This window comes from Glycomyces sp. NPDC021274, assembly GCF_040641195.1.
In the GTDB taxonomy this organism is placed as follows: domain Bacteria; phylum Actinomycetota; class Actinomycetes; order Mycobacteriales; family Micromonosporaceae; genus Glycomyces.
The window spans coordinates 56,082-170,311 of sequence record NZ_JBFADC010000011.1; the positions used below are offsets into that span (position 1 = coordinate 56,082).

104 protein-coding genes, 4 tRNA genes and 2 pseudogenes (2 of these 110 cut by a window edge) are annotated in these 114,230 nt (G+C 70.8%); 37 read left to right on the forward strand and 73 right to left on the reverse strand.

Annotated elements, in window-relative coordinates; all coding sequences use genetic code 11:
* Positions 1-910, forward strand: the end of a protein-coding gene (locus AB0I03_RS21325; protein ID WP_360415462.1) for a phosphoketolase family protein. Its footprint begins 1,475 nt before the window's first position; 910 of the gene's 2,385 nt are visible here — the last part of the coding sequence; its start codon lies beyond the left edge, outside the window; its stop codon occupies positions 908-910.
* Positions 911-1,021: 111 nt separating this feature from the next.
* Positions 1,022-1,510, forward strand: coding sequence for a DUF4188 domain-containing protein (locus AB0I03_RS21330; RefSeq protein WP_360415464.1), 489 nt, complete (start codon positions 1,022-1,024; stop codon positions 1,508-1,510).
* Here AB0I03_RS21330 and AB0I03_RS21335 read toward each other — a convergent pair.
* Positions 1,507-2,490 (reverse strand): phosphotransferase, encoded by a 984-nt coding sequence (locus AB0I03_RS21335; RefSeq protein WP_360415466.1) that lies wholly within the window; start codon positions 2,488-2,490, stop codon positions 1,507-1,509. The two genes, AB0I03_RS21330 and AB0I03_RS21335, sit on opposite strands and share 4 nt — an antisense overlap.
* 109 nt (positions 2,491-2,599) lie before the next feature.
* Here AB0I03_RS21335 and AB0I03_RS21340 point away from each other — a divergent pair, with 109 nt between their 5' ends.
* Positions 2,600-3,100 carry a GNAT family N-acetyltransferase gene (locus AB0I03_RS21340; protein WP_360415468.1) on the forward strand — a complete coding sequence of 167 codons (501 nt, stop codon included), beginning with the start codon at positions 2,600-2,602 and terminating at the stop codon, positions 3,098-3,100.
* Positions 3,101-3,213: 113 nt separating this feature from the next.
* Positions 3,214-3,708 (forward strand): Hsp20/alpha crystallin family protein, encoded by a 495-nt coding sequence (locus AB0I03_RS21345; RefSeq protein WP_360415470.1) that lies wholly within the window; start codon positions 3,214-3,216, stop codon positions 3,706-3,708.
* A 54-nt stretch (positions 3,709-3,762) separates the two neighbouring features.
* On the opposite strand, the gene AB0I03_RS21350 is transcribed toward AB0I03_RS21345, so the two are convergent.
* From AB0I03_RS21350 to AB0I03_RS21380, 7 genes are all read right to left on the reverse strand, one after another.
* On the reverse strand, positions 3,763-4,419 hold the full coding sequence (locus tag AB0I03_RS21350; RefSeq protein WP_360415472.1) for a UdgX family uracil-DNA binding protein: 657 nt from the start codon (positions 4,417-4,419) through the stop codon (positions 3,763-3,765).
* Positions 4,420-4,806: 387 nt separating this feature from the next.
* Positions 4,807-5,694: a carbohydrate ABC transporter permease gene (locus AB0I03_RS21355; protein ID WP_360415474.1), complete on the reverse strand. Its 888-nt coding sequence runs from the start codon at positions 5,692-5,694 to the stop codon at positions 4,807-4,809.
* Positions 5,691-6,593, reverse strand: coding sequence for a sugar ABC transporter permease (locus AB0I03_RS21360; protein WP_360415476.1), 903 nt, complete (start codon positions 6,591-6,593; stop codon positions 5,691-5,693). The genes AB0I03_RS21355 and AB0I03_RS21360 overlap by 4 nt, the downstream gene beginning before the upstream one ends.
* Positions 6,590-7,909 carry an extracellular solute-binding protein gene (locus AB0I03_RS21365; protein WP_360415478.1) on the reverse strand — a complete coding sequence of 440 codons (1,320 nt, stop codon included), beginning with the start codon at positions 7,907-7,909 and terminating at the stop codon, positions 6,590-6,592. The genes AB0I03_RS21360 and AB0I03_RS21365 overlap by 4 nt, the downstream gene beginning before the upstream one ends.
* A gap of 417 nt (positions 7,910-8,326) precedes the next feature.
* Positions 8,327-8,400: transfer RNA gene (locus AB0I03_RS21370), tRNA-Cys, on the reverse strand.
* Positions 8,401-8,449: 49 nt separating this feature from the next.
* Positions 8,450-8,521, reverse strand: a tRNA-Val gene (locus tag AB0I03_RS21375).
* A gap of 24 nt (positions 8,522-8,545) precedes the next feature.
* Positions 8,546-8,618: transfer RNA gene (locus tag AB0I03_RS21380), tRNA-Gly, on the reverse strand.
* Between the two features lie 136 nt (positions 8,619-8,754).
* Between AB0I03_RS21380 and AB0I03_RS21385 the strand changes: the two genes are divergently transcribed.
* The 3 genes from AB0I03_RS21385 to AB0I03_RS21395 are packed head-to-tail and all read left to right on the forward strand — an operon-like array spanning position 8,755 to position 12,957.
* Positions 8,755-11,094 (forward strand): Tex family protein, encoded by a 2,340-nt coding sequence (locus tag AB0I03_RS21385; RefSeq protein WP_360415480.1) that lies wholly within the window; start codon positions 8,755-8,757, stop codon positions 11,092-11,094.
* Positions 11,095-11,149: 55 nt separating this feature from the next.
* Positions 11,150-12,289, forward strand: coding sequence for a sensor histidine kinase (locus AB0I03_RS21390; RefSeq protein WP_360415482.1), 1,140 nt, complete (start codon positions 11,150-11,152; stop codon positions 12,287-12,289).
* Positions 12,286-12,957: a response regulator transcription factor gene (locus AB0I03_RS21395; RefSeq protein ID WP_360415484.1), complete on the forward strand. Its 672-nt coding sequence runs from the start codon at positions 12,286-12,288 to the stop codon at positions 12,955-12,957. Before AB0I03_RS21390 ends, AB0I03_RS21395 begins: the two co-directional genes overlap by 4 nt.
* Here the strand turns inward: AB0I03_RS21395 and AB0I03_RS21400 are convergent, their stop codons facing one another.
* A complete protein-coding gene (locus AB0I03_RS21400) occupies positions 12,958-13,569 on the reverse strand; it encodes a hypothetical protein (protein ID WP_360415486.1) in 612 nt (203 codons plus the stop codon).
* 178 nt (positions 13,570-13,747) lie between these two features.
* On the opposite strand from AB0I03_RS21400, the gene AB0I03_RS21405 reads away from it, so the two are divergent.
* Positions 13,748-15,877, forward strand: coding sequence for an MMPL family transporter (locus AB0I03_RS21405; RefSeq protein WP_360415488.1), 2,130 nt, complete (start codon positions 13,748-13,750; stop codon positions 15,875-15,877).
* 57 nt (positions 15,878-15,934) lie between these two features.
* On the opposite strand, the gene AB0I03_RS21410 is transcribed toward AB0I03_RS21405, so the two are convergent.
* Positions 15,935-16,606: a hypothetical protein gene (locus tag AB0I03_RS21410; protein WP_360415490.1), complete on the reverse strand. Its 672-nt coding sequence runs from the start codon at positions 16,604-16,606 to the stop codon at positions 15,935-15,937.
* Between the two features lie 199 nt (positions 16,607-16,805).
* Between AB0I03_RS21410 and AB0I03_RS21415 the strand changes: the two genes are divergently transcribed.
* Positions 16,806-17,366: an HdeD family acid-resistance protein gene (locus AB0I03_RS21415; protein WP_360415492.1), complete on the forward strand. Its 561-nt coding sequence runs from the start codon at positions 16,806-16,808 to the stop codon at positions 17,364-17,366.
* 61 nt (positions 17,367-17,427) lie between these two features.
* Entirely contained in the window at positions 17,428-17,940 is a 513-nt protein-coding gene (locus AB0I03_RS21420) for a hypothetical protein (protein WP_360415494.1), read from the forward strand.
* A 58-nt stretch (positions 17,941-17,998) separates the two neighbouring features.
* Here AB0I03_RS21420 and argH read toward each other — a convergent pair whose 3' ends face one another.
* The 21 genes and pseudogenes from argH to AB0I03_RS21525 all read right to left on the reverse strand — a co-directional run bounded on the left by argH (position 17,999) and on the right by AB0I03_RS21525 (position 37,825).
* Entirely contained in the window at positions 17,999-19,393 is a 1,395-nt protein-coding gene (gene argH / locus AB0I03_RS21425; RefSeq protein WP_360415496.1) for an argininosuccinate lyase, read from the reverse strand.
* A 31-nt stretch (positions 19,394-19,424) separates the two neighbouring features.
* Entirely contained in the window at positions 19,425-19,970 is a 546-nt protein-coding gene (locus tag AB0I03_RS21430) for an arginine repressor (RefSeq protein WP_360415498.1), read from the reverse strand.
* Positions 19,967-20,890, reverse strand: coding sequence for an ornithine carbamoyltransferase (gene argF, locus AB0I03_RS21435; RefSeq protein WP_360415499.1), 924 nt, complete (start codon positions 20,888-20,890; stop codon positions 19,967-19,969). The genes AB0I03_RS21430 and argF overlap by 4 nt, the downstream gene beginning before the upstream one ends.
* Positions 20,887-22,155 (reverse strand): acetylornithine transaminase, encoded by a 1,269-nt coding sequence (locus tag AB0I03_RS21440; RefSeq protein ID WP_360415500.1) that lies wholly within the window; start codon positions 22,153-22,155, stop codon positions 20,887-20,889. The genes argF and AB0I03_RS21440 overlap by 4 nt, the downstream gene beginning before the upstream one ends.
* Entirely contained in the window at positions 22,152-23,054 is a 903-nt protein-coding gene (gene argB / locus AB0I03_RS21445; protein WP_360415502.1) for an acetylglutamate kinase, read from the reverse strand. Before argB ends, AB0I03_RS21440 begins: the two co-directional genes overlap by 4 nt.
* Positions 23,051-24,205, reverse strand: coding sequence for a bifunctional glutamate N-acetyltransferase/amino-acid acetyltransferase ArgJ (gene argJ, locus AB0I03_RS21450; protein ID WP_360415504.1), 1,155 nt, complete (start codon positions 24,203-24,205; stop codon positions 23,051-23,053). Before argJ ends, argB begins: the two co-directional genes overlap by 4 nt.
* Positions 24,202-25,215 carry an N-acetyl-gamma-glutamyl-phosphate reductase gene (gene argC / locus AB0I03_RS21455; RefSeq protein WP_360415506.1) on the reverse strand — a complete coding sequence of 338 codons (1,014 nt, stop codon included), beginning with the start codon at positions 25,213-25,215 and terminating at the stop codon, positions 24,202-24,204. Before argC ends, argJ begins: the two co-directional genes overlap by 4 nt.
* A 149-nt stretch (positions 25,216-25,364) precedes the next feature.
* On the reverse strand, positions 25,365-26,006 hold the full coding sequence (locus tag AB0I03_RS21460; protein WP_360415508.1) for a response regulator transcription factor: 642 nt from the start codon (positions 26,004-26,006) through the stop codon (positions 25,365-25,367).
* Positions 26,003-27,238 (reverse strand): histidine kinase, encoded by a 1,236-nt coding sequence (locus tag AB0I03_RS21465; RefSeq protein ID WP_360415510.1) that lies wholly within the window; start codon positions 27,236-27,238, stop codon positions 26,003-26,005. The genes AB0I03_RS21460 and AB0I03_RS21465 overlap by 4 nt, the downstream gene beginning before the upstream one ends.
* A 193-nt stretch (positions 27,239-27,431) precedes the next feature.
* Positions 27,432-27,878 (reverse strand): DUF4190 domain-containing protein, encoded by a 447-nt coding sequence (locus AB0I03_RS21470; RefSeq protein ID WP_360415512.1) that lies wholly within the window; start codon positions 27,876-27,878, stop codon positions 27,432-27,434.
* A gap of 187 nt (positions 27,879-28,065) precedes the next feature.
* A pseudogene (locus tag AB0I03_RS21475) lies at positions 28,066-28,623 on the reverse strand (phosphatase PAP2 family protein); the annotation flags it as partial.
* A 14-nt stretch (positions 28,624-28,637) separates the two neighbouring features.
* Positions 28,638-30,233: a penicillin-binding transpeptidase domain-containing protein gene (locus AB0I03_RS21480; protein WP_360415514.1), complete on the reverse strand. Its 1,596-nt coding sequence runs from the start codon at positions 30,231-30,233 to the stop codon at positions 28,638-28,640.
* Between the two features lie 136 nt (positions 30,234-30,369).
* The gene (pheT, locus tag AB0I03_RS21485) at positions 30,370-32,865 is read right to left on the reverse strand and encodes a phenylalanine--tRNA ligase subunit beta (protein WP_360415516.1); all 2,496 of its coding nucleotides are present in this window, start codon (positions 32,863-32,865) and stop codon (positions 30,370-30,372) included.
* A gap of 3 nt (positions 32,866-32,868) precedes the next feature.
* Entirely contained in the window at positions 32,869-33,930 is a 1,062-nt protein-coding gene (gene pheS, locus AB0I03_RS21490; protein ID WP_360415518.1) for a phenylalanine--tRNA ligase subunit alpha, read from the reverse strand.
* 64 nt (positions 33,931-33,994) lie between these two features.
* Positions 33,995-34,885, reverse strand: coding sequence for an RNA methyltransferase (locus tag AB0I03_RS21495; RefSeq protein ID WP_360415520.1), 891 nt, complete (start codon positions 34,883-34,885; stop codon positions 33,995-33,997).
* On the reverse strand, positions 34,886-35,269 hold the full coding sequence (rplT, locus tag AB0I03_RS21500; protein ID WP_360415522.1) for a 50S ribosomal protein L20: 384 nt from the start codon (positions 35,267-35,269) through the stop codon (positions 34,886-34,888).
* Between the two features lie 51 nt (positions 35,270-35,320).
* Complete coding sequence (rpmI, locus tag AB0I03_RS21505; protein WP_270114111.1) at positions 35,321-35,515, reverse strand: 50S ribosomal protein L35; 195 nt, start codon at positions 35,513-35,515, stop codon at positions 35,321-35,323.
* Between the two features lie 83 nt (positions 35,516-35,598).
* Positions 35,599-36,285, reverse strand: a complete 687-nt coding sequence (infC, locus tag AB0I03_RS21510; RefSeq protein ID WP_360415679.1) for a translation initiation factor IF-3 — start codon at positions 36,283-36,285, stop codon at positions 35,599-35,601.
* A gap of 342 nt (positions 36,286-36,627) precedes the next feature.
* Complete coding sequence (locus AB0I03_RS21515) at positions 36,628-37,095, reverse strand: PH domain-containing protein (protein WP_360415524.1); 468 nt, start codon at positions 37,093-37,095, stop codon at positions 36,628-36,630.
* Between the two features lie 32 nt (positions 37,096-37,127).
* A complete protein-coding gene (locus tag AB0I03_RS21520) occupies positions 37,128-37,523 on the reverse strand; it encodes a hypothetical protein (RefSeq protein ID WP_112140276.1) in 396 nt (131 codons plus the stop codon).
* Positions 37,520-37,825 carry a hypothetical protein gene (locus AB0I03_RS21525; RefSeq protein ID WP_360415527.1) on the reverse strand — a complete coding sequence of 102 codons (306 nt, stop codon included), beginning with the start codon at positions 37,823-37,825 and terminating at the stop codon, positions 37,520-37,522. Before AB0I03_RS21525 ends, AB0I03_RS21520 begins: the two co-directional genes overlap by 4 nt.
* Before the next feature lie 155 nt (positions 37,826-37,980).
* Between AB0I03_RS21525 and AB0I03_RS21530 the strand changes: the two genes are divergently transcribed.
* From AB0I03_RS21530 to AB0I03_RS21550, 5 genes are all read left to right on the forward strand, one after another.
* Entirely contained in the window at positions 37,981-39,456 is a 1,476-nt protein-coding gene (locus AB0I03_RS21530; protein WP_360415529.1) for an aminopeptidase P family protein, read from the forward strand.
* Positions 39,457-39,858: 402 nt separating this feature from the next.
* Complete coding sequence (gene acnA, locus AB0I03_RS21535) at positions 39,859-42,579, forward strand: aconitate hydratase AcnA (RefSeq protein ID WP_360415681.1); 2,721 nt, start codon at positions 39,859-39,861, stop codon at positions 42,577-42,579.
* Between the two features lie 153 nt (positions 42,580-42,732).
* On the forward strand, positions 42,733-43,125 hold the full coding sequence (locus AB0I03_RS21540) for a VOC family protein (RefSeq protein WP_360415531.1): 393 nt from the start codon (positions 42,733-42,735) through the stop codon (positions 43,123-43,125).
* 92 nt (positions 43,126-43,217) lie between these two features.
* Complete coding sequence (locus tag AB0I03_RS21545; protein ID WP_360415533.1) at positions 43,218-43,676, forward strand: DUF3291 domain-containing protein; 459 nt, start codon at positions 43,218-43,220, stop codon at positions 43,674-43,676.
* Positions 43,677-43,729: 53 nt separating this feature from the next.
* Positions 43,730-44,806, forward strand: a complete 1,077-nt coding sequence (locus AB0I03_RS21550) for an NAD(P)-binding domain-containing protein (RefSeq protein ID WP_360415683.1) — start codon at positions 43,730-43,732, stop codon at positions 44,804-44,806.
* On the opposite strand, the gene AB0I03_RS21555 is transcribed toward AB0I03_RS21550, so the two are convergent.
* The 3 genes from AB0I03_RS21555 to AB0I03_RS21565 form a co-directional block, all read right to left on the reverse strand.
* The gene (locus AB0I03_RS21555) at positions 44,748-45,653 is read right to left on the reverse strand and encodes an endonuclease/exonuclease/phosphatase family protein (protein WP_360415535.1); all 906 of its coding nucleotides are present in this window, start codon (positions 45,651-45,653) and stop codon (positions 44,748-44,750) included. The two genes, AB0I03_RS21550 and AB0I03_RS21555, sit on opposite strands and share 59 nt — an antisense overlap.
* A gap of 41 nt (positions 45,654-45,694) precedes the next feature.
* Positions 45,695-46,609: an endonuclease/exonuclease/phosphatase family protein gene (locus AB0I03_RS21560; protein WP_360415537.1), complete on the reverse strand. Its 915-nt coding sequence runs from the start codon at positions 46,607-46,609 to the stop codon at positions 45,695-45,697.
* Between the two features lie 272 nt (positions 46,610-46,881).
* Positions 46,882-48,297: an FAD-dependent monooxygenase gene (locus AB0I03_RS21565; RefSeq protein ID WP_360415539.1), complete on the reverse strand. Its 1,416-nt coding sequence runs from the start codon at positions 48,295-48,297 to the stop codon at positions 46,882-46,884.
* A 192-nt stretch (positions 48,298-48,489) separates the two neighbouring features.
* On the opposite strand from AB0I03_RS21565, the gene AB0I03_RS21570 reads away from it, so the two are divergent.
* Entirely contained in the window at positions 48,490-49,353 is an 864-nt protein-coding gene (locus tag AB0I03_RS21570) for a hypothetical protein (RefSeq protein ID WP_360415541.1), read from the forward strand.
* Positions 49,354-49,450: 97 nt separating this feature from the next.
* On the opposite strand, the gene AB0I03_RS21575 is transcribed toward AB0I03_RS21570, so the two are convergent.
* Positions 49,451-50,617: a VLRF1 family aeRF1-type release factor gene (locus AB0I03_RS21575; RefSeq protein WP_360415543.1), complete on the reverse strand. Its 1,167-nt coding sequence runs from the start codon at positions 50,615-50,617 to the stop codon at positions 49,451-49,453.
* A 93-nt stretch (positions 50,618-50,710) separates the two neighbouring features.
* The gene (locus AB0I03_RS21580) at positions 50,711-51,427 is read right to left on the reverse strand and encodes a DsbA family oxidoreductase (RefSeq protein WP_360415545.1); all 717 of its coding nucleotides are present in this window, start codon (positions 51,425-51,427) and stop codon (positions 50,711-50,713) included.
* A 156-nt stretch (positions 51,428-51,583) separates the two neighbouring features.
* Between AB0I03_RS21580 and AB0I03_RS21585 the strand changes: the two genes are divergently transcribed.
* Positions 51,584-51,658: transfer RNA gene (locus AB0I03_RS21585), tRNA-Val, on the forward strand.
* Positions 51,659-51,765: 107 nt separating this feature from the next.
* Here AB0I03_RS21585 and AB0I03_RS21590 read toward each other — a convergent pair.
* The 4 genes from AB0I03_RS21590 to AB0I03_RS21605 all read right to left on the reverse strand — a co-directional run bounded on the left by AB0I03_RS21590 (position 51,766) and on the right by AB0I03_RS21605 (position 55,655).
* Entirely contained in the window at positions 51,766-53,163 is a 1,398-nt protein-coding gene (locus tag AB0I03_RS21590; RefSeq protein WP_360415547.1) for an FAD-binding oxidoreductase, read from the reverse strand.
* A 248-nt stretch (positions 53,164-53,411) separates the two neighbouring features.
* The gene (locus tag AB0I03_RS21595; RefSeq protein ID WP_360415685.1) at positions 53,412-54,050 is read right to left on the reverse strand and encodes a MerR family transcriptional regulator; all 639 of its coding nucleotides are present in this window, start codon (positions 54,048-54,050) and stop codon (positions 53,412-53,414) included.
* Positions 54,051-54,134: 84 nt separating this feature from the next.
* Entirely contained in the window at positions 54,135-54,545 is a 411-nt protein-coding gene (locus tag AB0I03_RS21600; RefSeq protein WP_360415549.1) for a hypothetical protein, read from the reverse strand.
* Positions 54,546-54,656: 111 nt separating this feature from the next.
* Complete coding sequence (locus AB0I03_RS21605) at positions 54,657-55,655, reverse strand: sigma-70 family RNA polymerase sigma factor (RefSeq protein ID WP_360415551.1); 999 nt, start codon at positions 55,653-55,655, stop codon at positions 54,657-54,659.
* 152 nt (positions 55,656-55,807) lie between these two features.
* Here AB0I03_RS21605 and AB0I03_RS21610 point away from each other — a divergent pair, with 152 nt between their 5' ends.
* Positions 55,808-56,224: an N-acetylmuramic acid 6-phosphate etherase gene (locus AB0I03_RS21610; protein WP_360415553.1), complete on the forward strand. Its 417-nt coding sequence runs from the start codon at positions 55,808-55,810 to the stop codon at positions 56,222-56,224.
* 66 nt (positions 56,225-56,290) lie between these two features.
* Here AB0I03_RS21610 and AB0I03_RS21615 read toward each other — a convergent pair whose 3' ends face one another.
* Together AB0I03_RS21615 and AB0I03_RS21620 are read right to left on the reverse strand one after the other, a co-directional pair.
* Entirely contained in the window at positions 56,291-56,713 is a 423-nt protein-coding gene (locus tag AB0I03_RS21615) for a VOC family protein (protein ID WP_360415555.1), read from the reverse strand.
* Between the two features lie 23 nt (positions 56,714-56,736).
* Positions 56,737-57,264: a cysteine dioxygenase family protein gene (locus tag AB0I03_RS21620; RefSeq protein WP_360415557.1), complete on the reverse strand. Its 528-nt coding sequence runs from the start codon at positions 57,262-57,264 to the stop codon at positions 56,737-56,739.
* Positions 57,265-57,338: 74 nt separating this feature from the next.
* On the opposite strand from AB0I03_RS21620, the gene AB0I03_RS21625 reads away from it, so the two are divergent.
* A complete protein-coding gene (locus AB0I03_RS21625; RefSeq protein WP_360415559.1) occupies positions 57,339-58,202 on the forward strand; it encodes a LysR family transcriptional regulator in 864 nt (287 codons plus the stop codon).
* A gap of 9 nt (positions 58,203-58,211) precedes the next feature.
* On the opposite strand, the gene AB0I03_RS21630 is transcribed toward AB0I03_RS21625, so the two are convergent.
* From AB0I03_RS21630 to AB0I03_RS21670, 9 genes are all read right to left on the reverse strand, one after another.
* Positions 58,212-59,204 (reverse strand): LLM class flavin-dependent oxidoreductase, encoded by a 993-nt coding sequence (locus AB0I03_RS21630; RefSeq protein ID WP_360415561.1) that lies wholly within the window; start codon positions 59,202-59,204, stop codon positions 58,212-58,214.
* 15 nt (positions 59,205-59,219) lie between these two features.
* Positions 59,220-59,507, reverse strand: coding sequence for a metalloregulator ArsR/SmtB family transcription factor (locus tag AB0I03_RS21635; RefSeq protein ID WP_360415563.1), 288 nt, complete (start codon positions 59,505-59,507; stop codon positions 59,220-59,222).
* An 80-nt stretch (positions 59,508-59,587) separates the two neighbouring features.
* Complete coding sequence (locus AB0I03_RS21640; RefSeq protein WP_360415565.1) at positions 59,588-61,111, reverse strand: FAD-dependent oxidoreductase; 1,524 nt, start codon at positions 61,109-61,111, stop codon at positions 59,588-59,590.
* 29 nt (positions 61,112-61,140) lie between these two features.
* Positions 61,141-61,761: a GyrI-like domain-containing protein gene (locus tag AB0I03_RS21645; RefSeq protein WP_360415567.1), complete on the reverse strand. Its 621-nt coding sequence runs from the start codon at positions 61,759-61,761 to the stop codon at positions 61,141-61,143.
* 39 nt (positions 61,762-61,800) lie between these two features.
* The gene (locus AB0I03_RS21650; RefSeq protein ID WP_360415569.1) at positions 61,801-63,039 is read right to left on the reverse strand and encodes an ROK family transcriptional regulator; all 1,239 of its coding nucleotides are present in this window, start codon (positions 63,037-63,039) and stop codon (positions 61,801-61,803) included.
* Positions 63,040-63,108: 69 nt separating this feature from the next.
* Entirely contained in the window at positions 63,109-65,688 is a 2,580-nt protein-coding gene (locus AB0I03_RS21655; protein ID WP_360415571.1) for a beta-galactosidase, read from the reverse strand.
* Complete coding sequence (locus tag AB0I03_RS21660) at positions 65,685-66,623, reverse strand: carbohydrate ABC transporter permease (RefSeq protein WP_360415573.1); 939 nt, start codon at positions 66,621-66,623, stop codon at positions 65,685-65,687. The genes AB0I03_RS21655 and AB0I03_RS21660 overlap by 4 nt, the downstream gene beginning before the upstream one ends.
* Positions 66,623-67,522 carry a sugar ABC transporter permease gene (locus AB0I03_RS21665; protein ID WP_360415687.1) on the reverse strand — a complete coding sequence of 300 codons (900 nt, stop codon included), beginning with the start codon at positions 67,520-67,522 and terminating at the stop codon, positions 66,623-66,625. Before AB0I03_RS21665 ends, AB0I03_RS21660 begins: the two co-directional genes overlap by 1 nt.
* 86 nt (positions 67,523-67,608) lie before the next feature.
* On the reverse strand, positions 67,609-68,883 hold the full coding sequence (locus tag AB0I03_RS21670) for a sugar ABC transporter substrate-binding protein (protein WP_360415575.1): 1,275 nt from the start codon (positions 68,881-68,883) through the stop codon (positions 67,609-67,611).
* A gap of 468 nt (positions 68,884-69,351) precedes the next feature.
* Here AB0I03_RS21670 and AB0I03_RS21675 point away from each other — a divergent pair, with 468 nt between their 5' ends.
* The gene (locus tag AB0I03_RS21675; RefSeq protein WP_360415577.1) at positions 69,352-71,112 is read left to right on the forward strand and encodes an ABC transporter substrate-binding protein; all 1,761 of its coding nucleotides are present in this window, start codon (positions 69,352-69,354) and stop codon (positions 71,110-71,112) included.
* 202 nt (positions 71,113-71,314) lie between these two features.
* Entirely contained in the window at positions 71,315-72,265 is a 951-nt protein-coding gene (locus AB0I03_RS21680) for a cation diffusion facilitator family transporter (protein ID WP_360415579.1), read from the forward strand.
* A gap of 57 nt (positions 72,266-72,322) precedes the next feature.
* Here AB0I03_RS21680 and AB0I03_RS21685 read toward each other — a convergent pair whose 3' ends face one another.
* Together AB0I03_RS21685 and AB0I03_RS21690 are read right to left on the reverse strand one after the other, a co-directional pair.
* Positions 72,323-72,787: a peroxiredoxin gene (locus tag AB0I03_RS21685; RefSeq protein WP_360415581.1), complete on the reverse strand. Its 465-nt coding sequence runs from the start codon at positions 72,785-72,787 to the stop codon at positions 72,323-72,325.
* A 206-nt stretch (positions 72,788-72,993) separates the two neighbouring features.
* Positions 72,994-73,410: a DUF3052 domain-containing protein gene (locus AB0I03_RS21690; RefSeq protein ID WP_360415583.1), complete on the reverse strand. Its 417-nt coding sequence runs from the start codon at positions 73,408-73,410 to the stop codon at positions 72,994-72,996.
* Between the two features lie 377 nt (positions 73,411-73,787).
* Between AB0I03_RS21690 and aceE the strand changes: the two genes are divergently transcribed.
* Complete coding sequence (aceE, locus tag AB0I03_RS21695; RefSeq protein ID WP_360415585.1) at positions 73,788-76,520, forward strand: pyruvate dehydrogenase (acetyl-transferring), homodimeric type; 2,733 nt, start codon at positions 73,788-73,790, stop codon at positions 76,518-76,520.
* 121 nt (positions 76,521-76,641) lie between these two features.
* Positions 76,642-78,372: an AAA family ATPase gene (locus AB0I03_RS21700; protein WP_360415587.1), complete on the forward strand. Its 1,731-nt coding sequence runs from the start codon at positions 76,642-76,644 to the stop codon at positions 78,370-78,372.
* A gap of 82 nt (positions 78,373-78,454) precedes the next feature.
* On the opposite strand, the gene trxA is transcribed toward AB0I03_RS21700, so the two are convergent.
* The gene (gene trxA / locus AB0I03_RS21705; RefSeq protein WP_360415589.1) at positions 78,455-78,853 is read right to left on the reverse strand and encodes a thioredoxin; all 399 of its coding nucleotides are present in this window, start codon (positions 78,851-78,853) and stop codon (positions 78,455-78,457) included.
* A 117-nt stretch (positions 78,854-78,970) separates the two neighbouring features.
* Between trxA and AB0I03_RS21710 the strand changes: the two genes are divergently transcribed.
* From AB0I03_RS21710 to AB0I03_RS21755, 10 genes and pseudogenes are all read left to right on the forward strand, one after another.
* Complete coding sequence (locus AB0I03_RS21710; RefSeq protein ID WP_360415591.1) at positions 78,971-80,140, forward strand: helix-turn-helix domain-containing protein; 1,170 nt, start codon at positions 78,971-78,973, stop codon at positions 80,138-80,140.
* Positions 80,141-80,233: 93 nt separating this feature from the next.
* Positions 80,234-81,118 (forward strand): annotated as a pseudogene (locus AB0I03_RS21715) (ACP S-malonyltransferase); the annotation flags it as partial.
* 38 nt (positions 81,119-81,156) lie between these two features.
* Positions 81,157-82,110, forward strand: a complete 954-nt coding sequence (locus AB0I03_RS21720) for a beta-ketoacyl-ACP synthase III (protein WP_360415593.1) — start codon at positions 81,157-81,159, stop codon at positions 82,108-82,110.
* 26 nt (positions 82,111-82,136) lie between these two features.
* The gene (locus tag AB0I03_RS21725) at positions 82,137-82,373 is read left to right on the forward strand and encodes an acyl carrier protein (protein ID WP_030159099.1); all 237 of its coding nucleotides are present in this window, start codon (positions 82,137-82,139) and stop codon (positions 82,371-82,373) included.
* A gap of 2 nt (positions 82,374-82,375) precedes the next feature.
* Positions 82,376-83,593, forward strand: coding sequence for a beta-ketoacyl-ACP synthase II (gene fabF, locus AB0I03_RS21730; RefSeq protein ID WP_360415595.1), 1,218 nt, complete (start codon positions 82,376-82,378; stop codon positions 83,591-83,593).
* 305 nt (positions 83,594-83,898) lie between these two features.
* Positions 83,899-85,104, forward strand: a complete 1,206-nt coding sequence (locus AB0I03_RS21735; RefSeq protein ID WP_360415597.1) for a DUF418 domain-containing protein — start codon at positions 83,899-83,901, stop codon at positions 85,102-85,104.
* Between the two features lie 212 nt (positions 85,105-85,316).
* On the forward strand, positions 85,317-86,516 hold the full coding sequence (locus AB0I03_RS21740; RefSeq protein ID WP_360415599.1) for a DUF418 domain-containing protein: 1,200 nt from the start codon (positions 85,317-85,319) through the stop codon (positions 86,514-86,516).
* A gap of 240 nt (positions 86,517-86,756) precedes the next feature.
* On the forward strand, positions 86,757-87,965 hold the full coding sequence (locus tag AB0I03_RS21745; protein WP_360415601.1) for a DUF418 domain-containing protein: 1,209 nt from the start codon (positions 86,757-86,759) through the stop codon (positions 87,963-87,965).
* A gap of 80 nt (positions 87,966-88,045) precedes the next feature.
* The gene (locus AB0I03_RS21750) at positions 88,046-88,579 is read left to right on the forward strand and encodes a hypothetical protein (protein ID WP_360415603.1); all 534 of its coding nucleotides are present in this window, start codon (positions 88,046-88,048) and stop codon (positions 88,577-88,579) included.
* Between the two features lie 112 nt (positions 88,580-88,691).
* Complete coding sequence (locus AB0I03_RS21755; RefSeq protein WP_360415605.1) at positions 88,692-91,370, forward strand: Dyp-type peroxidase; 2,679 nt, start codon at positions 88,692-88,694, stop codon at positions 91,368-91,370.
* A 54-nt stretch (positions 91,371-91,424) separates the two neighbouring features.
* Here the strand turns inward: AB0I03_RS21755 and AB0I03_RS21760 are convergent, their stop codons facing one another.
* Complete coding sequence (locus AB0I03_RS21760) at positions 91,425-92,273, reverse strand: phosphoribosylaminoimidazolesuccinocarboxamide synthase (RefSeq protein ID WP_360415607.1); 849 nt, start codon at positions 92,271-92,273, stop codon at positions 91,425-91,427.
* Positions 92,274-92,396: 123 nt separating this feature from the next.
* On the opposite strand from AB0I03_RS21760, the gene lipA reads away from it, so the two are divergent.
* Positions 92,397-93,347, forward strand: a complete 951-nt coding sequence (gene lipA, locus AB0I03_RS21765) for a lipoyl synthase (RefSeq protein WP_360415609.1) — start codon at positions 92,397-92,399, stop codon at positions 93,345-93,347.
* A gap of 98 nt (positions 93,348-93,445) precedes the next feature.
* Positions 93,446-94,141, forward strand: coding sequence for a DUF4191 family protein (locus AB0I03_RS21770; protein WP_360415611.1), 696 nt, complete (start codon positions 93,446-93,448; stop codon positions 94,139-94,141).
* A gap of 116 nt (positions 94,142-94,257) precedes the next feature.
* Here the strand turns inward: AB0I03_RS21770 and AB0I03_RS21775 are convergent, their stop codons facing one another.
* The 18 genes from AB0I03_RS21775 to hisI all read right to left on the reverse strand — a co-directional run bounded on the left by AB0I03_RS21775 (position 94,258) and on the right by hisI (position 112,820).
* Complete coding sequence (locus AB0I03_RS21775) at positions 94,258-94,668, reverse strand: DUF3040 domain-containing protein (RefSeq protein WP_360415613.1); 411 nt, start codon at positions 94,666-94,668, stop codon at positions 94,258-94,260.
* Positions 94,669-94,870: 202 nt separating this feature from the next.
* Positions 94,871-96,115 (reverse strand): DNA polymerase IV, encoded by a 1,245-nt coding sequence (gene dinB / locus AB0I03_RS21780; protein WP_360415615.1) that lies wholly within the window; start codon positions 96,113-96,115, stop codon positions 94,871-94,873.
* A 157-nt stretch (positions 96,116-96,272) separates the two neighbouring features.
* Entirely contained in the window at positions 96,273-97,433 is a 1,161-nt protein-coding gene (locus AB0I03_RS21785; RefSeq protein WP_360415617.1) for a nucleotide pyrophosphatase/phosphodiesterase family protein, read from the reverse strand.
* 93 nt (positions 97,434-97,526) lie between these two features.
* Entirely contained in the window at positions 97,527-99,644 is a 2,118-nt protein-coding gene (locus AB0I03_RS21790; RefSeq protein WP_360415619.1) for an MMPL family transporter, read from the reverse strand.
* Between the two features lie 133 nt (positions 99,645-99,777).
* The gene (locus AB0I03_RS21795) at positions 99,778-100,440 is read right to left on the reverse strand and encodes a response regulator transcription factor (protein WP_360415621.1); all 663 of its coding nucleotides are present in this window, start codon (positions 100,438-100,440) and stop codon (positions 99,778-99,780) included.
* Positions 100,441-100,547: 107 nt separating this feature from the next.
* On the reverse strand, positions 100,548-101,726 hold the full coding sequence (locus tag AB0I03_RS21800) for a sensor histidine kinase (protein WP_360415623.1): 1,179 nt from the start codon (positions 101,724-101,726) through the stop codon (positions 100,548-100,550).
* Positions 101,727-101,832: 106 nt separating this feature from the next.
* Positions 101,833-102,603: a methyltransferase domain-containing protein gene (locus AB0I03_RS21805; RefSeq protein WP_360415625.1), complete on the reverse strand. Its 771-nt coding sequence runs from the start codon at positions 102,601-102,603 to the stop codon at positions 101,833-101,835.
* A 270-nt stretch (positions 102,604-102,873) separates the two neighbouring features.
* A complete protein-coding gene (locus AB0I03_RS21810; protein WP_360415627.1) occupies positions 102,874-103,638 on the reverse strand; it encodes a WecB/TagA/CpsF family glycosyltransferase in 765 nt (254 codons plus the stop codon).
* Positions 103,638-104,621, reverse strand: coding sequence for an NAD-dependent epimerase/dehydratase family protein (locus AB0I03_RS21815; protein ID WP_360415629.1), 984 nt, complete (start codon positions 104,619-104,621; stop codon positions 103,638-103,640). The genes AB0I03_RS21810 and AB0I03_RS21815 overlap by 1 nt, the downstream gene beginning before the upstream one ends.
* Before the next feature lie 38 nt (positions 104,622-104,659).
* On the reverse strand, positions 104,660-105,631 hold the full coding sequence (locus tag AB0I03_RS21820; protein ID WP_360415631.1) for a hypothetical protein: 972 nt from the start codon (positions 105,629-105,631) through the stop codon (positions 104,660-104,662).
* Between the two features lie 33 nt (positions 105,632-105,664).
* A complete protein-coding gene (locus tag AB0I03_RS21825; protein WP_360415633.1) occupies positions 105,665-106,258 on the reverse strand; it encodes a GNAT family N-acetyltransferase in 594 nt (197 codons plus the stop codon).
* A gap of 349 nt (positions 106,259-106,607) precedes the next feature.
* Positions 106,608-107,762 (reverse strand): NAD(P)/FAD-dependent oxidoreductase, encoded by a 1,155-nt coding sequence (locus AB0I03_RS21830; protein WP_360415635.1) that lies wholly within the window; start codon positions 107,760-107,762, stop codon positions 106,608-106,610.
* Between the two features lie 22 nt (positions 107,763-107,784).
* Complete coding sequence (gene lgt, locus AB0I03_RS21835; protein ID WP_360415637.1) at positions 107,785-108,813, reverse strand: prolipoprotein diacylglyceryl transferase; 1,029 nt, start codon at positions 108,811-108,813, stop codon at positions 107,785-107,787.
* 178 nt (positions 108,814-108,991) lie between these two features.
* Positions 108,992-109,780 carry a tryptophan synthase subunit alpha gene (gene trpA / locus AB0I03_RS21840; RefSeq protein ID WP_360415639.1) on the reverse strand — a complete coding sequence of 263 codons (789 nt, stop codon included), beginning with the start codon at positions 109,778-109,780 and terminating at the stop codon, positions 108,992-108,994.
* A gap of 2 nt (positions 109,781-109,782) precedes the next feature.
* Positions 109,783-110,991 (reverse strand): tryptophan synthase subunit beta, encoded by a 1,209-nt coding sequence (gene trpB / locus AB0I03_RS21845; protein WP_360415641.1) that lies wholly within the window; start codon positions 110,989-110,991, stop codon positions 109,783-109,785.
* 84 nt (positions 110,992-111,075) lie between these two features.
* Positions 111,076-111,882: an indole-3-glycerol phosphate synthase TrpC gene (gene trpC / locus AB0I03_RS21850; RefSeq protein ID WP_360415643.1), complete on the reverse strand. Its 807-nt coding sequence runs from the start codon at positions 111,880-111,882 to the stop codon at positions 111,076-111,078.
* Positions 111,883-112,479, reverse strand: a complete 597-nt coding sequence (locus AB0I03_RS21855; protein WP_360415645.1) for a Trp biosynthesis-associated membrane protein — start codon at positions 112,477-112,479, stop codon at positions 111,883-111,885. It abuts the gene before it with no gap.
* Positions 112,476-112,820 (reverse strand): phosphoribosyl-AMP cyclohydrolase, encoded by a 345-nt coding sequence (hisI, locus tag AB0I03_RS21860; protein ID WP_360415647.1) that lies wholly within the window; start codon positions 112,818-112,820, stop codon positions 112,476-112,478. The genes AB0I03_RS21855 and hisI overlap by 4 nt, the downstream gene beginning before the upstream one ends.
* Positions 112,821-112,899: 79 nt before the next feature.
* Here hisI and AB0I03_RS21865 point away from each other — a divergent pair, with 79 nt between their 5' ends.
* Both AB0I03_RS21865 and AB0I03_RS21870 read left to right on the forward strand, forming a co-directional pair.
* Positions 112,900-113,625: a dihydrofolate reductase family protein gene (locus AB0I03_RS21865; protein ID WP_360415649.1), complete on the forward strand. Its 726-nt coding sequence runs from the start codon at positions 112,900-112,902 to the stop codon at positions 113,623-113,625.
* 90 nt (positions 113,626-113,715) lie between these two features.
* On the forward strand, positions 113,716-114,230 hold the beginning of the coding sequence (locus AB0I03_RS21870; RefSeq protein WP_360415651.1) for a BCCT family transporter. The gene runs 1,237 nt beyond the window's last position; the window shows 515 of its 1,752 coding nt (coding positions 1-515); the start codon lies at positions 113,716-113,718; the stop codon falls past the right edge of the window.

A 114,230-nucleotide genomic window follows, 5' to 3' on the forward strand; every position in this document is an offset into this window, starting at 1 on the left:
GGCGTTCATCCACATCGTCGACTCGATGTTCAACCAGCACGCGAAGTGGCTCGACTCCTCCCGCGGGATCCCCTGGCGCCGGCCGATCGCCTCGCTCAACTACCTCCTGTCGAGCCACGTGTGGCGCCAGGACCACAACGGCTTCTCGCACCAGGACCCCGGGTTCATCGACCACGTGATGAACAAGAAGGCCGACATCGTCCGCGTCTACCTGCCGCCGGACGCCAACACCCTCCTGTCCACCATGGACCACTGCCTGCGCAGCCGCCAGTACGTGAACGTCGTGGTCGCCGGCAAGCAGCCCGCGCTCCAGTACACGAGCATGGACGAGGCCGTGCGCCACTGCGAACGGGGCCTCGGCATCTGGGAGTGGGCCTCCACCGACGACGGCCAGTCGCCCGACGTCGTGCTCGCCTGCGCCGGGGACGCGCCCACATTGGAGGTGCTGGCCGCCGCGGACATCCTGCGCCAGACCCTGCCGCGGCTGCGCGTGCGGGTCGTCAACGTCGTCGACCTCATGCGGCTCCAGCCCGACACCGAGCACCCGCACGGCCTCGGCGACCGCGAGTTCGACACGGTCTTCACGACCGACAAGCCGGTCCTGTTCGCCTTCCACGGCTACCCGATGCTCATCCACCGGCTCACCTACCGCCGCAACAACCACGACAACATCCATGTGCGCGGCTACAAGGAGGAGGGCACCACGACCACGCCGTTCGACATGGTCATGCTCAACGACCTCGACCGGTTCCGCCTCGTCATCGACGTGATCGACCGCGTGCCCGGCCTGGGTCAGAACGCCGCTGGCCTGCGGCAGCAGATGGAGGACGCGAGGCACGCCGCCCGCGAGCACACCCGCGCCCACGGCGAGGACCTGCCCGCCGTCGCCGGATGGCAGTGGCCGCACTAGCCGGAGAACCGAAGCGCGGCAGCAGCATCCGTCCAGCGGCTTGACACGAGGCGAACACGCTTCGTTAGTCTCTAAGGGGAGGCATGCTCGCAACCCCTTGGAGGACTGCACGTGGCGAAGGTCAGGCCCGGTCGCGTCGTGGTCGACTACGAGGACGACCTCGTGGTCTTCACGGTCGGCATGCGCATCAACAAGTTCTGGAAATTCCGCAAGTGGGTGCCGGTGTTCGCGTCGATGCCGAAGATGCTCAGCGAACTCCAAGCCGATCCTGAGCTCGGCCTGCTCGACTCGCGGACCATGATCGGCGGCCGCGTGATCATGGTCGTCCAGTACTGGCGCAGCGACGCGCACCTGGAGCGCTACGCGCACTCCCAGGTGCACGCCCACCGCGGCTTCTGGAAGTGGTTCAACCGCAACGTGAAGAGCAACGGCGAGGTCGGCCTGTGGCACGAGCTCTACAAGGTCCGCGCCGGCGACTACGACACGTCGTACATCAACATGCCGCCGTACGGCCTCGCCCGCGCCACGAAGGAGCGGGACGCGACCCGCACCGATCCTGACGACCACGACCACGAGCACCCGGCGGGCGCCGCCCACTAAGGACGCGGGGCCTCCAGCAGCGCGAGGTTCGCGACCAGGCTCTCGGTCGACCAGCCGCGCTGGTGGGCGGTCTGCTCCTCGTCGAAGCCGCGCACCTCGCACTCGGCGACGAGGATGAGCATCAGGTAGACGCGGTAGAGGGCGAGCCGCCGCTCCTCCCCCGCGGTCATCCGCCGGCCCAGGAAGCCCTCGACCGAGGCCGCCTGCTCCTCGTCGGAGCCGAACGTGAGCGAGACGAGTTCGGCGATCGGGTCCCCGTAGAAGGCCCGCTCGCCGTCGATGAACGCCTCCACCCGCCAACCGGATTCGCCGCGCACGACGAAGATGTTGCCGTCCCACAGGTCGAAGTGGACGAGCGCGGGGCGGGTCACCTCGTCGAGCAGGTCCGTCTCGGCGGCGACGACCGCCCTGATCTCCTCGGCCGGGCGCGGCAGCGGCGAACCGTTCTCGGCGATGTCGGCGAGGACGTCGTCGACCATCGCCAGGAACGACGCGGACCAGGTGTCGGCGACCGTGCGGCCGCTCTTGCGCGGATACCCGAACCGCTCCCCGGTGACCGTGGCGAACCGGGCGCTCAAGGCCCCGGCCTCGCGCCGGACCGCCAGGAAGTCCTCATCGGACATGTCGGCCCGGGCGTTCGGCAGCGTCACGCCCTCAAGCCGGTCGATGATCATCACGCCGCCCTCGGGGTCGCCGTAGTGGAGCGCGGGCATCGGCACGCCCGCGGCGAGCCCGCGTTCGAAGCACTCGATCTCGGTGGCCATGAGGTCGACCTCGTAGCGCAGCAGCTTGTGCTCCTTGTCCGGGGCGACCTTGACGACCACATGGCGGCCGTCCGCCAGCGCGAGGGCGTGCGCGGCGTTGAAGAAGCCGTCCTTGAACTCCTCGTGGCCGACCACCTCGACCGGCCCCGGTAGGTGCTTGCGGACGATGGCCTCGACGGCGGCGCGGTCGAGCTTGGGGCGGATGGCGATCTCCATCGCGCCATTCTGTAGGCCGGGAGGCGGCCTGCGCAATCGGGTATCGGTGCGGCTCTTGCCTGGTGGGATAGCGTGGAGGATCGACCGAAACGGACAAGGGAGGCGCCGCATGGACACACCGCGACTGCGCCGGCTGCAGCCGGGCGACCTCGGCTGGATCGTCTACAGCCAGGGGAAGGGATACTGGCAGCAGTTCGGCTGGAACGAGGAGTACGAGGCGCTCATCGCGCGCATCGTCGCCGACTACGCCGAGCGGCACGACCCCGCGCGGGAGGCGGGCTGGATCGCCGAGCTGGACGGCGAGCCGGTCGGATCGATCCTGTGCGTGGACGCGGGCGAGCAGGTCGCGAAGCTGCGGCTGCTGTGGGTCGAGCCGTCCGCGCGCGGGCACGGCGTGGGCGGGATGCTGGTGCGCGAGTGCGTCGACTTCGCCCGCGAGGCCGGGTACCTGTCGATGCGGCTGTGGACGGTGAGCATCCTCGACGCGGCCCGGCGCCTGTACGAGGAGGCCGGGTTCACGCTGGTGAACGAGGAGCCGGTGCGGATGTTCGGCAAGGACGACCTGGTGAACCAGGTGTGGGACCTGCCGCTGCGCGACGCCACCGCATAGCCCGCTCGCGTGATCCGGGCCACGGCAGAAATATTCGGATCGGGGCGGGCGTCGTATAGGTCGTTAGCACTCTCCACCACCGAGTGCTAATCCTGAGGAAGGAGACAGCCACCATGATCGTTCGCTACCAGCACCCTTACGCGGCCTTCCGGCAGCTCGACCGCGAGTTCGAGCGCCTGGCGCGGGCCGGTTTCGGCCAGCGCTCGGTGCAGTACACGCTTCGGTCCGACGTCTACACCGAAGGCGAGGACCTCGTGGTCACCGCCGCGGTTCCGGGCGTGAGCCCTGAGGACGTCACCGTCGAGCTCGAAGGCCGCCGCCTCTCGATCACCGCCGAGCGCCGCGAGCGCGAGGTGGCCGAGGGCGACCGCTACCTCGTGCGGGGTCTCGCGGGCGGCACGTTCCGCCGCGAGTTCCAGCTTCGCGAGGGCGTCACCGCCGACCAGCTCAGCGCGGAGGTCGCCGACGGCATCCTGACGATTCGCGTCTCGGGGGCCGTGAAGTCGGCGCCGCAGGCGCAGCGCATCCCGATCAAGGGCGTTGCGAACGCCGTCGAGGGGAACGCCGTCGAGATCGAGGGCGAGGCGGTGTCCGAGGACGCCGCGTAAGCACGCTGTAGTCAACGGCCCCGGGGTTTTCCCTGGGGCCGTTGGCGTTCCGAGCTAGCGGTGCGCGGCGCCGACGGTCTCGGCGGCCTTGCCGAGATCGGCGACGAGCCGGGACAGGGCCTCGTCGCGTTCGTCGCCGGAGAGGCGGATGACCGCCGAAGGGTGGACGGTGGCCAGGAACTCGCACGGTTCGTCGAGCTCGGCGAGGTCCAGGTCGAACAGCTCGCCGCGCTGGGTGCTGACGCGGAAGTCGGTTCCCATGAGGGACTGCGCGGCGGTCGCGCCGAGGGCGACCACGAGCTCGGGCTTGACCGCGTTCAATTCGGCCAGCAGCCAGGGGCGGCAGGCGACCGTCTCGCCGCGGGTCGGCTTCTTGTGGAGGCGGCGGCCGGTCCGCTCGACGTGCTCGAACTTGAAGTGCTTGACCGCGTTGGTGAGGTAGATCCGGGACCGCTCGATGCCGGCCTCCTCGAGCGCCTGGTCGAGGAGGTGCCCGGCCGGGCCGACGAACGGCTCGCCCTCGCGGTCCTCGACGTCGCCCGGCTGCTCGCCGACCAGGAAGAGGCGGGCGTCCTCGGCCCCTTCGCCGAAGACGGTCTGCGTGGCCTCGCGGTACAGGTCGCAGCCCTCGCAGGACCGGGCCGCCTTGCGCAGCCGCGTGATACCGCCCGATTCGGGCACCCACGCTTCGGCGCCGGGATGCCGTGCCATGTCGCCACCTGCCGTTCGGAAGTCCGCCAGAGCCGTGGACTGGTGGATACCCAGGGAGCGGAGGCGGTGAACCCGCGCGATCGGGCCGGCCGGTACGAGCGGAGCCGGGCGGCGGGTGCCGCGCAGGGCGGCCCCTGTCCGGCAGATGCCGGACAGGGGCCGCGATGGAGCACCGAGACCGTGACGGTGCCGCTGCAGGCCGGAGCCAACACCATCCGACTGGCGGCGACCGCTGCGACGGGTCTGCCCAACATCGACTTCATCGAAGCCTAGGCCGATCGCGCGCCCGGGAAGCCCACTGTCGGATCCGTTGCATTGCAGCGGATCCGACAGTGGGCCTGCGCGTGACCCGCTCAGCTGCACGTCAGGTCCCCTGCCGGTCGGCGGTCAAGATTTCACCGCGCCGGCGGTCAGGCCGGAGACCAGCTGCTTGCGCAGGAGAATGAACACGGCGATCGCCGGGATCGCCGCGAGGACGGAGCCGGCCAGCACCAGGTCGTACTGGCGTCCCTCGGCGCCGAACAGCGCCTGGATGCCGAGCGGGACCGTGTAGAACTCGGGTTCGGAGACGAGGACCAGCGGCCACAGCAGGTTGTTGTAGGCGCCCAGGAAGCTCCACACCGCCAGCGCGCCCAGCGCGGGGCGCAGAAGCGGCAGGACCACGGTCCAGTAGATGCGGAACTCCGAGCAGCCGTCGATGCGGGCGGCGTCGAGGATCTCGTCCGGGATGGACTGCTCGACGTACTGGCGCATCATGAATATCCCGAACGCCGGGGCGACCCAGGGCACGACGAGCGCGAACAGCGGGTGGGCGAGACCGAGTTTCGCAACGAGGATGAACAGCGGCACCACGATGACCGCGAAGGGGATCGCGAGCGAGGAGAACATGACGTCGAACAGGATCCGCTTGCCTTTGAACTCGAACTTGGCGAATCCGTATCCGGCGAGCGAGCACAGGAACACCACCGCGACCGTGCTGACCCCGGCGACGCCGGTGCTCATGAGCATCCAGTTCCAGAACGGGTGTCCGGAAAGCAGGTTCGCGTAGTTGTCCAGGGTCGCCGGTTCGGGCCAGAGGCGGGGCGGGAACGAGAAGATGTCGCTGCGGTCCTTCAAGGAGGACGACAACGCCCACACCAGTGGCGCCAGGTAGATCGCGACCAGCAGGGACAGCGTCAGGTACAGGCCGATGCGGGCCGGGCGCACCGTTGTTCGGGCCCGTCGGGGCGTTGAACGGGGTGCGGCCTTGTCGGTGCTGGCGGCGGTGGCGGTCATCGGGTCCTCCCTACGCCCAAGGCGCTGGAACCGGCGCGTCCTAGGGCGAAGACGATGATGAACATGACCACGCCGGCGGCGGCGGCGTAGCCGAGTTCCTGCCGCTGGAATGCGGCCCGGTAGATGAACATCGACAGCGAGAGCGTCGACTCGCCGGGGCCGCCCTGGGTCAGCAGGAACGGCTCCTCGAAGATCTGCGCGGTGTTGACGAGCATGGTCACGGCGATGAACGCGGTGACGGGTCTCAGCTGCGGGAGCGTGATCGAGAAGAACCGGCGCACGGGGCCGGCGCCGTCCACTTCGGCCGCTTCGTGGAGTTCGCGGGGGACGGCCTGCATGCCGGCGAGGAAGAAGATCGTGAGATAGCCGGTCCAGCGCCACAGCACCAGGACCACCACGACCGTGCGGGCCCAGAACGGGTCGGTGAGCCAGGAGACGCCGCCGAAGCCGAAGAGGGCTTCGAGCACGGCGTTGAGCAGTCCGTACTCGCCGTCGAAGATCAGGCCGAAGATGAGGGCGATGATGATCGGCGAGAGGACCACGGGCATGAAGTAGGTGAGCCGGAAGAAGTCGCGGAGCTTCAGGCCGCGGGTGTTGAGGGCCTGGGCGATGAGCAGCGAGGCCGGGAGCACGACGGCCAGGGCGAACACGGTGTAGATCGCGGTGTTGACCAGGGCCGCACCGTAGCTGGGGTCCTGGAGCAGGCGCGTGTAGTTGGCGAAGCCGATGTACTCCGGCGAGCCGAGCCCGGCCCAGTCGGTCAGGCTCAGGTAGAAGCCCGCGCCGATGGGCACGAGCATGAAGAGCGTGAACAGGATGAAGAAGGGCGAGATGAACGCGTAGGGCGCCCACTTGTGGGTGTCCGATCGCGGTCGGCGTGCGGCGGTGGCGGTGCTCATGCCGGAGCCTGCCTTTCGTAGGCGCGCAGGCCCTCGCGGAGGGCCTCCTCGGGGTCGGCCTGCCCGTGGATGGCGCGCAGGAGGGGGCCGCCGAGGCTGTCGCGCAGGACGGAGGCGCCGGCGGCCTGGTAGAAGACGGGCATGTCGTTCGCCCCTGCCCCGTAGACCTCGAGGATCCGTTGATCGCCCAGGTACGGGTCGGTGATCTGCTGGAATTCGGGGGTGTCGTAGAGGTCGACGAGGGTCGGCAGGTAGGCGCCGGCGCCGTAGCGGGCCAGCTGGCCCTCGGGGGTGAGGTAGGTGCGCTGGAGGAAGTCGACGGCGGCGTCGGTCTCGGCCTGGCCTTTGAGGACGGCGAACGCGGTGCCGCCCATGGTCGAGGCGATGTGCCCGCCCGCGGCGAACGCCGGGATGGTGCGGGCCCGCCAGACACCGGCCTGGTCGGGCACGTTGGCTTCGAGGCCGTAGACCTTGTACCAGTTGGGCATGACGGTGGCGATGAGCTTGGAGTCCTTGAGGGCGGCCGCGGCCGCGCCGCCGTAGGGGTCGGTGATCGACAGCAGGGCGCCGGAGCGCACCCCTTCGGCCATGAGCGCGAGGACCTCGATCGACTCGTCGGAGAGGACGGTCAGTTCGCCGTCGGCGTCGTAGAGGTTCCCGCCCCGCTGGAGCAGCATCTGGGCGAAGCCGTTGACGATGGCGCCGTTGTCGCCGTTGGAGACCATGCCGATCGCCTGGCCGGTCTCGGCGGCGACCTCGGCGCCGATCCCGAGCAGTTCCTCCCAGGTGGCGACGTCCGCGGGAATGCCGAGCTCGGCGAACAGGTCGGCGCGGTAGTACATGACCGAGACGGAGTTGTCGGATTCGATCGCGTACACCTTCCCGTCGACGGTGTACGGCTGGGTCTTGAGCAGCTGGTCCCCCAGCGGCTCGGTCAGGCTCGTGAGGTCGACGAAGAGGTTCTGGGCGATCCCGGCGCGCATGACCCGCGGGAACTGGTCGATGACGAGTCCGGCCAGGTTCGGCAGGGGTCGCGCGGCGACCGCCTGGTTGACCAGGCGCGAGACGATGTCGGCCGGTGCGATCGAGGTGACGTCGACCGCGTAGGTCCACGGACTGCCGCCGACGAGGTCCGGATCGGATGCCGCACCGGTGAAATAGGTCGCGTAGCCGGGGTCGTGGGTCCACAGTTTCAGGTCGATCGGGCCCGACGCGATGGCCGACCCTTCTTCGGAGGCGGTGCAGCCGGCCAGCAGCCCGGTGCCGAGGCCGGCGGCTCCGGCCAGGCGCAGCAGCTGTCTGCGGTCGATGGTCATGTGAGGGCTCTGTTTCTGTGGCGCGGAGACGTCGGGGACCCCTTTCGGGAGCCCGGAACCGGGCACGCGCCGGTCGCTCACGATCGCAGTGCCGGGCGGAACCGTGGGCCGGTCGCGTCGTCGATCGAATCCGCCGGATGCGGACGAAGCCGCAACGGCTCGAAGGACTTGCGATCGACCCTACGAGCGCTTGACATGCCTGTCGATGGTCATTTCACTGGCGGGCATGGACGAAACCACGGCCCGAGTCGGCGTCGGTCGCCCGCCGGAAAGACGCGGAAGCGACTGGTCGCACCGGTCGAGTGACTCGGCGAAGACGATAGGGTACGCCGCGCGCATTCGGAATAGGCATTGCAAAGCCGCAGCACCGCCAGACCAGCGGAGTGGCGACATGGCCGGTGACGGAAAAAGATGGTGTGGAGGTGGGTACGGGATTCGAACCCGTGTGCACGGCTTTGCAGGCCGTTACCTAACCACTCGGACAACCCACCCTGACGCGAAAGGCCCAAGCCTTGTGAACCTGGGCCTAACTCGCTTCTGTGGACGATACTGGGATTGAACCAGTGACCTCTCCCGTGTCAGGGGAGTGCTCTCCCGCTGAGCTAATCGTCCGGGATAGCGCTCTTTCGAGCTCCGAGCGGACGACCGGGATCGAACCGGCGACCTACACCTTGGCAAGGTGTCGCGCTACCAACTGCGCTACGTCCGCATGTCATTTCCAGGGGCTTTTTCGTTCCCCCGGCGACGGGATAGAACTTTACCCAATGCCCGGCCGAGCGTCCACCGGGGGGTCGGGGCTTCCGGCTTCAAGCCATGTTGTCGCAGCGCTCTGGCAGAATCCTCCCGTGGCTCAAGCTATCGATCAACGCATCGCCGAAGAACTCTCGGTCGGCGCCCATCAAGTCCGCTCGGCCGTCTCGCTTCTCGACGACGGCTCCACCGTTCCGTTCATCGCCCGGTACCGAAAAGAGGCCACCGGGGGCCTCTCCGACGAGCAGCTGCGTGCGCTCGAGGAGCGCCTCGGTTACCTGCGCGAATTGGAGGCCCGCCGCAAAGCGGTGCTCGAATCGATCAGTGAGCAGGGCAAACTCACCGAGACGCTCGCTGCGCAGATCGATGCCGCCGACACGAAGTCGCGGCTCGAAGACCTCTACGCGCCCTTCAAGGTGAAGCGCCGCACGAAGGCGCAGATCGCCCGCGAAGCGGGCCTGGAACCGCTCGCGGAACTGCTTTTGAGTGATCCCTCACAGGACCCCGAGACCGCGGCCGCCGCGTACGTCGACGCCGCGAAAGAGGTACCCGACACTGCCGCGGCGCTGGCCGGGGCGCGCGCGATCCTCACCGAGCGGTTCGGCGAGGACGCCGACCTCATCGGCGACCTGCGCGAACGCATGTGGCGGCGGGGCCGGCTGGTCTCGAAGGTCCGCAGCGGGGCCGAGGAGAAGGGCGCGAAGTTCTCGGACTACTTCGACTTCGCCGAGACGTTCACCACGCTGCCCTCCCACCGGGTGCTCGCGCTCATGCGCGGCGAGAAGGAGGAGGTGCTCTCGCTTTCGCTGGAGCCCGGCGAGTCGGAGGCGGACGGGGCCGACTGCGAGGCCGTGATCGCCGCGAAGTTCGGGATCCGGGACGACGGGAGGCCCGCCGACGCGTGGCTCGCCAAGACCGTCTCGTGGGCGTGGCGCACGCGCATCCTCGTCAAGCTGGGCGTGGACCTGCGGATGCGGCTGTGGCAGCTCGCCGAGGACGAGGCCGTGAAGGTCTTCGCCGCGAACCTGAAGGACCTGCTGCTCGCGGCCCCGGCCGGGCCGAAGACCGTGATGGGCCTCGACCCGGGCTACCGCACCGGCGTGAAAGTGGCCGTCGTCGACCCCACCGGCAAGGTGCTCGACGCGACCGCGATCATGCCGCACCAGCCCCAGAACCGCTGGGACGCTTCACTGGCGACCCTAGGCGCACTCGTCGAGAAGCACGGCGTGCAGCTCATCGCCATCGGCAACGGCACGGCCTCCCGCGAGACCGACCGCCTCGCGGCCGACCTCATCAAAGCCGTGAACGGCACCACCGAACTGGCCAAGATCGTCGTCTCCGAAGCCGGGGCCTCGATCTACTCGGCGTCGGCGTACGCCACGAAGGAGCTCCCGGGCATGGACGTGTCCCTGCGCGGGGCCGTCTCGATCGCGCGGCGGCTCCAGGACCCGCTCGCGGAGCTGGTGAAGATCGAGCCGAAGCACATCGGCGTCGGCCAGTACCAGCACGACCTGACTGAGTCCAAACTCACCAGATCCCTTGAGGCCGTTGTCGAGGACGCGGTGAACGCGGTCGGCGTGGACCTGAACACCGCTTCCGTCCCGCTGCTGTCGCAGGTGTCGGGGCTCTCGGAGAGCGTGGCCGCGAACATCGTGGCGTACCGCGACGAGCACGGCCGCTTCGCCGACCGGAAGGCCCTCCTGAGCGTGCCGCGCCTGGGCCCCAAGGCCTTCGAGCAGGCCGCCGGGTTCCTCCGGGTCGCCGGCGGGGCCAACCCGCTCGACGCCTCGGCCGTGCACCCCGAGGCCTACCCGGTGGTCGAGCGCATCCTCGCGGCCACCGGCGCGCCGATCGGCGGCCTCGTGGGCGACGCGAAAACGCTCCGGAAACTCAAGCCCGCCGACTTCGCCGACGACCGCTTCGGCGTGCCCACGGTCTCGGACATCCTCGCCGAGCTCGAGAAGCCCGGCCGCGACCCGCGCCCCGAGTTCAAGGCCGCCACGTTCAAGGAGGGCGTGGAGAAGGTCTCGGACCTCGAGCCCGGGATGCTCCTGGAGGGGGCCGTGACGAACGTGGCGGCCTTCGGGGCGTTCGTCGACATCGGCGTCCACCAGGACGGCCTGGTGCACATCTCGGCGCTGGCCAACCGGTTCGTGTCGGACCCGCGCGAGATCGTCAAACCCGGCGACGTGGTCAAGGTGAAGGTGGTCTCGGTCGACCTGCAGCGCCAGCGCATCGCGCTCACCATGCGCCTGGACGACGAGGTGGCGGCCGGCGGCGCCGAATCACGCGGCGGCGGCCAGCGCCAAGGCGGTGGCGGCAAGGGCGGCAAGGGGGGCGGTCGGCAGCAGCCGCGCCAGCAGCGCGGCGGCCAGCAGGCGGCCCCGCAGAGCGCGATGGCCGAGGCGCTGCGCCGGGCCGGGCTCACGAAGTAGCGTCGAAAGGAGCGCCCGGCTCCGGTCGGGCGCTCCTCCTGCCTAGGCTTGGGGCGTGTTCGACCGCTTCTCCGACCGCAAGGGCGATGTGATCGTCGGCGTCGCCGCAACCGCTTTCGTCGTCGGCTGGGACTTGATCGTCCTGGCGTTGGGCGGCCCGTGGAGCGAGGGGCTCTTCGAGCCGCTGGGCTGGGCGGTGACCGTCGTCGCGTGCGCAGTGCTGTTCGTGCGCAGCCGGTTTCCGCTGACGGTCACGATCACCACCTTGGCGTGCTCGATCCTGTACTACCCGTCCTCGTCGATCGACGGCCCGACGCTGCTGACGTTCATCATCGCCCTGTACACGCTCGCGGCGCTCGGGCGCATCCGGGCCGCGAGCGCCGTCACCGCCGGTGCGTTCCTGGTGCTGCTCATACCCGAGGTGATGAGCGGGTTCGCCCACATCTCCCTGGTCTCGACGATCCTCATGGCGGGCTGGTTCGTCGCCATCGTCGCGCTGGGCGAAGTGGTGGCCCGGCATCGGGCCTACCGGGCCGAGGCCGAGAACGCGCTGGGGGAGGCCCGGAGGCGCAGCGTCGCCGAGGAGCGGCTGCGGATCGCGCGGGAGCTGCACGACGCGGTCGGGCACCATTTGTCGCTCATCAACGTGCAGACGGCGGCGGCGCTGCGGAAGCTCCGCAAGGACCCGCTGCACCGGACCGAGGAGACGCTGCAGGTGATCGCGGAGACGAGCCAGTCGTCGCTGCGGGAGCTGCGGGCGATGGTCGGGGTGCTGCGCGAGCCCGGGGAGGACTCGCCGACGGGACCGGGGCCGAGCCTGGAGCAGCTGCCGCTGCTGGTCGACGCGGCGCGGGCGTCGGGGCTGGAGGTGGAGCTGCGCGTGGACGGGCGGGCGGCGCTGCCGGTGGCGGTGGACGCGGCGGCGTACCGGGTGGTGCAGGAGTCGCTGACGAACGTGCTGCGGCACGCGAAGGCGCAGCGGGTGCAGATCAAGGTGGTCACGGGGACGTCGACACTGGCGGTGGCGGTGGTCGACGACGGTGGCGGCGATGCCAAGGGCGCCAAAGGGGCGGGCAACGGGTTGACGGGTATGCGCGAGCGGGCGGAGGGCCTCGGCGGTACCTTCGACGCGGGGCCGCGCGATGACGGCGGCTTCTCGGTCGAGGCCACGTGGCCGCTGGAGGTTGACAGGTGATCCGGGTGATGCTGGTGGACGACCAGCGGCTGGTGCGGGCGGGGTTCGCCTCGATCCTCGGCGACGAGGAGGACATCGAGCTGGTCGCGGAGGCGAGCGACGGGGCGGAGGCTCTGGAGCTGGCGCGGCGGCACCGCCCGGACGTGGTGCTCATGGACATCCGAATGCCCAATGTGGACGGCTTGGAGGCGACCGAGCGGATCGGCCGGGACCCGAAGCTGGACGCCGTCAAAGTGGTGATCCTGACCACTTTCGACGAGGACGACTACGTGTACCGGGCGCTGCGCGCGGGGGCGAGCGGGTTCCTTGTCAAGGACACCGATCCGGACGAGCTGCTGCACGCGATCCGGGTGGTCGCGGTGGGCGAGGCGCTCATCGCGCCGAGGGTGACGCGGCGGCTCATCGCGGAGTTCGCCGGGCGGGTCGCCCGGCCGGAGCCGAGCTCGAAGCTGAACGCGCTCACCGAGCGCGAGACCGAGGTGCTCAAGCTCGTGGCCACGGGCATGAGCAACGACGAGATCGCCGGGTCCCTGTTCCTCTCCCCCGCGACAGCGAAGACGCACGTCAGCCGCATCATGTCGAAGCTCTCGGCGCGCGACCGGGCGCAGCTGGTCGTCACGGCCTACGAATCGGGGCTCGTGCGTCCTACGTGGACGGACGGGTCGTAGCTACCGGTCGCGGGGGGCTTTGAGGAAGTCCTCGTAATCGGCGGCCTCGTCGGCGTCGAACTCGGCCAGCCGCCTGAGCAGCTCGGCCTCGGCCGAGCGGCTCTCGGCCGCATCGGGCGAGGCGGCCCGCCAGGAGAGGCCGTGGATCTCGGCCTCAATGCCCGGGGCGTGCACGAACAGGGCCTCGGCGAGGTCCACGACGTAGTTCGCCGGGCGCGCCAGCGGCGCGACCTCGCGGATCACGTCTTCGGGGCGGGCCTTGCCGCCGGAGCGGCGGCGGGCGAGCGCGTCGCCGCCCTTGACCGCGAGGGCCGCCGCGAGCGCGCCGATGATGAACCCCAGGAAGACCGCCGTGCCCGCGTCGAGCGGCGTCAGCAGGGCCGCGGCCACTGCGATCGCCGCCGCGAAGAGGAGGTACACGAGCATGCTCGCGGGTCGGCGCATGAAGTCGAACCAGGGCGGCACGGGGCCGGCGAACCCGTCGAGGGCCCGGTCCAGCCGCACGGCGGCCTCGTCCAGGCCCGATGACCGGTCGGGGGCGGTGATGATCGCCTTCCTGGTGCGCGCGCCGCGCACGATCCAGGCGATGCCGTCGACATAGGGCTCGGTCATGCGGGGTTCCTGTCCAGGGAGGGGGCTGCGGGGGCAGCAGGCAGTCTATGCGGCGCCGTCAAGGCGCCCGTGCGACTGGTGACGTACGCCGAGGGCAGCGCCTCATCCCTGGGACGTACGGCGAATACCGCTGCTGAGGCGATGCGGCGGAGCGGCCCGGGCCACGACAGTTGTCGGCATGGAACCACACCTTGCCGCAAAGCCCTCGGCACTCGCGCGGCTGTCCGGTTGGACGCAGCGCCGCCCGCTGATCGCACTCCTCCTCTGGGTCCTCGTGTTCGCCGCCGCGATCGGCGCCTCCGGCGCGGTCGGCTCAGCCTTCGAAGACGACAACTCGATGCCCGGCACCGAGTCGCAGGAGCTCTCCAACCTGCTCGACGAGCGCGCCCCGGAGGCGAACGAACTGTCCGTGCAGGTGGTCTTCGCCGCGGACGACGTGGCCGCGGAGCGGGACCGCGTCGCGGCGTTCCTCGCCGACCTGGCCGACGAGCCGGGCGTGACCGCCGTGAGCGACCCGTTCGCCGAGTACGGCGCGGTCAGTGAGGACGGCACGGTCGGCTACGCGACCTTGACCTGGGACGGGACCACCGCTGAGGCGGCGGACCTGATCCCCAAGGCCGAGGAGGCCTCCGGTGGCGGCCTCGAGTTCGCCTTGGGCGGCGACGTGATCCGCGAGGCCGGGGAGGGCGGCGGTGGCGCGGCCGAGGGCATCGGCATGCTCGCGGCCCTCGTGATCCTCGTGTTCATGTTCGGGTCCCTGCTGGCCGCGAGCCTCCCGCTCATCACCGCGCTGTTCGCCGTGGGCACCGCGTTCTGCCTCTCGATGCTCGTGTCCCATGTGGTCATACTGCCGACGTTCCTGACGCCCATCATGTTCCTCGTCGGCTTCGGTGTGGGCGTGGACTACGCGCTCCTGATCTTCGCCCGCTTCCGCGCCGAACTCCAGCACGGCGCGAGCCGCAAGGCGGCGGCCGCGACGGCGCTCGACACGGCCGGGCGCTCGGTCCTGTTCGCCGGCTCGGTGGTGATCGTGGCGCTCATGGGCCTGTTCGCGCTGGGCCTCGGCTCGCTCCAGGCGGTCGCGATCGCGGTGGCGCTCACGGTGCTCGTGACGATGCTCGCCTCGGTGACGCTGCTGCCCGCGCTGCTGGCGCTGTTCGGCAAGCGGATCGAGAAGTCCGTGCGCAAGAAGGCCGCGAAGGCCAAGCGGGCCCCGGGCTCGCGCTGGATCGGCTGGTCGCGGTTCGTGGAGCAGCGGGCGTGGCTCGCGATCATCCTGGTGACCGGCGGACTCGCGGCCCTCGCGACGCCGCTGCTGGACCTGCGGCTGGGCTTCGCCGACGCCGGGACGGACGCGGAGACCACGACCAGCCGCGAGGCGTACGACCTGCTCTCCGACGGGTTCGGTGAGGGCTTCAACGGTCCGCTCATGGTCGTCACCGACGGCACCGAGGCCGAGGCGAACGCGGCGTTCGCGGCCATGTCCGACATGGACACGGTCGCGATGGCCTCGCCGCCGTTCGCGATCGGCGACGACCTGTGGATGTCCACCGTCGCGGGGACGTCGGGACCGGCAGACCAGGCCACTGTGGACCTCGTGCACGAACTGCGCGACGAGGTGCTGAACGACGTCGCGGGCACGCAGCTCGTCGGCGGCTCCACCGCCGCCGCGATCGACTTCAGCGACATCATGATCGAGAAGGCCCCGCTGTTCCTCCTGTTCGTGGTCGGGCTCTCGCTCCTGCTCTTGATGATCGTGTTCCGCTCGATCCTCATCCCGATCAAGGCCGCAATCCTCAACCTGATGACCATCGGCGCGAGCCTCGGCGTGGTCGCGTGGATCTTCCAGGAGGGCATGTTCGGCATCCCGGCCGGACCGGTCGAGGCGTTCGTGCCGGTCATGTCCTTCGCGATCATCTTCGGGCTCTCGATGGACTACGAGGTGTTCCTCATGTCGCGGATGCGCGAGGAGTGGCAGCGCACCGGCGACCCGGTCGAAGCGGTCCGCAGAGGCCTCGCGTCGACTGGCGGCGTGGTGACCGCCGCCGCGGCGATCATGATGGCGGTCTTCGGATCGTTCGTCCTCGACGACGCCCGCCTGCTCCAGCAGTTCGGCATCAGCATGGCCGTCGCGATCTTCATCGACGCCTTCGTGATCCGCTGCCTCCTCGTCCCGGCGATCATGAAGGTCATGGGCAGGGGCGCCTGGTGGATGCCGCGGTGGCTCGACAAGGCCATGCCGCACGTCACCGTCGAACCGGAGACCGAGCCGCAGCCGGCCGAACGCGAAATGGCCGCAACCCGCTAGCCCTGCAAGGAAACAGGAACACCGCGGCCCCGGCGCTTAGCCCGGGCCGCGGTGCTGTCAGTCGGGCCGGACGGCGGCGCTGCGCATCGCGGCGATCTCACCGGGCTGCGAGAGCCGCATGACCGCGCCGATCTCGGCCATGTACTTTCGCTGCTCGGCGGGGAAGCGCGCGAGCACCTTGGCCGGATCCGCCAGGAGGTCGGTGTAGATCTCGAGACCCTCGGCGTAGAAGAGGTCGACCAGGCGCGGCTCGCCCGCGGGCGTCGCCATCACGTTGCTCGGGTTGCGGTCGAGGCCGCGCCAGTACGGGACCGCCTCCGCCGCTTCGGCGCTCAACTTCTCGGCCTCGGCCCGGACCGCCGCAACCGGGCCCTCCACATCGGCGTCCCAGCGCCGCCACACTTCGGCGGCCCGGTCCTTGTCGGTCGGCACCAGGAACTCCAGCACCGTGAGCCGACCGCCGCCCTCGAGCGGCGCGTCGAGCTCGATCCGGGGCAGCAGCGGATTGCCCGCCAGCGCTCGGCACAGCCGCACGAACACGCCGTAGGCCGGTTCGAACGGGCTCACCCTCGCGGCCAGCTCGCCGTCCGGCGAGCGCCACACCGTGGCCCAGTCCCCCACCCCGCACACGTTCCACCCGTCGGCCAGCAGCCACCCGGCCGCCTCACGGTGGTTCAACTCCGCCAGAGCGGTCGGATCTGACGGGAACCCTCGCAGCACATCGCTCACGCCCGCAGCCTACGCAGCGCCCCCGCGATCGCAAAACGCCTTTTTCGCACCGCCGGCGCATGCGGCTTTCGCCGCTTCGGCTCAGCTCGCGTTCGGAGGCGTCCGCCGTGTCGCGTTTTCGGGAAGGCGCACTGTCCGCCCGGGTTGGGTCTAGCCTCGTGGATAGGAGCGTTATCGCAGGTGGAACGGGGTGGTTGCGATGATCGAATTGCTCGCCAGGAACTGGGCCTGGGTGCTGGTTCGCGGTGTCTTCACGATCATCTTCGGGGCCATGGCCGTGTTCTGGCCCGGCATCACGCTGTACGTGCTCGTCATCCTGTTCGGCGCTTACGCCATCGTGGACGGCATCACCGCGATCGTCATGGGCGCCAGGCGGTCCAGGGGCCGGGGCGTGCTGATCGTCATGGGCGTCGTCGGCGTGGTCGCCGGTCTGATCGCCCTGTTCTGGCCCGGGATCAGCGCCCTCGCGCTGCTCTACGTGATCGCGATCTGGGCGATCATCTCCGGCCTCGTCTCGATCGTGAGCGGCTTCGGGCTCTCGCGGGACGCGGGCGGGCGCTGGCTGTTCGTCATCTCCGGCCTCGCCGGGGTCGTACTGGGCGTCCTGCTGCTGGCCAACCCGGAGGAGGGCGCGGTCGCGCTGGTCGTGACCATCGGATTCTTCGCGATCATCTGGGGCTTCTTCACGGTGTTCAGTGCCGTGCGGCTGCGGCGCCTGGACAAGGAGCTTGACGCCCGCCAGGACTTCACGGATATTTAGGTCTGTAAATATTAGACGGAGCGCGGGGTTGGGCGCGCGCCCCGGACGACTCGGAGTCGCCATGCACCCCCCGCAGCACGCCGTCCGCAACGCCGTGAGGGCCGCCTTGGTGGTCCTCACGGCGCTGTTCGCGATCCTCGCCGCCGCCGGCCCCGCCTCGGCCGCGCCGACCTCATTCAGCGCCTGGGACCGGGGCGAGGACGGCTGCACGGTGTTCGCGACCGCCGGCGAGGCGGACTGGTCCGTCCTCGGCATCCCCGAGATGCCGCCGGTGAAGCTCACCGGCAAGACCTACACCTACGCCGACGGCCAGATGTGCCTGCCGGTCGTCCCGCGGGACCGCCACGTCGAGTTCATCGGCTACGACCGTGACGGCAAGCCGGTCGCCGAACTCACGGTCCCCGTCTCGACCGACGGCGGGTCCTCCTACACCGAGTACCTCACCGGCCCCTACGGCACGCAGATCGAGTACCTGACCGTCGCCATCTGCGTCACGCCGTCCGAGCTCGGGTCGGGCGCGGTGCGCGACTGCGGCGAGACCCGGGTCGTCCACCGCCAGCCCGTCCGCGGCTAGCGAACGCGACAGCGGCCCGTGCGAGGCACGGGCCGCTGAACGGTGAAGGCGGCGGACGCTACTCGGTCCAGGCCCGCCAGGCGTCGATCTGCTCGCGCACCTGCGCGAGCTGGTCGGCCACCGGCTTCGGGCCCGTCGAGCCCGGCGTCGTGCGGCCCGCGAGCGCGCCGTCCACATCGAGCACGGCCTTGACGGTCGGGTCGAGGTGCTCGGAGATGCCCGCCAGGTCGGCGTCGGCGATCTCGTGCAGCTCGATGCCGCGCGCCTCGCAGTGGGCCACGCAGGACCCGGCGATCTCGTGGGCGCTGCGGAACGGGACGCCCTTGCGCACCAGCCAGTCCGCGATCTCCGTGGCGAGGCTGAACCCGGTCGGGGCCGAGGCGCGTGGGACCTCGGTGTTGAACCGCATGGTCGCGACCATGCCCGTGACGGCCGGGAGCAGGAGCGCCAGGTTGTCGAGCGAGTCGAAGACCGGCTCCTTGTCCTCCTGGAGGTCCTTGTTGTACGTGAACGGCAGGCCCTTGAGGGTGACGAGCAGACTCGTCAGGTTGCCGACGAGGCGGCCCGACTTGCCGCGCGCGAGCTCGGCGACGTCCGGGTTCTTCTTCTGCGGCATGATCGATGAGCCCGTGGAGAACGCGTCGTCCAGTGCGACCCAGCCGAACTCCTGGCTCGACCAGAGGATGACCTCCTCCCCCAGGCGGGAGAGGTGGATGCCGACCATCGAGCACACGAACAGCAGCTCGGCCGCGAAGTCGCGGTCGGAGACGCCGTCGAGCGAGTTCGCGACGGGGCCGTCGAAGCCCAGCTCCTCGGCCACGGCGACCGGGTCGAGCGGGAGCGAGGAGCCCGACAGCGCGCCCGAGCCCAGCGGGGACAGCGCGGCGCGCTTGTCCCAGTCCCGCAGGCGGTCCAGGTCGCGCAGGAGGCCCTGCGCGTGCGCCAGGAGCTGGTGGCCGAGGGTGATCGGCTGGGCGTGCTGGAGGTGGGTCATGCCAGGCGCGGGCGCGTCCACGAGGCCGGCGGCCTGCTCGGTCAGGGCGCTGACCAGGTCGGTGAGGTCCGCGGCGAGGCCCTTCGCGTGGTCGCGGCAGTACAGGCGCAGGTCCGTGGCGATCTGGTCGTTGCGCGAGCGGCCGGCGCGGAGCTTGCCGCCGAGGTCGCCGAGGCGTTCGACGAGGCCGCGTTCGAGCGCGGTGTGCACGTCCTCGTCGGCCACGGTGCCGGTAAAGGCGCCGGAGGCGACGTCGTCGCCGAGCTCGTCGAGGGCGGCGAGCATCTTCTCGAGCTCGTCCGCGGTGAGCAGCCCGGCGCGGTTGAGCACGCGCGCATGGGCTTTGGAGGCCTTGAGGTCGTACGGCGCGAGGCGCCAGTCGAAGCCGATCGAGGCGTTCAGGGCCTCGAGGGCGGCGGCCGGGCCGCCGGAGAAGCGGCCTCCCCACAGTTTCGCCATTACGCGGCGTCTCCCTTGGTGTGCTTGACGGTCATTGCTGGTGCTCCTTGGCGTCGTTCACGGGCTCGTGGGCGGCATAGGGGTCGGGTCCCTTGCCGGCCCAGTGCAGCATCTGGTCGGCCACCTGGGCGCCCGTGACGCCGTCGCGGGCGATCACGGCGATCGTGTCGTCGCCGGCGATCGTGCCGATGACGTCGGACAGGCCCGAGCGGTCGATGGCGCTGGCGAGGTACTGGGCCGCGCCGGGCGGGCAGCGCAGGACCGCCATGTTGCCGGAGTGGTCGGCGCCGACGAGGAGTTCGCGCAGGAGCCGCTGCAGGCGGTCCGAGGCGACCTCGGTGTCCCGAAGGGGCCGTTCGCCTTCCGCGAAGATCGAGTAGACGGCGGAGCCGCCGTCGGTGCCGCGCACCTTGACCGCGCCGAGCTCTTCGAGGTCGCGCGAGAGCGTGGCCTGGGTGGCCTCGATGCCGTCGGCGGCGAGGAGGCTCGCGAGCTCGGTCTGGGAGCGGATCGGGCTGCCCGAGATCAGCTCGACGATGCGGGCCTGGCGGGCGGCCTTCGTGGTCGGCTGGTTCATCGCCGGTCCTTGAGGAGCCAGGCGAGGAGGGCCTTCTGGGCGTGGAGCCGGTTCTCGGCCTGGTCGAACACGCGCGAGCGGGGGCCGTCCATGACCTCGTCGGTGATCTCCTCGCCGCGGTGGGCGGGGAGGCAGTGGAGGACGATCGAGTCGGGGGCGGCGTGGGCGAGGAGGTCGCCGTTGAGCTGGTACGGCGTCAGCTCCTGGATGCGGTTCTCGCTGTCGGCCATGCCCATCGAGACCCAGGCGTCGGTCGTCACGACGTCGGCGCCGGTGACGGCCTCGACCGGGTCGGCCGTCACCTGGACGGATCCGCCGGTCTCGGCGTTGATGGCGGCGGCCCGGGCCAGGACCTCCGGGGCGGGCCGGTAGCCTTCGGGCGCGCCGACGCGGACGTGCATGCCGGCCATCGAGCAGGCGATCACCGTGGAGTTGCCCATGTTGAACGCGGCGTCGCCGAGGTAGGCGATGCTCGTGCCCTTGAGCGGCCGGTGCTCGGCGATGGTCTGGAGGTCGGCGAGGAGCTGGCAGGGGTGCCAGCCGTCGGTGAGGGCGTTGACGACCGGGACGTTCGCGTGGGCGGCGAGCTCCTCGATGCGGTCGTCGCCGAAGGTGCGGATCACGATCGCGCTCGCGTACCGCGAGAGGACCCGGGCGGTGTCGGCGACGGTCTCGCCCCGGCCGAGCTGCGTGGACTGGGCGTCGATCACGACCGAGTGCCCGCCGAGCTCGGCGATGCCGATGTCGAAGGACAGCCGGGTGCGGGTGGAGGGCTTCTCGAAGACGACCGCGACGGACTTGGGGCCCGCGAGCGCGGGGAAGCCGTGGCGGTCGGCCTTCATCTTCGCGGCGAGGTCGAGGATCTCGGCCTGCTGCGCGGGGGTGAGGTCGTCGTCCTTCAAGAAGTGCTTGACGGTCACGGTCGACCTCCTGGGGCATGAGGCTTGCTGGGCGAAGCCCCTCCGGTTCGGGGAGAGGCGTCGCGAAGCGGCGCCGGCGGGTGCGGGTACACGATGTCGAGGGTCTCGATGAGCTTGTCGCAGAACGCGTCCAGCTCCGATGCGGTGATCGTGAGCGGAGGTGCGATCCGGACGGTGTCGGGGCGGGGGGCGTTGGCGAGCACGCCGAGGCCGATGAGGTGCTCGACCGCTGCGGCCGCGACGGGCTCGGTGAGGTTGATGCCGCGCCACAGCGCCTGGCCGCGGACCTCGGTGACCCGGGGGTCGGCGAGGAGCCGGTCGCCGAGGCGCTGCCCGAGGGTGAGCACGTTCGCGAAGAGGTGGTCCCGCTCGATCGTGTCGATCACCGCGAGGGAGGCGGCGCACGCGATCGGGTTGCCGCCGAAGGTGGAGCCGTGGACGCCCTTGGTGAAGAGCGCGGCGGCCGGTTCGGTGGCGAGGACCGCACCGATCGGGACGCCGCCGCCGAGGCCCTTGGCGAGGGTCACGACGTCGGGGACGATCCCTTCGGCGTGGTGGGCGAACCAGGCGCCGGTGCGCCCGAACCCGGACTGGATCTCGTCGAGGACCAGCAGCGCGTTGTGCTCGGTCGTCAGTGCCCTTGCGGCCTTGAGGTATCCGGCCGGTGCGGGGACGACCCCGGTCTCGCCCTGGGTGGGTTCGAGGAACACCGCGGCGACGGTGTCGTCGACCGCGGCCTTGAGCGCGTCGGCGTCGCCGTAGGGCACGAACACGACGTCGCGGCCGAAGGGCCCGAACGGTTCGCGGATGGCGGCCTTGCCGGTGATCGACAGCGCGCCGAGGGTGCGGCCGTGGAAGCCGTTCTCGGTGGCGACGATCCGGGGCTTGCCGTGGGCGGTGCCGTGGAGGATCGCGAGCTTGAGCGCGGCCTCGTTCGCCTCGGTGCCCGAGTTGCAGAGGAAGGCCCTGCCGGGGTTGCCCCACAGGTCGAGCAGCTTCTCGGCGAGCTCGACCTCCTTCTCGTGCAGGAAGAGGTTCGAGGTGTGGGCGAGGCGCGCGGCCTGGTGGCTGACGGCCTCGACGAGCGCGGGGTGGTTGTGGCCGAGGCTGGAGACGGCGATGCCCCCGATCATGTCCAGGTACGTGTTGCCGTCCACATCGGTCACGTACCGGCCCTCGCCCTCGCGGATCGCGACGGGCGGGAGGCCGTAGTTGCCCATGAGGGCCGCGGCGTACCGGGCCTTGATCTGCTCCGAGTAGGTCATTTCGACTCCTGGACCATCGTGCCGACGCCGTCGGTCGTGAAGATCTCCAGCAGGGTGGAGTGGGGGACGCGGCCGTCGATGACGTGCGCCTGCGGGACGCCGCCCTTGACCGCGCGCAGGCACGCCTCCATCTTGGGGACCATGCCCGCCTGGAGGGACGGCAGCATCTCCGCGAGCCTGTCGGTGGTGACCTGCCGCAGGAGCGAGTCCTTGTCCGGCCAGTTCTCGTAGAGGCCTTCGACGTCGGTGAGGACGATGAGCTTCTGCGCGCCGAGGGCTTCGGCGAGCGCGGCGGCGGCGGTGTCGGCGTTGAGGTTGTAGAGGACCCCGTCGTGGTCGAGGGCCACAGTGGAGACAACCGGGATGCGCCCGGCGTCGATGAGGTCGTCCACGGCCGCGGTGTTAACGGAGGCCACGTCGCCGACGCGGCCGACGTCCACCTGCTCGCCGTCCACGTCGGCCCAGCGGCGCTTCGCGGTGAACAGCTGGGCGTCCTCGCCGGACATGCCGACGGCGAACGGCCCGTGGTTGTTGATGAGCCCCACCAGCTCCCGGCCGACCTGGCCGACCAGGACCATCCGGACCACGTCCGCGACCTCAGGGGTGGTGACGCGCAGGCCGCCCTTGAACTCGGAGTCGATGCTCAGCTTCGCGAGCATCGAGGAGATCTGCGGGCCGCCGCCGTGCACCACGACGGGCTTGATGCCCACGTAGTGCAGGAACACCATGTCCGCGGCGAACGCGGCCTGCAGCTCGGGGTTGATCATGGCGTTGCCGCCGTACTTGACCACCACGATGGAGCCGGTGAAGCGCTGGAGCCACGGCAGTGCCTCAATGAGGGTCTCGGCCTTGCCGAGGGCCTTCTGGAGGTGCGGGGCCAGGTCGTCTATCGCGCTCATGTGCTGTACGCCGAATTCTCGTGAACGTAGTCGTGGGACAGGTCGTTGGTCCAGATCGTGGCCGAGGCCGGGCCGTTGTGGAGCTCGATGTCGATCAGTACTTCGCGGCCCTTGAGGTCGACGAGGTCGCGCGGTTCCCCGGCGGCGCCGGCCTTGCAGATCCACACGCCGTTGACGGCCACGTCGACCGCGTCCGCGTCGAAGGGCGCCTTGGCGACGCCGACGGCGGCGAGGATGCGCCCCCAGTTCGGGTCGGAGCCGAACAGCGCGGTCTTGACGAGGTTGTCGCGGGCCACGCAGCGGGCGACCTCCACGGCGTCGTCCTCGGTCGCGGCGCCCGAAACGGTGATCGTGACGTCCTTAGTGGAGCCTTCCGCATCCGAGAGGAGCTGGTGCGCGAGGTCCTTGCACAGCTCCGTGAGCGCGGTGATGAACGCGTCCGCTTCGGCCTCGACGCCGGAGGCGCCCGAGGCGAGGAGGAGCACGGTGTCGTTGGTGGACATCGACCCGTCGGAGTCGAGCCGGTCGAACGAGTACCGGCAGGCGGTGCCGAGTGCGGCGTCGGCGAGCGGTGCGTCGACCACCGCATCGGTGGTGAGGACGACGAGCATCGTCGCGAGGCCGGGGGCGAGCATGCCCGCGCCCTTCGCGATGCCGCCGACCGACCAGCCGGCGGGGCTGCGGACGACGGCGTTCTTGGCCACGGTGTCCGTGGTCATGATCGCGGTCGCGGCCTGCTCGCCGCCGTCGGCCGCGAGCGCGGCGGCCGCGGCCTCGACGCCGGGCAGGAGCTTGTCCATCGGCAGCTGCTCGCCGATGAGGCCGGTGGAGCAGACCGCGATCTCGACGGCGCCGCAGCCGAGGAGCTCGGCGGTCTTCTCGGCGGTGGTGTGCGTGTTCTGGAAGCCCTGCGCGCCGGTGCAGGCGTTCGCGCCGCCCGAGTTGAGGACCACGGCCTTGAGCCGACCGGTGGTGAGCACCTGCTGGGTCCACTTGACCGGCGCGGCCTTCACGCGGTTGCCCGTGAAGCGGCCCGCGGCGACCTGCAGCGGGCCCTCGTTCACGACGAGCGCCATGTCCGGCTTCCCGGAGGCCTTGAGCCCGGCGGTGACGCCGGAGGCCTTGAAGCCCTGCGGAGTCGTGATCGTCATGGTGCCACTCCGTTCACGGTGAGGCCCGCGGCCTCGGGGAGGCCGAGCATGAGGTTGGCGCACTGCACGACCTGGCCGGCCGCGCCCTTGCCGAGGTTGTCGACCGCCGCGGTCACGATGATCCGGCCCGAGTCCTTGTCCACAGTGCCCTGGAGCTGCACGGCGTTCGTGCCGTACGTCGCGGCCGTCGAGGGCCACTGGCCTTCGCGCAGGACGCGCACGAAGTGCTCGCCGTCGTAGGCCTTCACCAGCGCGGCGTGCACGTCCGCAGCGGTCACGTCGCCGGCGGCCTTGGCGGTCACCGTGGAGATGATGCCGCGCGGCATCGGCGCCAGCAGCGGCGTCATCGAGATCGAGGCGGCGCCGGAGGCCTGCTTGATCTCGGGCACGTGCTGGTGCGCGCCGACCTTGTACGGGCTCATCGAGCCCATGACCTCGCTCGCGAGGAGGCTCTTCTTCGGGGCGTTGCCCGCGCCGGAGGTGCCGGAGGCGGCGACGACCACCACGTCCTCGGGCGAGGCGATGCCGGCATCGAGGAGCGGCCGCAGGGCGAGGATCGTGGCCACGGCGTAGCAGCCGGTCGCGGCGACCCGCGTCGAAGCACTGATGGCCTCGCGCTGGCCGGGCAGCTCGGGGAGGCCGTACGTCCAGGTCCCGGCGTGCGGGCCCGGGTAGTAGGCTTCCCAGGCCGCGGCGTCCTCGAGCCGGTGGTCGGCCCCGAGGTCCACGATCTTCTGGCCGGCCGGGAGCTGGGCGGCGAGCGCGGCCGACTGGCCGTGCGGGAGGGTCATGACGACCAGGTCGGCCTCGGCGAAGGCCTCCGGGCCGGTCGGGGTGAAGCGTCGGTCGCCGTACGCGGTGAGGTGGGGGTGGACTGCGGTGATGTACTCACCGGCGTTGCTGTGCGCGCCCGCGGCGACGACGTCGAGCTGCGGGTGGTCGGCGAGCAGCCGGAGCACCTCGCCCCCGGCGTAGCCGCTGGCGCCCGCCACGGCGACCTGAAAAGTCACTGGAAACCTCCATGCTGAATGACTATGCAGAGTACTGTATCAGCATTCAGCCGTGACAGGGCGGTCGTATTCCGGACACTGGGACGTGATCATCGCCCCTGTTCGCGCGCGACGACCGACCGCCGGCCGCCCAACGCCGCGCCCTGCTCTCAACGCGCCTGCTCGCGAGCAAAGATGGCCGCCTGCACCCGGCTGGCCAGGCCGAGCTTCGCCAGTACGCGCGTGACGTGCGACTTCACCGTCGCCTCGGCCATGCCCAGTTCGCCAGCGATCTCCGCGTTCGACATGCCCTCGCCGATGAGCGCGAGCACCTCGGTCTCGCGCGGCGTGAGGTTCGCCAGCCCGGCGCCGTCGACCGCGATCGGGGCGTAGGCCGGGCGCGAGCGCGCGAACTCGGCGATGAGGCCGCGCGTGACCGCCGGGGAGATGAGGCCGTCGCCGCGCGCGATCGTGCGCACCGCCTCGACCAGGGTCTCGGCGTCCGCGTCCTTGAGCAGGAACCCGCTGGCCCCCGCCCGGAGCGCGTCGAACACGTTCTCGTCCTCGCCGTAGCTGGTCAGCACCAGCACGTCGGCGACGCCCCGCAGCTCGGCCGCGGCGGCGATCCCGTCCTTGCGGGGCATCCGGACGTCCATGACGACCACATCGGGGTGGAGTTCCCTCGCGAGCGCGACGGCCTCGACCCCGTCGGCGGCCTCGCCGACCACCTCGATCTCCTCGGCGCTGTCGAGGAGCATCCGCAGTCCGGCGCGGACCGCCGCGTGGTCGTCGGCGAGCAGGACCTTGATCATCGTTGTGCACTCCGTTTCGGGAATCGGCTTGCTGCGGGCGCTTGCGGCGGCTCCTCGAGTCCCCCGGTGGGGATCTCGGCGCGGACCCGCCAGCGGCGGCCCTCGGGCCCGGCCCGCACCTCGCCGCCGAGGATGCGCACCCGCTCGGTCATGCCGACCAGGCCCGCGCCTCCGCTGAGCACGTCTCCGGCGCCGGGGCGCACTGCGTTCTCGACCTCCACGACGATCCACGCATCCTCGTAGCGGATCGCGACCGAGGCGTCCGAGCCGTACTTCAGCACGTTCGCCAGCGCCTCCTGCACCACCCGGTAGGCGGTGAGCTCCACTTCGCCCGGCAGCGCCCGCGCGGGCCCCTCCACGGCGAAGTCCACGTCGAGGCCGACCTTGCGCATCCGCTCGACCAGCTCGGGCACCTGGTCGAGCCGGAACGACGCCAGCTCCTCGCCCGCGCCGCCGTCGGCCCGCAGCAGGCCGATGATGCGCCGCAGCTCCGCCAGGCCCTCCACGCTCGAGGAGCGGATCGCGGCCACCGAGGTCCGCACCGTCTCGGCGTCCAGGTCCTTGCGGGCCTGGAGGGCCGTGGACTGCAACGCGATCGCCGACAGGTAGTTGGCGACGGTGTCGTGCAGTTCGCGCGCCATCAGGGTGCGCTCGCGCAGCACCGCCTCGCGGCGGCGCACGTCCGCCAGGCGGGTGGCCTGCTCGGCCCGCTCGGACTCCAGCGCCGCCCGCTCATGGGCCTGGCGCACGATGATCGCCGAGAAGATCGGCGAGATCAGGACCAGCGCACTGATGGCCAGCATGCTGATGACCGCGGCGGCCCTGCCGTCCGTCGCCGCGATGTAGATCCCGGTGGCGAGCACCGCGGCGACCGCGATCGGCACCATGGCGCGCAGTCCGCGCCGTGAGCCGTACCGGGCGTACGCGTACAGGTTCTCGCTGAACACGAACACGACCGCGAGCGAGAACCCGATCGCGACCTCGATGCCGAAACCGATGAGGCCCAAGGCGAGCGCCATCCCGGGCCAGGTGCGCCGCACTACGACGCCCGCGCAGACCAGGGCCAGCGGGACGAACCGCACCGCCTGCGGCACCTCGATGCCGAACCGCTCGTAGCTGCCGAGCGCGAGCAGGGCCGAACCCACGGCGAACAGCAGGACGGCGGCGATCACGGCGGAGCGCTGCACGCCGCGGAAGCGGTCGGCGAGGGGACGGGGCGGCGGGCTGGTCATGGTCCCATCCCATCATGTCCGGGAGGTCCCGGCCTCAGTCTGGATGCCTAACCGCGCCTCCGACTTTGGTCGCACCCGCCTCGAGCGCACCACCCGGCGCCGGCCCTGCGGAGCGTGGGCCGCCCGGCCGCGGCCGTCGTGTTCGCGGTCCTCGCGGCCGAGAACACGGCGGTCGCCACGTCAGAATGCATCCTTAAAGGACACCGATCAGGTTGAGGGCCCAGGTCGGCTCGTCGGTGGGGAAGTCGCTGTACCAGTCACCGTTCTCGAGCTCGTTCACCGCGGAGCCGATGAACGCGAACATGATGATGTAGTACGCGATCAAGACGATGGTCGCGGCGACGCCGATCCAGCCGAGCACGACGCCCGCCGTGGCCATGCCCTCGCCCTGCTCGCCGGTCTCGCGGATCTGGCGCTTCGCGATGCTGCCGAAGATGAGTCCGAGGATGCCGATCGGGCTGCACACGCCGACGATCCCGCAGATCATCGCCGCGATCGCCATGCCGTTCGTGGGGCGCGGCGGCACGTAGGGCGGGTACCCGTAGGGCTGCGGCGGGTACGGCGCGTACGGCGGCGGGGCGGGCTGCTGGTACGGCTGCTGCGGTTCCTGCGGCTGGGAGTACGGGTCGGGCATGGTCATCGGGGGCACCTCTCAGAATGAACTGCCACCAGCTTAAGCGCTCCGAGCCAGCCTCTTGTGCCCCAGCGCCCGCCGTCTCGAACGCGGTGCCGTCACGCAGGGCCCGCTCGCGGTCGAGCAGGGGCGTGAACGCCCACCAGGTGAAGACGGCCACGGCCGCGCCGGTGGCCGCGCCCGCGAGCGTGTCGGTCAGCCAGTGGGCGTGCTGCCAGTTCCGGGAGAGCATCATGGCGCACGTCAGCACCACCGCCGCGGGCCACCAGCGCCGCAGGTGGCGGGCCGGGACCACGAGCACGGCGATGACGACCACGACTGCGGCCATGCGGGAGCTGTGCCCCGAGGGGAACGCCCACGAGCCGGTGTCCACCATGATGTCGGCCGGGCGGGGCCGCTCCCCCACGGCCTTCATCGCGTCGGTGACGAGTTTCGTCGCCGCGATGGCCGCGACGGCGTAGACGGCCGAGCGCCAGCGCCGGACGAAGAGCAGCGCGATCACGCCGACCACGCCGAGGACCAGGCCGAGTTCGCCGCCGAGGACGTCGAAGAACGCCGCCGCGCGCCAGAGCGGGGTGTCGGCCGGGCCGCCGACGAGGCCGTTCCACCAGTCGTCGAGGCCCTGCCACGGCGGCCCGGTGGGGTCGGTGCGCACCCAGATCGCGTCGCCGAGCACCGCCAGCGGCACGGCGATCGAGAGGATCAGGAGCAGCCGCGACCGCGGGAAGCCGTTCGGAGTCATGCGCGGCATCGTATCCGAGGAGGTCAGCACCAAGGCCAGTTGCACGCCTCTGAGGTCGACGGCTCCGGGTCGGGCTCGTCGGAAGTCGAGGGTTCGGGCTCGGGTTCGGACGACGTCGGGTCGGGGTCCGGGTCGGGTTCGGGCTCCTCGCTGGTGTCGTCGGGCGAGGGCGAGCCGGAGGCGCTCGGTGCGGCGGAGGTCGCGCCGCCGCAGCCGTCGGCGTCGGGGTTGGCCTCGCAGTACGCGCTGTCGGGGTCGATCTGGCCGTCGTCGCCGACGATGTCCTCGGTGAGGTCCTCGCCTTCGCCGGAGGCCCCGGGCAGCCGCTCGGCCTCGTAGTCGTTCGTTTCGATGGCGGTGTCGATCACGCTGCGCCACAATGAGACCCCGCCGTCGGCGGCGGCTTCGCCGTTGGCCCAGGCGGCGACGCTCAGCTGCGGTATCGCGCCGACGAACCAGGACTGGGTGGTCTCGCCGTGGTAGTCGGCGCCCGCGCCGAAGAAGTCGCGGTCCTCGATCGCCTCGGCTTCGCCCAGGCCCAGGTACTGCAGGTCCTGGGCGGTGGTGTCGGCGAGGGCCTGGTTGGTGGCGACCTCCTGCTCGGGCGGGACCTCCGCGTCGTCGGCGTCGATGACGCGCTCGATGAAGTGGGTGTCGGCCTGGAGGCCGTCCGCTGCGATGGTGGCGTAGACGCTCGCCATGTCGACGACGCTCACGGGGTAGGTGCCGAAGTCGGCGGCGTCGAGCCCGCCGTACTCGCCTGCGCTCAGGTCGTAGACGGTGCCCTCGCCGTCGGCGATGGCGTTGAGCCCCATGCGGTGTGCGGTCTCGAGCACCGCGTCGACGCCGTACTTCCCGGCGATGGCGTCCATCGCGTCGGTCCGCGACTCCTGGACGGCCGTGGCGAGGTTGACGTCGGCGTCCCCGTCGCTCCACCAGGACTCGATGGAGGCGCCGCCTTCGAGTGCGGTGGCGGCGGTGATCATGTCGAACACCGAGGACGGCGGGTGGGGTGCCGCGGCGCCGATCTGGTCGGTGCCGCTGGTGCGCTCGGCGCCGTAGTAGCAGCGCACCGCGCCCGTGCCGGGCTCGACGGCGACGACCCCGGCCTCGCCGGGGGTCTGCTCGGCGGCCTCTTGGAGGGCCTGGTCGAGGGTGAGGACGACGCGGAGGCCGTCGGGCCGGGAGGCCTCGTCGTAGAGCTGCTCGGGGGTGAGGCCGTAGCGCGCTTCGAGTTCGGCGTTGATCTGCTCGACCAGCGAGGGGTGCCGGTCGGCGAAGTCGGCGGGGAGGGCCTGGCCGCCCGCGTAGAGGTAGGCGGCGTCCTCCTGGTCGGCGCCGCCCGCGCCGCCGCCGGGGAGGTTGGCGAGCACGATGGTGACGCCGATGGCGATCACGAGGCCCACGGCTCCCGCGACGGCCAGGTGCAGCCGGTTGAGTTCGAGGTCGTCCAGCTTGCCGGGCAAGGGGATCGCGACGGCCGACGCGCCGGCCGCGCGGCGTCTGCCGCTGTAGCCGGCGCCGCGGGCTCCGGCTCTGCGGTGCCCGGGCGAACCGCCCTGCTCCGAGCCGGTCCGCCTCCGCCGCCTGCCGACGCGAGAGGGGTTCCCGTTATTCACACCACGTACCTTAAAAGGCGCGGACCATCCGCTAACCCCCGGCTCAGTGTTAACTGCGCGTAACCATCCGATTTGGACATGCAAATGGGGCGCCCCATCGCACCTGCGATGACGCGCCCCAAGGCATTTTCGGAGGTCAGTCCCGAATGGCCGCACCGAACCGCTCGGCCGCGACCGCCACTGCGGCGTCGCGCACCGCCACGCCCTCCTCGTTCGTGAGCGTCCGATCGGCGGCGCGCAGCTCGAGCTTGAAGGCGAGCGACTTCTTGCCCTCACCGAGCTTCGCGTCGCGGTAGACGTCGAAGAGCCGCAGCGAGTCGAGCAGTTCGCCCGCGCCTTCGCGCAGGGCCGCCTCGACCTCGCCGGCCGGGACCGACTCGGCGACGACGATCGCCACGTCGATGAGCGTGGCCGGGAAGTGCGAGATCACCGGCGCGGGCGCCAGGTCCGGCAGCGGCAGGGCCGTCAAGTCCAGCTCCATCGCGGCAGTGCGCCGGGGCAGACCCAGGCGCTCGCAGACCTCCGGGTGCAGTTCGCCCGCGTGGCCGACGACGACGCCGTCCACCCGCAGCTCCGCGCACCGGCCGGGGTGCCACGGCGCGGCCTCCCCTTGGGCGACTTGAAGATCCACGCCAGATGCGGCGGCCACGACCTCGGCGGCCTCGACCGCGTCGGCCCAGTCCGCGGCCCGACCGGGCGCGTCGACGCCGGAGGGCACGGCCTGGCCGCACAGCACCGCCGCCACATGGCGCGGCTGCACGGGCAGGCGCCGGATCGCGGCCGCGATGGCCTCGTCCTCGGGCCGCTTGGAGACGGGCAGCGCGACCACTTCGAGGTCGCTCCAGCCCTCGGCGGGCTGGAAGACCAGGCCCTCCTCGAAGACCGCGAGGTCCTTCGCGCCGCGCGCCAGGTTGAGGCGGACGGCGTTCACCAGGCTCGCAAGCACGGTGGTGCGCAGCAGCGGCGCGGCGTCGTCGAGCGGGTTGAGCACGGCGACGGCCTCGCGCTGCGGGTCCTTCTCGTCCAGGCCGAGCTCGTCGGCGCGGTCGCGGGAGACGAACGGGAACGTGTACGTCTCGGTGAACCCGTGGTCCGCCAAGGCGCGGGCCACGCGGCGGCGGCGCCGCTGCGAGGCGGTCAGGCCGGTCCCGGCGATCGCGCGCGGGATGCTCGAGGGGATGTGGCCGTAGCCGTGGAGGCGGGCCACCTCCTCCACGAGGTCGGCCGGGTCGGTCAGGTCGGGGCGCCAGGACGCGGGCACCACGGTGAGGACGTCGCCGCCCTCCACGGTGCCCTCCTTGACGATGCCGCCGATGACCTCGCAGCCGGCGGCTTCGAGCATCGCCACGATCAGTTCGCGGCCGTAGTCCACGCCGACGGTGCGCGAGGGCAGGTCCACGGGCATGACGATCGGCGTCGCGGGCTCACGGTCGTCGATGTCGGCCACGGCGTCCACAAGGGTCCCGCCGCCGTACTCGACCAGGAGGTCGGCCGCGCGCTGGGCGGCGAGCAGCGAGATCGCCGCATCCGCGCCGCGCTCGTAGCGCTTGGACGCCTCGGAGGTGAGCTTGTGCCGCCGTGAGGTGCGGGCGATCGCCGTCGGGTTCCAGTGCGCCGCCTCAATGAGCACGTTGCGCGTGTTCGGCCCGACCTCGGAGGTCTGGCCGCCCATGACGCCCGCGAGCGAGAGCGGGCCGGTGCCGTCGGTGATCAGCATGTCCTCGGGGTCGAGCTTGCGCTCCACACCGTCCAGAGTGGTCAGCGTCTCGCCCGGCTTCGCGCGGCGCACGACCATGACGTCCTCGAGCGCGTCGCGGTCGAAGGCGTGCAGCGGGTGCCCCAGTTCGAGCATCAGGTAGTTCGTGACGTCCACGGCCAGGCCCAGCGGGCGCATCCCGGCCTGGGTGAGCCGCTTGGCCATCCACTCCGGCGACTCGGCGTTCGCGTCCACGTCGCGCACCTCGCGCAGCGTGAAGCGCGTGCAGCCGTCGGTCTCGACCCGCACCGGGTAGGGCGGGTGCTCGGTCGCGGCGGGCTCGGCGGCCTTCGCGGCCGGGTCGGTGAACGCGACGCCGAGGCGGTGCGCGACCTCGCGGGCGATGCCGCGCACGGAGAAGCAGTAGCCCATGTCCGGGGTGATCGCCAGCTCGAACACGACGTCGTCGAGGCCGACCAGCGGGCGGGCGTCCTCGCCCACGGTGCCGCTCTCGAGCACGATGATGCCCTCGTGGTCGTCGGAGACGCCGAGTTCGCGGGCCGAGCAGATCATGCCGTCGGAGAGGCGGCCGTAGGTCTTGCGCGAGCCGATCTTAAAGCCGCCGGGCAGCTCGGCGCCCGGCAGCGCCACGACGACGAGGTCGCCTTCGGCGAAGTTCCGCGCGCCGCAGATGACCGAGCGCGGCTCGGCCTCGCCGACCTCGACCCAGCAGTGGCGGATCGGCTTCTTGAACTCGGTGAGCTCCTCGATGGAGGCGACGCGGCCGACCACGAGCGGGCCGGTCACGCGGCCGCGCAGGTCGTCGACCTCTTCGACTTCGAGCCCGGCCTCGACCAGGGCGGCGTCGAGCGCCTCCGTGGTGAGGTCCGCGGGCAGGGCGGCGTACTCGGCGAGCCAGGAAACGGGAATCCTCATCGTCTACTCCTCCACCTTCAGCCCGGCGGGGAACCGGACGTCGCCGTCGATGATGTCGCGCAGGTCGGTGATGCCGTGGCGCAGCATGAGCGCGCGCTCCACGCCCATGCCGAACGCGAAGCCCGAGTAGACCTCGGGGTCGATGCCGCAGGCGCGCAGGACGCGCGGGTTGACCATGCCGCAGCCGCCCCACTCGATCCAGCGCGGCCCGTCCTTGTGCGCGGCGAACCAGACGTCGACCTCGGCGCTCGGTTCGGTGAACGGGAAGTACGAGGGGCGCAGGCGGGTGATCGCCTCGGCGCCGAAGACCGACTTCGCGAAGTGGTCGAGGGTGCCCTTGAGGTCGGCCATGGTGATGCCCTTGTCGACCACGAGGCCCTCGGTCTGGTGGAACACCGGCGAGTGCGTCGCGTCGACCTCGTCGGTGCGGTACACGCGGCCGGGCGCGACCGTGTAGATCGGCGGCTCCTGCGTGAGCATGGTGTGGATCTGCACCGTGGAGGTGTGCGTGCGCAGCACCATGTTCGAGCCGTACCCGCCCTTGCCGTCCGCGATGTGGAACGTGTCCATCATGGTGCGGGCCGGGTGGTCGGGATGGATGTTGAGCGCGTCGAAGTTGAACCACTCGAGCTCGACCTCGGGGCCTTCGCCGATCTCGTAGCCCATGGCGACGAACAGGTCGGCGATGCGGTCCATCTGGACGTTGATCGGGTGGCGCGCGCCTTGGCGGCGGCGGGGCGTGCGGGCCGTGACGTCGACGGTCTCCTCGCGGAGGATCCGGGCCGCCTCGGCGGCCTTGAGGATCGCCTCGCGGGCCTCGAACAGGCCGGTGATCTCGGTGCGGGCGGCGTTCACATTGCGGCCGGCCTCACCGCGCTCCTTGCCCGGGATCGAACCGATCGCCCTGCGGGCCAAGGACACCGGGGCCTTGTCGCCGAGTGTGGCGGACTTGGCCGCGGCGAGTTCCTCGAGGTCGGAGGCGGCCGCAATGATCGCGGCGGCGTCCTTGACGGCCCCGGCGAGGGCCTCGGGCTGGAGCAGGCCAGCCTCATTGTCTGTGCTCATAACGTCTTTCTCCTGGCGGGACCTAAAGGAGTCTAAGGAAGGCAGGCGGCTCGGCCGCAGCCCGCTAGGGGAAGACGTGGACGACTAACGCCACAGCCCGCACCCGGCGGGCTGGATAAATTCGCGAGAGCCGATTGACATGACGCCATTCTAACTTCCTGCGCTGGGCGGCAGCACTCGCATAAAGGCAGACACCAGCGGCGACTGCGAGGTTCAGACTCTCGGCCTTGCCCCAGATCGGGACGCCGACCTTGCGGTGCGCGAGCGCGGCCGTGGCTTCATCGAGACCATGGGCCTCGGAGCCGAACAGCCACACCGTGGGCGCGGCAAGCTCGTCGGCGGCGTCGAGCGCGTACAGGTCGTCGCCGTCGGCGGCGGCGGCGAGGATCTGGGCGTGCGGGAACAGGTCGAGCGCGTCGGCCGTGTCCGCGGCCCGCACCACCGGCAGGTGGAACAGGCTCCCGGCGGAGGAGCGCACGCACTTGCCGTTGTACGGGTCGACCGAGTCGGTCGCGAAGACCACGCAGTCGGCCCCGGCCGCATCGGCGGCGCGCAGCACCGTGCCGGCGTTGCCGGGGTCGGTGATGCCGTGGAGCACCGCGACCAGGCGCGGCTCTTCCGGAAGGCTCTGCTCGAGGAACCGGCAGACGGCGACGAGCCCCTGCGGGGTCACGGTCTCTGCGAGCGCGGCCAGGCCGTCGTCGGTGCACGCGTGCACGTGGGCGCCCGCGGCGACGGCGGCGTCGATCAGGTCCGAGTGGCGGGTGTCGGCGTCGAAGTCGTAGAAGAGGTCTTCCACCACCCCGGCGCCGATGGCCTCGCGGACGGCCTGCGGCCCTTCGGCGAGGAACCGCTCGGCCTTGTCGCGGGCGCGGCGGCGCTGCAGCTTCCGGGCATTGACGACCCGGGACGATCGCGCGGTGAGCGCGTCCGTCCCGGGTGGGTCAAGTGGCATCTACTGCTCGGCGGGAGCGTTGACGTCCGCGGGGAGGGCCTTGCGGGCGACCTCGACGAGGGCGGTGAACGCCGCCGCGTCGTTGACGGCCAGCTCGGCGAGGATCTTGCGGTCGACCTCGACCTCAGCGAGGGACAGGCCCTGCATGAAGCGGTTGTAGGTGATGCCGTTCGCACGGGCGGCCGCGTTGATGCGGGTGATCCACAGCTTGCGGAACTCGCGCTTGCGGTTCTTGCGGTCGCGGTACGAGTACGTGTACGAGTGGAGCAGCTGCTCCTTGGCCTTGCGGTACAGGCGCGAGCGCTGCCCGCGGTAGCCCTTGGCCTCCTCGAGTACGACGCGGCGCTTCTTCTTGGCGTTCAGCGAACGCTTGACGCGTGCCACAGTTCAGTCTCCTTGCGTTAAAAGCGGATGGGTGTCAAACGGAGCGTGGGCTTAGAGGCCCAGCAGCTTCCGGACCTGCTTCTGGTCGGCGGGGGCGACTTCGCCGCGGCCCTGCTGCTCACGCTTGAACCGACCGCTCTTGTGCTCCATGAGGTGGTTCTTGCCGGCCTTGCGGCGCATCAGCTTGCCGGAGCCGGTCACCTTGAACCGCTTCTTGGCACCGCTGTGGGTCTTCATCTTCGGCATCGTGCTTCTCCTCTGTGTTCAATGCCGGTCGGGGCGGGCGCACTGCGGCGCCCGCTACCGGCCGGTGAGTCAGGTGCTCGGGGTCAGGCCTCGGGCTGCTTCTCGGCGGGCGTCGCCGCAGGAGCCTCTTCAGGGGCCTCTGCCACGGCTTCCTCGGGAGCCTCCGCCGGAGTCTCCTCAGGGGCCGCTTCCGGGGCCGCTTCGGCCTGCTCGGCGTCGCCGCCGCGGCTCTTGCGTCCGCCACCACTGCCACCGCTCGCCTTGATGATCTCGCCCTTGGGGCGGATCGGCGCGACGACCATGATCATGTTGCGGCCGTCCTGCTTCGCGGCCGATTCGATGATCGCGAGGTCGGACAGCTCTTCCGCGAGCTTGTCCAGCAGGCGCCGGCCGAGCTCAGGGCGCGACTGCTCGCGACCGCGGAACATGATGGTGATCTTGACCTTGTCCCCGGCCGTGAGGAACCGCACGATGTGACCCTTTTTGGTCTCGTAGTCGTGCTTGTCGATCTTCGGCCGGAGCTTCATCTCTTTGATGACGGTCTGCTGCTGGTTCCGGCGCGAGGCACGGGCCTTCTGGGCGGACTCGTACTTGTACTTGCCGTAGTCCATGAGCTTGCAGACCGGCGGACGGGCGGTGGGTGCGACTTCGACCAGGTCCAGGTCGACGTCGGCGGCCAGTTGCAGGGCCTTGTCGATCGACACGATGCCGACCTGCTCCCCTGCCGGGCCGACCAGGCGCACTTCCTTGGTCCGAATCTGGTCGTTAATACGCAGATCGCTGATGGGGCCTCCTTGGTGTTCGCGATGCTCGCCGATGCTGAGATCGGCGCCCCTGTGGCTGTTCCGGTCGTCGGGGCGGGAGCCCCGGCGGCTTGTCGGTGCAAGCGTGACCCAGCACAGGCCTCACGCGAGTGAGGTCCCCAAAAGAAAAGACCCCGGCGTCAGCCAGGGTCCACTCCAAGGGCACGGCGATCATGTCGCCGTACGTGACCCGTTCACCTGTCGGCGCCCCCGTGAGGGGGTCCCGGCTGCGGGTGGGAGCTGGACTCCGCTTGCGGCACCGTTCGCCGTCTGGGACGGCACGGTGCGATCGACACGCAATACTAGCACCTAGCTGCGGGACTGCTCCAAGAGTGCTCGCAGGTGTTTGATCGCCGCCACAGCGCGTTCCTTGTCGCTGACCTGGACGGCCATGATCGACATCTCGTCGTCGTCCGCGAGTTCCACGGTGGCCCAAGTCATCTTGTCCGTGAAGTTGATCGCGGTGACGAGCTGCCACGGGAAGTAGCGCTTGGAGGCGACGTTGGTCACCTCGATGCCCTTCTCGTCGGCGCGCACCCGCAGGCGCAGGAAGCTGAGGGCGATGCCGGCGCCGATGACGCCGAGGCCGATCATGGCGGCCTGGTCGGCCCAGGTGATCGCGCCGCCCTCGAAGGTCTGGCTGCCGAGGGTGAAGGAGAGGGCGGTGAAGCCGACGAACGCGACGGCCGCGCCGATCCAGGCGCCGATGCGGGACTTGCGGGGTCGGTAGTCAAGTTGACCGAGATCGCTCATGGTCTGCTCCTGTACGGCGGTCACGCGCGCTCCTCCATTGTCCTTCGGTTCGCGGCTCAAGGCAATTGGTCGATCTCGAGGCTCGAGTCGAATGCAAGCAGCGTCTTCGGCTCGCCCGTCACGATGGGCCAGCCGGGGCGGTTCAGGCCACACCACGCGACGTGCCCGGCGGCGATGTTGCCGTGCTGGCGCGAGCGCGAGAGCATGAGGCCGACGTCCCGGGCGGACTTCTGGTCGAGGTCCATCACGACGGTGACGGGCAGGCCGAGCAGGACGAGGAGGGCGTCGCGGTCGCGGCGGCGGGCCTGCGACCAGGCCTCGGCGAGGGCCCCGGAGGGGATCGCGAGGACCACGTTCTGCTCGAGCGCGGTGAAGACGACGGCCTGCGGGTACGGCATGGAGGTGGCGAAACCGACGATCGCGGACACGTCCAGGATGCGGCCGCCGATCACGTATCGGCCTCTCCTTCTTTGTCGTCGACGCCGAGCTTCTCGCGGGCCCAGGCCAGGTGCTCGGCGCTGGGGGCGCTGCCCTTGCGCTCGAAGAGGTCCTGGAGTTCGCTGAGCGAGCGGTCGCGCTCGAGGCGCTCGGCGACGGCGGCGGCGACGTACTCGTCGACGGAGGGGGCGCGTCCGACCGCGACGAGGCGGCGGATCTGCTCGAGCTGGGAGCCGGAGAGCGTGACGCTCGGTCTCGTGGGCCCGGCCCCCGCGCCGGCGGGAGGATTGAGCGACGAATTGGCGCGATCGGTCACGATTTCCAGGGTAGCGGTGGCTCAGGCGTTCGCACTAGCCGCCATCGCGCTCTCACGTCAGTAGTACCGTCGTGGTGAGGCACATCCACCTCAATGCTCATTCGGCGAAGCTTGCGAGCCGAACATTTGCACCGCCTGGATGGGAAGGACCTGTCATGGCTGAGAAGAAGTCCGGCGAGCGGCCACACGACCCCAAGTTCCCCGAGAAGTTCCTGAACTTCATGCGCACCGGCTGGGGCGCGACGGAGCTCGACGTGGCCGAGTCGGCGCAGGCGGCCTACACGGCCCGCCGCCGCGAGGCGGTCTCGGCGGCCTTCCCGGGCGAGACGGTCGTCGTTCCCACCGGGTACGAGAAGACCCGCTCGAACGACACCTTCTTCCGCTTCCGCGCGGGCTCGGACTTCGCCTGGCTCACCGGCGACCTCGACCCCGAGGGCGTGCTCGTGCTGCACTCGAACGGGTCGGGCCACGACGCGGTGCTGTACCGGCGCCCGCGCAAGGGCTACGACTCGGACGAGTTCTTCCGCTCCGCGAAGTACGGCGAGCTGTGGATCGGCCGCAAGCGCTCCCTGCAGGAGACCAGTGTGGAGCTGGGCATCGAGGTCCGCGACGTGGAGCGGCTCGAGAGCGAGCTGCAGGGCCTGGAGCGCGGCAAGGTGCGCGTGCTGCGCGGCTTCGACGCCGGCGTGGACGCCCGCTTCGCGGCCGAGGAGCCGGCCTTGGGCGCCGAGGGCCACCCGCAGCTGACCCGCGACGGTGAACTCGCCGCGGTGCTCTCGGAGCTGCGCCTGGTCAAGGACGCGTGGGAGCTGGAGCAGCTGCAGAACGCGGTCGACATCACGGTGCGCGGCTTCGAGGACGTGGCGCGCGTGCTGCCCTCCAGCGGCTCGATCCCCGAGCGCACCCTGGAAGGCGTGTTCGGGCTGCGCTCGCGCCTGGAGGGCAACGGCCTCGGGTACGACTCGATCGTGGGCGCCGGATCGCACGCGACGACCCTGCACTGGATCACCAACGACGGCCGCACCACGCCGGGCGAGCTGATCCTCATGGACATGGGCGTGGAGAACAACCACCTCTACACCGCCGACGTGACCCGCACGCTTCCGGTGAGCGGCAACTTCACGCCGCTGCAGCGGGAGGTGTACGACATCGTGCACGCCTCGCAGCAGGCGGGCATGGACGTCATCAAGCCCGGCACCGAGTTCCAGGAGATCCACCAGGTCTGCATGCGGGTGCTGGCCGAGGGCCTCAAGGACCTCGGGGTCCTGCCGGGCTCTGTCGACGAGGCGCTCGACAAGGACTCGCTGATCTACCGCCGCTGGACCCTGCACGGCTTCGGGCACATGCTCGGCCTCGACGTGCACGACTGCGCGAACTCCCGCCCCGAGCACTACTACAAGGGCGCGGTGCAGGAGGACTTCGTGCTCACCGTCGAACCGGGCCTGTACTTCCAGGCCAACGACGAGCTGGTGCCCGAGGAGCTGCGCGGCGTCGGCATCCGCATCGAGGACGACGTGCGGGTCACCGCCGAAGGCTGCGAGAACCTCTCGGCCGGGCTGCCGCGCACGGCGGACGAGGTGGAGTCCTGGCTCGGCGAGCAGCGGGCCGCGGGTCCCCGCCTGGCGGCCTAAGATCCTATAGGATATATCCTATGGGATCGGGCGCGAGACGACGGAGAGCCGGGGCGGTCGTGACCCGGATTTCCCGAAGCGTATAGTCCGAATTAAGACTTATATCCACCGCACCGGGCCGACGGTGGCAGGCGCACCGCACACCGAAACGCCTGCCGCCGTCGGCCTTCAAACTGCCCCGGTACCCCGGATGCGTTCTCCCGCATCAAGATGCAGCCTCGCAGCCCCTCGTTAGGCTCGGCTAAGCAACTCCCTCGAAACATCGAGTGCTACAGTTGGCCTCGTAAATAAGACGGACGTACTGTTTTAGAGTCGGCGGCTCTGCCCGACCCCGGTTCCCGGCCCTTCAGGTTGGGGCAGACTGAAGCCGACCTTCAAATCCTGAATCGAGGAGCTCTCATGGTGAGCACGGACTCCTTCGGCGCCCGCGAGACGCTGCGGGTCGGCGAACACGAATACGACATCTTCAACATCGCAAAGGTCGAGGGGCACGACCGGCTGCCGTACAGCCTCAAGGTCCTCCTCGAGAACCTGCTGCGCAACGAGGACGGCGCGGACATCACCGCCGACCACATCCGGGCGCTCGGCTCCTGGGACCCCGCCGCCAAGCCCAGCACCGAGATCCAGTTCACGCCCGCCCGCGTGATCATGCAGGACTTCACCGGCGTCCCCTGCGTCGTCGACCTCGCCACCATGCGCGAGGCCGTGCGCGACCTCGGCGGCGACCCGGCCAAGGTCAACCCGCTCGCGCCCGCCGAGATGGTCATCGACCACTCCGTGATCGTCGACTTCTTCGGCCACCCCGACTCCTTCAAGCGCAACGTCGAGCGCGAGTACGAGCGCAACCGCGAGCGCTACCAGTTCCTGCGCTGGGGCCAGACCGCCTTCGACGAGTTCAAGGTCGTCCCGCCCGGCACCGGCATCGTCCACCAGGTCAACATCGAGCACCTCGCGCGCGTCGTCATGACCCGCGACGGCGTCGCCTACCCCGACACCTGCGTCGGCACCGACTCGCACACCACCATGGAGAACGGCATCGGCGTCCTCGGCTGGGGCGTCGGCGGCATCGAGGCCGAGGCCGCGATGCTCGGCCAGCCGATCTCCATGCTCATCCCGCGCGTCGTCGGCTTCAAGCTCTCCGGCGACCTCCCGGCCGGCACCACCGCCACCGACCTCGTGCTCACCATCACCGAGATCCTCCGCGACCACGGCGTCGTCGGCAAGTTCGTCGAGTTCTACGGCGAAGGCGTCACCGCCGTGCCCGTCGCCGACCGCTCCACCCTCGGCAACATGGCCCCCGAGTTCGGCTCCACCTGCGGCATCTTCCCCATCGACGAGCGCACCGTCGACTACCTGCGCCTCACCGGCCGCACCGAGGAGCAGATCGCCCTCGTCGAGGCCTACGCCAAGGCCCAGGGCATGTGGCACGACCCGTCGAAGGAGGCCGCGTACTCCGAGTACCTCGAGCTCGACCTCTCCACCGTCGTGCCCTCCATCGCCGGACCGAAGCGCCCGCAGGACCGCATCCAGCTCGACCAGGCCGGGCACCAGTGGCGCCGCGACGTCGCCAACTACGTGACCGACGAGGCCGGCGAGGAGTCCTTCCCGGGCTCCGACGCCCCCGCCCAGTCCCCCAACGGGAACCGGCCGCACAACCCGCAGACCGTCAAGTCCGAGACCGGCGAGTTCGAACTCGACCACGGCGCCGTCGTGATCGCCGCGATCACCTCGTGCACCAACACCTCGAACCCGTACGTCATGGTCGGCGCGGGCCTGCTCGCCAAGAACGCCGTCGAGGCCGGCCTGCTCTCCAAGCCGTGGGTCAAGACCTCCCTCGCGCCGGGCTCGCAGGTCGTCACCGGCTACCTCACCCGCGCCGGACTCTCCCCGTACCTCGACAAGCTCGGGTTCAACCTCGTCGGCTACGGCTGCACCACCTGCATCGGCAACTCCGGACCGCTCCCCGAGGAGACCTCGGCCGCGGTCCAGACCGGCGACCTCGCCGTCGCGGCCGTCCTCTCGGGCAACCGCAACTTCGAGGGCCGCATCAACCCCGACGTCAAGATGAACTACCTCGCGTCCCCGCCGCTGGTCGTCGCCTACGCGCTGGCCGGCACGATGGACGTGAACCTCACGACCGACGCGATCGGCAAGGGCAAGGACGGCCAGGACGTGTTCCTGCGCGACATCTGGCCCTCCGCCGAGGACATCCGCGAGGTCGTCGACGGCAACATCGGCCGCGACATGTTCCTCAAGGAGTACGCCTCCGTCTTCGACGGCGACGAGACCTGGCAGTCCCTGCCGATCCCGACCGGCAACACCTTCGAATGGGACGACGCCTCGACCTACGTGCGCAAGGCCCCCTACTTCGAGGGCATGCCGGCCACCCCGGCCGCCGTCGAGGACATCACGGGCGCCCGCGTCATGGCGAAGCTCGGGGACTCGGTCACGACCGACCACATCTCCCCCGCCGGCTCCATCAAGGCCGACTCGCCCGCCGGCTCGTACCTGAAGGACCAGGGCGTGTCCCCGGCCGACTTCAACTCGTACGGCTCGCGCCGCGGCAACCACGAGGTCATGGTCCGCGGCACCTTCGCGAACATCCGCCTGCGCAACCAGCTCGCGCCGGGCACCGAAGGCGGCTGGACCCGCGACTTCACCCAGGCCGGCGGCCCGGTCTCGACCATCTACGACGCCTGCCAGAACTACGCCGCCGAAGGCACCCCGCTGGTCGTCTTCGCCGGCAAGGAGTACGGCACCGGCTCCAGCCGCGACTGGGCCGCGAAGGGCACCCGCCTGCTGGGCGTCAAGGCCGTCATCGCCGAGTCGTACGAGCGCATCCACCGCTCGAACCTCATCGGCATGGGCGTCCTCCCGCTCCAGTTCCCCGAAGGCGAGTCGCACCAGAGCCTCGGCCTCACCGGCGAGGAGACCGTCTCGATCACGGGCGTCACCGCGATCAACGACGGCATCCCCGCCACGGTCACTGTGACCGCCGTGAGCCCCGATGGCGCGGAGACCACCTTCGAGGCCGTCGTCCGCCTGGACACCCCGGGCGAGGCCGAGTACTACCGCAACGGCGGCATCCTCCAGTACGTCCTCCGAGGACTGCTGGCGAGCTAGCGCCGTGAACGAACGCGAGGGGCGGACCGTTGCCGGTCCGCCCCTCGCTTCGTCCGACCGCCTCGACGCCGAACGCCTCCGCGTTCCTCCTCGCCGCCTTCTTCTCATCGAGCCGTCACCGGCCGACACGCCCCACTCGCAAAGGAGCGAACCATGAACCCGCAGCGAGGCGCCTCGCTCTTCGGCTACGGCGTCCACCACGTGCAACTGGCCATCCGCCCCGCGGGCGAGGACGCCGCCCGCGCGTTCTACGTCGGGGTCCTCGGCATGACCGAGGTCGAGAAGCCGCCAGAGCTCGCCAAGCGCGGCGGCCTGTGGCTGCGCACCGACGCCCTCGAACTCCACCTCGGCGTCGAAGCGGGCCACGTGCCCTCGAAGAAGGCCCACCCCGGCATCCTCGTCGCGGACCTCGACGCGCTCGCCGCACGTCTGGCCGCCGCCGGCTGCCCGGTCGAGTGGGACGCGGACTTCATCGGCTACCGGCGCTGCTACACCCGCGACCCGTTCGGCAACCGGCTCGAGTTCCTGACGCCCCTCGGCGATTGAGGCCCGCGCCGAAAACCCGGTCGACTGGGGTGCGACCGGGTTTCAGCCCTGACCGTTGACGGCGGGGTCGGGGCGCTGGCACGCTTCTTGCCATGAGTGCGGGATACGAACTGGCGCAAGTGAACATCGGGCGGATCCTGGCGCCCTTCGACAGTGAGCTGATGCACGGGTTCACCTCCATGCTGGAAGAGGTGAACGCCGTCGCGGACCGCGCCGAGGGGTTCGTGTGGCGCCTGGTCGACGAGGGCGGGGCCGACGCGACCGAGTTCCGGGTGTTCGGTGACGAGTGGCTCGCGGTGAACATGTCCGTGTGGACCTCGCCGGAGGCCTTGCACGCCTACGTCTTCGGACCCGAGCACCGCGCGATGCTCAAGCGGCGGCGCGAGTGGTTCGCGCACATGGCCGAGGCGTACTCGGCGATGTGGTGGGTCCCGGCCGGGCACCGGCCGACCCTGCCCGAGGCCGAGAAGCGGCTGACGATCCTGCGCGAGAAGGGCCCCACCGCCGAGGCCTTCACCATGCGGGAGTTGTTCAGCGCTCCGAGTGAGTGAAGGGCCTCACCTCGCGGAATCGCCCGCTCGGCGCGCTCGTTCCACTAGAGGTGATTCGCGAGGTCGAGGTCGTCGTCATCGGGGCCGGGCAGGCCGGGCTCTCGGCCGCCTACTTCCTGCGCCGCCACTTCGCGCCCGAGACCGGGTTCGCGGTGCTCGACCACGCCCCGCGCGCGGGCGGCGCGTGGCAGTTCCGCTGGCCGACCCTCACCTTCGCGACGGTGAACGGGGTGTACCGGCTGCCGGGCATGGACGTGCCCGAGCCCGAGCCGGCCACGCCCGTGTCCGGCGTGATCTCGCAGTACTTCCACGACTACGAGCGCGAGTTCGACCTGCGCGTGCAGCGGCCGGTGTCCGTGAGCGCCGTGCGGTCGCTCCCCGACGAGCGCCTCGAGGTCGTCACCGACCGGGGCACCTGGATCGCCCGCGCGCTCATCAACGCCACAGGCACCTGGGAGCGCCCGTTCTGGCCCCGCTACGCCGGGCAGGACCGGTTCCACGGCCGGCAGCTGCACACCGCGCAGTACCGCGGCCCCGAGGCGTTCGCGGGCCGTCGCGTCGCCGTGGTCGGCGGCGGGATCTCCGGCATCCAGCACCTGCTGGAGATCGATCCGCTCGCCGCGTCCACGCACTGGATCACGCGTCGCGAACCGCAATGGCGCGCAGGCGATTTCAACCCCGACCGGGGCCGCGAGGCCGTCGCGATGGTCGAGGAGCGGGTGCGGCGGGGCCTGCGCCCGCAGTCGGTCATCAGCGTCACCGGGGTGCCGGTGACACCCCAGATCCGGGCCGCGCGCGACGCGGGCGTGCTCGACCGGCTGCCGATGTTCGATCGGATCACGCCCGACGGCTTGCGCTGGGACGACGGCCGCTTCGTCGCGGTCGACACGATCCTGTGGGCCACCGGGTTCCGGGCGGCGCTCGACCACCTCGCGCCGCTGAAACTGCGCGGGTCCGGCGGCGGGATCGTCATGGACGGCACGCGGGTGGCGGTCGATCCGCGCGTGCATCTGGTGGGGTACGGCCCGTCAGCCAGCACCGTCGGGGCGAACCGGGCCGGGAGGGCCGCGGTCAGCGAGATCCGCTCGCTCCTCGGTGCGACGTCCGCCCCCGCCGCGGCACGAGTCTGAGCAGCGCCTGCACCGGCCAGTGGTCGGAGGGGGTCAGATCGCCTTCGGCGTAGGCGTTCACGCCGACCCGGTGGATCTCGACGGCGCAGTCGTCGCTCGGCCTGGCGAGGATCCAGTCCATGCGGGTGGGGCCCTCCGAGGGCTTGGCGCGCCAGCGGTTGAACGTGGCCCAGTTCGGGGTGACGCGTTCGGCCGCGGTCTCCCAGGCGTCCTCGAGTCCGCCGCCGGTGAGGGCCCGGTAGGTCGCGGAGTCGGGGCCGCAGTTGAAGTCCCCGGCCACGACGACCGGGTCGAGGAAGCGGTCGACGGTGTCCAGGAGGATCCGCGCGCCCTTGCGACGGGCCTTCTCGGAGCGGTGGTCGAAGTGGTTGTCGACCACGTAGAGGCGGCGTCCGGTGGCGCGGTCCTCCAAGTGCACCCAGGTGAGCATCCGGACGGTGCCGCTCCCCCAGCTGCGGGAGCCGATCACGTTGGGGCGCTTGGAGAGCCAGAGGTGGTCGTATTCGAGCGGGAGGAGCCGGGCCGAGTCCCAGAAGATCGCGGTGGCCTCGCTGCGGGAGCCGCCGCCGCGGCCGAGGTGCACCCAGTCGTAGCCGTCGAGGTCCTCGCGGAGTTCGAGGAGCTGGCGGAAGCGGCCCTCCTGGGTGCAGATGATCGAGGGCAGTTCGTTCTCGAGCACGGCCTTGACGAGAGGGCGGCGCTTCCACCACGAATGCGGGGCGCTGCCGGAGGCGGACTTGAGGTTGTAGGTCATCACGTGCAGGAACGGCGGATCGACAGGCCCCAGGAGCGGGTGGCCCCCGTCGTTACGGGAGCCCTCCGGGGCGGCGATCAGCGCGTCGTTCACCTTTTCCACGGTATCCGCGCCGCCGCCGCCCTGGAGTCCGTTTACGGGAGCTCGACGAGCGCCTGGGCCGGCCAGTGGTCGGAGGGCGTGCGCCCGTCCTTGGCGTAGGTGTTCACACCGGCCTTGAGGATCCGCACCTCGGGGGTGGTGAGGATCCAGTCGATGCGCCGTTCCTCCTCAGTGGGGACCGGGTTCCAGCCGTTCCACGTGCCGTAGACCGGCGTCACCGGCTCCTCGGCGGCGAGCATGGTGTCGACGAGGCCGCCGTCGGTGAGGATCTGGTAGATCGGGGTGTCCGGGGTGTTGTTGAAGTCCCCGGCGACGATCACCGGGGAGGTCCACGCCGCGATGACGTCGAGGTTCATCTGCGCGCCCTTCTGGCGCGAGGGCTCGGACTGGTGGTCGAAGTGGTTGTTGACGACGTAGAAGTCCCCGCCGGTGCGCAGGTCCTGGAAGCGGACCCAGGTGAGCATCCGGACGACGTTGTTGCCCCAGCTCTTGGAGCCGATGAGCAGCGGGGTGTCCGAGAGCCACAGGTGGTCGTACTCGAGGACCTTGAGGCGCTTGCGCTCCCAGAAGACCGCGGTGGCCTCGCTCTTGGAGCCGCCGAGGCGGCCGAGGTGGATCCAGTCGTGGTCCTTGAGGTCCTCGAGGACGTCCTGGTTCTGCCCGTAGAGGCCCTCCTGCGTGAACAGGACGGTGGGCTTCTCCCGCCGCAGGACCGACTTCACGAGCGGGCGGCGCTCGTCCCACGTGCGCGGCGCGGGGTCGCCGCCCTCGTAGCGGAGGTTGAAGGTGATGAAGTGGAGCTGGTCGCCCCGGGCGGCGCCGATGAGCGAGCCGCCGAAGGCCTCTTCGGCCTGGGCGGTGCCGGCGAGGGCGCCGGAGGCGACGGCGGAGGCGCCGACCGCGAGGCCGGCGCCGAGGACATTCCGTCTACTGAGGATGGTGGTCATGGAACCTCTATATCTCAGGATGCCCTGTTTCTCACAGGAAATCGGGTGGAGGGCCAGTGAACGACAAATGCCGCGAACCGGCAACCTGCAACCGGTGAACACGGAGTGAATGCACTTCGGCACCATGCGAAACGCCCTCACCTCGAGCGCACTGCTCGGCGGGGAGGGCGTTCGCGATCCTCAAGCGACGGTCGCGCAGCCGCAGGTGCAAGCCCCCGGGCACGCGGGTGCGGCGGCGGGCCGGAGCCCGCCGCCGCGGTGGTGTTCGGTGTTCAGCTCTTCCCCGCGTGGCTCTCCAGGTAGGCGCGGATCGCGGCGGGGTCGTCCTCGCCGGCCCAGCCGATGTAGGCGTCGGGGCGGACGATCTTGACGGTGCCGTCGGGGGCGGCCGAGTCGGCGTCGGCGACGAAGCCCGCCGCGTAGGACTCGGCGCTGTCGAGCACCACGAACTTCCCGCCGCGCAGAGCCTCGTAGAGGCGGGTGCCGTCCGCGAGCGCGATGTCGTTGGCGCGGTGGCCCACGAGCTGGTCCTCGCCCTTGTCGTGTCCGTAGTGGATGCCGACGCCGGAGATCATGCCCATGGCCTTGGCCTCGATCGGCTTGATGTGCAGCGCCGTGGCGGCGGCGAGGCCGCCGATGGCCGCCTTGATCTTGGAGCGTTCCGTGGCGAGGCGGATGATGGCGCCGCTGGAGCGCAGGACGGCCTTGCCGACCGGGTGGCGCTCGGCGTTGTAGGTGTCGAGCAGGGCCGGGTCGGCGCCGCGGAGGACGGCGGCGAGCTTCCACGAGAGGTTCGCGGCGTCCTGGAGGCCGGTGTTCATGCCCTGGCCGCCGGCCGGGGAGTGGCAGTGGGCGGCGTCGCCGGCGAGGAAGACGCTGCCGTCGCGGTAGTTCGGGACCTGCCGCTCGTCGGAGTGGAAGCGGGAGATCCAGCGCGGGGAGTGCATGCCGAAGTCGGTGCCGAAGGCGAGGCGCGCGGCCTCCTTGATCTCCTCGAGTTCGATCGGCGCGTCGTCGGACTTCTGGTCGGCCGAGTTCCAGGCGAAGATCCGCCAGTACTCGTCGCCGAAGGCGGCGACGAAGCAGAAGGCGCCGTTGATGCCCTGGATGGCGGGGCTCTCGGGCGGCGGATCGGTGAGCTTGACGTCGGCGAGCATGATCGACTTCAGGACGGCCTCGCCGGGGTAGGGCATGCCGATGGCCTGGCGCACGGCGGACTTGACGCCGTCGGCGCCGACCGCGTACCGGGCGGTGTAGTCGCCCTGGACGGTGTGGACGGTGACCCGGCCGTCGGCCTGGTCGAGCCCGGTCACCTTGTGGTCGTAGCGGATCGAGGCGCCGGCCGCGAGGGCCCGGCGGCGCAGGACCTCCTCGACGTTGTACTGCGGGGTCATGAGGAGGTAGGGGAAGCGGGTCTCGAGGTCGGCGAGGTGGAGGGTGACGCGGTTGAACAGGCGGATGCCGGGCAGCTGGGCGCCGCCGTAGGCGATGAGCTCCTCCGCGAGGCCGCGGGCGTCGAACTCCTCGAGGGTGCGGGCGTGGACGCCGAACGCCCGGGAGAGGTTCGAGAGGTCCGCGCCGCGGCCCTCGAGGACGAGGACGCTGACGCCGGCTTCGGCGAGGTCGCCCGCGAGCAGCAGGCCGGTGGGTCCGGCTCCGACGACGATGACTTCCGCTTGGGTTGACATGGCGCACTCCTTGGGGTGGCTCGCGATGATGTAATTCATCGACTGATGAATTCAAGGTAGCACCCCGGGTCTCGCGCTGGGAACCGTTGGGAGAGCACGCTTCGCATGAACTGAGCCACACCCGCCGATGCTCCCCGTGAAGGGCGGAGCTGCGGGGCTGTCGGGAAATCCAGCTCATTTAGGATGCTTCGCATGCCCAACCCCGAACATGAGGCCCGACCCGGCTACGAGGCCGGCGAACCGCCCGCACCCGAACCGACGCGCCCCAGCCTGGAGGCCCGCCCCGAGCCGACGCCCCCGCCCGCGTACCCGCCGCAGGCGCCGGCGTACGGCCCCGTTCCCCTGCCGCCGCAGCCGAAGCGCGGGAACCGACGCGTGCTCGCCATCGCGCTCGTGGTCGTCTTGATGCTCGCGGGCGGCGTGGTCGGCTACGTCATCTCCGACGACGACTCCGGTTCCGCCGCAGAGGAGTCCGCCTCGGCGTCCACCGAGGAGTCCGGCGCGGCGCAGCCGAGTGGGTCGCCGTCCCCCGAGGTCCCGGCGTTCTCCGGCGAGTTCCTGGTGGTGGAGCCGCTGGGCGCCAGCGTGCCGATCCCGAACGACCGGTGGGAGCATGCCGAGGGGCCGACCGATTACGACTACGCCCATGACGCGTCGCTCTACAACATCGAGCTCGCCGAGAACTGGTACGCGGCCTTCTCCGCGGGGCGCTACGCGATTCCGGAGCTGCCGTTCGACCCGGAGGCCATGGGCAAGACCGCCGGTACGGTCGCCCGGGTCTGGGCCGAGGGCGCCGCGGCGGGCGGGGAGAACGGCAGCGCCTCCGTCCCGGTGCTCACCGAGGTCACTGTGGACGGTCGGGCCGGCGTCCTCGCCGAGTCCACCGCCTCGTGGGACGCCTCGCAGTTCACCGCGGACGAGTACGAGCGGATCGTGATCCTGCTGGTCGACGTCGACGGCGTGAACGCGTTCGTGGCCGGGGCCTATATGCCGCAGTCGGCCGACGACGAGTACGACCTGCTCGTGGACGCGCTCCTGGCGACCACCTTCGCCTAGGAACGGCTCAGGGCCGCGGGAGGTGAGAGACCCGCGGCCCTGGATCGTACTGCCGAAGATAGGTTAGCATAACCTAACTTGCGAACTCAAGCGGTGTTCACCAGCGCAGGAACGCGCCGACGCCGCCCGCCTTCTCGTCGAGCCCGACGCCGTCGCTGAGGATCGACACCCTTGCGTCCGAAGCCAGCGCCATCTCGATCATCGCCTCGCCGAGCTGCGCGTCCGCGATGGCCGAGGCCAGCTCCGGCTCGCCGGGGGCGATCGCGTCGGCCAGGACCGTGCCGTCCGGGATGCGGCGGCCGCTCCACACCGAGTCGCGCTCGATGACGAGCCGGTCGACCCGGCCGCCCTGGAGCGCGTCGAGCACGGCTTCGGAGCCCGCGGCGGTCTTGCGCGGGGACTCGGCGAAGTCGGCGGTGAGGCGCGCGTCCCGGGCCGCGCGGGCGGCCGCGATCTCGGGCGCGAGCGCCTGCTGGATCTGTGCGGGCGTGGACTGGCTGAGGACGAGCTGCGAGGGCACGACGTCGGCCTTGAACCCGTTGTGCAGCGACTTGGAGGCCGCCTCGACGAGTTCGGGTTCGCCGCTGACGACGAGCATCTCCCAGCCGAAGGTCGCCACGTGCTCCTCCAGTGTGGAGTGGGCGGCGGCGAGGAACTTCTGGAGGTGCTCGGCGATGCGGTAGTCGAACAGGTCGTGCTGGTTGTTCGCGCTGATGCCGTCGCGGCCGCCCCAGGCGCTGCGGGTGGCGCTGGGGCCCTTCATGACCCGCCATTCGGCGGTGTCGAGTGCGAAGTGGAGTCCGGAGATCTCCTCGCACCTGCCGAAGCGGCTGTCGAGGAGGCGCATGCCCTTGCCGTCGACCACGGCGATGCCGATCGGCGAGCCCTCGGCCCAGGCGCCGAACATCGGGGCGATGTGGGAGCGGGGGGCGAGGGCGATCCGGTCGGTCAGCGGCGTCTGCATCTCGACGCTGTAGGTCTGGCCGCTGGCGAGGCCGATGAACAGGGCGCGGCCGATCCCGGGCGCGCCGGGGCGGACGAGCTGCTCGATGTCGAGCTTCATCTCCTCGATGCGGCGGCCGAGTGCGGAGCGCGTGCCGTTGTCGACGGCTTCGAGCAGTTGCTTCAGGCCCTGGTCGAGCCGGGTCTTCCAGGGTGGTGTGGAACCTTCCTGCCGGGGGTCGGCGTTGACGTAGAGCGAGAGCACGCCGGTGTCGTCGCGCAGTTTCACCAGCCTGAGTTGCGTCTCGCGGTCCATCGGCATGGCTATCGCCTCCTCGATCGAGCGGAATTCGCCTCAGGATATTCCCGGAGGTGCCCGTTCGTGAAGGTTTCGCCAGTTACGCCTGAAGTGCTGTCAGACGGGGCACCCGTCGGGGCCGCACGCCTCGGCGCCTTCAGCACCGGTGATCGTGGTGATCGCCGGTCGCTTTTCGCCCCAAGCCTTTTCGAGGACCTCGGCGAACAGCTCGGTGGGCTGGGCGCCGGAGACGCCGTACTTCTCGTCGACCACGAAGAACGGCACGCCGGTGGCGCCGAGCGCGGCGGCCTCGGCCTGGTCGGCGCGGACCGCCTCGCGGTAGGCCTCGGGGTCGTCGAGCACCGCGACGACCTCGTCCTTGTCGAGTCCGGCGGCGACCGAGACCTCGATCACGCGCTCGCGTTCGAAGATCGAGGCCTCGTCGGCGAAGTTCGCGATGTAGAACGCCTGCCAGACCTCGGCCTCCAGGCCCCGCTCGGAGGCGAGGTGCAGGAGGCGGTGCAGGTCGAAGGTGTTGCCGTGATCGCGGCCTTCGGTGCGGTACTCGAGGCCTTCGGCCTTGGCGAGGTCGCCGAGCCGGTACTCCCCGGCCTGCGCCTGGGCCGGGCTCATGCCGTACTTCTTGACGAGCATGTCGACGACGGGGGCGGTGTCGCCCGGTTCGCGGTGCGGGTCGAGTTCGAAGGACCGGTGCCGGATCTCGACGTCGACCTTCCCGTCGAGCTGCTGCACGGCCTTGTCGAACCGGGCCTTCCCGACGTAGCACCAAGGGCAGGCGATGTCGGACCAGATGTCCACGCGTAGCTTTTCCACGACTGCCCCAACACTTGAAGCTTCCACGAAATTCCGCCCTGTGCCCCAGGCCTCCCCGCACGCCCACCATGCGAACGCCCCCGCCACCCGCCACTCGCGCCCAAGCCCTCGTTCAGGTACCCTGTCTCAGGCTCGGCGCGCTCCCGCGCGCCCTCCGGGTGCTTAGCTCAGCGGTAGAGCACCTCCCTTACAAGGAGGTGGTCACAGGTTCGATCCCTGTAGCACCCACCAGCACGAAGGCCCCCGGCGGAGCATCCGCCAGGGGCCGAAAAGAGCCAGATCAAGAGCCGATCGCCCGCTCAACTCGCCTCCTCAGCTGGCCGGGGCGGCTCGCGTCCTCAACCGGCCGCCGGCGGGACGTTCTGGTTGGCGTGGAAGAAGTTCTCCGGATCGTAGGCGCGCTTGACCGAGGCGAGCCGGTCGTAGTTGCCGCGGTATGTCGATCGGACGCGTTCGGGCCCCTCTTTGGAGCCGAGGAAGTTGACGTAGGAACCGCCCATGGAGTGCGGATGCAGATCCGTCGAGTAGTCCACGCACCACTGGCGGATCAGGTCGGCGTTGGCGGGATCGGGGTCGATCCCGGCGATCACCGCGGACCACACGGCGTCCCGGTACGCCCAAGCGGTCTCGTCCGCACCCACCCGGTGGGCGGCCCCGTCCACGGGGTACAGGTGCATGGTCGCCGACTCGGTGGGCAGGGCGTTGCCGTACCGCTCGTGCACGTCGATCGCCGCGTCGGAGATCGTGTCGAAGAAGGCGCCGCGCCAGTACCACTGGAGCCCCTTCGGGATCTGCTCGTCGAACATGCCCTGCAGGGCGGGGTACGGCATCGGCGCGGTGAAGTGGAAGGCCGGGGGCGCCGGATCGTTCGCCACGGCGAGGACCTCCTCCAGGCGGCCTTCTTCCAGGTCGCCGGTGTAGCACCAGACCACCGCGCACATCTTCTGCCCGTGGATCGGCTCGGGGAACGGCGGGCCGGGCGGCACCGACAGGAGGGCGAAGAACCCGTTGAGGTCCTCCGGTGCGGCGGGCAGGAACTCCCGGTACCACCGGAGCACCTCCTGGATGCGGTCCAGAGGCCAGAAGGTCAGTCCGACTCCGACATCGCGGACCTCGCTCAGCCGGAAGGTGAAGGACGTGACGACGCCGAAGTTCCCGCCGCCGCCCCGCAACGCCCAGAACAGGTCGGGGTGCTCCGTCTCCGAGGCGGTCGCGAAGGTGCCGTCGGCGAGGACGACGTCGGCCGATGTCAGGCTGTCGATGGTCAGGCCGTACTTGCGGGTCAGGTGCCCGTGCCCGCCGCCCAGCGTGAGGCCGCCGACCCCGGTCGTGGACATGATCCCGGAGGGGATGCCGAGGCCGAAGGTGTGGGCGGCATGGTCGAGCGCGCCCAGTTCAGCGCCGCCGCCCACCTGCGCGATACCCGCTGTGGGGTCCACGCGCACCCAGTTCATCGGCGACAGGTCCAGCGTAAGCCCGTCGTCCACCAGGCACAGGCCCGGTCCGCTGTGGCCGCCCCCGCGGACCGCGAGTTCGACCCCGACGTCCTGCGCGAAGGCGATCGTGGCCCGCACGTCGGCGACGTCGGCGCACTGCGCGAGGGCGGCCGGGCGGCGGTCGATCATGGCGTTGTAGATGCTGCGGGCCTCGTCATAGCCCGGATCCCCTGGGGCGACAACGGGTCCGCGCAAGTCTCCTCGCAGCCTGTCCAGATTCGTTCCGCTGATGCTGCCCATGATCGCGTGCCTCCATCGGGAGTTCGGATGGCGAGCGGCGGTCCGATTGCTCCGCGTACGCCTCGGGCTCAGGGAGGGGCGGGAACGCTCTCGCTCCTCGAAGGCGCGACCTATCAGGTCCCGGGCCCCGGCCTGGCTAACCTGACGCTACTTCACGTCCGTGGGCCCGGTCCCGCATTCAGGCACAACGCCTGCTCATCGTGTCCGATCGGGTCGGCGACGAATCGCAGGTGCCGCCCGCCGGGCGTTCAGCCGTTCGCGTCGCGAGCGGCGGTCTCGAGAGCGCGTGTCATGACGTCCTCTGCTGCCAGGCGCCGCAAGGCGGCGAGCATGGCGTCGCCGAGGACGCCGACGGTCACCACGGCCTCGGCCCGGTTGTCCAAGCCGTCCCGTTCGAGGACGACGCCGACCTCGGCCTCGGCCAGATCGTGTGCGCTCGCGGCGTACCGCTCCAGCAGATCGAGCACGTCCTCTTGCCCGAGCCGGCGAAGCGTCCGGACCGCCGAGGCGAGCATCGCCCTGGCGGGATGGTGGTCGTTCACCCGCCAGCCCAGGCGGTCCACCAGCTCCTGAACCTCGGCCGCACCCGGTTCATCCAGTGTGGATTCCCGGGCGGCGGTGCGCACGAGGGAGTACTGGGTCAGGCCGAGCGTCGTGTACTCGTCGGCGTTCTTGTCCTCGAGATGCTGGAACAGGCGCGCCACCGCCGCGATCGGCATCTCCCCCACCTCGACCATGGCGCGGATCAGCGTCAGGCGGTGCACATGGGCCTCGCCGTACGTCGCCTGGTTCGGGCTGGTCAGGTTCCCGGGCGGCAGGAGCCCTTCGCGGATGTAGTAGCGGATCGTGGGTATGGGCACGCCTGCGCGCTCGCTCAACTCCGTCATTCGCACGACCGGGGTCCTTTCTTACAGCGGGATCGACGACCACCGACTATACGAATCGCGACCGCGCCGCCCCGGGCGGCGACCCTAGGCAGGGGAAGCGGCACCGCGCGCGCTTCGCAGCGTAGCGGCGATGATCCACAGGAGCGCGACGACGCATACGACGTCGAAGCCCTGGATGAAGGCGCTCGCCCGGTCCTGTGCCTCTGGGCGGCTCGCGGTCAGCGCCAATGCCGTGGTCTTCGCGACCACGAGCCCGAGGGCGACAGGAATCCGGACGCCGGGGCGAGCGGCGGCCCAGATGAGCGCCGCACCGGCTAGGAGCTGGAGCATGCCGCGGTGCTGGAGCAGGGTCAAGAGCATCGGATCGGGGTCCGTGACGCCGTAGCTCGATTCGAGCTGGTCGGGTTGCACGAGCGCGAGCGCCGGCACGGCGGTGAACACGCCCATGACGACAAGGGAGACGCGGACGGCGAACTCGGAAGCGCGGCTTCTCATGACACTCCTTCGATCGGAAATGAATAGTGTCACTTCACGCTACATGTAGTGGTGTTTCACAGTCAAGGTGCGAACGCCTCGGTTGTGGTGCTTCGCCTGTCGCGCAAGGGCTCACGCTCGCCGGTCGCCGCCGGGGAGGGCGATCGGCAGGTCGAAGGTAGGGAAGAGGCCGGGGTCGAGGAAGGTCCTGATGCGGGCGATTCCCGTGGCGGTCAGGGTGAGGACGTGGATGCCGTGGGGGCGGCAGACGCCGTCCGTGCAGCGCTGGTAGGACGCGAGGGCGGGCTGGCCGTTCGCGGTGGTCCGGATCATCGGGACGCCGCCGCAGGCGGCGAAGCCCTGCGCGTCCATGAAGCGGACGATGGCGCCGGCCCCGGCGAACCAGGACGTGAACGGCGGCATCTCCAGCACCGCGTCGTCGCGCAGGATTCTGGTGAGCGCCTCGGCGTCGCTGTTGGCGAAGGCCGCCACGAACTTGTCCAGCAGCGCCCGCCGTTCGGGGTCGGTCGGCTCGACCAGCGTGTCCTCGGCCGGGCCCGCCTGCTCCAGCTGGGCGCGGGCCCGCTGCAGAGCGCTGTTGACCGCGGCCGTGGAGGTGTCGAGCAGCTCCGCGACTTCGGCGGCGCGCCAGCCGAGCACGTCGCGCAGGATCAGGACGGCGCGCTGCCGGGCGGGCAGATGCTGCAGCGCCGCCGCGAACGCCAACCGGGTGCCTTCCCGGGACGAAGCGATCTGCGCCGGGTCGGCGCTCAGCAGCGCGTCGGGAAGCGGCTGCAGCCACAGCACCTCCTGCGGCGGCTCCTCAAGGGGGCCACCGGGATCGCCGCTGGGCCCGCCGAGGCCCGACGGCATCGGGCGGCGACCGCGGTTCTCCAGCGCGCGCAGGCACGCGTGCGTCGCGATCCGGTACAGCCAGGTCCGCAGCGACGACCGGCCCTCGAACCGGTCGTAGGCGCGCCACGCGCGCAAGAGCGTCTCCTGGACCAGATCCTCCGCATCGTGCACCGACCCGAGCATCCGGTAGCAGTGCACCAGCAGCTCGCGCCGGTGCGGGGCGGCGAGCGCCGCGAACTCCCCCGCCTGCGGCCCCGCCAGAACGGTCTCCGTCACCGATGCTCCCTTCCTCGTTCCCTCACCGGTACAGACCCGCGGGCGGTCGCGAACTCATCGGCGGCACGCGATGAGTTTTCACCGGCCGCCGTATCGGTACTTGCAACGGGCGGCGTCCGAGTCCGCCCCTGCAGGAACCAGGAGTCCTCCCCATGCCGCAGTTCTTCATCGAAGCGCCCGCCGGAATCGGGCGCGAAGCCAAGCAGCAGCTGATGATCGAGGTGACCGCCGCCATCGAGGAGGCGTTCCGCATGAGTCCCGACATCCAGGTCTGGCTGCGCGAGTACTCGGGCGAGAACGTCGCCTACGACGGCCGGCTGTACGGCGACGAGCCGATGCGCCTGGTGTGCTTCCTCGAAGCGCCCGAGTTCACCGGCGAGGACGTCAGCCGGGCGATGACCAAGCGGATCAACGACGCGATCGAGGTCGCCTACGAGGGCATCGCCAACACCGCGGAGACGCTGATCCTCATGAACCGCTACCCGCTGCAGGATGCGGGGTTCCAGGGCCGGCTCCAGTCGGACGACCCGGAACTCGTCGAGGCGATCAAGCGCCTCAACGGCGCGTAGCGAAACGGCGATCCGGTGGCATTCGCGTGCCACCGGATCGCCGGGGCCGGTCGGGGTTTTCTTTTGTCAGCCGAGTTCTTGGACCAGGCCGACGATGACGCCGGCGGGGCCGCGGATGTAGGCGTACCTGAGCATGTCCTCGTACTGGGCCACTTCGCCGACGAGTGCGCCGCCGTGGGGGCGCAGCTGGTCGAAGGCCTCGTCGACGTTGTCGACGACGAACGTGAGGCGCGGGATGCCCGGGGTGCTCACCGGCTCCCACGGTGCCGGGTTCGCGGCCTTCGGGTGGTGGATCGTCGAGAGTTCGACCTGGCCGTGGCCGTCCGGGGTGCGCAGCATGGCGATGTCGGCGCTGAGCCCCTCGAGCGCGGTGAGCTTGTCCGCCCACTCGCCCCCTACGGGCGCCTGCCCCACCAGCTCCATGCCGAGCGCGACGAAGAACTCGATCGCGGCCGGCAGGTCTTCAACGACGATGCCGACGTGGTCCATTCGCTTGAGTGCTATGGGAAGTCTCACTTCTCCGCGTTCGCGGACTCGTAGTAGCGGCGGGCGCTGCTGCCCACCCTAGTGAGGTCGGTGCCGTAGACGTGCAAGGAGATCGCGGTCTCGGTGCCGGTGTTGACGATCCGGTGGATGTCGCCGGGCGGGGCGAAGCCGCTGACCTCGCCGGGTTGGTTGTCGCTCACGCCGATCCGGTTGAGGTGCTCGTCGAAGAGCTCCTCGTGCTCGACGCCTTGGAGCACGCCGACGACGCACCAGGTGATGTGGTCGTGGATCCGCGTGGTCTGGCCCGGCCGCCAGATCACGGCGGTCACGGAGAAGCTCCCGTCGGGTTCGGCGTACAGGACGTGCCCGGTCGGCCCGTTCGGGTCGCCGAGCCGCTGCTCGGGGGTGAGGAGTTCGGGGCCGGGCAGGATCGGGCGGAGCGCGTCGGCGACCGCGCGGGCGGCCCCGTCCCAGTCGGCGGCGGTGCGGAGCGCGGCGCGGATTGCGGCGGTGACACCGGTCAGTGCGGGTGTCGCGGTGATCGTGGCTGTCATGGCTTCAGCCTGCCCCGGATCGATCCATCAGTCCAATGCCAGATCCTGTGGAAACCTATAGATAGCATTGATACATGCTCGATATCGTGCGGCTCCGGGTCCTCGCGGCGGTCGCCGCCCACGGCTCGGTCACCAAGGCCGCCAAGCACCTGCACTACGCGCAGCCGTCCGTGAGCCACCACCTCGCCCGGCTCGAGGCCGAGACCGGGGCCCGGCTGGTCCAGCGGGTCGGCCGCGGCATCCGGCTCACCCCCGAGGGCGAGATGCTGGCGCGCCGCGCCACCGAGATCATCGGGCGCGTGGACGCGGCCGAGGCCGAGCTCGAGGCGATGGTGGGCCTGCGGACCGGGCGGGTGCGGGTCGCCGGGTTCCAGTCGGCGCTGAGCACGCTTGTGCCGGAGGCCGCCGCGGCGCTGCGCCGCGACCACCCGGGCATCCAGCTGCAACTGGTCGACGCGCATCCCGTGGCGGCGATCGAGATGCTGCGCACGGGCGAGGTCGACGCCGCCGTCGTGTTCCGGTACGAGGAGGACCTGCCCGGCGACATCCGCGGCGTGCACCTCTTCGACGACCCGATGTACCTCCTCAGCTCGCGGGCGGGCGAGACGCTGCTCGACCACCGCGACTCCGCGTGGATCGCCGGGTGCGCGCGCTGCCGCCAGGAGCTCCTCGAACTGTGCGAGGCGGCCGGGTTCACCCCCGAGATCGCTTACACCAGTGACGAGATCATCGTCCAGCAGGCGCTGGTCGCGACGGGCCTGGGCGTGACGACCGCCCCGGGCCTGGCCTTGCGGACCCACCGCCGGGAGGACATCGAGGCGACCGGGATCGACCGCACCCGCCGGATCCACCTCGTCACCTACGGCGAACCGCCGGACCCGCCGGCGACCACGGCGTTCATCGCGGCGCTGCATGTGGCCGCAGAGCAGTACGCCTGACCGGCCGATCTAGCGGCGGCCCATGGCCTTCGCGGTGAGCTCGACCGAGCGGACGCGGTCGGGCACCTCCTGGGCGTGGTGGGCGGTGATGAGCTCGTCGGCGCGCACGGACTCGGCGAACGCCTCGAGGTAGGCGCGCACGTCCTCAGGGGACCCGGTGGCGGTATACTTGGTCATCGACGCGAGCTGCTGCCCTGCCGCGGAGGCGAGGAAGGCGTCGACCTCGGCGTCGCTGAACTCCTGCTGCCCCTGGCCGCGCTTGATGAAGGCGCGGGTCCGGTTGCGGTAGGAGATCTCCCGCTGGGCCTCGGCCTCCTCGCGGTCCTCCGCGGCGAAGACGTTCACGCCGGCGATCACGTAGGGCCGGTCCAGCTGCTCCGAGGGCTGGAACTCCTCGCGGTAGGCGGCGACCGCCTCGAACAGCGCGTCCGGCGCGAAGTGCGAGGCGAACGCGTACGGCAGGCCGAGCTGCGCGGCGAGCTGTGCGCCGAAGAGCGAGGAGCCAAGGAGGTACAGGGGCACTTCGGTGTCGGGGACGGGCACGGACTGGACGCCCGGCACCCGCGACTGCCCGCTGAGGTAGCCCTGGAGTTCGAGCACGTCCTGCGGGAACGTGTCGGCGGAGGTCGCGTCGCGGCGGATGGCGCGCATGGTCTGGCGGTCGGTGCCGGGCGCGCGGCCCAGGCCGAGGTCGATGCGGCCGGGGAAGAGCGTCTCGAGGGTGCCGAACTGCTCGGCGATGACCAGCGGGGAGTGGTTGGGCAGCATGATGCCGCCGGCGCCGAGCCGGATGGAGTCGGTGTGCTCGGCGACGTGGCCGATGACGACGGCCGTGGCGCTGGAGGCGATGGTCGGCATGTTGTGGTGCTCGGCGTACCAGACCCGGCGGTAGCCGCTGCGTTCGGCGGCGCGGGCGAGTTCGACGCTCGCCGCGAGGCTTTCGCGCGCGGAGCGTCCCGGCGCGATCGGCGCCAGGTCGAGGATCGACAGGGCTGCGGGCATGATCGGGGGCCTTTCTCAGAGAGTGCGGTGGAGGTCTTCGGTGAACGCGCGGATGCGCGCTTCGTCGCGGCGGTAGTAGATCCACTGGCCGCGCCTGGTGGCCTGGAGGAACCCGGCCCGCTGGAGGACCGCGAGGTGCGCGGAGACGGTGGAGGCGGAGGCGCCCGACTTCTGCTGGATGAGGCCCGCGCAGACGCCCAGCTCCGCCGTGTCACCGCACGGGAAGTGGGCTTCAGGGTCCTTGAGCCAGTTGAGGATGCGCAGGCGCGTCTCGTTGGAGAGGGCCTTGCACTCGTCGATCACGGTCGCCCCCTTCGCTATTTCGCTAATTAACGAAACATACCTCGGCGGCGGGCCGGCGGCATCATGAAGCCGGTCACGGGTCAGTGGTGCGGGTGCGCCTCGAGCGGCGAGGTCGCGGGCCCCTGGAGGACGGCGCCGCTGGGGGCGTACCGCGAACCGTGGCACGGGCACTCCCAGTTCCGCTCGGCGTCGTTGAAGCCGACGACGCAGCCGAGGTGGGTGCACGTGGCCGACAGGGTGTGCAGGCCGCCGTCCTCGTCCCGGTAGACGGCCCGGAGCGCGCCCCCGATACGCATCACCGCGCCCTCGCCGGGCGCGAGCTCCTCGGGCTCGGACGGGGCGGCGTGCGGCAGGCGGTCGCCGATGAAGTGCCCCACGACCTTCGACTGGGCCTTCGCGAGCTTGCCGCCTTCCCGCAGCAGGTGGAAGCGCCCGGGGCCGAACAGCTCGGCCCAGCGCGGCGGCGTGCCCGCTATCGTCGCGGCGATGGTCCGCGCCGCCGCCACACCGTTGCTCATCCCCCAGCCGCCGAAGCCGCAGGCGACGTACACGCCGTCGTCCCCGGACAGCTCGCCGACGAACGGGACCCGGTCGGTGGTGGTGTAGTCCTGTGCGGCCCAACGGTATTCGATCGACTCGACCCCGAACCGCTCCGTCGTCCACGCCGTCAGGCGGTCGAGCCTCTCGGCGGTGCCTGCGTCGCCGGGGGTGAACGCCTCGCCGGTGACGATGAGCAGGCGCCGCCCTTCGCCGTAAGGCGCGGTGCGCACCGAGCGGGTGCCCTGCTCGCCGGTGATGTACATGCCGCCGGGATCCGCCGACTCGGGGATCGCTCCGGCGACCACCAGCTCGCGGCGGGGCGTGAGCCGCGCGAACAGCTTGATCCGGTCGATCACCGGGAACTGCGTGGCGATCACGACCTGGTCGCAGCGGACCTCGCCGCCGCCCGCGAAGGCGAGGACGTGCGTGCCGTCGTCGGTCTCGAGGCCGGTCACGCGCGACTCCTCGAAGATCCTGGCGCCCTGCGCGGTCAGGTCCGCGGCGAGCGCGAGCAGGAAGCGGCGCGGGTGGAACTGGGCCTGGTCCTCCACCCGGACGGCGCCCGCGACGGGGAACGGCAGCCCGGTCTCGGTCGTGAAGGAGGCCGGGAGGCCCGCTTCGCGGGCGGCCTCGGCCTCCTCGCGCATTGCCGCGACGCCCTCCTCGGATTCGGTGTAGACGAACGAGGGCGCCCGCTCGAGCTCGCAGTCGATCCCCAGCCGTTCCGCGATCGCGGCCACGTGCGCGATCGCGCCGGTCTGCGCCTCGGCGTAGTCGCGGGCCGCCGCGGTGCCGAACGCGTCGCGCAGGTGCGCGTAGATGGCGGCGTGCTGCGCGCTGAGCTTGGCCGTGGTGTTGCCGGTGACCGCGGCGGCGATCCGGTCGGCCTCGATCACCGCCACCGAGCGGCCCGCGCGGGCCAGCTCCCAGGCCGTGCACAGCCCCGCGATGCCGCCGCCGACGACGGCGACCTCGGTGGTCACCGTGTCGGCCGCGGCCGGGTAGGTCGTGGCCTCGGTCGAGGCGATCCAGTAGGACTCGGGCAGCACCAGCGGTGGGTTCATGCCCTCGGAGTACCCCGGGGGTCAGCGGGTCATTCCAGGGGCTTGACGGGCTGGCGCAGGATGGTCCTGAGCTTCGCGGGCGCGGTGCGGCGGGCGTCGCTGAGGTAGATCTCGTGGTGGTCGCCGTTGAAGGTGAGCTTGTTGTACGGCAGGTAGTGCTCGTGCAGGCGCTGCAGGACCGGCGTCTCGGCCTCGTACGAGCCGATGTGCAGGGTCTGGACGCAGAGGCCTTCGGTGAAGGCGACCAGCCGCAGGTGCTCGAACGCCGGGTTCGGGTGCTTCGCGGCGGCCTCGCCCGCGGCGGCCACGACCATCTCCTCGGTGACCCACTCCGGTTGGCCGATCATCATGGTCCACTCCCAGGCGTCCTTGTCGCGGGTGAGGAACGCGGCCGGGTCGTCGGCCCGCCACAGCCCTTCCATGGGGGCGACCACGAAGTCGCGGCCGAGGGTCCGCTTGCTGGCGAACTTCAGCGTGTACGCCGTCCCGTACAGGGCCGCGACGGCGTCCGCGTACGCGTCCGCGGTGTTCGGGTCGCCCTTGCCGTCGACCGCCAGGTACCGGAACTCCGGCACCTCGACGACGGCGAACGCGCCTTTCGGCGGCGAGTACAGCTGCTTGTGGGCCTTCTTGACGTCGTACTTCTCCATGCCCGCAGTCTCCCATCCGCCGCCGACACGCGGGCGGGGTCAGATGGCGGTCGGCACCCGGGTGGTCACGAGCCCGACGTCGCCGAGGAAGCGCTCCAACGCGATGGTCGCTATGCCCGTGGCGACCGAGTTGCCGCGCACCGTGGAGACCTCGATCGCGAGGTCGGCGGCGGAGTCGCCGGGGGCCTCCTCGAGCACCCGGCGGCGCACGGCCGGCACGAGGTGGTCGCCGAGGGCCCAGGCGGTCCAACCGGTCAGGGTGATCATCTCGGGGTTGACGATCGCGCACAGGTCCGCAATCGCCGAACCGAGGTAGCGGGCGGTGCGTTCGAGGGTCTCGGTCAGCGCCGGGTGCGCCGGAGACTCGAGCGCGGCGGCGAACGCCGCGATGAAATCGCGCTGCATGGGGACGGCGGCGAGCGGGTGGTCCGGCGCGATCGCCGCGAGCGTCTGCTGGATGCCCGCCGCGCCCACATAGGCCTCGACGCAGCCCGCACGCCCGCAGCGGCACCGGCGGCCGTCGAGGGCGAGCAGGCTGTGGCCCCACTCCCCCGCGCCGTTCTGCGCGCCGCGGAGGATGGTGCCCTCCAGGACGATCCCGGCGCCCACACCGGTGCCGAGGTTGACGGTGATCATGCTCTTGTGCCGCCGGCCCTCGCCGAACCAGAGCTCGGCGGTGGCGATCGCCTTGAGCGGGTTGTCGACGACCATCGGCAGGCCGATGCGCTCGCGCAGCAGGTCCACGTGGAGCCACGGCGCGTTCGGCACGACGACGGCGACCTCGGCCCGGCGCTGCATGCCGCCGGGGAGCGAGATGCCCACGCCGAGCACGTCGTCGCGGGTGGCGGGAGCGCCCTCGGCCGCGCTCTGCCCGAGCGCCCGGTCGATGGCCTGCACGATGGAGTCGGCGACGTAGTCGTGCTCGTCCTGGTGCTCGTCGGTGGCGACCTCGGCGGAGGCCAGCTCGTCGAGCGCGGAGTCGAACACGGTCGCCCGCACGTACGTCTCCGCGACGTCGACGCCCACGATCCGGCCGCGGTTCCCGTTGAGCCGCAACGTAGTCGTCGGCCGTCCGATGCGACCGCCGGTGCGGCGCGCCTCGGTGACGATGCCGCCTTCGAGCAGGTCGCTGACCACCGTGGCCACCGTCGCGTTGCTCAGGCCGGTCGAGGCGGCCAGGTCGCCCCGGCTCGCCTCGCCCGCCGCCAGCAGGGCGTGCAGCACGTCGAGCCGCGACTCGCTGCGGATGTCGCGCGAGGTGCGCCTGGTGACGGCCATGTGGGCTCCTGTGCAGCTACTGGGGCGTCCGGTGATCCCGGGCGGGGGATCTCCGGACACCCCCTGAGGTCATTCCGGCGAGGCGGCGGCGGTGACGCGCGCGAGGCGCGGCCGGTCGCCGCCGGCGGTGCCGTGGACCAGCAGGCGCACCGCGCCGGTGTTCCATGATCCCGGAATCCACAGTCGACCGGGGTCGCCGCCGGTGAACTTCGGCCGGGCCGCGTCGTCGAGCCACACGCGCCCGAGCAGTTCGCCGCGCGCGAACGCGCTGACGCGCACCTGCGCGCCCTCGAACCGCAGGGAGCGGCCGCCTGGCGGGACGGGCACGTCCAGCCAGGCCTCCTCCCCCGGAGCGAGTTCGAGCGGGAGCACGACCGCGGTGCCGTTGCCGTCCTTCTGGGACAGTGCGAGCAGGGCGTGGTCGGGCTGCGCCTCGACCTGCCAGTCTCGCACAGGCTCCAGTCGGAGCAGGGCAGCGCCGCCGCTGTCGACCGGCCAGTGCGCCATGGTGATCGCCACATCGCGGCCCTCGCCGGGGGTGAGTCGCACCCACGGGTCGTTCGGGCTCACGATGCGCGAGATGCCGTCCACAGTGATCTCGCACGGGGTCTGGAGGCCGTCGAGGTGCAGCGCGTAGTGGCTCGTGCCGTCCACGGGCAGGGTGCGCCGGTACGTGACCGGGCGTCCGATCCGAGTGCTGCTCCAGCCCGCGAGGGTCCGCACGGGTGCGGGGTCGCCCGCCCACTGCTCGCCGCCTGCAACGGTCCACAGTGCTGTGACGTCCTCGCTCGACGCGACCGCCCAGACGCGGCCGAGGCCGCGCAGCGACCCCATCGCGAGGCCGGGCAGGCGCGAGTCGTCGAAGTTCGCGTGGCCCCAGGTCTCCACGGTGGCGTCGAGCCGCGCCGCGCCCTGGACCGGGAGGCGAACGGTCGCACCGAACTTCGCGAAGCTCGGCAGTGCGGTGCCGTCGAGCGCGAGGTCGACGATGTCGCCCGCGCCTGCGATGAGCAGTTCGCCGACGCCCTCGACCGAGGCCGCGTAGTGGGTGCGGCCGCGGTAGACGCCGACCTCCTCCGAGGCCGGGGGCAGGTCGTGCCGGGAGGTCTCACCGGTGCGGGTCTCGAGGTCGATGCGGACCGCTTCAGTGATCGCCTCGGGCTCACTCTCGTTGCCGCCCAAGACGATCCGTTCCCCGCCGGGGGCGGGCACGTCGTCGGTGTGGAGGAACACGAGGTGCCACTGCGAGGTCCCCGCGGTGACGGCCATGGTGAAGCGCTCGCCGAGCTCGGGCGTGTGCTCGCCGGTGACGAGCTCCCCGTCCGCGGTCTCGACCACTACGACGCTCGCGCCGCGCGAGGCGACCGTGAGGCCCTCCGGGCCCGCGTCCACGAGGTCCGCCGAGGAGAACCGCAGCGTGCCGGGCAGTCCGAACCGCTCCAGCGGGAGGTCGCGGGTGACCAGCGCGCACGAGAGCGGCGCGAGTTCGACCGCGATCTCGCCGTTCGCAGTGGCGAAGGCGGCCTTGCCGGGCCGTTCGCCGAGGTTCGGCACGCCGGTGAGCGTGCCGCCGCCGTCGAGGCGGAGCAGCGACGGGGAGTCGCTGGTCGGGACGTTGACACTGATGCCTTCGGCCGCAGCGGTGGTGGCGCGGGCGAGTGCGGGACCGAGCGTGCGGGCCAGGGCCGCGAGCGCGCGGGCGTCGGCGGTCTCGGCCCGCGCTTCGCCGACCGGGGACAGGAACCCGCCGAAGTCGTAGTCGTGGGTCATGAACCCGCCCGGGTCGCCCCAGTTGCCGACCGAGGGCGTGTACCCGAGGTCGTAGCCGGAGGCCTGGAGGTACGGCGCGAGCAGGGTCGCGCCGCTCACCATGAGCCGCCGCAGGGTCGCGTGGGCCCGGTTGGTCTCGGTGACGAGCAGCGGGAGCCCCTTGGCGCCCACCAGGTCGGCGTAGCGGCGCACTTCGGCCTCGACGAACGGCGAGCGGTCGTCGGGGTAGAAGTTGAACGCCGGGACGACGCCGTCGACGCCGCCCGTGGCGCCGATGAGGTCGCCCTGGCCGGCGCAGGCGATGAGCGGCACGTCGATGCCGTGGCCGAGGGCCATGTCCCGCAGGGCGGTGAGGTAGGCGTGGCGGTCGTGCGTGTCGAAGAAGTCGAGCTCGTTCTCCAGCTGGACGGCCACGACGCTGCCGCCGCGGCCCCACTGGCGCTCGGCGAGGAGCGGCATCGCCTGATCGAACCAACGCTCCACTTGGGCGAGGAACTTCGGTTCGGCTTGGCGCAGTTGGAGTCCGTCTTCGAGCGCGAGCCATGCGGGCAGCGCGCCGCCGTCCCATTCGGAGCAGATGTACGGGCCGGGGCGGGCGATGACCGCGAGGCCGGCCGCGTTGGCGAGGTCGAGGAACGCGCCGACGTCGCGGCGGTCCTCGAAGTCCCACACGCCCGGGGCGGTCTCGTGGAAGTTCCACGGCAGGTAGACGTCGATCGCGCGGTAGCCGGTGGCGCGCACCTGCGCGAGCCGGGCCTCCCAGACCTCGCGGGGCAGCCGGAAGTAGAACAGCGAGGCGCAGAGGAGGGTCTCCTCGCGGTCGTCGAGGACGAGCCCAGAGCGTCCGAGCCGGACGGTCGCGGTGGACGGATCAGTCACTTCACACCAGCACTTCCACCTTGGAGGTTCATTTCGTAGAGGTACTTCTGGCCGAGGTAGTAGATGACGATCATCGGCAGGGTCAGGATGATCGACCCGACCATGATGAGGTTCCACGGCGGCAGCTGCATCGCGTTGCTCGTGCTGGTCATGTACTGCAGGCCGAGCGCGAGCGGCATGGACTCCTCGGAGTTGAGGTAGATGAGCGGGCCCATGAAGTCGCCCCACGCGTGCGTGAGGGTGAAGATCGCGATGGCCGTGAGGATCGGCCACATCATCGGCAGGATGATCCGGCGGTAGACGCCGAAATAGCCGAGGCCGTCGACCTGCGCCGCCTCGTCGAGCTGGTTGGAGATGCGGGAGACGAACTGCCGCACCAGGAACACGTTGAACGCGTTGGTGAAGAAGTTCGGGACGATCAGCGGCAGGTAGGTGTTGACCCAGCCGAGCTCCTTGAACAGCAGGAACTGCGGGATCATCGTGATCTGCGCGGGGATCATCATGGTGGCGAGCACCAGGATGAACATGAAGTTCTTGCCCGGTGCCCGCAGCCGCGCGAAGGCGTAGCCGACGAGCGAGGACGAGATGACCTGGCCGACCGCGGAGAGGGTCGCGATGATGACCGAGTTGCCGATGAAGCGGCCCACGGGCAGCCCGGTCCCGGTGAAGACCTCGGTGAAGTTGCGCCATTCGAACTCGGTCGGGAACACGGTGAACGCGTTCTCGGCGCTGGTCTGGACGCTCGCGAGCGAGATCGAGATCATGAGGATGAACGGCACGAAGAAGATCGCGGAGACGACGAGCAGCACCGCGTAGGTGGCGGGCGAGGCCTTGAAGACGGAGAGCCGCTTCTGGGCGGTGTCGTCCGTGTTCTGCTTCTTGCGGCCGTCCGGGGCCGCCTGCTCGGTGACCGCGGTCGGGGGAAGGACTGCCATCACTTCACCTCCGTCTCGTAGAAGACCCACTTGCCGGCGGTGCGGAAGGCGAGCAGGGTGAACAGCAAGATCACGACGAAGAGCAGCCAGGCGACCGCCGACGCGTAACCGAAGTGGTAGAAGGAGAACGCCTCCTGGAACAGGAGGGTCACCATCATCTGGCTGGCGTTGTCGGGCCCGCCGACGTTGCCGCCGGGCGCGAGGATGTACACCTGCGAGAAGATCTGGAACGCCCCGATGAGCCCCATGATGAGGTTGAAGAAGATCACCGGGGTGATCTGCGGGAACGTGACGGACCAGAACTGGCGCCACGGGCTGGCGCCGTCGATCTCGGCGGCTTCGTAGAGCTCGCGCGGGATGCCGTTCATGGCCGAGAGCAGCAGCACCGTGGCGCCGCCGGCGCCCCACACGGAGAGGATGATCAGCGCGGGCTTGATCCAGGTCGCGCTGAGCAGCCATTCGGGGCCGTCGATGCCGAACCAGCCGAGCAGGTCGTTGAGCGGGCCTGAGGGCGCGAGGACCATCTTGAAGACCATCGCGGTCGCGACGAGCGGGACGAGCGTGGGCAGGTAGATGAAGGTGCGGAAGAGCTTGCGGCCCTTGACGCGCTTGTTGAGCAGGTTCGCGAGCCACACGCCGATGATGAGGCCGAGCGGCACGGAGACGGCGGCGAAGAAGAAGGTGTTCCAGAGCGCCTTCCAGAAGATCGGGTCCTCGGTGAGCGCCTTGGCGTAGTTATCCAGGCCGACCCATTCGGGCGGCGTGAAGGAGTCCCATTCCGTCAGCGAGATGTAGACGGAGGCGATCATGGGGCCGAGCAGGAACCCGACGAATCCGATCAGCCACGGCGAGATGAAGAGCCAGAAGTAGAGGGCTTCCTTCTTGCGCCGCTTGGACATCTTGGGGCGACGCCTCCCGGCGCCGCGCGACTCGCGCGCGGCGCCGGGGGCTTCGTCGACGACGACGTTCGACATGGAGTGTCCTGCTACTCGATGATCGACTCGAGCTGCGTCTGGACCTTGTCCAGTTCGGTCTTGGCGTCGCCGCCCTCGTTCCAGAAGGTGCCGAGGTTGTCGTCGAACGCGGCCATCATCTCGTTCCACTCCGGGATGAAGGGGGCGCGGAAGATGAACTCGGAGGACTCGCCGAACGCGCCCATGTTGAGGCCCTCGGGGGCCCAGGAGGGCTTGAGGAAGGCGTCGGACTGCTGCACTTCGAGGTTCGCGGGGACGTCGAGGGCCTCGTCGATGACGACGGTCTGGGCCTCGGTGTCGGTGAGGAAGTCGATGGCGCCGAAGGCCTGCTCGGGGTTGGCGGCGTCGCGGGTGACCGCGAGACCGGAGCCGAAGCCGGAGACGGCCTGCTGGTCGCCCTGCCACATCGGGGCGATGCCCCAGTTGAAGTCGGCTTCCTTGAGGCCGATGATGCCCCAGAACCCGGTGGTGTTCATGGCGACGGTCTGCGCGGCGAACGCCTGGTCGCCGCCCATGTCCGGGCCCATGTCCGCGTATTCGGCGGCGGTGGGCGCGTAGTGGTGCTGGTACTGGAGGTCGTTGGCCCACTGGAGGCCTTCGACGACCTCGGGCGAGTTCGCGGTCGGCTGGCCGCTGTCGTCGATGATCTGCCCGCCGTTCTGGTAGGCGAAGCTCCACCACTGGGCCCACCAGCCGGCGCCGCCGTAGCCCCACTGGTTCTGGGCGGGGTCGGTCAGCTCGGCCATGGCGGCCTCGGCGTCGGCCTGGGTCCACTCGGCGGTGGGGTACTCGACGCCGGCGGCGTCGAAGAGGTCCTTGTTGTAGAAGACGACCATCGCGCCCGAGCGGTCGGGGATCGCGTAGGTCTGGTCCTCGTAGGTGTAGAGGTCGCCGGCGGGGCCGAAGCGCTGCTCCATGTCGAGGCCGGCGGCCTCGATGTGCTCGTCGAGCGGCACGAGCTGGCTCTTGGAGGAGTAGGAGTTGACGTTCTCGGCCACCTGCATGATGTCGGGGCCGTCGCCGCCCGCGATCATCGTCTGGACCTTCTGCTCGTACTGGTCCGAGGGGATCAGCTGGAGTTCGATCTTGGTGTCGGGGTTCGCGGCCTCGAAGAGGTCGATGCGGGCCTGGTAGTTCGCCTTCTCGGCGTCACCGCCCCAGACGACCATCTTGAGGGTGCCGTCGTCCTCGGCTTCGCCGCCGCCGCATGCCGCCAGGGCCGCCGCTCCGAGCAGTGCCGTCGCCGCGAGCCCGGCACCTCTGCGCCATCGAGCCATTTCCACCATGTCTTCCGCCTCCTTGCGGTCGGGGGTTCGGACGCCGGCGGGCCGCCGGCGCGAGTTAAGACAAGGCAAAATCTAACCCATAGATAAAGGGTTGGGATAGTGCCGCATGATAACGATTTCGACGCGGTGAACACCCGATGACAGGATCATTGACCGCGGTTTCCACAGTCGATACTTTGATCGGGGCATCGGGTACCGCGGACCGATCCGATCCCGCCGCACCCTGCTGGTGACGTGCGGGACCTGGCTGCTGTCGCCGCTGTGCACTGAGGCCATGCGGCGCGCCGCTCCAACCGGGGACCGGCCGAGATCCTGTTGCGGCGCTTGACCTATGGCAGGTCCGGCTGATCCGGAGCGACCGCACGCACCAGAATTCCTATCATTTTAGTGGACTTTTGTTTCGGGTGGCATTATGGTGTGATGCGTGCCAATGAGCGCTTCCCCCTGAATGACGTGAAAGAGCCTGCTATGCCCGAGCACCAACCCCGCCGCGGCCTGCGAGCCACCAGCCTCGCCGCCGCCACCGCCGTCCTCGCCCTGGGCCTCAGCGCCTGCGGCGGCGACGAAGCCGCCGAGACCGGTGTCGGCTTCGAGGACTGCCTGACCGAACCCACCACCTGCAACTCAGGGCCGCGCGAGGACGGCGGCGACCTGGTCTGGGCCGTGGGCGGCAAATGGGAGGCCTGGGGCCAGGCCGACATCTACGGCTCCAGCCTGTCCACTTCGATCATCAACCAGCCGCTGCGCCCGACCGTGTTCACGTACGACCAGGCGGGCGAGATCCACTACAACGACGGGATCTACTCCGAAGGGCCCGAACTGCTCGCGGAGTCGCCGATGACGGTGGCCTACCACCTCAAGCCCGAGGCGACCTGGGGTGAGGGCACGCCCATCGGCCTCGACGACTTCGTGTGGCACTGGAAGGCCACGTCCTCCGACGAGGCCCAGTGCGCCGGGTGCACCCCCGCCACCGACTACGGCTCCAATGTGGCCTCCATCGAGCAGGGCGAGGGCAGCACGATCGTCGTCACCTACAAGGACGGCTACCTCGACGCCGAGTGGTACGCCGCGCAGGTCATCACCCACCCCGCGCACATCGCCGAGGCCCGCGGCCACGCCGACTGGCGCACCGACCCGGCCGTGATGGCCGCGTCCGTCGCCGACTTCTCCGAGAACCCGCCGCTCGACTACAGCGCCGGGCCGTTCCGGATGACCGAAGGCGTGCTCGGCGACTACGCGAAGTACGTGCCGAACCCCGAGTGGACCGGCTCGCAGCAGTCCACGCTGGACTCGTTGACGCTCAAGTACATCGAAGGCGCGGACGCCATGGCGACCGAGCTGCGGCAGGGCACCGTCCACGGGGCCGCGCCCTCCAGCTTCGACCCCGAGATCCTCGACCAGCTCGCGGCCGACGAGAACCTGAAGTACAGCGTCGCGCCCCAGTCGGGCTGGTCCCACATCGACGCGAACTTCGACAACCCGTTCCTCGCCGCCGAGCCGCTGCGCCGGGCGGTCTTCACCGCGATCGACGCCGACGAGATCAACGCCCGCGCGTACGGCACCGCGTTCGAGGACACCGAGACGATGACGAACGTGCTCTTCCGCCCCGGTTCGGAGTACCACACCGACCAGATCGGCGACTCCGGCCTCGGCTCGGGCGACCAGGAGGCGGCCCGCGCGATCCTCGAGGAGGCCGGGTACACCTGGGACGGCGACGCGCTGCTCACCCCCGAGGGCGAGCCGGTCTCGCTGCGCTTCCGCACCGGCATCGAGGGCGAGGCCTTCACGCCGATCATCCAGGACCTGGTCATCACCTACCTGGGCGACCTCGGCATCGACCTCACCACCGACCCGATCCCCGGCGGCGAGCTGAACTCGGTGCTCGAGGCCCGCGACTGGGACCTCATCCTGTTCTCCTGGATCGAGACCCCGCTGTTCGCGGCCTCGGCGGCCGACTACTGGGGCGAGGGCAACCACACCGGGTTCCAGAACGACCGGGTGGACGCGATCGTGGCGGAGCTCGCCACGACCCTCGACCGCGACCGCGCCGCCGAGCTCAACAACGAGGCCGCGCAGATCTCCCTCGACCAGTCGGTGCAGCTGCCGCTGGCGTGGACTCCGCAGCTGGTCATGGTCGACAGGGACGTCGTGAACGTGCGCGACAACTGGGCCACCACCATGCGGGTCTTCTACAACGTGGGCGAGTGGGGCTTCGCCGAAGGCGAATAGAGAGCAGAGTGCCGAAGGCGAATAGAGAGCACAGCGCCGAAGGCGAATAGCCAGCACAGCGCCAAGAGCGGGTGAGCAGCACAGCGCCGCAAGCGAATGAGTGAACCGGGCCGGACGCGGTGCAACGCCGCGCCCGGCCCTTTCGTTCCGGGACGGGCGAACCGGTCGCCGCGGGCAGTGCCGCTCGCATAGGCTCGGAGCCGTGAGCGAAGCACCGGCGACCGTCAACTCCGAGAGCGTCGTCACCGTGCTCGTCGCGGCGCTCATGAACCTCGGCATCGCGCTCGCGAAGCTCATCGCGGGCATCCTCGGCGGTTCGGCCGCGATGGTCTCGGAGGCCGCGCACTCGGCGGCCGACACCGTCACCGAGGTCATGCTCTACATCGCGTTGCGCAACAGCGCGAAACCGGCCGACGAGCGGCACCCGTTCGGCTACGGCAGCACCGCCTACCTGTGGGCCGCGCTCGCGGCGGCGCTCACGTTCGTGGCCGGCGGCCTGTTCTCGATCACCCACGGCTTCCACTCCCTCCACGACGGCGCCGAGGGCGACTACCTGCTCTCGTACATCGTGCTGGCGATCTCGTTCGTCCTCGAGTCGGTCTCCTTCGGACGGACGATCGTGCAGTTGCGCGGCGAGTCGCAGCGCTGGTCGGTGCGGCCGAGGGCCTTCCTGCGGCACACTCCGGACACGAGCCTCAAGGCCGTGTTCCTCGAAGACCTCGCCGCGCTCATCGGCCTGCTCCTGGCCGCGACGGGCCTGGCGCTCACCGAGATCACCGGCAGCCCGGTGTACGACGGCACCGCCTCGATCCTCATCGGCGCGCTCCTGCTCGTCGTCGCGGTGCTGCTGGGCCACGCGAACGTCTCGCTGCTCATCGGCAAGAGCCTGCCGCCGCGCTTCCGCGGGGCGGTGCGGGCGGAGCTCGAGGCGGGCGCGCACATTACGGCCGTCCAGGACCTGCTGACGCTCCAGCTCGGACCGACCTCGGTGATCGTCGCGGCCAAGATCGACTTCAGCGACAGCGCGAGCGGCGAGCAGATCGAGCGGACCTGCCGGGAGCTGGAGTCGCGGCTGCGCGAGCGCTATCCGATGGTGATGTACGTGTTCCTGAGCCCGTGGGGCGAAGCGGACCCCGCGCGCGCCGCCGAATAGGTCGTTGGAAAGCGCGAAGGGCCGCCGGGGCGACCCCGGCGGCCCTCGCGGTTCGTCTTAAGCGGCCAGTTCGGACAGGGCCTTCTGCCAGGCGCCCTGGTCGCGCGCCTCGCCGGGCATGTTCATCTCGGCGAAGCGGACGACGCCCTGCTTGTCGATGACGAAGGTGCCGCGGTTCGCCATGCCCTTCTCGTCGTTGAAGACGCCGTAGGCCTGGGCGACCGCGCCGTGCGGCCAGAAGTCGCTGAGCAGCGGGAACTCGAAGCCCTGCTGCTTGGCCCAGACCTTGTGGGCGAACGGGGAGTCGACGGAGACGCTGAGGACCTGGACGTCGTCGCTCTGGTAGGCGTCGAGGTTGTCGCGGATGCCGCACAGCTCGCCCTCGCACACGCCGGTGAACGCGAACGGGTAGAACACGAGCAGGACGTGCTTCTCGCCGAGGAAGTCGGTGAGGCTCACTTCCTGGTTGTTCTGGTCTTTCAGGGTGAAGCCGGGGGCCTTGGTTCCGGTCTCGATCGGCATGCGCGCTCCTCGCGGTGCGGCCCTCGGCGGAGGGCGGTGGTCGGTGATGCGCTGAACGATAGTGCCGGCCGCGCAGGCCGGTCATCGGGCCCGCCCGAAGCGGACCCGCGCGACAGTGCCGTGAGATGCGCAGGGCCGTGAGCAGCGCCCGGTCGTGAGAAGCGCAGGATGGTCAGCAGCTCCCGGTCGTGAGCGGCGCCCGCGGTTCAGCGGCGCGCGACGACCATGCGGGACGCGACCCAGTCGGGGGAGGCGTTCAGGGTCTTCGTCGACTTGAGGCCGGCGAGGGTCGTGGACTCCTCGATGTCGGCCGGCTCGATGTGCCCGCGCCGCCCCGCCTTGGGGGTGAGGAGCCAGACGACGCCGTCGTCGGCGAGGGGATCACGGGCGTCGAGGAGCAGGTCGACCAGGTCGCCGTCCTCTTCGCGGCACCACAGGATGACCGCGCCCACGATCTCGTCGGAGTCCTCGTCGAGGAGCTCGCCGACCGCCTCGACGACGGCGCTGCGCAAGGTGGCGTCGACATCGGTGTCGAAGCCGATCTCCATGACGGACTCGACGCCTTCGAGCCCGAGTCGCTGCACCACGCTCGATGAGTCCACCGGGCTGCTCGGAGCGTTCACTTCGTCCCCTCCATTGGTCGGTCTGCCAGAGCGTCCCGCTCTGCTCTGCACAGCATATGAAGTAGACCATATGAGCCGTGGCATATCCAGCGCTCGCGCAGGCGCGGGAAAAGCGGTCCGCGGCGGCTTTCGCAAAGCCGCGGAGGGACTTCGTGCGGACACGTTCACATGGCGGTGATCTCGCTTGCCGGGACGGCGTCCGCGGCGTAGCAGGTGAGCGCGTTTCACAGTCGCGGGGAGTGTGGGCGCGGTCGCATCAAGGCGGGTGGGTGCCTGATGGCCGCGGTAGATTCAAGGGAGGATGGTAGAAAACGAAGACACTCTGCTGCCTGAAGAGCAACCCTGCAAAGCCGCAGTCTTAGAACGAGGGATCGCCCGTGACCACGGAACAGAACCGGCCGCCCATCAGTGACGGATTGCCGACCCAAGTACCGGACACTGACCCTGGGGAGACCAGCGAGTGGCTGGAATCCCTGGACGGCCTCCTCGACGGCGGCGGGCGCACCCGTGCCCGCTACGTCATGCAGCGGCTGCTCGAGCACGCCCGCAAGCGCCAGATCGGCGTACCGGCGTCCACGAGCACCGACTACGTCAACACCATCCCGGTGGAAGCCGAGCCGCACTACCCCGGCGACGAGGCCATCGAGCACCGCATCCGCTCATACGTGCGCTGGAACGCGGCGATGACCGTGCACCGCGCGCAGCGACCCGGCATCGGCGTGGGCGGCCACATCTCCACGTACGCCTCCGCGGCGAACCTGTACGAGGTCGGCTACAACCACTTCTTCCGCGGCCGCGACCACGACGGCGGCGGGGACCAGATCTTCTTCCAGGGCCACGCCTCCCCCGGCATGTACGCCCGCTCCTTTGTGGAAGGCCGGCTGACCGAGGACGACCTCGACGGCTTCCGCCAGGAGGTCTCCCGCCCCCAGGGCGGCCTGCCGTCCTACCCCCACCCGCGGCTCATGCCCGATTACTGGCAGTTCCCCACGGTGTCCATGGGCCTGGGCCCGATCAACGCGATCTACCAGGCGCTGTTCAACCGCTACATGGACGACCGCGGCATCAAGGACACCAAGAAGCAGCAGGTCTGGGCGTTCCTCGGCGACGGCGAGATGGACGAGGTCGAATCGCGCGGCGCGCTCCAGTTCGCGGCCGGCGCCGAGCTCGACAACCTCACCTTCGTCGTCAACTGCAACCTCCAGCGCCTCGACGGCCCGGTGCGCGGCAACGGCAAGATCGTGCAGGAGCTCGAGTCGTACTTCCGCGGCGCGGGCTGGAACGTCATCAAGGTCATGTGGGGCCGCGAGTGGGACCCGCTGCTCGCCGCCGACGCCGACGGCGCGCTGGTGAACCTCATGAACACCACCCCCGACGGCGACTTCCAGACGTTCAAGGCCGAGTCGGGCGCGTTCATCCGCGAGCACTTCTTCGGCCGCGACACGCGCACGAAGGCGCTCGCGCAGCCGCTCTCGGACGACGACATCTGGAACCTGCGCCGCGGCGGCCACGACGACCGCAAGATCTACGCCGCGTACAAGGCCGCGATGGACCACGAGGGCCAGCCGACGGTGATCCTCGCGCACACCGTCAAGGGCTACAAGCTGGGCTCGACCTTCGAGGGCCGCAACGCGACCCACCAGATGAAGAAGCTCTCGCTCGACGACCTCAAGGGCTTCCGCGACGCCCTCGAGATGCCCGTCACCGACGCGCAGCTCGAGGCCAGCCCGTACCTGCCGCCGTACGTCAAGCCCGAGGCCGGCTCGGCCGAGGACGAGTACCTGCAGGCGCGCCGCGCCGCCCTGGGCGGTCCGATCCCCAAGCGCCGCAACACGGTCATTCCGCTGAACCTGCCGGGCGAGGAGACGTACAAGTCGGCCAAGCGCGGTTCGGGCAAGCAGAAGGCCGCCACGACGATGGCGCTCGTCCGCCTGCTCAAGGACCTCATGCGGGACAAGGAGACCGGCAAGCGCTGGGTCCCGATCATCCCCGACGAGGCGCGCACGTTCGGCATGGACGCGATGTTCCCGACGGCGAAGATCTGGTCGACGCACGGCCAGCAGTACCTGTCGGTGGACCGCGACCTGTTCCTCTCCTACAAGGAGTCCGAGCAGGGCCAGCTCATGCACCTGGGCATCAACGAGGCCGGTTCGATGGCCGCGTTCACCGCCGCGGGCACGGCGGGCGACACCCTCGGCGAGCCGATGATCCCGTTCTACATCTTCTACTCGATGTTCGGGTTCCAGCGGACCGCCGACGCGATCTGGGCCGCCACGGACCAGCTCGCGAACGGCTTCCTCATCGGCGCCACCGCCGGCCGCACCACGCTCAACGGCGAGGGCCTGCAGCACGAGGACGGCCACTCGCTGCTCCTCGCGCACACCAACCCGGCGGTCGTCTCCTACGACCCGGCGTACGGCTACGAGATCGGGCACATCGTCCAGGACGGCCTGCGCCGCATGTACGGCGAGGGCGAGCACGTCTTCTACTACATGACCGTCTACAACGAGCCGATCGTGCAGCCGGCCGAACCGGCCGACGTGGACGTCGAGGGCATCCTCAGGGGCATCCACAAGGTCCAGACCGCGGAGGGCCCCGGCCCCCGAGTACAGCTGCTGACCTCCGGCTCGGGCATGTCCTGGGCCACCAGGGCCGCCGAACTGCTCGCCGCGGACTGGGGCGTGGCCGCCGACGTCTGGTCGGTCACCTCCTGGACCGAGCTCAGCCGCGACGGCGTCGAGGCCGACCGCCACAACCTCCGCCACCCGGAGGCCGAGAAGCGCGTCCCGTACGTGACGAAGAAGCTGGCCAGCGCCGAGGGCCCGTTCATCGCCGTCAGCGACTACATGCGGGCCGTGCCGGACCTCATCAGCCGCTGGGTGCCGGGCGACTACACCTCGCTGGGCACGGACGGCTTCGGCCACTCCGACACCCGCGGGGCCCTGCGCCGCCACTTCAACGTGGACGCCGAGTCGATCGCCGTGGCCGCGCTGCAGCAGCTCGCCGCCCGCGGCGAGGTCAAGCCGGAGCTGGCGGCCCAGGCGGCCGCCAAGTACCAGATCACCGACCCGACCGCCGCCGAAGCGGGCGAGGCGGGCGGCGACTCCTAAGCGCCGCAACGAAAACGGGCCGGGAAGCGGAAGCCTCCCGGCCCGTTCGGCGTGTCGCGGCGCTCGACGCGGCTGGCTACAGTGAGGGCATTCGCCGGACCCTTCTCTGCACGGAGCGACCATGCCCTACTCCACCGCGTCCGAATCCGCCGCCGACGTCTTCGTCCGCGGCGTCGAACTCCTCGGCAACGAGGACCTGGTGCGGGCCGCGGACTGCTTCGAGCACCTGCTGGACTACGACCCGCACTGCTTCGACGCCTGGCTCGGGCTCCACGCCTGCGGGGAGCGGCAGGACGAGGCGCTCCAGCGCATGCTCGAGCACCACCAGTACACCGGGCGGCTCCGAGAGGAGACGGGCATCCCGCTGCGGTCCTCGTTCCTGCTCGGGTCGTTCATCGGCTTCTCACTGGAGAACCCCTGGGACGCCTGGCTCGCGCAGACGGCGCGGATGGTGGAGCGGGGCGAGTACGAGCGGGCCCGCCGCGAGCTGGAGCCGGTCGAGCCGCAGGACGACGCCACCCGGTTCCTGCTGGCGCGCTGCGCGTACGAGCAGGGCGACTGGGAGCGCGTGCTCACCGATGCGCGCGAGATCGAGACGGGCAACCCGATCGGCGACGAGACGCAGCTCTACCTCGGATCGTCGCTGGTGCACCTGGAGGCCTACCACGAGGCCCTGCAGGTCCTCGACGGCCTGGCGCACGCCACGGACAACCCGTACTTCGAGGCGTACACGACCTTCATCCGGGGCCACGCGCTGCAGGGCCTCGGCAAGGCAGAGGAGGCCGCGAAGGCCTACCAGCGCGCCTACCGGCTCGCTCCCGACGCCGAGGGCTTCGCCGAGCAGGCGCTCGCCTCGCGGGCGGACAAGGCGCAGGCGAAGGTCCAGCTGAACATGGTCCGGCACGAGGACCCGGACATCGCGCCGGCATGGCCGGCGGACGACCGGGAGGCGCATCTGCAGCGGGCCGCGCGCCGGCTCGCCGAGATGATCGGGCTCGAACCGGTCAAGCAGCAGATCAACCTGCTCGAGGCGCAGTACCGGATGGCGGCGTTGAAGAAGGAGCGGGGGCTGCGGGCGGCGAGCCGTCCGCAGCACTTCGTGTTCACCGGCCCGCCCGGCACCGGCAAGACGACGGTGGCCCGGATCGTCGGGGACCTGCTCGCCGGTCTCGGCCTGCTCGAGCACGGCAAGGTCGTGGAGACGCAGCGCGGCGACCTGGTCGGCCAGCACCTCGGGCACACCGCGCAGAAGACCCGGGAGAAGATCGAGGAGGCCGTGGGCGGCGTCCTGTTCATCGACGAGGCCTACTCCCTCGCGAACGAGGGCATCGAGGGCGGCGACGCGTTCGGGGACGAGGCGATGCAGGAGATCCTCACGGCCGCCGAGAACCGCCGCGATGAACTCGTCATCGTCCTCGCGGGCTACCCCGACGAGATCCACAGGCTGCTCGGCACCAACCCGGGCCTGCGCTCGCGCTTCCCCACGGTGGTCGACTTCCCGTCGTACTCGGCGCCGGAGCTCCTCGAGATCGCGCACCTCGTGCTCGACGCCGACGGGGAGCGGTTCTCGCGCGAGGCCGCGGAGGCCCTGCTGGAGCTGCTGGAGACGGTGGTCGCCTCCGGCGCGATCGACCCGCTCGGCAACGCCCGCTTCGCCCGCGAGGTGTGCCGCAAGGCCGCGGCCCGGCGCGACCTGCGCCTGATCGAGGCGCACGACGAGCCGCACGAGCCGTCGCCGTCGACCCTGACGACCGAGCAGCTCACCACCATCGAGACGGCCGACGCCGTCGGCGCGTTCCACGAGCTGGCGGGCGGCCTGCCGCAGCAGCGGCGCGGCGGACCGCGCCACTGACCGTGGAATCCCGTTGCACCGCATGGCGAACGGGCGGGGCCGCGAGCATTGCGCTCGCGGCCCCGCCCGTTCGGCGACCTGCTTAGTGCTGGTGGCCTTCGTGGTCGTGGTCGTGGCCTTCGGCCTCTTCCTTCTCGACCTCGGCGCGCACGGCGTCCATGTCGAGTTCCTTGACCTTCTCGATGATCTCCTCGAGCGCGGCGGGCGGCAGCGCGCCGGGCTGGCTGTAGAGGAGGATGCCGTCGCGGAACGCCATGAGCGTGGGGATCGACTGGATCCCGGCCTCGCCCGAGAGCTCCGGCTGGTCCTCGGTGTCGATCTTCCCGAAGACGACGTCAGGGTGCTTCTCGCTCGACGCCTCGAACGTGGGCGCGAACATCTTGCACGGGCCGCACCAGTCGGCCCACCAGTCCACCAGCACGATCCCGTTGCCGGTGACGGTCTCCTCGAAGTTGTCCTTGGTCAGTGCAACCGTGGCCATTGGGCCGCCTCTCTGTCGTGGCTGTCGTGGTGCTCTTCCGCGCAACAGTAGTGGCGGCCGCGCTATTCCGACAGACGGCCATGCGCGGCGCGCGCCACGTCTGGCAGGCTATAGGGCATGGATCTGGCCACGACCATTCAGAACATCGAACGCTCCTCATCGGCGCTGACGACGCAGTCCCTCACCCGGATGGACGAACGCCTGCCCTGGTTCCGCGACCTGCCCGCCGAGCAGCGCTCGATGGTCACCCTCGTGGCACAGGCCGGGGTACGGCAGTTCCTCGAGTGGCTGCGCAACGGCGGCGAGGACCTCGGCACCTCCGACATGGTGTTCGAGGCCGCCCCCGTCGAGCTCGCCCGCGCCATCAGCCTGCAGCACACCGTCGCCCTCATCCAGGTCGTCATCGACGTGGTCGAGGAGCAGGTGCCCGCGCTCGCCGCCGACGGCGAGACCGACCAGCTGCGCGAGTCGGTGCTGCGCTTCAGCCGCGAGATCGCCTTCGCCTCCGCCCGCGTGTACGCCCGGGCCGCCGAGACCCGCGGCGCCTGGGACGCGCGCCTCCAGGCGATGCTCGTCGACGCGCTGCTGCGCGGCGACAACTCCGACGAGCTCATCAGCCGCGCCGCGGCCCTCGGCTGGTCCGAGACGCAGACGATCACCGTCGTCTGCGGCGCGACCCCCGGCGGCGAGGCCACCCTCGTGCTCCACTCGGTCCAGCGCGCCGCCAGGCGGCTCGGACTCGACATCCTCGCGGGCGTCCACGGCGCCCGCCTCGTGCTCCTCCTCGGCGGCGTCAAAGAGCCCGTCGAGATCGTCGAGAAGCTCACCGGGCAGTTCGGCGACGGCCCGATCGTGGTGGGCCCCACCGTGACCGGCCTCGCGGACGCCTCCACGTCCGCGCTGGCGGCCGTGGCCGGGCACCGGGCGGCTCCGGCCTGGCCGGACGCGCCGCGGCCCGTGACGGCGACCCAGCTCCTCCCGGAGCGGGCGATCGCGGGCGACGAGGAGGCCCGCCGCTCCCTGCGCGAGAGCGTCTACATGACGCTGCGCCGCGCGGGCGGCGAGCTGCTGGAGACCATGGACGCGTTCATCTCCTCCGGCGGCGTCCTCGAGGGGACCGCCCGCGAGCTGTACGTCCACCCCAACACGGTCCGCTACCGCCTCCGCCGCATCCAGGAGGTGACCGGTTTCTCCCCCACCGAACCGCATGAGGCGTTCGTCCTTCGTGTGGGGTTGACCATAGGTCGCCTGGAGAACGCTTCGGGCACCCGGCGTTCTCGCAGTTGACAACGAGTGTTGTAGATTCCCTACAAGAACCGAACGGGCTTTCAGTCCTCCGACTGCTCCCGTATCAGCTGTCCTCGATGCGAAAGTCATAGTGTGCTTGCCATTCTCGCTCCCGGGCAGGGCTCGCAGAAGCCCGGGTTCCTGACGCCGTGGATCGAAGACCCCTCCGCAGAGGCCCGCCTCCGCGAATGGTCCTCGATCATCGACCTCGACCTCGTCCGCCTCGGCACGACCGCCGGGCAGGACGAGATCACCGACACCGCCAACACCCAGCCGCTGCTCGTGGCCGCCGGGCTGCTGGCGGCGGAACGGCTCCTCACCGGGGACCTCGCCACCGCCGACCTGGTCGTCGCCGGGCACTCCGTCGGCGAGCTCACTGCGCTCGCCATCGCGGGGGTCCTCACCCCCGAGGCCGCCGTCCGCCTCGCCGCCGTGCGCGGCCGCGAGATGGCCGCCGCCTGCAACATCGAGCCGACCACGATGGCCGCCGTCCTCGGCGGGGTCGAGGACGAGGTCCTCGCCGCGATCGAGGCGTCCGGCGCCTGGCCCGCGAACCGCAACGGCGCCGGGCAGATCGTCGCCGCCGGCCCCGTGGCCGCCATCGAGAAGCTCACCCAGAACCCGCCCGAAAAGGCCCGGATCATCCCGCTCAAGGTCGCCGGCGCGTTCCACACCCCGCACATGGCCCCGGCGCAGGAGGCCCTGGAGGCCGTCGCCGCCGGGATCGACACCGCCGACCCGGTGCGGACGCTCCTGTCCAACCGCGACGGCAAGGCCGTGACCTCCGGTAAGACCGCCTTGCAGCAGATCGTGGCTCAGGTCACGTCGCCGGTCAGATGGGACGCCTGCATGAGTACGCTTGGAGAACTGGGCGTCACGGCGGTCATCGAGCTGCCGCCTGCAGGGACGCTCACCGGACTGGCCAAGCGGGCACTCAAGGGCGTCGACCGTGTCAACGTGAACACCCCCGAGGACCTGGCGGTCGCCACCGGACTCGCAGCGAACGAAGGAGTCGAGTGAGCGTCATCGGATCGCGTGTCGTCAGCGTCGGCCACTACCAGCCGGAGAAGATCCTCACGAACGAGGACCTGTCCAAGATCGTCGACACGAACGACGAGTGGATCGTCTCCCGCGTCGGCATCAAGGAGCGCCGCATCGCCGCCGACGGCGAGAAGGTCGCCGACATGGCCGTCCACGCCGCCCGGCAGGCCCTCGAGAACTCCGGGTACGGCCCCGGCGACATCGACATGGTCATCGTCGCGACGGTCTCCGCCAAGGACACCTGCCCCAACACCGCCTGCCGCGTCGCCGAGGCCCTCGGGCTCAGCACGCCGGCGGCCATCGACGTCAACACCGCCTGCTCCGGCTTCGAGTACGCGCTGGCCCAGGCCGACATGGCCATCCGGATCGGCAGTGCCAAGCGCGCCATCGTCATCGGGGCCGAGAAGCTCACCGCCGTCACCGACTGGGAGGACCGCACCTCGTGCGTCCTCTTCGGCGACGGCGCGGGCGCGGTCGTGGTCGAGGGCACCGACGACCCGGAACTGGCCATCAGCCCGGTCGTGTGGGGCTCCGAGCCGTCGATGAGCGACGTCATCCGCATCGAGGAGGACGTCCCGTTCATCAAGCAGGCCGGCCAGACCGTGTTCCGCTGGGCCACCACCCAGCTCGCGCCGCTCATCGAGCAGGTCGCGGAGCGCGCGGGCCTCAAGGTCAACGAGCTCGCGGCCTTCGTGCCGCACCAGGCGAACCTGCGGATCATCCAGGGCATCGCCAAGCGCCTCGACTTCAGCGACGACTGCGTCATCGCCGAGGACATCGTCTACTCCGGCAACACGTCCGCGGCATCGGTGCCGCTGGCGTTGTCGAAGTTGGTACAAAGTGGCAAGGTGGCCTCCGGCGCCCCGATCCTCCTGTTCGGATTCGGCGGCGGACTCACCTACGCCGGGCAAGTCATCCGCTGCCCGTAATTATCGAGAGGAAATAACTCATGGCTCTGTCTCGTGACGAGATCCGCGAAGGCCTGTCCGACATTCTCGAAGAGGTCGCGGGCGTCAACCCCGACGATGTCGCCGACGGCAAGTCGTTCACCGACGACCTGGACGTCGACTCGCTCGCCATGGTCGAGGTCGTCGTCGCCGCCGAAGAGAAGTTCGGCGTGAAGATCCCCGATGACGAGGTCGCCAACCTCAAGACCGTCGGCGACGCCGTCTCCTACATCGAAAAGGGCTAAATGTGACTGAGGTAGTCGTCACCGGGCTCGGCGCGACCACCCCCCTCGGGGGCGACGTGGCCTCGACCTGGGAAGCACTCGTGGCCGGACGGTCGGGGGTCCACCTGCTCGAGCACGAATGGGCACAGGAACTCCCCTGCCGTATCGCCGCCGAGCTGGCAGTGGAACCCTCCGAGGTCCTGCCCCGGGTCCGGCTGCGCCGACTCGACCGCTCCGAGCAGATCGCGCTCGTCGCGGCTCAGCAGGCGTGGGACGACGCGGGGCTGAACGACGACCTCGACAAGGAACGCTTGGGCGTCGTCTTCGGATCCGGCATCGGCGGGGCGCTGACCCTCCTCGCCCAGGACGACATCCTGGAGCAGAGCGGCCCGCGCAAGGTCTCTCCGTTCACCGTGCCCATGCTCATGCCCAACGGCCCCGCGGCCGTGGTCGGCCTGGAATTCGGCGCCCAGGCCGGCGTGCACGCCCCCACCAGCGCGTGCGCCACCTCTGCTGAGGCGATCTCCGCGGCCGCCGACATGATCCGCCTCGGCCGTGCCGACGTGGTCGTGGCGGGCGGCGCGGAGGCGGTCATCGGCGGCCTGCCGATGGCCGGGTTCTCCTCGATGAAGGCCATGTCGACCCGCAACGACGACCCGACGCACGCCTCCCGTCCCTGGGACCGCGACCGCGACGGGTTCGTCATGGGCGAAGGCTCCGGCGCGCTGATCCTGGAGCGCCGCGACCACGCCGAGGCGCGCGGGGCGAGGATCTACGCCGTCGTGGCGGGCTCCGGCCTGACCTCCGACGGGTACGACATCGTCCAGCCCGACCCGGAGTGCCGGGGCGGGGGCCGGGCGATGGCGGCGGCGATCAAGCAGGCCGGCATCGACCCCAAGGAGATCGGCCACGTCAACGCCCATGCGACGTCCACCCCGGTCGGCGACATGGCGGAGATCAAGGGCATCAAGCGCGTCGTGGGCGACCACGTGGTGCTCACCGCGACCAAGTCGATGACCGGGCACCTGCTCGGCGGCGCGGGCGCGGTCGAGTCGATCGCGGCGATCCTGGCGATCGTCGAAGGGGTCATCCCCCCGACGATCAACCTCGAGAACCCCGACCCGGGCCTGGACCTGGACGTCGCGGCGAACGAGGCCCGCAAGGTGGAGCTGAACGCCGCGCTCAACACGGCCTTCGGCTTCGGCGGCCACAACGCGGCGCTTCTGTTCACGAAGCCTTAAGCGACACAACGCAAGGGAGCCCTGCCGCGATTGCGGCGGGGCTCTTTTGCATCTTCGGGAGTGTCCGGGAGCGCCTCGGAGCGTCTATGGCAAAACGGACACAAGAGGGACCCCTGGATCAAAAATACGCAGGAGGTACGACACTTTCCCTAACCCGAGTCCGTCTCGGATACTGCCGACTCTCGTCTCAGGTACCGCTGGCCGCAGTGCCGGAAGGGGGCCTGCACTACCGCGTTCCAGCGTCGATATCCCTAGGCTGACAAAGAAACCCACACCCTTGTACCCACCCCGTGAGGGAGCCCGTCGTGACCACCGCACCCAACGCCACCGCCGATCCACCCGCGCCGCCCCTGGCGCCAGCGCCGATCGCGAAAGCCGAGCGCTCGCTCGCGCCCGACATCGCGCGCGGCTTCATGCTCCTGTTCATCGCCCTCGCCAACGTCCCGGTCCACCTGTGGGGCATGAGCCTCGACCGGTACAACCACAACACCGGGCAGTCGACGGCCGATCACATCGCCTACTTCATCGAGCAGCTCCTCATCGCCGAGCGCTCCCGCCCGATGTTCGCCGTCCTCTACGGGTTCGGCATCGCGATCATGGCCTCGCGCATGTTCGCGCGCGGCATCGAGACGAAGGGCGTCCGCAAGATCCTCCGCCGCCGCTCGTGGTGGCTCCTGGCCTTCGGCCTCCTCCACTCCGTCTTCCTGTTCTTCGGCGACATCCTCGCCCCGTACGGCGCGATGGGCCTGATCGCCCTGTTCTTCGTGCACCTCTCCGACAAGTCGCTCAAGCAGTGGCTCTGGGGTTCCATCGCGTACGTCGTGCTCATCGGCAACGCGGTCATGGCGTTCTTCTTCACCAGCAGCGGCAGGCCGCCGTCGTTCGACCTCCCGCCGTACCTCGACCAGATGCTGGTCGGCGCGATCGCCTCTCCCACGGGCGTCCTCGGCATCACCGTCACCGGTACGTTCTTCCCGCTGATCATCGCGGGCATGATGCTCCACCGCGCCGGCTGGATCGAACGCCCCGAAGCCCATCTGCCGCAGCTGAAGAAGGTCTTCCTCTCCGGCATGATCGTGAACGTCCTCACCTCGCTTCCCGTGGCGCTCATCGGACTCGGCGCCTGGGAGCCTTCGACTGCATTGTGGGTCGGCTCGGTCTACCTGACGCTCCTCGGCGGCCTCTACGCCGGGATCGGCTACATCTGCGGCTTCGCGCTCCTCGCGTACAAGCTCCGCGGCTTCGGCCGCCGGGGCGTCCCGGGGGCGCTGGCGGCGGTCGGCGAGCGGTCGCTCACCTGCTACCTGCTGCAGTCGATCATCATGGCCCCGCTCCTCACCGTCTGGGGCTTCGGCCTCGGCGAGGACCTGGGGTACCTCGCGGCGTTCGGCGTCGCGTTCGGCACCTGGCTGTGCACAGTGGCCGTCGCCGTGGCGCTCGACAAGGCCGGCAGGCGCGGCCCGTTCGAGGTCCTGCTGCGCCGACTCACCTACGGCCCCAAGAAGGCCTGAAACACGGCGGTGCCCCCCGCCGCTCGGCGAGGGGCACCGCCGTGTCCGGACGCGGTCTCCCTCCCATGGCACGACGCGCACTACGGCCTCAAAACACGTACCGCGGGCGGCCGGCACCGGCGGGATCCGGCGTTACCGTGAAGCGCACGCGAATTCTTTAGACTGGAGCCGGAAGCCACCGCAAGTCCGTCACGACCACAAAGGAGCCCGTCGTGTCCACCGCCTCCCCCCTCACCACCTCCGGTCCACCGGGTCCGCCCGCCTCGATCTCCAAGGCCGAACGCTCGCTCGCGCCCGACATCGCCCGCGGCGGGATGCTGCTGTTCATCGCCCTCGCCAACGTGCCACTGCACATGTGGGGCATGACGACCGACCAGTACAACCACTTCACCGGTCAGTCCTCGGCCGACCATGTCGCGCTCTTCATCGAGCAACTCGTGATCGCCGAGCGCTCCCGGCCGATGTTCGCGATCCTGTACGGCTTCGGGATCGCCGTCATGGCCTCGCGCATGTTCGCACGCGGTCTGGACGCCAAAGGTGTCCGCAAAATCCTGCGCCGCCGCTCGTGGTGGCTCATCGCCTTCGGCTTCTTGCACGCCGTCTTCCTCTTCTGGGGCGACATCCTCGCGCCCTACGGCGCCACCGGCCTCATCGCGCTGTTCTTCGTCCACCTCTCGGACAAGGCGCTCAAGAAGTGGCTGTGGGGCTCCATGGCCTATCTCGTCGTCATCGGGCTCCCGGTCTTCGCGTTCATCTACAGCAGCCCGCCCCCGACGACGACGAGCGACATGCCGCCGTACCTCCTGCAGATGATCACGGGCGCCGTCATATCGCCCGCTTTCAACGTCCTCTGCCTCATGCTGGCGCTGTTCCTCCCGCTCGTGGCGATCGGGATGATGCTGCAGCGCTCGGGCTGGATCGACCATCCTTCCGAGCACCTGCCGCAGCTCAAGAAGGTCTTCATCACCGGCATGATCGTGAACGTCCTCAGCTCGCTGCCGTACGCGCTGCTCTCCCTCGGCGCCTGGGAACCCTCGACGCCGCTGTTCGTCGGCTCGATCTACCTGACGCTCCTGGGCGGCATGTACGCCGGGCTCGGCTACATCTGCGGGTTCGCACTCCTGGCCCACAAGCTGCGCGGCTACGGCCGCCGGGGCGTCCCCGGGGCGCTCGCCGCCGTCGGCGAGCGGTCGCTCACCTGCTACCTGCTGCAGTCGATCATCATGGCCCCGCTGCTCACCGTGTGGGGCTTCGGCCTCGGCGAGGACATCGGCTACCTCACCGCGTTCGGGGTGGCGTTCGGGACCTGGCTCGTCACGATCCTCGTCGCGGTCGCGCTCGACAAGGCCGGCAAGCGCGGCCCGTTCGAGGTCCTGCTGCGCCGACTCACCTACGGCCCCAAGAAGTCCTGAAAGAAGCACCCGCCCCCCGTGCCGCATGGCGCGGGGGGCGGCGCCGTGTCCGGACGCGGTCGACGAAAGTCGTCCTCCCCCGGTACGACGCTGCCGGGAGGGATAGTGCCCCGGGGGGACGAAGCAGGTACCGCGGGCGGCAGTGCCCGCGCGGCAACGGCATTACCGTCAGGGACACGCGATTTCCCCGACTGCGCGCGGAAACCCGCGACACACCCGTGACACGTCCGAAGGAGACTCGTGACCGCCACCCCGCTCACCACCGCCGGTCCACCGGCCGCGCCCGCCCCGATCGCCAAGGCCGAACGCTCGCTCGCGCCCGACATCGCCCGCGGCGGGATGCTGCTGTTCATCGCCCTGGCGAACGTCCCGGTCCACATGTGGGGCATGGCCTCCGACAGGTACGGCCACTTCACCGGGCAGTCCGCCGCCGACCACGTCGCGCTGTTCATCGAGCAGCTGGTGATCGCCGAGCGGTCCCGGCCGATGTTCGCGATCCTGTACGGCTTCGGGATCGCCGTCATGGCCTCGCGCATGTTCGCACGCGGCCTGGACGCGAAGGCCGTCCGCAAGGTCCTGCGCCGCCGCTCATGGTGGCTCATCGCCTTCGGCTTCGTGCACGCGACGTTCCTGTTCGTCGGCGACATCCTCGCCCCGTACGGCGCGGCCGGCCTGGTCGCGCTGTTCTTCGTGCACCTCTCCGACAAGGCCCTCAAGCGGTGGCTGGTGTGGTCCTCGCTCTACCTCGTCGTCATCGGGCTCCCGGTCTTGGGCCTGCTCTTCAGCGGCGGCGGCGAAGGCGGCGAACCGATGGCGATCGACGGCGTCCCGCCGTACGTGGGCCAGATGCTCATGGGCGCGATCCTGTCGGTCAGTCTCGACGTCGTCAGCGTCCTGCTGGCCATGTTCATCCCGCTCGTCGCCGCCGGCATGATGCTGCAGCGCTCGGGCTGGATCGACCGCCCGTCCGAGCACCTGCCGCAGCTCAAGACGGTCTTCATCACCGGCATGATCGTGAACGTGCTCAGCTCGCTGCCGTACGCGCTCACCGCCCTCGGCGCCTGGGAGCCCTCGCCCGCGGTCTTCATCGCCGCCACCTACCTGACGCTGCTCGGCGGCATGTACGCCGGCCTCGGCTACATCTGCGGGTTCGCGCTCCTCGCGCACAAGCTGCGCGGCTACGGCCGCCGGGGCGTTCCGGGCGTGCTGGCGGCGGTCGGGGAGCGGTCGCTCACCTGCTACCTGCTGCAGTCGGTCATCATGGCGCCGCTGCTCACCGTGTGGGGCTTCGGCCTCGGCGAGGACATCGGCTACCTGACCGCGTTCGGCGTCGCGTTCGGGACATGGCTGTGCACCGTGGCCGTCGCCGTCGCGCTCGACAAGGCCGGGAAGCGCGGGCCGTTCGAGGTCCTGCTGCGCCGCCTCACGTACGGCCCCAAGCGGGCCTAGCACTCTGGACACCCCCGTGTCGGATGCCTGACGCGGGGGTGCTCGCGTGTCCGGCGCCGTGCCACAATACGCCTGTGCAAGTGAGACAGACTCCGTTCCGACTGCTGCGGGCCGCCGTGTTCGCCGCCGTCTCGGCGTCCGCCTCACTGCTGCTGCACCTGTGGAGCGGCGGGCACGCGCCAGGCCGGCTCCAGTTCGCCGCCGCCGTCGCCCTGCTCTTCGCCGCCGCCTACGGCATCGGCGGACGCCAGCGCGGCTTCCTCGCACTCGCGCCGCTGTGCCTCGCGGCCCAGTTCGGGCTGCACGAGTTCTTCGAGCTGGGCGCGGTCGCCGCCGTGGGCCACGCGCACGGCGCGGGCCTGAGCATGTGGCTGGTGCACATCGCGGCCGCCCTGGTGCAGGCGTCGTGGCTGGCGCGCGGCGACGCCGCGTTCGCGACGCTGCTCGACGCGCTGACGCTGCTCTTCGCGCGCGTGGTCCGCGTGCTCGGCGCGGGCGCGCTCGTCGTTATCCGGCCGCACCGGTTCGTGCTGCGGACGCAGCCGCCGCGCCCGGTGCCGGAGGTGCGCACGCAGATCTCCCACCGCGGTCCACCGCGGTTCGCTGTTTCCTGAGTCCCCTTGTCCCCCAGCGTTCTTCGACGCTGAATCCTGCCCGCGGGACGCCGTGTCGACGGCTCACGAGCGGTGCGACCGCTCGCACCCCGGGCTGCTCAGAAAGCGAACCATGTCAGACGAACCCAAGATTTCGGCTGCCCTGAGGCAGCTGCTGCTCCGGCTGCATTTCTACGCCGGGATACTCATCGCCCCGTTCCTGCTGGTCGCGGCCGTGACCGGCTTGGCCTACGCGTTGTCCTACGCCGTGGAAGACGTGCGATACCAGGATCTGCGCACGGTCGAGCCCGGCGGGGAGCACGTGAGCCTCGTCGATCAGGTCGAGGCCGTCACCGCGGCGCATCCGGACTGGACCGTGACGGCGGTGCGCCCCGCCGCCGGCGAGGACGCCTCCACGGCGGTCCTGGTCGATGACGGGGTGGTCCGCGAGTCCGGTGCGTCCGCCGTGGTCTACGTGGACCCCTACACGGGCACGGTGCTCGGCGACTCGACCTCGTACGGGTCCTCGCAGGCCGGGCCGGTGCGCGAGTGGGTCTCGACGCTGCACCGGAGCCTGCACCTGGGCGAGCCGGGGCGGCTCTACAGTGAACTCGCGGCCAGCTGGCTGTGGGTGGTCGCGCTCGGCGGCCTGGTGCTCTGGATCGCCCGCAAGCGCCGCGCAGGCGGCTTCTGGCGGCCGAAGCCGAGCGGGTCGGGCCGTGGGAGGACCCTCGCGTGGCACGGCCCGGTCGGGCTGTGGCTGGTCGCGGTCCTCGTGTTCCTGTCGGTCACCGGCGTGACCTGGTCGCGGTACGCGGGCGAGAACGTCAGCGAGATGCGGGCGGCGCTGAGCTGGAGCACCCCGGCGCTGGCCGTGGACTCGGGTGCGAGCGGCGGCGACCATGCGGCGCACGACCACTCGGGCGCCGCGGGCGCTTCGCCGTTCGCGGTGGCGCTGCTCGACGCGGTGTACCGGTCCGCGCTCGACGCGGGTGCGAGCGACCCGATGCAGATCACGCTGCCGAGCGGTTCGAGCACCCAGTACCTGGTCAACGAGCAGCAGCGGTCGATCCCGCTGCGGCAGGACCAGCTCATCGTCGATACCGGTTCGGGCGCTCCCGAGGTGACCGAGGAGCTGCGGTTCAGGGACTGGCCGGTCATGGCGCAGGTGACGAACGTGGTCATCGCCGCGCACATGGGCCTGCTGTTCGGCCTGGCGAACCAGGTGATCCTCGCCGCGGCGATGCTCGCGTTCGTGCTCTTGATCGTGTGGGGCTACCGGATGTGGTGGCAACGCCGCCCCAAGGGCGGCCGTGTGGGCCGCCCGTACCCGCGCGGGGGTCTGCGCGGGCTGCCGTGGTGGCTCATCGCGGTGATCGTCGCGGTCGCGGCCGGGGTCGGCTGGTTCTTCCCGCTCCTGGGGATCTCGCTGGCGGCGTTCGTCGCGGTCGATGTGCTCGTCGGGTTGTGGATGCGGTTCCGTAAGCCGCCCAAGGAGAACGAGCACGGCGAGGCGGTCGTCACGAGGCGTACCGCGCTGGCGGCGGCGACCATCACGGCGGCCGTCGGCGCGGGGGTGGGCGCCGCGATCGGCGAGCGCCGCGGGCATGAGGACGGCGGCGAGGCCGGGCACGACCACTCCGGCACGGAGCCGTTCTACGGGGCCAGGCAGGCGGGGATCGAGACGCCTGCGCAGCGGCACGCGCTGTTCGCGGCGTTCGACCTGTCCGTGACCGCACTGGGGACGGGTGCGGCGCTGGAGACCACGGCGGTCGCGGCGAATCTGCAAGCGCTGCTGCAGGACTGGTCGGCGGTGGCCGCGGCGCTCGCCGCCGGTGAGGCGCCGCCGAAGGCGCCGATCGACGGGGACGACCAGTTCGACGCCGAAGCCGTGGCGGCGGGCCTGGACCCGGCGCGGCTCACGGTGACGTTCGGGATCGGCCCGGGCGCGTTCGCGAAAGCGGGACTCGAGTCGGTGCAGCCGTCGAAGCTGGCAGAGCTGCCCGAGTTCGACGGCGACAAACTCAACCCCGCCTGGTCGGGCGGGGACCTGTTCCTGCAGGTCTGCGGTGACGACCAGCAGGTGGTGAGCAACGCGTTCCTGGAGTTGCGCAAGCGGGCGGTCATGGGCGGCAGGCTGCGGTGGGTGCAGCAGGGCTTCTCGTCGGCGCCGGACGGCGGCACACCGCGCAACCTCATGGGGTTCAAGGACGGCAGCGCGAATCCGCAGGTCGGGTCCGAGCTGTTCGACGAGCGCGTGTGGGCTGTCGATGCGGAGCCGTCGTGGTTCGAGGGCGGCACGTACCTCGTGTTCCGCAAGATCCGGATGCGGCTGCCGGACTGGTCGATGCTCACCGCGGAGGACCAGAACCTGACGTTCGGCCGCGAGCGGGACTCGGGGGCGCCGCTGAGCGGCGGCGGCGAGTTCGACCACCCGGACTTCGAAGTCCTCGACAGCTCAGGGCTGCAAGCGGTCCCGGCGGACTCGCATGTGGCGGTCGTGCACGACGCGGCGATGGTGCGCCGCGGCTACAACTACGACTACGGGTTCCTGACGCAGGGCGACGTGAGTTCTGATGCGGTGACGGACGGGCACCTCGACGGGCACATGCACGCCGAGCACCCGTACGACGCGGGGCTGCTGTTCGCGTCGTTCCAGGCGGACCCGCAGGTGTTCATCGACACGCAGGAGAAGATGGCGGCCTCGGACCGGTTGAACGAGTTCATCACCGCCGAGGGCAGCGCGGTCTTCGTGCTCCCGCCGGGCGCGCCCGAAGGCGGCTATGTCGGCCAGGGGCTGTTCGAGTCCTGAGGATGATGGTGGCGGTGCGGGCCGTTCGCGAGGGCGGCCCGCACTTCGCAGGCACTAGCTCCAGGTGCGGCCGGTGAGGAGTTCGTACGCCTCGATGTAGCGGGCGAGGGTCGCGTCGGCGACGTCCTGCGGGATCTCGGGGGCCTCGGCGGCGGCGTCGGCGCCGGTGGGCTTCCAGCCGGTGGACCGGGCCCAGTCGCGCACGTACTGCTTGTCGAAGGACGGCTGGGTCTGGCCGGGCTTCCAGGCCGCGGCCTCCCAGAAGCGGGACGAGTCGGAGGTGAGCACTTCGTCGGCGAGGCGGAGCGTGCCGTCGGCGTCGATCCCGAACTCGAACTTGGTGTCCGCGATGATGATGCCCTTGGCGAGGGCGCGCTGCGCAGCGGTCTTGTAGATGGCGAAGGTGAGGTCGCGGATGCGGGCGGCGAGGTCGGGGCCGAGCTTCGCGACGGTCTCCTCGTAGGTCATCGGCAGGTCGTGGTCGCCGATGTCGGCCTTGGTCGTCGGGGTGTAGATCGGTTCGGGCAGGCGCGAGCCGTCGACCAGGCCCTCGGGCAGCTCATTGCCGCACACGGTGCCGGTCTTGCCGTACTCGGCGAGGCCGGAGCCGGTCAGGTAGCCCCGCACGACCGCTTCGACCTTGAGGATCTCGAGGCGCTTGACGCGCAGCGCGCGCCCGCTGAACTCCGCGGGCACGTCCTCGGCGGAGATCACGTGGTTGGGGACGATGTCGGCGAGCTGCTCGAACCACCAGAGGCTCAGGGCGGTGAGGAGCGCGCCCTTGCCGGGGATCGGCGTCGGCAGGACCACGTCGTAGACGCTCACGCGGTCGGAGGCGACGAGGATCAGGTCGTCGCCGTCGGCGTAGACGTCGCGGACCTTGCCCTGGTGAATGAGTTCCACAGTTGCTCCTCTACTCGCTCGCCCCCATTAGAGCAGCGGGAACGTCATCCTACGTTTCATCGAAGCCCTCGCTGTGCCCAGCGACACCTGCCGACCGGCGCCGGCACGGCGTAGGCTGGGCCGGTGACTTCCGTACAGCCTGAAGGACGCCGGATGCTGCGCCTCGAAGTGCGCAACGCCCAGACCCCGATCGAGAAGAAACCCTCCTGGATCAAGGTCAAGGCCAAGACCGGCCCGGAATACACCGAACTGCGGAGCCTCGTCAAGAGCGAAGGCCTGCACACGGTCTGCCAAGAAGCCGGTTGCCCCAACATCTACGAGTGCTGGGAGGACCGCGAGGCGACGTTCCTCATCGGCGGCTCCCAGTGCACCCGCCGCTGCGACTTCTGCCAGATCGACACCGGCAAGCCCGACGCGCTCGACCGCGACGAGCCCCGCCGGGTCGCCGAGTCGGTGCAGACCATGGGCCTGAAGTACGCCACGATCACCGGCGTCGCCCGCGACGACCTCGACGACGGCGGCGCCTGGCTCTACGCCGAGACCGTCCGCCGGATCCACGCGGCCGTCCCCGGCTGCGGCGTCGAGCTCCTCATCCCCGACTTCAACGCGGTCCCCGAGCAGCTCGCCGAGGTATTCTCGTCCCGCCCCGAGGTGCTCGCGCACAACGTCGAGACCGTGCCGCGCATCTTCAAGCGCATCCGGCCCGCGTTCCGCTACGAGCGGTCCCTCGAGGTCATCACCAAGGCCCGCGAGGACGGCCTGGTCACCAAGTCGAACCTCATCCTCGGCATGGGCGAGACCCGCGACGAGGTCTCCCAGGCCCTCAAGGACCTGCACGCCGCGGGCTGCGAGCTCATCACCATCACCCAGTACCTGCGCCCGACCAAGCGCCACCACCCGGTGGACCGCTGGGTCAAACCCGAGGAGTTCGTTGAGCTCACCGCCGAAGCCGAGGAGATCGGCTTCGCCGGGGTCATGAGCGGCCCGCTCGTGCGCTCCTCGTACCGGGCCGGACGCCTGTACCAGCAGGCGATCGACGCCCGGTCCCGGCAGACCCAGGGCGCCGCGAACTAGCCCGTCTCGGCGAGGCCTGCGAGGCGCAGGCGAGATCCGCCCGGGCCGCGAATCGGCCCGGTCCTGAACGTCCCCGACCGCCCATTAGAATTGACGACATGGCAAAGCAGCAGGAAAAAGAGACGTTCGGGTCGCGCCTGAAGACCATCGGGATGGCGATCAAGTTCACGCACCAGCGCGACAAGCTGTTCGTGCCGCTGGAGGCCGCCGCGATCCTGCTGCCGTTCGTGATCATTACCGCGCTGGTGATCTTCGCGAAGTTCTCGCTGCTCTGGTACGTCAGCGCCGTGTTCGTGGCGCTCCTGGCCGGCTTGATCGTGCTCAACATGCGCACGAGCAAAGTGGTGAACAAGGAGGCCGTGGGCAAGCCGGGCGCGGCGTACGCGCTCATCGACGGCATCCGCGGCTGGCAGGTCACCCCCGGCGTCGCGGCCCTGTCCGAGACGCAGATGGTGCACCGCGCGGTCGGCAAGGCCGGCGTGGTCCTCCTCGGCGAGGGCGGCGGCAAGGTCCGCAAGCTCCTCGGCCAGGAGAAGAAGCGCATCTCGCGCGTGGTCGGCTCGACCCCGATCTACACGTTCCTCGTCGGCGAGACCGCCAACGACGACTTCTCGGTCACCGAGGTCCGCAAGCGCCTCATGAAGCTGCCCAAGAACATCGACTCCAAGGACGCCAACCACATCGCCAAGCGCCTCGACGCGCTCGGCATCGGCATGGCCATCCCGAAGGGCCCGATCCCGACCAGCGCCAACGCCGGCAAGGGCGCCCGCCGCGCCATGCTGCGCGGCCGCTAGGCCAGGTCGCACCCGGGCGCTGCAACGCCGCTGCACATGCACCGGCCCGGCGGGGGAACTCCCCCGCCGGGCCGGTTTTTCGCGCTGCCGGTCGTGCCGCAGCACGCGAAAGTCGATCAGAAGATGTCGCCGTTGTCGCGGCGGCGGCGCCACCGCTCCTCCATGCGGGAGGTGAAACCACCGGGCTTGGGGGACTTCGAGCCGCCGACAGGTCGGCTGGCCTTGCCGTCGACCGCCTTCAGCTTCACATTCGTGCCGCGGCGCTGCGCCCAGAGACCGAGGATCAGGCCGCCGAACATGAGCACCGCGCCGATCGGGGCGCCGAACATGGCGGCGTCGCCCCCTGCGATCACGGAGCCGATGACGACGCCGATCCCGAGGACGGTGACGATGCCGGCCAGGATGAGCCTGCGCCGGGTCACGTGCGCCGGGTCGTGGGCGCGCACAGCAGAGGCGAACTGCGGGTCTTCGGACAAGGACTGCTCGATTTGCTCGAACAGACGTTGTTCGTGGTCGGAGAGCGGCACGACACTCCTCCTGCGCTAGTGCTCGACGGAGCCACCGCCACGGCGACTCCACTGCTTGCATCCAAGTCTACGAGGCTTTCGCCCGAGGCGGAAGGCAGTTCGTGCTTGAATCAGTCCGTTCTGGCCTGGATGCGCGAGCTGGCCGGGGGCGCCTCGGTGCAGGACCGATTCACGGCTCGCAAGCTTCGCCGAGGCCCGGCACTCACCGCCCCGGGTTCCCCGATTCCGGGGTGTCTACACGCGAGTCACGGCGCGCCAGCCGGCCCGCCGACCGGACCGCGCCCTTCCCGAATTTCGCGCTCGCCACATCGATCACGGTCTCGATGTCGCGCCACCCGTGCTCCGGCTCGCCGAGCGCCACCTGCCGGCCCACCGCGGCCGCCTCGACCAGGTGATCGAGCTTCACCCCGATGAGCCGCACCGGCGCCGTCGCCGCACCGTCCGCCAGTTCCCTTGCGGCGGCGTAGATCTCGCGGCCGACATCGGTGGGCGCGGCCAGCATCCGCGAGCGCGTGATCGTGCGGAAGTCCCCGAAGCGGATCTTCACCGTCACGCCGCGCCCCGCCCAGCCCGCCTTGCGGGCCCGCGACGCGACCTTCCGCGACAGCTCCAGCAGGACCGGGCCCCACACCGCGCCGTCCGGGGCGTCGCGGTCGAACGTCGTCTCGTTGCTGATCGACTTCTCGACCCGCTCGGGCTGCACCGGCCGCGGGTCGATGTTCCGCGACAGCGCGTACAGGTGCTCGGCGCTGGCGGTGCCCACCGAGGAGGCGAGGCTGTCGACGTCGAGGCGCGCGAGGTCGCCGACCGTGCGCATGCCCAGCCGGGTGAGCTTCTCGGCGGTCTTCTCGCCGATGCCCCACACGGAGCGGATCGGCAGGCGGTGCAGGAACTCGAGCTCGGTCGCGGCGGGCACGACGCCGAGGCCGTCGGGTTTGGAGGCCTCGCTCGCGAGCTTGGAGAGGAACTTCGTGGAGGCGATGCCCACGGTGCAGGTGATGCCGTGGTCGGCGCGGACGCGCTCGCGGATCGCGCGGGCGATCGCGACCGGCGAGCCGATGAGGCGGCGCGCGCCCGCGACGTCGAGGAACGCCTCGTCGACCGAGATCGGCTGCACATGCGGCGTGAACTCGCGGAAGATCGCCATGACCGCGCGCGAGACCTCGCCGTACGAGGTGGTGGGCGTGATGAAGACGCCGTGGGGGCAGCGGCGGCGCGCGACCGCGGTCGGCAGGGCCGAGTGCACGCCGTACTCGCGGGCCTCGTAGGAGGCGGCGGCGACGACCCCGCGCGGTCCGAGCCCGGCGACGATCACGGGCTTGCCGCGCAGCGAGGGGTCGCGCGCGATCTCCACGGACGCGAAGAACGCGTCCATGTCGACATGGAGGATCGGCAGGTCGTCATCGGGCAGATCAGGCCCGATGAAGCGATTGAGCTCACCGTTCACCGGCGAATCGTATCCTCGGGTGCCGACATTCCGTCGATCCTGGCGCTGGGTGCCCCGCTCTCCACCGACGTGGAGGTGTTCCGGCGTCGATGTCGACGTGCACGACTCCGAGGCCGCGGTTCCCGCCGACGCGGGACTCGACCTGTATTCGAGGCGCTCAGCCGTTGCGGTAGCTCCACAGCGGGACCGCCATCTCCGCGGCGGTGAGGCCGCCGTGGTGGCCGATGAGCCTCGCGACGTGCGGCGGCTCGCCTTCGACGCCCACGATCGCGAACGTGCCGCGGCAGGCCACCACCAGGTCGCCGATGCGCTCGCGGCTCGATTCGGTGACCTTCGGGCCGAACCAGCCGCGGTCGACCGCCTCGTCCTTGTCGATCACCTCGGCGCGCTCGCCGACCGCCGCCGTCCACGCCTGCCGCACGTCCTCGATCGCGCCCGGCGCGGCGTACAGGTACCGCATCCGCCCGTCGCCCGCGACCGCTTCGACCCCGTGCGTCAGGTCGGGCCGCCGGTCCAGGTGCAGCCGGTCGGTGATGTTCACCATGCCGTGGTCGGCCGTCACCAGCAGCGCCGCGTCCCTCGGCAGGCCCGTGAGGATCCCGTCGATCGCCTCCGACACCTTCGCGACCGCCTCGAGCCACTGCGGCGAGCCGATCCCGTGGAAGTGCCCGGCGGTGTCCACGTCCGGCAGGTACGCGTACACGAGGCTCCGGTCCCCGCGCGCCAGCGCGGCCAGGACCCCTTCGGCGACCTCGTGCGGGGCGATCGCGGGGAGCCAGTCGGCGCCGCGGTAGATCGCGCGGGTCAGGCCGGTGTCGCGGAAGGTCCCGTTCGAGACGACGGTGCAGGCCACGCCCTGGGCGTCGGCCTGCTCGAAGCAGGTCGGCTCGGGCTGCCACGTCTCGGGGTCGGGGGCGCCGTCCCAGCGGATGTGGGTGACCAGGTCGCCGGTGTCGGGCACGCGCACGGTGAAGCCGATGATGCCGTGCTCGCCGGGCGGGAGCCCGCACGCGAGGGACGCGAGGCTGATCGGGGTCGAGGAGGGGACGGTGGCGGTGATCGGGGTGAGGGTGCCGAGTTCGCCGTGGTGGATGGCGCCGACGGTGTCGCTGGCCTGGGCGGCCTGGCCGAGGAGGTGGAAGCCGAAGCCGTCGAGGAGGAGCACCGCGATGCGGCGCACGCCGTCGAGCTCGGCGCTGCGCAGGTTCACGCCGCGGGAGGGGATGCCCAGGGCCGCAAGGGCGGTCGGCATGACATCGGCGAGAGTGCCGGTGCCGTAGGCGGGACGCATCGCCGTGAGGTACGAGCTCGTGGGCATGGCCCGAGGCTAGCCGGTTTCGTGTCGGTTCGGCCACATCACGTGCGAAAGCGTCGGCGGCGGCCCCGGTGTCGGGACCGCCGCCGGCGCGGGTCAGGCGCTCGTTCGGTCGCGAGCGGCGGGCCGCTTCGCGATGCGGCTCGGCCACCAGAAGCGTTCGCCGATCCACAGTGCCAGCGCGGGCACGAGGAGGGAGCGGACGACGATCGCGTCGAGGAGGACGCCTGCGCAGACCACGACGCCCAGTTGCATGAGCATGGTGAGCGGCATGAGGGCCAGGACGGTGAAGGTGGCGGCGAGGACGAGTCCGGCCGAGGTGATGACGCCGCCGGTGACGGTGAGGGCCCGGAGCGTACCGACCCGGTGGCCCCATCGCGGGACCTCTTCGCGGACGCGGGTCATGAGGAAGATCGTGTAGTCGATGCCCATCGCGACGAGGAACAGGAATCCCATGAGCAGGAAGCCGGTGTCCACATTGTCTTGTCCGAGTCCCTTGAAGACCAGGTTGGCGGTGCCGACCGCGGCGGCGTACGACAGGACGGTGCAGGCCATGAGCACGAGCGCGGCGGCGAGCGCCCGCAGCAGGAGCACGATCACGAGCAGGACCACGGCGAGGATGAGCGGGACGAGCAGCCGCAGGTCGCGGTCGTTGCCGGCGGCGAGGTCGAGCTGCGTGGCGGTGGGTCCGCTGACCAGTGCGGTGTCGATGGTGCCGTTGTCCGCGAAGGCGTCCCTCAGGTCGCGGACCGTGGCCTCCGCGGCGTCGGAGGACGCTTCGTCGGCGAGGACCGCGTCGATGCGGACCCAGTCGGAGGCGTCGGCGCGGACCGCCGCCTCGGTCTGGGCGACGCCGGGGGCCGCTTCGAGGATGCCGAGGGCGGCGTCGGTGTCGGCGTCGCGGACGTACACCTCGACGGGTTCGGAGGCTCCGGCCGGGTAGTGCTCGGCCATCGCGGCGCTGACGCGCTGGGAGTCGGTCTCGGTGGTGAGCAGTTCGGACCGCTCGAGCCCGACGGACAGGCCGGTCCAGCCGAGGGACAGCAGGAGGAGGCCGGCGGTCGTGGCGACGGCGATGAGCCGGGGCCTGGCCGAGACGGCCGTGGCGACGCGGCCCCAGAAGCGGTGGCGGCGCTGGGCCGGGGCCGCGGCCCCGGCGGGGTCGTGGCGGGGCACGAGGGGCCAGAACACGGCCCGGCCGAAGAGCGAGAGCACGGCGGGCAGCAGGGTCAGCGACGCGAGGACGGCGCTGGCGACGCCCGCGATGAGGACCGGGCCGAGCGCGGCGGTGCTGGAGACCGCGGCGAGCGGCAGGACCGCCAGTGCCAGGACCACGGTTCCGGCGGAGGCGATGATCGCGGGCATCGAGGCGGTGAGGGCGGCGCGCATGGCCGCGAACCGGTCCTCGGTGCGGAGCAGTTCCTCGCGGTACCGGGAGACGAGCAGGAGCGTGTAGTCGGTGGAGACGCCGAAGACGAGGACGGTGAGGATGCCGGTGTTCTGGCCGTTGACGGTGACGTCCGCGTACCGGCCGAGGAGGTAGGCGAGGCCGGTGGCGAGCTGCTCGGACAGGGCGATGCAGACCATGGGGAGGAGCAGCAGCAGCGGGGAGCGGTAGGTGAGGATCAGGACGAGGGCCACGACGGCCACGGTCATCCAGGTGAGGGGCCCGTCGAGCTGTTCGAACGCGGACTCCATGTCCCGCGAGGCGGCGGCGCCGCCGGTGAAGCCGGCTTCGAGGCCTTCGGGGAGTCCTTCTCGGACGATGGCGTCGGCTTCGGCGAAGAGGGCTTCGCCGTCGGCGTCGATGGCGGTGTCGGCGAGCGGGACGACGAGCATGAGCGCCCGGCCGTCCGCAGAGGGGATCGGGCCCGCGGTGCGCTCGCCGGGGGCCGCGAGTGCGTCGAGGGCGGCGCGGTCGGTTTCGGCGGCGGCGTGCGCTGCGGGGGTGAGCGGGGTGTCGGCGGTGTAGACGACGAGGAGGCTGACCAGGTTGTTCCGGTTGAACTCGGTGTCGGCCAGGTGTTTCGCCGCGGTGGATTCGGCGTCGGCGGGGAGCCAGTTGATCTGGGCGTCGTCCTGGATGCCGCCGAGTTTCGGGGCGAGGGTGAAGCCGATGACGGCGAGGATCGCCCAGGCGGCGAGGGCGGGCCAGCGGCCGCGCCGGGAGCCGGCGAACGCGAGGCGCGCGCCTTTCGGGGTGGGGGTCGACACGGGTGGGGTCCTTTCGGATCGGGATGCCATGCCTCCCAATCTCGCCGCCCCGGGCCGGACGCGCATCAGCGTCGGAGCGTGCTCGCGTCTACGCTCCGGCGACGACCCGCGCGGGCCGCGTTCCCCGTCCGGCTCAGACTTCGGGGATGTCCAAACCGGACCGGTAGGCGATGGCGACGAGTCCCGCGCGGTCGCGGGCCGTGAGCTTCGTCAGTAGCTTCCCCACGTGGGTGCGGACGGTGGCGGGGCTGATGAACAGGCGCTCGCCGATCTCGTCGTTGGCCAGGCCCGTGGCGACCCAGCGGAGGATCTCCAGTTCGCGTTCGGTGAGGTGGGACAGGTTCGGGTGGGGCTTGCCGGTGCCGGTGCCGCGTTCGGCGTACGCGTTGATGACCTTGCGGGTCACGTCGGGGCTCAGCAGGGAGTCGCCGGCGGCGGCGAGGCGCACGGCTTTCAGCAGGTCGTCAGGGGACGTGTCCTTCATGACGAACCCGGCGGCGCCGTTGGAGAGCGCGTCGAAGATGTAGTCGTCGACCTCGAAGGTCGTGATCATGACGACGCGGGTGGCGGCGAGGTTCGCGTCGCGGCTGATGCGCCGCAGCACTTCGAGCCCGTCGATGCCGGGCATGCGGATGTCGAGCAGGGCGACGTCGGGCCGCAGCCGCGAGACGAGCTCCCAGGCCTCCTGGCCGTTCTCGGCCTCGGCGGCGACATGGATGTCGTCCTCGCTGTTGAAGAGGTTGCGCAGCGCCATCCTGATGAGGCTCTGGTCGTCGGCGATCACGAGTTCGATCATGCGGTCCTCCGTTGCTGTCCTGATGAGCCGGTCTTGCACTGTAGGCGACGGCGGCGAGCCGCCCGCGCCGCGAAAGCGGGCCGTGGGTCGGCGACGCTCGCGGGCCGTCAATCGGTGCTGCGGCCGTACGGCATGTCGGCCGTGACGGCGAAGCCGCCGCCGCGTTTGGGCGCGGCGTTGAAGGCGCCGCCGCTGGTCAGGACCCGCTCCATCATGCCGGTGACGCCCTGCCCGATCCGGTCGAAGTCGATGGGCCCGCCGCGGCCGTCGTCCTCGACGAGGATGCGGATCCCCTGAGGCTCGCACTCGATCCGGACGACGGCCTTGGTCGCCTCGGCGTGGCGGATGACGTTCGTCAGCGATTCCTGGACGACCCGGTACGTGGTGGCGGCGATGTTCGTCGGCACGAGACCGGGCTCCCCCGCGACCGTGTACTCGACCTGCAGGCCGCCGGTGCGCACAGCCTCCACGAGAGACGGTATGTCGGCGATCGCGCCGGTCGGCCGGAGTTCGGGCTGGCGGCCCTGCCGCAGCGGCGCGAGGGTCGCGCGCAGGTCCTGGAGCGCGCGGGTCGAGGCGTCGCGGATCGCCTGCAGGTTCTCGACGACCTCGGGCGGCGCGCCGTCGCCGTCGGGGCCGCGCCGGCGGCGCTGCTCCAGACTGTGCTTTTTCAAGACGTGCAGGGCCACACCGGCGTTCATGCTGACCACGGCGAGGCTGTGGCCGACCACGTCGTGAATCTCGCGGGCCATCTGGACGCGCTCGTCGGCCCGGTACCGCTCGCGTTCGGCCTCGCGTTCGCGGGACCTGGCGTGGCGGGCCTCCCTGACGATGCGCCCGCCCGCGGCGGCGATGCCGAGCCACACGAACGTGATGCTGGCGTTGACCCACAGGTCGGGGACGTCGCCGAGCACGAACGTCTGGAACGCCGTGTTGACCGCGAAGAGGCAGGACAGGACGATCAGGACGGTCTTGAGCGGCCGCGCGAACGCGTAGAAGAAGACCGCGACCGCCGGGAGCAGGTAGATCGGGCCTTCGGGCAGGCCGAGGTAGAGGTAGACGTACAGGCCCGCGAGGGATCCGGCGAGGGTGACCTCGGGCCAGGAGCGGCGCACGGCGAGGAACGCGGCGGTGAGGCCGATGAGCGCGAACGCGAGCGGCCCGGGGCGGTGGTCGTCGGTCGCGCCGATCGTGGTGCCGGCCGTGAGGGCGCCGAGGAGCAGGGCGAGGCCGATGTCGAAGGCGAGTTCCGGGATCTTGGCCCGTGCGGCGGTTGGCGAGGTCACGCGTCCAGGCTACGGTCCGGCAGGCCGCGGTGCCTTCGGCGTGCGGACGTAACCGCGTCTACGCGCCTCGACGTAGACGCGGTGGGCGTCGGCTGCCTCGGCCCGGTCAGCGCATGGGTTTGCGGGCCAGCAGGTGGATGTGGGTGGCCATGTCCCGGAAGGGGACTCGCGCGGCGGTGGCGAGTTCGAACTCGCGCAGGGCCTCGCCGGTGCCGGTCTCGGCCTTCGCGGCCGAGGCGGGGAGGAGGTCGCCGACGACGCCGACGCCGTGGACCTGCTCGGTGACGAGGCCGGAGCCGCCGACGAGCGCGGTGAGCGTGGCGGTCTCGAAGCGCCGCTTGATGGTGTCGCGGCCCGCGATGACGCCGTCGACGTGCGTGAGGAGGTCGAGCGCGGCCGGGAAGTTCCCGGCGAGGGCCTTGCCGAGGACGGCGGCGATGCGGTTGGCGACGAGGATGCTCACGCCGCCGCCGGGCGCGCAGACGCGGCGGAGCGCGTCGAGCGCGGTGTCCGGGTAGTCGACCATCTCCAGGACCGAGTGGCACAGGACGAGGTCGGCGGTGCCGGGCTCGGCGACGTCGGGGAGTTCGTCGGCGTCGGCCTGGACGGCGCGGACGCGGTCGGTGACGCCCGCGTCGGCGGCGCGCTGGCGCAGGGACGCGAGCGCGTTGGCGCTGGGTTCGACGACGGTGACGTCGTGGCCGAGTTCGGCGAGGGGGACGGCGAACCCGCCGGAGCCGCCGCCGACATCGAGGATGCGGAGGGTCGCTCCGGTGCCCGCGGCGAATCGCTCGATCTCGGCCGACAGGACCGACCACACGACGGCCATGCGGGGGTGGTGCCCGGTGTGCGTGATCTCTTTGGGAATGTCGACCATGCGCCACAGCCTAGCGCCGCTGTGCCGCCAGGGGCGGAAAGGGCGGCGAGAGCGGTTGCAGCGGGAAAGGTGAACGGAGGGTCTCCGCAATTCGGACATCGCTGGGCCCCCAGTTCAACCCTGACCCATGGGTACGACATCGCCCAGGCGCAGTGAAAGGTGAACCGCGGCAAATCGGACACCGATAGGCCTCTGGTTACCGTCGGCGGATGCACTACGAGAAGACGCCGCCGCCCGGTTTCGAGGACGGGGCGGCGGCGTCGTTGTTCGCTAGTCGCGCAGGAACGGGGGCCGTTTGCGGATCTCGCGCAGGTAGGCCGGGTTGTTCTGGAAGTAGCGGCGCCAGAGCCGCTTGGGCTCCTTCGTGAGCCGGAAGAGCCATTCGAGGCCGTTGCGCTGCATCCACGGCGGGGCCTGCGGAACGAGCCCGGCGTGGAAGTCGAACGCGGCGCCGACGCCGAACATCGCGGGGGCGTTCAGGCGGTCGCGGTGGGCGGCCATCCAGCGCTCCTGCTTCGGCGTCGAGAGCCCCACCCACACCAGCTGCGCGCCGGAGTCGTTGATGCGCTTGACGATCTCGGCGTCCTCCTCCTCGGTGAGGGGGCGGAACGGCGGCGAGTACATGCCGGCGAACTTGACGCCGGGAATGCGCTCGGCGAGCTTCTCGGCGAGCAGTTCGGGCACGCCGTCCTTGCCGCCGTAGAGGAACGAGGTCCAGCCGCGCTCGGCGGCGCGGGCGAGCACGTTGAGCATCAGGTCGGGCCCGTAGACCCGGTCCATCCAGTCGGCGCCGGCCTTGTGCCCGGCCCACACCATCGGCATACCGTCGGGCGTGGTGAGCCCCGAGGCGTTGTGGATGGCGAGGAGCTCGGGGTCGCGCTGGGACTCCATGACGCCGTGCACGCCGGTGACGCACACGTAGTGGCGTTCACCGGAATCGACCCAGCGGGTCACCTCGGCCAGCGCCGTCGCCTGGTTGACGGTGGAGACGCCGACGCCGAGGACGTCGACACGGCGGAGCTTCGGGTCGGACATTACAGGCTGTACTTGGCTTTGACCTGGTCGTAGACCCACTCGTAGGTCTTGGTCATGCCCTCGCGGAGGCTGATGGACGGCTCCCAGCCGTAGTACTTCTGGATGAGCGTGTTGTCCGAGTTGCGACCGCGCACACCCAGGGCGCCGTCGACGTGCTTGAGCTCGATGTCGATCCCGGCGATGTCGGCGACCAGGTAGTACAGGTTGTTGATGGTGGTCAGCTCGGAGGAGCCGAGGTTGAGGGGCTCGGTGACGTCGCCGCGGGTGAACATCTTGGTGCCCTGGACGCAGTCGTCGATGTACGTGAAGGAGCGGGTCTGCTCCCCGTCGCCCCAGATCTCCACGGTCTTCTCGCCCTTGAGGGCGGCGAGGGCGATCTTGCGGCAGGTGGCGGCGGGGGCCTTCTCGCGGCCGCCGTCCCAGGTGCCGACGGGCCCGTAGATGTTGTGGTAGCGGGCGATGCGGGTCTCGAGGCCGAAGTCCTCGCGGAAGTGGCGGCACATGCGCTCGGAGAAGAGCTTCTCCCAGCCGTAGCCGTCCTCGGCGTCGGCGGGGTAGGCGTCCTCTTCCTTCAGCGGGGCGATGTCCGCCTCGGTCTGCTTGTAGCCGGCGTAGACGCACGCGGAAGAGGAGTAGAAGAAGCGCCCGACTTCGGCGTCCTTCGCGGCCATGAGCATGTGGGTGGAGGGGAGGACCGAGAGCATGCACAGGGCCTTGTTGTTCTCGATGAAGCCCATGCCGCCCATGTTGCAGGCGAGGTTGTAGACCTCGGCCGCGCCGTCGCCGACCGCTTCGCGGCAGGCGTCGAGGTCGGCGAGGTCGCGCTGGAGGTTCTCGGTGTCGCCGTGGACCTGGTACCACTCGTCGAGGGGCTTGACGTCGACGGCGCGAACGGTCTTGCCTTCGGCGAGGAGGCTCGCCACCAGGTGTCCGCCGATGAATCCACCGGCTCCCGCCACTACCGCGTCCACGCTTGCCGCCATCGTCACTCCTCAAGGTTTCGGATACGGGGAAAGAAGCCTCAGCCTACCCGTCGCGTCTCCGCGCCCACCAGCCGGGAAATGGGGTGTAAGTCACCGTTGGGGGCGGTTTCGGGGGCGTTCGCGGGCTCGTCCGCGCCGCGCCGCAGCAGCTGTGCGGGGCCGATCACGAACAGGTCCGGGGCGGGGTCGGCGGTGATGGCGGCTTCGACGCGGGGGGCGATGCAGTAGAGGCGCGTCTTGGGGTCGCCGAGGAGCCGCCTGACGTAGCGGAGGCGTTTGAGCTGGCGTTCGACCATCTGGAACTTCCAGCGGATGGTGCCCAGGGCGATCGGTTCGCCGGCGGCGTTCCAGGCGGCGAGTTCGATGGTGCGCAGCTGCCGGAAGCGCGGGTCGGGGACGGTGAGGCGGGTGGTCTGCGCGGCGGCCGGGTCGTTGAGCGCCCATTCGCGGGCGAGGCGGTGGAATTCGGGGCGGCACACGTACCGGTCGAAGCGGGCGTGGGTCATCCGCCACAGTTTGTCGGTGATGTACCCGCGCCGCCAGCGCGGGAGGTGCTGGGCGAGCATCGCGTAGTGGAAGCGCGCGAAGCGGTGCTCCATGGTCCAGAACGGCGCGTCGGGGTCGAGGGGGTTCGCTTCGGCGCGGATGAGGCCGGCGGCTTCGAGGTGCGGGAGGAGGACGTCGAGGTCGGCTTCGGTGAGGCCGGTGGCGGCGCGCAGGTCGTAGGGGGTGCGGGGCCGGGTGGTGATGGCCGCGAGGACATCGTCGGTGGGCTTGTCCGGGGCTTCGCCGAGGACGTCGGCGACGGCGGTGGCGGCGGTTTCGAGGAAGGGGCCCTCGGGCCGCAGGAACGCGGCCTTGACCCAGGCGTCGACCGCGTGCTTGTTCTGGGGGAGCTCGCCGGCCCGCGCCAGGAGGGCGGGGTCGGAGCCGAGGAGGGCGTGGACGCTGACGGCCGTCTCAGGGTCGGCCACGCCTACGGAGAGGATGGACTCGCGCAGTTCGTTCATAGCGGATTTGATGCTACACAGGGGCTGCGCGGGTCACAGTTCGCGGAACATGAGGTGCATGCCGACCAGGCCCTGGACGGGGTGCCGGAAGGTCCCCGGGAGTACGGCGAGGGTGCGGAAGCCGAGGGAGTGCCAGAGGTCGACGGCGGGCGTGTTGGTGGCGACGACGGCGTTGAACTGCATGGCGGTGAAGCCGTCCGCGCGGGCGCGGGCGAGGGCGGCCTCGCCGAGGGTGCGGCCTACGCCCTGGCCGCGGACGGCCGGGTCGACCATGAACCCGGCGTTGGCGATGTGCGAGCCGCGGCCGGCGTGGTTGGGTTGAATCGCGGCGATCCCGGCGACGCGCCCGCCGGACGATCCGCTTGCGCCGGGACCGTCCTGGCCGGTGCTGCCCTCGCCCGCGCGGTCCATGTCGGCGCTGCTCTCGCCGGCGCGGTCCATGTCGGCGCGGTCCTCAATGACGGCGACGAGGGCGCTCGAGGGCGCCTCTCGCTCGATCCAGAAGGCGCGCAAGACTTCCTCGGGGGTGTCGCTCTCCCACACGAAGTGCTCGCCGGAGGCGACGACCGGCTGGGCGAAGGCCCACACGGCGGGCCAGTCCTCGGGGCGGGCGTCACGGATCTGCATGGCACGAAAGCGTAATCGGCAAGCCTTGCTCGCGCCAGCGCGCCGAGGCGGGTTCCACTCGGGGTGGCCGGGCCCGCCGCTTCGCCGAGGCGCGGGCGTGGACCGCTGCCGGGGTCGACACCGGTCTGCATGGAGCGGAAGCGTCCTCATCGAGCGGTTCCCGCGCGCCGTTGCGCCGTTGCGCCGTTGCGCCGTTGCGCCGTTGCGCCGTTGCGCCGTTGCGCCGTTGCGCCGTTGCGCCGTTGCGCCGTTGCGCCGTTGCGCCGACCGATGTCATACCCCTCTGCCAGGGTTGATGTCGGGGGCCCATCGATGTCCGTTTTGCCGGGACGCTCCGTTCACATTCCGCTCAGCGCGGCGGCTGCCAGTCCGACAGGGACGCCGCCTGGTGCTGCACCCACGAGTCGGGCACGGCCCGCAGGAGGCTCTTCGTCACGCCCCTGCCGCCGGAGGCGATCGTGTGGACGCGCCGCGAGAGGCGGGCGACGCGCTTGATCCGCGCCATGCGGGCCCGGTCGTAGGAGCCGAGTGCGGCCGGCACCGATTCGGGACTGCGGCGCAGCGCCCAGCCGAGGGTCACCGCGTCCTCCAGGGCGAGGCTCGCGCCCTGCGCGAGGATCGGCGCGACGCCGTGCGCGGCGTCGCCCAGCAGCACCAGGCCGCCCGCGCCCACCGGCTGGTGGAACGCCGGCGGGACCGGCCACACGTACCGGACCGATTGCTGGGTCAGCTCCGAGGGCCGGGTCGCGGCGATGAACTTGCCCACGGGCGCGGGCCAGTCGGCGAACCACCGGTTGATGAGCTCGTGCTGGATCTGCGGCGACTCGGGCCGCATCCCGCCGGGAACCGTCGCCCACCAGCAGGCCCCGGCGTGCCCGAGGTCGCCGTAGCCGAAGCGGCGGCGGTCGGGGCCGTAGATCTCGACGGCGTCGGTAGTGCGCTCGGGGGCTCGGTGGGCGGGCACGAGGCCGCGGAAGCACACCACCCCGGCGTCCACTGTGGGCGATCCGGGGGCGATGATGGCGCGACTCGGCGAGTCGATGCCGTCGGCGGCGACGACGAGCTCGGCGTCCCAGCGGCGCGAGGCGTCACCGGCGGCCAGGTCGACCATGTCGATCCGGTCGACCTGGGTCGCCGGGTGCACCTGGACGTTGTCGCCCAGGCGCGACACGAGCGCCTCGTAGAGCATCGCGGTGTGCACCATGACCGAAGGCGTGCCGTCGTCGGCGCCGAGCATCGCCGCCGAGAACGAGCTCGACAGGCGCTCCTCATTGCGCATCTCGAAGCGGTCCACCGGGGTCCCGGAGGCGTCGAGCAGCGCGTCGACGCCGAGCGCGCGCAGTGCGCGCACCCCCGAGGCCCAGAGGATCATGCCGAGGTCGTCGCCTTTGAGGCGCTCGCGCCGCTCCAGCAGCGCCACCTGCCAGCCCAGCCGGGACAGGACGATGGCGCTGGCGAGTCCGGCGACGCCGGCGCCGACGACTACGGCTCTTCGGTTCTGCATCTGCACCTGCCCGGGGGTGGGGTCAGCTGTCCTCGCGGGGTTTGCCCGCGTCGGACGAGGGCTCGACGTCGAGCGGCTCGTCGGGGATCACGTCGTCCTCGGGCCGGTCGGGTTCGGGTTCGGGTTCGTCCTCGGCGGAGGCGGTCTCGCCGGGTTCGGCGCCCTTGGGGAGGGCGCCGTCGACGTAGCCGGCGGCCGCGGCCTCGGCGGAGTCCCAGTCGACGGTGACGCGCTCGCCGCCGTCGATGACGAAGACCTGGCGGGTGCCGCGCGCGAAGATCAGGTAGGCGACGGCGAGGACGACGACGATGACGCTCATCCACTGGTTGAGGCGCAGCCCGCCGAAGGCCTCGGCGGGGTCGATGCGCAGGCCCTCGATCCAGAACCGGCCGATGCCGTAGAGGGCGACGTAGAGGGCGACGGCGCGCCCGGCCCCGAACTTGGCCTTGCGGTCGGCGAGGACGACGGCGAGCGCGACGCCGACGTTCCACAGCAGTTCGTACAGGAACGTGGGGTGGAACGTGGAGTACTGCGAGTACCCCGCGACCCGGTGGTCGGTGTCGATCGCGACGGCCCACCAGGTGTCGAGGGGCTTGCCGTAGAGCTCCTGGTTGAACCAGTTGCCGAGGCGGCCGATGGCCTGCCCGACGGGGATGCCGGGGACGATCGCGTCGGCGACCATCGCGAACGGCAGCTTCAGCTGGCGGCAGCCGAGCCAGACGCCGACCGCGCCGAGGGCGACGGCGCCGGGGATGCCGAGGCCGCCCTCCCAGACGGCGAGGGCCCTCCACGGGTCGCCGTCGGGGCCGAAGTAGGCGTCGGGGCTGGAGAAGACGTGGTAGATGCGGGCGCCGACGATGCCGAACGGCACGGCCCACACGGCGAGGTCGAGCACGGCCCACTTGGGGGCGCCGCGCGAGCGCATGCGCGCCTCGGCGATCCAGCAGGCGGCGACGATGCCCGCGATGAGGCAGAGCGCGTACGCGCGGATCGGGATGGGGCCGAGGTGCCAGACGGACTCCGACGGGCTCGGGATATATGCGAGGTCCACGACGAGTAAACCTATCGGTTGCGCGAGCGGGGCCTGGCAGGGGCCCGAGCCGGTCCCACGCCGCGGCTCGCCTCGCGGCTCCCGATGCGGCGGTGCAGGTTTCGCATACCGCCCATATCGCCCCGCGGTGCGGGCGCGGCGAGGCCCCGCGGGCGGCGCCCGCGGGGCCTGCGTGTCGCTACCGGCGCACGCCCGCGGCGAGGTCCGCGGTGAGCTCGGCGAGTTTCTGGTGGCCCGTGGGGATGTCCTCGGACTCCAGGTAGCAGTTGACGATGGCGGAGCCGACGATGACCGCGTCGCCGTAGGCGCCGATCTCGGCGGCCTGGTCGCCCGAGCGGACGCCGAGGCCGACGCCGATCGGCAGGTCGGTGTGCCTGCGGGTGCGCTCCACGAGTGCGGGTGCGGCCGCGGAGGTGGCGGCGCGGGCGCCGGTGACGCCCATGACCGACTGCGCGTACACGAACCCGCGGCAGGCCGCCACTGTGGAGGCGATGCGCTCGTCGGTGGAGGACGGTGCGACGAGGAAGACCCGGTCGAGGCCGTGCGCGTCCGAGGCCGCGATCCACTCCCCCGCCTCGTCGGGGATGAGGTCGGGCGTGATGAGCCCGGCCCCGCCCGCGGCGGCGAAGTCGCGCGCGAACCGGTCGACCCCGTACCGCTCCACGAGGTTCCAGTAGGTCATGACGAGGATCGGGACGCGGCCGGCGACCGCCTCGGTCACCGCGAACACCTGCCGGGTGCGGAACCCGCCCGCGAGGGCCTGGTCGGCGGCCTTCTGGATCGCCGGGCCGTCCATCACCGGGTCCGAGTAGGGCAGGCCCAGCTCGATGATGTCGGCCCCGTGGTCGATCATGATGTCGACGGCCTTGATCGAGTCGGCGAGGGTCGGGTAGCCCGCGGGCAGGTAGCCCACCAGCGCGGCCCGGCCCTCGGCCTTGGTCTTCGCGAAAGCGTCGGCGGCGTGCACGGCTACTCCCCGCTCTTCTCAGGGGCGCCTGCGAAGCCGAAGTACTCGACGACGTTGCCCATGTCCTTGTCGCCGCGCCCGGAGAGGTTCACCAGGACGCGCGAGCCGGGTTTGAGGCCCTTCGCGAGGCGCAGCGCCCCGGCGAGGCCGTGCGCGGACTCGATCGCGCAGATGATGCCCTCGGTGCGGGCGAGCTTCTCCAGGGCCGCCATGGCCTCGGCGTCGTCCACGGGCTCGTAGGCGGCGCGCCCCGTGGCGGCGAGGTGCGCGTGCTCGGGGCCGACGCCCGGGTAGTCGAGGCCGGCGGAGATCGAGTGCGACTCGATGGTCTGGCCGTCCTCGTCCTGGAGGACGAACGTGCGGGCGCCGTGGAGGACGCCGACCTGCCCGGCGGTGATGGTCGCGGCGTGGCGGCCGGTGTCGTACCCGTCGCCGCCCGCTTCGAAGCCGAAGAGCTTGACGTCGGCGTCGTCGAGGAACGCGGTGAAGATGCCCATCGCGTTCGAGCCGCCGCCCACGCACGCGGCGACGACGTCCGGCAGGGCCCCGGTGCGCTCGAGGAACTGGGCGCGGGCCTCGTCGCCGATGCCGCGGCAGTAGTCGCGCACGAGCTGCGGGAACGGGGCAGGGCCGCCGACCGAGCCGATGAGGTAGTGCGTGTGGTCCACGGAGGCGACCCATTCGCGCAGGGCCTCGTTCATGGCGTCCTTCAGCGTCCGCGAACCGGTGGTCACGGGGACCACCTCGGCGCCGAGGAGCCGCATCCGGGCGACGTTCAGCGCCTGGCGGCGCGTGTCCTCCTCGCCCATGTACACGGTGCATTCGAGCCCGAAGTAGGCGGCGGCCGTAGCGGAGGCGACCCCGTGCTGGCCCGCGCCGGTCTCGGCGATGATGCGGGTCTTGCCCATGCGCTTGGTCAGCAGGGCCTGCCCGAGGACGTTGCGGATCTTGTGCGCGCCGGTGTGGTTGAGGTCCTCGCGCTTGAGCCAGACCTCCACCCCGGCCTCTGCGGAGAGCCGCTCGGCGAAGTACAGCGGGGACGGCAGGTTCCCGTACTCGCGGCCGAGCTTGTCGAGTTCGGCGGTGAACGCCGGGTCGGCGAGCGCGGCCGTGTGGGCGGCCTCGAGCTCGTCGAGGGCACTGATGAGCGCTTCGGGGACGAAGCGGCCCCCGAATTCGCCCCAGTGGCCGCTGGCATCTGGATTAGGCACGGTGTCTCGCTCCCCTTCGCAACTCGCTGCCCGGGCGCGCGGTGCCGCGCACCTCAGGGCGCACCTGTGTGTCGTCCGCGACCGCTAGATCGGGCGCGGCGTGGCCGGGTGGGACCCGGCGGTGACCAGCTCGGCGACGGCGTCGCGCGGGCTCTTCGTCTTGACGACGCCCTCGCCGACGAGCACGGCGTCGGCGCCGGCGCTGGCGTAGCGGATGAGGTCGCGGGTGCCCCTGACGCCCGATTCCGCGATCTTGACGACGTCGCGGGGCAGGCCGGGGGCGATGCGCTCGAACACCGAGCGGTCCACGTCGAGCGTAGTCAGGTCGCGGGCGTTGACGCCAATGACTTTCGCGCCGGCGCGCAGGGCGCGGTCGGCCTCGTACTCGGTGTGGACTTCGACGAGGGCGGTCATGCCGAGGCCTTCGATGCGCTCGTGGAGCGAGACGAGGGTGTCCTGGTCGAGGGCGGCGACGATGAGGAGCACGAGGTCGGCGCCGTGGGCGCGGGCTTCGAGCACCTGGTAGGGGGTGACCACGAAGTCCTTGCGGAGCACCGGGATCTGAACTTTGGCGCGGACGGCGTCGAGGTCGCCGAGGCTGCCTTTGAAGTAGTGCTGCTCGGTGAGGACCGAGATGACGGCCGCGCCGCCCGCGGCGTACTCGGCGGCGAGCACGGCCGGGTCGGGGATGTCGGCGAGGGCGCCTTTGGAGGGGGAGGCGCGCTTGACCTCGGCGATGACGCTGACGCCGCCGCCGGAGAGCGCGGCGTACCCGTCGAGCGCGGGGCGGGCGGCCTCGGCGCGCTCGCGGATCAGCTCGATGGGGGTCTCGGTCTGGCGCCGTTCGAGATCGGCGCGGACTTCGGTGATGATCTGCTCCAGCACGTTCACCTAAGATCGTCCCTTCTCCTGCGCCGATGCCGTGATATTAGGCGACGAGGGGTCCTCGCCGGAGTCGAGGGCGTTCCACAGCGACACCGGGTCCTCTGCTATGGCGGACGCCTTGTCCGGGGCCGCTTCGTAGCGGTCGCGGCTGTCCGGCCAGCGGCCGGCGCGGGCGGTGGTGGCGGCCCCCGCGGACGCGAGGACGAGCGCGGCGGCGCCCATGGTGATCGGCCATGCTCCCGCGTCCAGATTGAGCGCCCCGCCGAGGGCGGTCGCGAGGCCGGCGAGGGCGGCGACGACGCCGAGGACGCGGCGGGCGCGGTTGCCGGTGGCGAGCATCGCCAGGAAGGCCGCGCCGCCGGCGAGGGCGCACGGCAGGGCCCAGGAGGCGAGGTCGGTGCCGGCCTGGGCGGTGGTGGCGGTGATCCCGGCGTGCCCGGTCTCGTTGACGGCGGTCCAGTCGCGGGAGGCGGCGAGCGCGCTGAGGGCGGCCGCGAGGATCCCCGCGAGGAGCACGCGGGTGCGTTCGGCGGCGCCGGCCGCGGCCGTGCTCGTTTCGGCGGCGCTGTTGTCGGCGGCGGTCTCGCTGTTCGCTTCGCTCATGCGATCTCCCTTCCGGTGAAGCAGGTGCGGGTGCCGGTGTGGCAGGCGGGGCCGGTCTGGTCCACCTGGAGCAGGACGGTGTCGCCGTCGCAGTCGGCCGCGACCGCGACGACCGCCTGGTGGTGGCCGGACGTCTCGCCCTTGACCCAGTACTCGCCGCGGCTGCGCGACCAGTAGGTGGCCTTGCGGGTGGCGACGGTGCGCCGCAGCGCCTCGGCGTCCATCCACGCGAGCATGAGCACCTCGCCCGTGTCGTGCTGCTGCGCGATGGCGGGGACGAGCCCGTCGGCGTTGAACGTGAGGTTCGCGATCACGTCGTCGCTGGTCTGTCCTGCTTCCACGCTTACCGATTGTGATCGCACCCCCGCGCGGACCGCCACCCGGCCCCGGTCGGGAGTGCATCGTGGGATTCTCGGGGGCATGGCGCTCCCTTATGTGATCGTTTCGGCCGCGATGAGCATCGACGGCTTCCTCGACGACGTCTCGCCCGAGCGGCTGATGCTGTCGAACGCCGCCGACTTCGACCGGGTGGACGCGGTGCGCGCGAGCGTGGACGCGATCGTCGTGGGGGCCGGGACGGTGCGCGCGGACGACCCGCGGCTGCTGGTGCGCTCGCCTGAGCGGCGCGAGGAGCGGCTGGCGGGCGGGAGGCCGGCGTCGCCGCTGCGGGCCGTGATCTCCCCGTCGGGGCAGCTCGAACCGGGCGCCAGGCTCTTCGACCGCGCCGCGGACGACGCGGCCGGGCGCGTCGTGGTCTACACGAGCATCGAAGGGGCGCGGACGTTCCCGCTCGGACCGGAAGCGGACGAGTTCGGGCCCGCGACCTGGCCCGAGGGCTCGGCGCACCCCGAGGTGGTGTCGGTCGGCGACGTCGGCGTCGCACCGCTCGCGGTCCTGGAGGACCTGGCCGGGCGCGGCATCGAGCGGGTCCTTGTGGAGGGCGGCGGCATCGTGCACACCGCGTTCCTCTCGGCCGACCTCGCCGACGAACTGCACCTGGCGGTCGCGCCGTTCCTGCTCGGCAGCACCGGCGGGCCGCGGTTCGTGCACGCCGCCGCGTTCCCGCAGTCACCCGAGCGGCCCCTGCACCTGGTCGAGACGCAGACCATCGGAGCGGTCGCGCTGCTCCGCTACCGGCGGGAATGACCGCCAAGGCCCCCAAAAGCGGCAGAGCTCCACAATGCATCATTTATGGTGACGGGAGCGCCACAGCATGCCGACGAACGGAGCCACCCGATGGCCACGCCCGAACCACCCTCCGAAGCGCCACCGGAAACCCCCGAGACGCCCCCCGCCGAACCCGAACCCGAGCCCCGGCAGGAGACGCTGCCGGTCGACAAGATCACCTTCGGCATCGCCGCCAGCGTCGTCCTCGCCGTCATCCTCCTCGGCGCGCTCTTCCCCGAAGGCTTCGAAACCGCCTCCACCGCGGCCCTCGACTGGGTCATCGGCAACTTCGGATGGCTGTTCATCATCGCCGGGAACCTCTTCCTGATCCTCGCGGTCTACATCGCCGTCAGCCGCTACGGCAACATCCGCCTCGGCCGCGCCGACGAGGAACCCGAGTTCGGCACCCTCCCGTGGATCGCCATGATGTTCGCCGCGGGCATGGGCATCGGCCTCATGTTCTTCGGCGTCGCCGAACCCCTCTCCCACTACCTGGAGGTCCCGCCCCCGCTCGAACTCGAACCGGACTCCGCGTTCTTCGAGGAGGACCGGCAGCGCGGCGCACTCATGTACAGCTACTTCCA

Bases quoted from the DNA above. Each gene is read 5' to 3' on its own strand.
- AB0I03_RS21710 (WP_360415591.1), top strand. From the start codon at position 78,971: ATGGATCTGGCCACGACCATTCAGAACATCGAACGCTCCTCATCGGCG.
- pheT (WP_360415516.1), bottom strand. From the start codon at position 32,865: ATGAGGATTCCCGTTTCCTGGCTCGCCGAGTACGCCGCCCTGCCCGCG.
- AB0I03_RS21350 (WP_360415472.1), bottom strand. From the start codon at position 4,419: ATGGCACGGCATCCCGGCGCCGAAGCGTGGGTGCCCGAATCGGGCGGT.
- AB0I03_RS21360 (WP_360415476.1), bottom strand. From the start codon at position 6,593: ATGAGCACCGCCACCGCCGCACGCCGACCGCGATCGGACACCCACAAG.
- AB0I03_RS21645 (WP_360415567.1), bottom strand. From the start codon at position 61,761: ATGGAGAAGTACGACGTCAAGAAGGCCCACAAGCAGCTGTACTCGCCG.
- AB0I03_RS21405 (WP_360415488.1), top strand. From the start codon at position 13,748: ATGGAACCACACCTTGCCGCAAAGCCCTCGGCACTCGCGCGGCTGTCC.
- AB0I03_RS21540 (WP_360415531.1), top strand. From the start codon at position 42,733: ATGAACCCGCAGCGAGGCGCCTCGCTCTTCGGCTACGGCGTCCACCAC.
- AB0I03_RS21620 (WP_360415557.1), bottom strand. From the start codon at position 57,264: ATGACAGCCACGATCACCGCGACACCCGCACTGACCGGTGTCACCGCC.
- AB0I03_RS21855 (WP_360415645.1), bottom strand. From the start codon at position 112,479: ATGAGCGAAGCGAACAGCGAGACCGCCGCCGACAACAGCGCCGCCGAA.
- AB0I03_RS21825 (WP_360415633.1), bottom strand. From the start codon at position 106,258: ATGCAGATCCGTGACGCCCGCCCCGAGGACTGGCCCGCCGTGTGGGCC.
- AB0I03_RS21400 (WP_360415486.1), bottom strand. From the start codon at position 13,569: ATGACCGAGCCCTATGTCGACGGCATCGCCTGGATCGTGCGCGGCGCG.
- AB0I03_RS21610 (WP_360415553.1), top strand. From the start codon at position 55,808: ATGCCGCAGTTCTTCATCGAAGCGCCCGCCGGAATCGGGCGCGAAGCC.
- AB0I03_RS21785 (WP_360415617.1), bottom strand. From the start codon at position 97,433: ATGCCCACGAGCTCGTACCTCACGGCGATGCGTCCCGCCTACGGCACC.
- AB0I03_RS21420 (WP_360415494.1), top strand. From the start codon at position 17,428: ATGCACCCCCCGCAGCACGCCGTCCGCAACGCCGTGAGGGCCGCCTTG.
- AB0I03_RS21560 (WP_360415537.1), bottom strand. From the start codon at position 46,609: ATGACCACCATCCTCAGTAGACGGAATGTCCTCGGCGCCGGCCTCGCG.
- AB0I03_RS21615 (WP_360415555.1), bottom strand. From the start codon at position 56,713: ATGGACCACGTCGGCATCGTCGTTGAAGACCTGCCGGCCGCGATCGAG.
- AB0I03_RS21795 (WP_360415621.1), bottom strand. From the start codon at position 100,440: ATGATCGAACTCGTGATCGCCGACGACCAGAGCCTCATCAGGATGGCG.
- AB0I03_RS21570 (WP_360415541.1), top strand. From the start codon at position 48,490: ATGCCCAACCCCGAACATGAGGCCCGACCCGGCTACGAGGCCGGCGAA.
- AB0I03_RS21565 (WP_360415539.1), bottom strand. From the start codon at position 48,297: ATGTCAACCCAAGCGGAAGTCATCGTCGTCGGAGCCGGACCCACCGGC.
- AB0I03_RS21465 (WP_360415510.1), bottom strand. From the start codon at position 27,238: ATGACCAGCCCGCCGCCCCGTCCCCTCGCCGACCGCTTCCGCGGCGTG.
- AB0I03_RS21630 (WP_360415561.1), bottom strand. From the start codon at position 59,204: ATGCCCGCAGCCCTGTCGATCCTCGACCTGGCGCCGATCGCGCCGGGA.
- trxA (WP_360415589.1), bottom strand. From the start codon at position 78,853: ATGGCCACGGTTGCACTGACCAAGGACAACTTCGAGGAGACCGTCACC.
- AB0I03_RS21345 (WP_360415470.1), top strand. From the start codon at position 3,214: ATGATCGTTCGCTACCAGCACCCTTACGCGGCCTTCCGGCAGCTCGAC.
- AB0I03_RS21810 (WP_360415627.1), bottom strand. From the start codon at position 103,638: ATGTCCGACCCGAAGCTCCGCCGTGTCGACGTCCTCGGCGTCGGCGTC.
- AB0I03_RS21670 (WP_360415575.1), bottom strand. From the start codon at position 68,883: ATGGTGGAAATGGCTCGATGGCGCAGAGGTGCCGGGCTCGCGGCGACG.
- AB0I03_RS21340 (WP_360415468.1), top strand. From the start codon at position 2,600: ATGGACACACCGCGACTGCGCCGGCTGCAGCCGGGCGACCTCGGCTGG.
- argJ (WP_360415504.1), bottom strand. From the start codon at position 24,205: ATGACGATCACGACTCCGCAGGGCTTCAAGGCCTCCGGCGTCACCGCC.
- AB0I03_RS21700 (WP_360415587.1), top strand. From the start codon at position 76,642: ATGCCCTACTCCACCGCGTCCGAATCCGCCGCCGACGTCTTCGTCCGC.
- AB0I03_RS21365 (WP_360415478.1), bottom strand. From the start codon at position 7,909: ATGACCATCGACCGCAGACAGCTGCTGCGCCTGGCCGGAGCCGCCGGC.
- argH (WP_360415496.1), bottom strand. From the start codon at position 19,393: ATGGCGAAACTGTGGGGAGGCCGCTTCTCCGGCGGCCCGGCCGCCGCC.
- AB0I03_RS21495 (WP_360415520.1), bottom strand. From the start codon at position 34,885: ATGCCACTTGACCCACCCGGGACGGACGCGCTCACCGCGCGATCGTCC.
- rpmI (WP_270114111.1), bottom strand. From the start codon at position 35,515: ATGCCGAAGATGAAGACCCACAGCGGTGCCAAGAAGCGGTTCAAGGTG.
- AB0I03_RS21590 (WP_360415547.1), bottom strand. From the start codon at position 53,163: ATGGGCAGCATCAGCGGAACGAATCTGGACAGGCTGCGAGGAGACTTG.
- AB0I03_RS21685 (WP_360415581.1), bottom strand. From the start codon at position 72,787: ATGCCGATCGAGACCGGAACCAAGGCCCCCGGCTTCACCCTGAAAGAC.
- AB0I03_RS21460 (WP_360415508.1), bottom strand. From the start codon at position 26,006: ATGATCAAGGTCCTGCTCGCCGACGACCACGCGGCGGTCCGCGCCGGA.
- AB0I03_RS21660 (WP_360415573.1), bottom strand. From the start codon at position 66,623: ATGGCAGTCCTTCCCCCGACCGCGGTCACCGAGCAGGCGGCCCCGGAC.
- AB0I03_RS21600 (WP_360415549.1), bottom strand. From the start codon at position 54,545: ATGAGAAGCCGCGCTTCCGAGTTCGCCGTCCGCGTCTCCCTTGTCGTC.
- AB0I03_RS21640 (WP_360415565.1), bottom strand. From the start codon at position 61,111: ATGAACCCACCGCTGGTGCTGCCCGAGTCCTACTGGATCGCCTCGACC.
- AB0I03_RS21530 (WP_360415529.1), top strand. From the start codon at position 37,981: ATGGCTGAGAAGAAGTCCGGCGAGCGGCCACACGACCCCAAGTTCCCC.
- AB0I03_RS21440 (WP_360415500.1), bottom strand. From the start codon at position 22,155: ATGACCTACTCGGAGCAGATCAAGGCCCGGTACGCCGCGGCCCTCATG.
- AB0I03_RS21815 (WP_360415629.1), bottom strand. From the start codon at position 104,621: ATGGCGGCAAGCGTGGACGCGGTAGTGGCGGGAGCCGGTGGATTCATC.
- AB0I03_RS21430 (WP_360415498.1), bottom strand. From the start codon at position 19,970: ATGAACCAGCCGACCACGAAGGCCGCCCGCCAGGCCCGCATCGTCGAG.
- pheS (WP_360415518.1), bottom strand. From the start codon at position 33,930: ATGAGCACAGACAATGAGGCTGGCCTGCTCCAGCCCGAGGCCCTCGCC.
- AB0I03_RS21820 (WP_360415631.1), bottom strand. From the start codon at position 105,631: ATGAACGAACTGCGCGAGTCCATCCTCTCCGTAGGCGTGGCCGACCCT.
- AB0I03_RS21545 (WP_360415533.1), top strand. From the start codon at position 43,218: ATGAGTGCGGGATACGAACTGGCGCAAGTGAACATCGGGCGGATCCTG.
- AB0I03_RS21625 (WP_360415559.1), top strand. From the start codon at position 57,339: ATGCTCGATATCGTGCGGCTCCGGGTCCTCGCGGCGGTCGCCGCCCAC.
- AB0I03_RS21650 (WP_360415569.1), bottom strand. From the start codon at position 63,039: ATGGCCGTCACCAGGCGCACCTCGCGCGACATCCGCAGCGAGTCGCGG.
- AB0I03_RS21770 (WP_360415611.1), top strand. From the start codon at position 93,446: ATGGCAAAGCAGCAGGAAAAAGAGACGTTCGGGTCGCGCCTGAAGACC.
- AB0I03_RS21595 (WP_360415685.1), bottom strand. From the start codon at position 54,050: ATGACGGAGTTGAGCGAGCGCGCAGGCGTGCCCATACCCACGATCCGC.
- AB0I03_RS21675 (WP_360415577.1), top strand. From the start codon at position 69,352: ATGCCCGAGCACCAACCCCGCCGCGGCCTGCGAGCCACCAGCCTCGCC.
- AB0I03_RS21575 (WP_360415543.1), bottom strand. From the start codon at position 50,617: ATGCCGATGGACCGCGAGACGCAACTCAGGCTGGTGAAACTGCGCGAC.
- AB0I03_RS21470 (WP_360415512.1), bottom strand. From the start codon at position 27,878: ATGACCATGCCCGACCCGTACTCCCAGCCGCAGGAACCGCAGCAGCCG.
- AB0I03_RS21830 (WP_360415635.1), bottom strand. From the start codon at position 107,762: ATGCAGAACCGAAGAGCCGTAGTCGTCGGCGCCGGCGTCGCCGGACTC.
- argB (WP_360415502.1), bottom strand. From the start codon at position 23,054: ATGAGCGCGATAGACGACCTGGCCCCGCACCTCCAGAAGGCCCTCGGC.
- AB0I03_RS21335 (WP_360415466.1), bottom strand. From the start codon at position 2,490: ATGGAGATCGCCATCCGCCCCAAGCTCGACCGCGCCGCCGTCGAGGCC.
- AB0I03_RS21415 (WP_360415492.1), top strand. From the start codon at position 16,806: ATGATCGAATTGCTCGCCAGGAACTGGGCCTGGGTGCTGGTTCGCGGT.
- AB0I03_RS21755 (WP_360415605.1), top strand. From the start codon at position 88,692: ATGTCAGACGAACCCAAGATTTCGGCTGCCCTGAGGCAGCTGCTGCTC.
- AB0I03_RS21805 (WP_360415625.1), bottom strand. From the start codon at position 102,603: ATGGTCGACATTCCCAAAGAGATCACGCACACCGGGCACCACCCCCGC.
- AB0I03_RS21355 (WP_360415474.1), bottom strand. From the start codon at position 5,694: ATGACCGCCACCGCCGCCAGCACCGACAAGGCCGCACCCCGTTCAACG.
- AB0I03_RS21665 (WP_360415687.1), bottom strand. From the start codon at position 67,522: ATGTCCAAGCGGCGCAAGAAGGAAGCCCTCTACTTCTGGCTCTTCATC.
- AB0I03_RS21865 (WP_360415649.1), top strand. From the start codon at position 112,900: ATGGCGCTCCCTTATGTGATCGTTTCGGCCGCGATGAGCATCGACGGC.